Raw genomic sequence first — 115,343 nt, 5'->3', positions numbered from 1 at the left:
CAGCAGATGGGTATCGAGAACAACGGCCAGCTCGGTCCGCTCATCGAGAACCTCAACACCATGACCGAGGGTCTGGAGAAGAACCGGGAGAACCTGGATCGGCTCTACGAGATCATGCCGGTGGCTTTCCGGCAGTTCAACAACGCGCTCGGCAACGGTCCCTACGGCGACGTCTGGGCGCCGTGGATCCTGCCGGACAACTGGCTCTGTTTCGCACAGGCGGTACCGGGATGCAACTGATGAAGATTCGTACGGTGATGAAACTCGTGGTGATGTGCGCCGCCGTGGCATTCGCCTCGGGATGTTCGGTGCTGCCGGACAGCATCGCCTCGCTGCCGGGGGAATACCTCGACGAACATCTGCGCATCAGCGCGGATTTCGAGAATGTGGCCGGTCTCTACGCGGGTAACGAGGTCGCCGTGCTCGGCGTCCCGGTGGGCCAGGTGGACACGGTGACCGCGCGGGGCAGCTATGTCGAAGTCGTCATGTCGATCGACAAGGATGTCAAGATCCCCGCCGACGCGATGGCGGCGCTGATCTCCCCGCAGCTGATCACCAATCGGCACGTCGAACTGGCCCCCGCCTACACCGGCGACGGTCCGGCCTTGGCCGACGGCGACCATATCCCCCTGGCGCGCACCAGAACTCCGGTCGAGCTCGACCGGATCCTGGAGAATTTCGACCAACTCGGCGCCGCGCTCGCGGGTGACAACGAAAGCGGTCCGATGGCGAGTCGGGTGCTGTTCCCGTTGCTCGACGGCAACGGCGACCGGCTCAGGCAGACGCTGGACTCGCTGTCGTCGGCCTTCGAGGTGACCCTGGCCAACAAGGACCAGATCGCCAACACCATCGTCAAACTCAACGACATCACCCAGGTGATCGCGTCCAACGATCAGACCGTGCGCGATTTCAGCGGCAGACTGACCGAATTGGTGCAGCTGATGGGTGAACAGGCTCCCGGACTGCACGCGGTGCTCTCCCAGCTCAACGACTTCGTCGCCAATACCTCCATGGTGGTCGGGGAGAACCGGGATCAGCTGGCGGGCGCGCTGACCCGATTCGTCACCATCACCGAGCAGATGCGCGCCAACGCGCGCGGGCTGACCGAAATCATCGATGTCACACCGCTTTTCCTCCAGAACTTCTCCAACTCGGTGAGCCGCGAGCACCGTGCGCTGCGGCTGCACGGCCTGCTGGACAAGGCGGTGCTCGACGGCGAGGCGCTGTCGCTGTTCTGCGAACGCGTCCAGATGCGGCTCGACGGCTGTCGCACCGGAAAGATTCAGGATATGGGCCCCGACTTCGGACTCACCGCCGCACTCCTCGGGATCACCGAATGAGCGCGCGCACAGGAAATTACGCGGCACGCGCGCTGGCGGCGCTGGTCGTCGCCGGTGCGACGAGCGGCTGCGCGATCACCGTGGAGAACGTGCCGATGCCCAAACCGGGAATCGGCGGAGACGGCTACGTCATCCACGCGGCCTTCCGTGACGCCCTCAACCTGCCCGAACGCGCGCACGTGAAAATCGGCGGCACCGATATCGGCGTGGTGACCGAGATCGAATCCACCAACTTCATCGCCGATGTCGAAATGCTGATCCGCACCGATATCCAACTGCCGCGCGGCACCACGGCCGAATTGCGTCAGGCCACCCCGCTCGGCGACGTCTTCATCGCCATGACGCTGCCCGCGGCCACACCCGACGCGCAGCTGCTGGGTCCGGGCGACACCATCGGTGTCGAGAACACCGCGGCGGGCGCGTCCGTCGAGCAGCTGATGGTCTCCATCTCCATGCTGCTCAACGGCGGCGGCCTGAACCAGGCGGCCAAGATCACCTCCGAGATGGATTCCATGTTCGCCGGGCGCGCACCGCAATTGGCGCACGTGCTCAACGAATTGTCGAGTGCGATCGCGGCACTCAACCAGCGCACCGCCGATATCGACGGCACGCTGAACGGCATCTCGGTATTGACCGGCGAACTCGCCCGGCGCAAAGCCGAACTCGGCGTCGCCGCCGATACCTTCCCCGGTCTGCTGGGGTTGGTGGCGGAGAACAACAGGGATATCGCGGGACTCATCCAGAAGGTCTCGGTGACCATGGCGGCTCTCGGCGATTTCACCGACACCACCTCGCCGGAATTCATCAGCCTCTTCGACAGCGTCCAGAAACTCATGTCGGGCTTCTCCCAATCGGAGGAGCTCGGGCAGGCGATGGAACGTTTCGACCAGGTGTATCCGAACGTCATGGCGTCCTTCGAGGGGCCGACGCTGGCCGTCGCCGCGACCATCTCCTTCCTGAGTATCGGCGCGCTGACCGATCCGGACGGCAGCAGGGCGCCCGAACTCGGCGATGTGCCCGCCTTCATCGGCAGCCTCACGCAGGTGATCGAGAAGGTCGGCGGCCGATTGAACAGCACGCCGTCGACACCGCGGCCGGGAGGCGGACGATGAATATCCCGTTGTGGAACTACCTGGTGGAGCGCCGGATCGCCGTCGCGAATCTCGGCCTGATCGTGGTGCTGGTACTCGGCTCGGCCTATCTCGGCGTCGCCGTCCTGCGGCTCGATCTACTGCCGAGCACCTATCGGGTCACCGTCGAACTCACCACCTCCGGTGGGCTCTTGTCGAACAACGACGTGACCTTCCGTGGTAGCCGGGTCGGCAAGGTGGCCCAGGTACGAGTGGACGAGATCGGCATCACGGCGGTCGCCGAGATCGACTCGGACGCGAAGATTCCGGTCGGCGGCACGGTCGTGGTCGGCAGGCTGTCGGCGGCGGGCGAGCAATACCTGGACTTCCGGCCCGATTCCGACACCGGTCCGTACCTGGTCGACGGTTCGGTGATCGAGCGGGCGCGGACCGAGGCTCCGGTCACGATCGAATCCCTGCTCACCAATGTCAGCGGACTCATCGCCGGCCTGAATCCGCAACGGCTCACGGTGATCATCGACGAACTGGACAAGGCGCTGGCGGGCGGTCCCGATCGCCTGCGCAACATGATCTCCGGTATCAGCAGGGCGATGGCCGGTCTGGAAGGGCTGCTCCCGCAGACCCGTCAGCTCATCGAGAACCTCGGCGTGATCTCGGAGACCACCTCGCACGCGCAGCCGGACCTGACCACCCTCACCACGGGAGCGGGCGTGCTGTTCGAACAGCTGACCGCCGCCGACCAGGAGGTGCGTCGATTCCTCGACCTCGCACCCGGACAACTGGCCACCCTCGGCGGATTCGTCCAGGAGACAACGGATCCCATCACGAACCTGGTGACGAATTTCGTCGCCATCACCAGGGCCGCGAAACTGCGCGCCCCCGCGATCGCCGCGCTTTTCCCCGCGCTGCGCGAGGGCGTCGAGGCGATCGGCATCCCCGCTCACGACGGCGCCTTCTACACCCTCGTCGACCCGTGGCCGCGGCCCACCTGCGACTACGACACCATCCCCGTGGTCCCGACGCTGGAAACCACCGACACCAGGGTTCGGCTCTACAACTACTGCGTCACCAGCGATCCGGCGCTCCAGGTGCGCGGTTCGGCGAACGCGCCACGGCCCAACGTCCCGGACAACGGTTCCGGCCCGCCGCCCGGCGTCACCGGCGACGAACTCTCCCGACCAGCACCAGGCAGATAGGAACGATATGAGCGACAAGGACAGCGATACGACGGCGCGGGGCGAGGCCGCCGAGGAACAGGTCGCGCGGACCGCCGCGCCGGTGGTGACGGATGCCGCGCCGTCGACGAGCGCCGAGACGACCGCTGGGAAGACGAGCGCCACCGGGGCGGCGGTGCTCACGGACGCGGACTCGGACACCGGCGTTACGGCCGATACCGAATCCGCCGAGACCGAGTCCGGTTCGGGCGGACTGCTCGCCCGCCTCCGGTCGGGCGGGAAGGGGACCGTGGCGGTGCGCGCGGCGGCGGCGGTGCTGCTGGGCGCCTCGCTCGCCTCGTCGGTCTACTTCTTCCTCCAGGACCGCGAGGGAGACGCGCTGCTGGCCGCCCAGGAGCAGGCGCGCGCCGCGGCGTGCGAATACGCCCCTGTCCTCGCGGATTACGACGCCAAGAATCTCGACGGCTATTTCACCGCCGTGCTCGCGGGTGCGACCGGCGACTGGAAGAAGCAGTTCGACGACACCAGTCGTGAGCTGAAAGAGGTTCTCTCCCAAGGGGAAGTGGTCTCGAAGGCCAATGATGTGCAGTGCGCGATCAAATCCGGCGACGAGACCTCCGCCGAGGCGATCGTGGTGATCGGGCAGACCATCACCAGCCTCGGCACGCAGGGCAAACCGGCCCCCGGTCAGCTGTCGATGGTGATGCGGATGGAGAAGAAGGACGGCAAGTGGCTGGTCAACAAGGTGAATTCACCGCTGGCTCCCACACCCCAGCAGTGACCGCCGGGCCCGCTCACACCGCGGCGGGTCTACCGATCAGGATGACCTGCATCAGCCGGATGACGCGCGCGGGTGTGCAGATCGGATTGTCCGCGCCGTGCCAGCGGCCGAGGTCGACCACTAGTGCCAGCGCGGCGTGCACCAGCACCCTGGCCTCGGCGGCGGAGAGTTCGGGGCGGATCCCGCCGACCAGCTTGGCCCATTCCTCGACGTTGAGCCGCTGGATATTGCGCAGGACCGTGCGATCCTCCGGCGGCACATTGCTGATCTCGGCGTAGTAGACGAAGGTGAGCGCGCGCTCGGCGAAGGAGCCTCGCACATACAGTTCGATGAGGGTGGTCAGTGCCTGCTCGGGGCCGTCGGAGGCGGCGATCGCCGGTCCGATCGCGGCCGAGACCCGTTCCGCCGCACGGCGGAACGCGGCGGCCAGGATATCGCCCTTGCTGCGGTAGAACCGGTACACGGCCGAGGAGGCGGGCAATCCGGCCGCGTGCGCGATATCCTCCACACTCACTTGGGGATAGCCGTGCTCGTGGAAGAGTTCGATGGCCCGTTTGAGCAGCAACTCGTGTTTGAAGGTGAGCGGAATCTCGGTGGCGCCTGGCGTCTCGGCCTCGGCGTCGAGGCCGGGGAGATCCGCACCGATCACCGCGTGGGCCGCCGAACCCAGCAGGGTCGTGAGCGCCCGCGCGGGCACCGAGACGTGATGGTCGGACACACTGCCGACGACGCTGAGCGTCGCGGCGGCCAGCACCGCCCGCTCGCTTCCGTCCAGCTCCGGGCGGAACTCGACCAGCAGATCGCGGACCACGGTGTGGATCCGGACCAGTTGGCCGCTGAGCACGCGATTGTCCTCGGGCTCCAGGTAGCGGCTCTGCCAGCGCAGCAGCGCGGCGCTGCGGCGATTGGCGAGGCATTGCGCGATCATGGTGTCGATGACGTAGTGGAGCCGTCGCTCGGCGGGCGCGCCGGCCAGTTCCTCGGGGATGCGCACGGTTTCGACGCCGAGTGTGCTCAGGCGCAGCGTCTCTTCTCGAAACAGCGCGTATTTGCTGGGGTAGTGGCGGTAGAGCGCGGTGGAGCTGATGTCGAGACGGGAGGCGATGTCCTCCATGCTGACGCCGTGGTAGCCCGAAAGGCCGAACGCCTCGGCCGATGCCGCCGCGATCTGCGCCCGGCGATCACGCGGGCGACGGCGGACCACACGCTGGGCGGTGCCGTCCTCCGTTTTCGTCTGCCGCGGGGCGCGACGTTTCGGGGCATCCATCCAGCGATGGTAACCCGACTCCTCGTCCGGAAACCCGAGTTCAGCGCGCCGGAAGACTATTTGAACGAAAGATCACAAATATGCGGTAACGCTGAGATCAACGTAGGCGATCTAACCATTACGGTGGAGAATATCTAATAACATAGTGTCACTCGATCGGCGTCGCTCACTCGGCGGCGGGCCGTCCGAAGAGCACCACCTGCATCAGCAGTCGCACCCGTGCCTGCGCGGCGAAGGGGGCCGAGTCGAAGGACCGCCCGAGATCGACCACGAGCGCGAACGCCGCGTGCACGAGGAATCTGGCCTCGGCGGGGGAGAGTTCCGGGCGCACCTCGCGCAGCAGTCGCGCCCATTCTTCGACGCTGAGCCGTTGGATATTGCGCAGCGCGGTCCGCTCCTCGACCGGAACGTGCTGGAATTCGGTGTAGTACACGAAGGTCAGCGCGCGTTCGGCGAAGGAGCCGTCGACGTAGTGGCTGATCAGGTCGGTCAGCGCCGCCTCGGGGTTAGGCGCGGCGGCGACCGCGGGACCGATCGCGCCCGACACCCGTTCGGCGGCCCGGCGGAACGCGGCGGCGAGCAGATCACTCTTGCCCCGGTAGAAGCGGTACACCGCGGATGCGGCGGAAAGCCCCGCGGCGGTCGCGATTTCCTCCACGCTCACATTGGGATAGCCGCGATCGTGGAAGAGTTCGACGGCTTTGCGCAGCAGCAGTTCGTGTTTGAACGAATCGGGGATCTCGACAACCACCGGCACCTCGGCCGTCTTCTCCGCGGGCGGCAGCGGCGCGTCGGCGATGGCGAGACATGCCGAACCGAGCAGCCGGACAAGCGCTTTCGTCGGCAGGGTGGCGTGGTGATCGGCGATGCTGGTGATCACGCTGAGCATCGTGGCGCGCAGCACCCTGCGATCGTTCTCGGTCAGTTCCGGTCGCAGTTCACCGATCCGGTCGCCGAGCGCGTCGAGCACGCTCAGCTGCTGTTCGTCCAGGGTCTGCCGATCGGCTTCGTCGAGATAGCGGCCTTCCCAGCGGACCAGGGTGATGCTCGGGCGGTTCTCGATGGTCGCGCCGATGAGGGCGTCGACGACCTGTCGCAACCGTTCGCGCGGCGCCGACGGCTCGTCGCCACCACCGACCTCGACCGATTCGGTCATCGCCTTGCCGACCCGCAGCAGTTCCTCGCGGAACAGCGCGTATTTGCTGGGGTAGTGGCGGTACAGGGCGGCCGAACTGATCCCGAGTCCGGAGGCGATGTCCTCCATGCTGACGCCGTGGTAGCCCAGCGACCCGAAGGCGGCCGCCGACGCGGCGGCGATCTGGGCACGGCGGTTCTTCGGCCGCCGACGGATCTCCCGGGGTGCCGAGTCGCCGGTGACCGCCTTACGCGCCGTTCGGCGATTGTCGACACTCATATCCGACATGGTAACCAGCGGTGAGCGCCGCGCGGTTTCGTCCGTCACCGACGGTGTGACGGGGCCGGGCGCACCGGCGTGACGACGAGGCGGGTTTGTCTCGCGCCGGTGCGCCCGAATGTCGGCGTACGAATACGGAAGATGTAGGAGGGCACCGGGAACATCATCCGTTTGTCTGCCGAACAAGAGGTAACTTACTTGAGTGTCGACGCACTGAAAAGGCATATATCGGTTTGGAATTATGAATTACTTACTGCGTGCGACCCGGTGTCGATGAGCCCAGCCCTTGGCGTCGCCTCGGCTCTGGGTGGTCCCGCCGCTACCGCCGTCGATGACAGAATCCCGTGCCGCGCGCGAGAACGAGTGTCTGGACCATCTCGGTGTGGACATCGTTCCGATATCGAGGTCTATAGTAGGTACGTACCTACTTTGAGGGGGTGTCATGTCGACCATGAGCGCTCGCGAGCTGAACCGCGACGTCAGTGCGGCGAAACGCGCCGCACTGCACGGGCCGGTGGTGATTACCGACCGTGGTGAGGAGGCATTCGTGCTGCTGTCGATCGAGGAATACCGACGGCTACGCGCCGACAGTCAAGATCTCGTCGCTCGTTTGAGTATGGACGACGGTGACGATTTCGATTTCGAACCGGCCCCGCTCGACGTCGCTCTGAAGGTTCCGGAGCTGTGACCTATCTCCTCGATACGAATGTCTTGAGTGAACTGCGGAAATCGTCGCGGTCGGCGAATCCTGCGGTGCGCGCGTGGATTGCGGCGCGGCGACCGTCGGAGCTGTATCTCAGCGTTGTCACGATCATGGAGATCGATATCGGCGTCGGTCGGGTCGAACGTCGTGATTCGGTCCATGGTAAGCGACTGCGAACGTGGTTGGAGGACACCGTGCTCGATGCGTTCAGCGGACGGATTCTCCCGATCGATCTCGCCATCGCGCGGCGTGCGGCGCGCCTGCAGGTGCCCGACCCTCGCCCCGAACGCGATGCCATGATCGCCGCCACGGCGGGAGAGCACGGCATGACCGTGGTGACCAGGAATGTGAACGACTTCGAGCCGACGGGTGTGACGATCATCGATCCGTGGGAGGCCGCGCACGCGGAGTAGCACCACAGCAGGGCGCGGACGCCGTGACAGCGGTCGGATCCGCTGTCACGACGCGGCGATCACTACGCGGTGACGGCGGCCCTGCGCACGATCTGTTCGGCTTGGCGCAGGATGGGGCCGTCGACCATGCGGCCCTCGAACTGGAAGACGCCACGGTGGTTGGGCACTTCGGCCAGCACCCGGCGCGCCCAGGAGACTTCCTCCTCGGACGGCGCGTAACCCTCGCGGATCACGGCGACCTGGCTGGGGTGGATGGCGACCTTCGCGTCGAAGCCGACGGCGACGGCATCGGCCGTCTCGACCCGCAGCCCGTCGAGATCACGGATGTTCAGATACACCGCGTCGAGGGCGAATTTGCCGTAGGCCTTGGCCGCGAGCAGGGTCGCCGACTGGAGATGGCGGGCGACCTCGTGGTAGCTGCCGTCCGCGCGCCTGCTCGACTTGCCGCCCAGACCCGCGACCAGGTCCTCGGCGCCCCACATCGCGCCGATCACATTGCCCGCCCGCACGATGCGTTCCACCGCGACCGCGCCCAGCGGGGATTCGATCAGCGCGATGATCTCGTAGTCGGCGAGCGCGGTCGCCTGCTCGGCGGACTCGGCCTTCGACAGCATGATCCGGCGGTAGCCGGTCTGCGCGAGCGCGGCCAGGTCGAGCGCGTGATCGTCGGTGGTCGCGGCGTTGACCCGGATGACGGTGGTCTCGGGATCCAGGCGCGTCTCGACGATCGCGGCGCGGGCGGCGGGTTTGTCACCCGCGGCGACGCCGTCCTCCAGGTCGAGGATGACCACGTCCGCGGCAGCGGCGGCCTTCTCGAAACGTTCGGGACGGTCGGCGGGGCAGAAGAGCCAGCCCGGACCCGTGATCTCCCAACTCATGATTCCTCCGGTGTCTTGCGGATCAGCGCGTTACGCGTCGCGGTCGCGACGATATCGCCGTGTTGGTTGCGGGCCGTGTGGGCCAGCGTCACCACGCCCTCGCCGGGGCGGGATTTGGATTCGCGCTTCTCGGTGACCACCGTCTCGACGTACATGGTGTCACCGTGGAACAGCGGTTTCGGGAAGGTGATCTCGCTGAAACCGAGCTGGGCGACCAGCGTGCCCTGGGTCAGCTGTCCCACCGAGAGCCCGATCAGCGTGGACAGGGTGAACATCGAATTCACCAAGCGCTGGTTGAAGGGCGGCTGCTGATCGGAGAACGCGGCGTCGAGGTGCAGGGCCTGCGGATTCATCGTCAGCGTGGTGAACAGGACGTTGTCTGCCTCGGTGATGGTGCGCCCGGGCCGGTGCTCGTACACGACATCGGTCTCGAACTCCTCGAACCAGAGTCCGCGCTGGACAACGCGTTTCACAGTCCCAACTCCCGACCGATGAGCATCAGCTGTACCTCCGTAGTGCCCTCGCCGATTTCGAGGATCTTGCTGTCACGGTAATGCCTGGCCACCGCGTACTCGTTCATGAACCCGTTGCCGCCGAAGATCTGGGTGGCGTCGCGGGAGTTGTCCATCGCGGCCTCGCTGGCCACGAGCTTGGCGATGGAGGCTTCCTTCTTGAACGGTTTGCCCGAGAGCATGAGGGCGGCGGCGTCGTAGTAGGCGGTGCGCGCGGCGTGGGCGCGCGCCTCCATCCTGGCGATCTTGAACGCGATGGCCTGATTGCGGCCGATGGGCTGACCGAAGGCCAGCCGTTCCTTGGCGTAGCGGACGCTCTCGTCCACGCAGCCCTGGGCCGCGCCGACCGACAGCGCCGCGATGGCGATGCGGCCCTCGTCGAGGATCCGCAGGAAATTGGCGTAGCCGCGCCCGCGTTCGCCGAGCAGGTTCTCCTCGGGCACCCTGACGTCGGTGAACGTCAGCGGATGGGTGTCGGAGGCATTCCAGCCGACCTTGTTGTAGGCGGGTTCGGCGACGAAACCGGGGGTGTCGGTGGGCACGAGGATCGTCGAGATCTCCTTCTTGGCGCCCGTCTGCCCCGTCACCGCGGTCACCGTCACCAGCGTGGTGATATCGGTGCCGGAGTTGGTGATGAACTGCTTGCGCCCGTTGACGACCCACTCACCGCTGTCGACGGTCGCGGTGGTCCGCGTGCCGCCAGCGTCGCTGCCCGCGTCCGGTTCGGTGAGGCCGAAGGCGGCGAGCGAGCGTCCGCTCGTCAGCTGCGGCAGCCATTCCTCCTGCTGCTTGCGATTGCCGAAACGGTAGATCGGCATCGCGCCGAGCGAGACACCCGCCTCCAGGGTGATGGCCACGCTCTGGTCGACCTTGCCGAGTTCCTCCAGCGCGAGACACAGCGCGAAGTAGTCTCCGCCCATACCGCCGAATTCCTCGGGGAAGGGCAGTCCGAACAGACCCATCTCGGCCATGCCCGCGACGACCTTGTACGGGAAGGTGTGGTTCGCGTCGTGTTCGGCGGCCACCGGGGCGACGACCGACTGCGCGAAATCGCGCACCGTCAGCGCGAGATCCCGATAATCCTCGGGCAGGGTGCCGGTGGACAGATAGTCGGTCATGCGGGAGTTCCTTCTTCCTCGCTGGATTTCGGTGCTGGTTCGGGGGTTTCGGTGGCCGCGACGATGCGAGCAAGCGGCTGATCCAGCCGGACCTGCGCGCCCGCCTCGACCAGGATCTCGACCGTGCCCGCCACCGGCGCGGTGAGCGTGTGCTCCATCTTCATGGCCTCGACCACCACCACGGCCGCGCCCGCGGCGACCACGGTGCCCGAGGCGACGGGGACCGCGATCACCGAGCCCGGCATGGGACTGCGGATCTCGGCGTCGCCCACGTGGTCCGCGCCGCCGCGCACACTCACCTCGGCGACTTCGCGCAGCACCGAGACGCCGGACGGTCCCGCGACCCAGAGCTGTCCGTCGAATTCCGCCACGCGATAGGTCCGCCGCACGCCGTCGCGGGCGACGACGAGTGTCCCGGTGTCGTCGATGGATGCCGTCAGGGTGGATTCCGTTGCCGCGGCCGACTTCTCGTCGTCACCGAGTCGAACGACGGCCGCCGAGGGCGAACCGGTCAGATAGACGTGCTGGATCTTCTCGCCGCCCGCCAGCCGGATGGCCGTCGGCGCGGGCACGCCGAGCCGCCAACCGGTCGGGATATCCCACGGATCGCCTGACGGCGCGGGCCAGCGCCGCAGCCAGTGATACGCGGCGGCGGCGACGAATTCGTCGTCGCCCACCGGCGCGGGAACGAAATCGGCGACCCGGCGGTCCAGCAGCGCGGTGTCGAGACGTCCCGCCGCGACATCGGTGTCGGCCAGCAGGAAGCGCAGGAATTCGATATTGCTGGTGACGCCGAGCACGACCGTATCGGCCAGTGCCCGATCGAGTTTCGCGATGGCGGCGGTGCGGTCGGCGGCATGGGTGATGACCTTGGACAGCATCGGGTCGTAATCGCTGCCGACGACGGTGCCCACGCGCAGTCCCGAATCCACCCGGACGCCGGAGCCGTCGGGCTCGCTCAGCGCGAGCACGGTGCCGCCGGTCGGCAGGAAGCCGCGACCGGGATCCTCCGCGTACACCCTGGCCTCGATGGCGTGACCGACCATGCGGATATCGTCCTGGGCCACGCCGATCTTCTGCCCGGCCGCCACCCGCACCTGGCATTCGACCAGGTCGATCCCGGTGACCATCTCGGTGACCGGATGTTCCACCTGTAGGCGGGTGTTCATCTCCATGAAGAAGAACTCGTCCGGACGATCCGCCGAGACGATGAATTCCACCGTGCCCGCGCCGACGTAGTTCACGCTGCGCGCGGTATTGCAGGCGGCCGCGCCGATCCGCGCCCGCGTCGCCGCGTCGAGCAGCGGCGAGGGAGCTTCCTCGATGACCTTCTGGTGTCGGCGTTGCAGACTGCACTCGCGTTCGCCCAGGTGCACCACATTGCCGAACCGGTCGGCCAGGATCTGCACCTCGATATGGCGCGGCCTGGTGACGAAACGTTCCAGGAACAGGGTGTCGTCACCGAACGCGGCCGACGCCTCGCGCCGGGCGCTGACCAGCGCGTCGGGCAGCAGCGCCGGATCCTCGACCCTGCGCATCCCCTTGCCGCCACCGCCCGCGGACGGCTTGACCAGCACCGGGTAGCCGATCTCGACGGCAGCGGCGATCAGTTCCTCGTCGGACAGTCCCGGCTTCGCGATACCCGGCACCACCGGCACATCGAAGGCAGACACGGTGTTCTTCGCGGTGATCTTGTCGCCCATCACCTCGATCGCGCGGGCGGGCGGGCCGAGGAACACGATTCCGGCCTCGGCAAGCGCGGTCGCGAAGGCGGCGTTCTCGGACAGGAAGCCGTACCCCGGGTGCACCGCCTGCGCGCCGGTGCGCACCGCGGCGTCGACCACTTTCGCGATGTCGAGGTAACTCTCGCGCGCGGGCGCTGGGCCAAGGCGCACCGCGCTGTCGGCTTCCAGGACGTGGCGGGCCTGTGCGTCGGCGTCGCTGTAGACGGCGACGGACCGAATGCCCATGGCGCGCAACGTGCGAATGACGCGCACCGCGATCTCGCCGCGATTGGCGACGAGCACGGTGTCGAATTCGACGGGCTGGGATTTGTTGCCCGCGAGGGCAATCTGTGGGTCGGTTGAGCTCAGCATCGCGATCACATCCGGAAGACGCCGTAGGAAACGGGTTCGAGCGGCGCTTGCGCGCAGACCGAAAGGGACAGGCCGAGAATGGTTCTGGTGTCGGCGGGATCGATCACGCCGTCATCCCACAGGCGCGCCGTGGAGTAGTACGGATTGCCCTGGTGCTCGTACTGGTCGCGGATCGGCGCCTTGAACGCCTCCTCGTCCTCGGCGGACCAGGGGTTGCCGCTGCTGTCGAGCTGGTCGCCGCGCACGGTCGACAGCACCGAGGCCGCCTGCTCACCGCCCATCACCGAGATCCTGGCATTGGGCCACATCCACAGGAAGCGCGGCGAATACGCGCGCCCGCACATGGAGTAGTTGCCCGCGCCGTAGGAGCCGCCGATCACGACGGTGAGTTTCGGCACCCGCGCGCACGCGACCGCCGTCACCATCTTCGCGCCGTGTTTGGCGATACCGCCCGCTTCGTAATCGCGCCCGACCATGAATCCGGTGATGTTCTGCAAGAACAACAGCGGCGTCTTGCGCTTGTCGCACAGCTCGATGAAATGCGCGCCCTTCATGGCGGATTCGCCGAACAGGACGCCGTTGTTGGCGATGATGCCGACGGGATGCCCGTGGATGCGGGCGAATCCGGTCACCAGGGTCTTGCCGTATTCGGCTTTGAATTCGTGGAAACCCTCGCCGCCGTCCACGATGCGTGCGATGACCTCGCGCACGTCGTAGGGGGTGCGCAGATCGACGGGGACCACGTCGTAGAGATCGGAATCCGGCACGGCCGGTGGCGTGCTCGGCAGGACTTCCCACGGAGTCGCCGCGCGCGGGGCGAACGTGGCGACGATGCGTCGCACGATGCGCAGCGCGTCCCGGTCGTCGTCGGCCAGATGGTCGGTCACACCGGAGGTGCGCGAATGCAGCGCGCCGCCACCGAGATCCTCCGCGCTGACGACCTCGCCGGTCGCCGCCTTCACCAGCGGCGGGCCGCCGAGGAAGATCGTGCCCTGATCACGCACGATCACGGCCTCGTCGCTCATGGCGGGCACATACGCGCCACCCGCCGTGCACGAGCCCATGACCGCCGCGATCTGCGGAATTCCCTTGGCGCTCATGGTCGCCTGGTTGAAGAAGATGCGTCCGAAATGCTCCCGGTCCGGGAACACCTCGTCCTGGCGCGGCAGGAACGCGCCGCCGGAGTCGACCAGGTAGATGCACGGCAGCTCGTTCTGCAACGCCACTTCCTGAGCGCGCAGATGCTTCTTCACCGTCATCGGGTAGTAGGTGCCGCCCTTGACCGTCGCGTCGTTGGCGACGATCACGCATTCGCGCCCCGAGACCCGGCCGATCCCGGTGATCACCCCCGCGCCGGGACATTCGTCGTCGTACATCCCGGTCGCCGCCAGCGGGGACAGCTCCAGGAACGGGCTGCCGGGATCGAGAAGTTGATCCACCCGCTCCCTGGGAAGCAGTTTGCCGCGCGCCACATGCCGCTCACGCGCCTTGGCGGGCCCGCCGAGCGCCGCCGTTGCCAGTCGATCCCGCAGGTCGCCGACCAGCACCCGGTGGGCGCTGCGATTGTCGACTTCTTGGGTAACCGTCATCACGCCGTCCTGCCATCCAGTTAGTCGCCGATAACTGAGATTCAGGTTAATCTTGATTAACCGAGTTGTCCAGAGTCGGGAAAGGGGGCACAGGTGGCGGACACAGAACCCGGCACACTCACCCGTCGTGAGCAGCTCAAAGCGGACCGTCGCAGGCAGTTGCTCGACGCCGGAGCCCGGCTCATCGCCGATCGCGGCTTCCTCGGCGTGCGCCTCGACGACCTCGGCGCCGCCGTCGGCATCAGCGGCCCCGCCGTCTACCGGCACTTCCCGAGCAAAGAAGCGCTGCTCACCGAACTCCTCCTCGGCATCAGCCAGCGCCTGCTCGACGGCGGCAAACGCGTCGTCGCCGACACCGCCTCACCCGAGGCCGCGCTCGCGGGCCTGGTCGATTTCCACCTCGACTTCGCGCTCGGCGAACCCGAACTCATCCGCATCCAGGACCGCGACCTCGACAACGTCCCCGCCTCCGCCCGTCGGGATCTGCGCCGGATGCAGCGGCAATACGTGGAGATCTGGGTATCGGTCCTGCGCGACCTGCATCCGGGGCTCGCGGAGGAAGCCGCGCGCGTCCAAGCGCACGCGGCATTCGGCCTGATCAACTCGACACCGCACAGCGCGACCTCGGCGACGGCGGCGCGCACGCGGCCGATTCTGCGCCGGATGGCGCTGACCGCGCTGGGGTGAGGGATCGCGCTGAGCGCGGAGCCCACTCGCGTACCTCTTGATGCGTCGAGTAAGCCTGGCGGCGGGCCGAATTCGGCGGAGGTCACCGGTCACGAGGTGATCGGATCGCCGGATGTGCGGACCGGTCAGTGCGGAATGGGCCTGAAAGGGCGTGGGCTGGACCGAGCCGTCAGGTGGGCTTCGATCACCCGCGCCACCTGGTAGGCATCCTCGGTCGGCTCGAGCAGTGGCAGGTATTCGATCGTGCGCGCCAGCGCCGGGAGTTCGACGGCGACGTACATCGCCATGAGCGGGTTCACGAACAGTTCGGTGCCGTGGGTGCGGTCGGTGGTGTGGACATCACCGAATTCGCCGCGCAACGCACCGGCGATCTGGGAGTGGACGATGCTCGGGCGCAGAGGCGTTTCGGCCAGCGAGTGGTCGACCGCCGCGAGATAGGCCGCGCCTTCCTGGCTGTCCAGCGGTATGGAGAGCCCTCCGAGGAACGCGTTCTGCCGTTGCAGCGCCGCGAGATTCTCGAGCACGTGTGCGTGACAGACCCCGTGATACGCGTCGACGCCGAAACCGACCGACACCACCAATCGGGTGATGTCGTCCAGCCCGGCCACGGCCGCGAGGCTGGTCATATCCTCGTGCGGAGTGCCGAGTCCGGTCTCGTCGCCGCGCAACAGGATGTCGGTGCCCGCGTCCACCAGTACGACGGCGTCCAGCTTCAGCTGTTCGACAAGCGCGGCATAGGCCGCGCGCAGGGGCCGGACGCCGGATCGGGGGAATGCGTACACGACCGGCGCGCGACCGGTGAGCGCGAGCCAACGTGCCAGGCTGCGCTCGGGAAAGTAGTCGTCGTTGCCGACCGTCTCGGGCTCGACGGCGGCCACGCCCGGCGCCAGCCAATCTTCGAGCGGGGTCCTGGCCAGGTCGCTGAACGACAGGTTCGCCAGATACACCTTCTTACCGAGCCCTTCCAGCGCTACGGCGAGCGGCAGGCCACCGTACACATCGAATCCGCCGCCCGCTCCGGCGATCAGCACGCGCGAGGCGTCGCGCAGGCGAGTGAAAAGCGGTGGCTCGGCAAGGCTGAACGACGTCACCTCGCCATGATGGCCACGGTGACACCATCGATCAACGCCGCGCCGTGTGAACACGCACGACCGCTTGCGCGCGAGGAGTCGTGACCGGCCCTAGGGTGAGTCGATGGCCTCGTTATCCGATCCCCAGGTGCGCGAATTCCTGTCCCATGGAACACGAACGGGCAAGGTCGCCATCGTCGCGGCCGACGGTCGACCGCTGGTCACCCCGATCTGGTTCCTCGTCGAGGACGACACGATCGTCTTCAACACCGGCAAATACACCGGCAAGGGCAAGGCCTTCGCCAGGGATCGTCGCGTCGCCCTCGTCGTCGACCAGGAGGAACCGCCCTACGGTTCCGTGCAGATTCAGGGCACGGTCACCCTGTCCGAGGATCCCGACGAACTCTTGCGCACCGCGACCGCGCTCGGTGGGCGGTACATGGGTGCGGACCGCGCGGAGGAATTCGGCAAACGCAACGCCGTGCCGGGGGAGTTGGTCGTGCGCGTGCACCCGACGAAGATCATCGCGCATTTCGACGCCACTGCTTGAGGCGTTCCGGTTCTGTCCGTCCCGGAGCATCCGCGCACGGGTGTCGACGACGCCCGCCGACCCGCCGCCTAGACTCCCACGCATGACCGTGCACTTCATCGGGGCCGGGCCGGGAGCGGCGGACCTGCTGACCGTACGAGCGGTCGACCTTCTGCGGACCTCCCCGGTCTGCCTCTACGCGGGCACCTACCTGGACCCGGAAGTCCTGGCGCACTGCTCGCCGGACGCCGAGTTGATCGACACTCAGCACCTGGACATCGACCAGATCACCGGCCATCTGGTGCGGGCCCACGAATCCGGAAGCGATGTCGCCCGGCTGTGCTCGGGTGACCCGTCGATCTATTCGGCCCTCACCGAGCAGACCCGCCGTCTCGACGCCCACGGCGTTTCGTGGGACATCACCCCCGGCGTGCCCGCCTATGCCGCGGCCGCCGCCCTCCTCGGCACCGAGCTGACCGTTCCCGAGGTGGTCCAATCGGTGGTCCTCACCCGCACCCGGGCGCGCTCCACCGCGATGCCCGAATCCGAGGCGCTGGCGAATTTCGCCCGCACCGGAGCCACCCTGGTCCTCCACCTGGCCATCACCCGCATCCGCCCGTTGGCCGACGAACTGGCCGCCGACTACGGCTCCGACTGTCCCGTCGCCGTCGTCTACCGGGCCAGCCAGCCCGACCAACTGATCCTGCGCGGCACGCTCGCCGACATCGCCGATCAGGTCGAGGCCGCCACCCTGCGCCAGGCCGCCGTCGTTCTCGTCGGCCGGGCCCTCACCCCCGCGATCACCTGCACCACCTCGCACCTCTACGACCCGGCTCGCGACCGCCGAACCTCCACCGCCCCACGCTGATTCGTCCCTCGGTGCACCTGGAGAGCACATGGACCTCAGACCGGAACTACTCCCGCCGCCCGTCGCCCCCGAATACCTCGCCGCCCTCGCCCGCGAAATAGAGCGCATCGACCACCTGATCACCACCGGCGACCCCGACGCCGCCATCGCCGTCATCGCCGCGTTCAACCAGCACACCGGCCACGACTACGACTTCACCGACTTCGTCGAGTACAGCTCCTACCGCGACCTGCTCGACTTCGCCCAGGAAGCCGCACGCCCGGCCCACCCCCGCGTCCCCGACATCACCCGCGACGAACTCGTCGAAATCGTGCGCAGAATCCGCGCCGCCGACCCGGACGCCGACTACTACCTGCTCCTGTTCCGGACCAACGTGCCCCACCCGGCCCCCACCAACCTGATCTATCACCCGCCCGCCGACCTTCGGGACGCGACCGCCGAGCAGATCGCCGACGCCGCTCTCGCCTACCGACCGATAGCCCTCTGATCCGTACGCGGAGAGCGCCCTCGACGCGATTCAGCCGCAGTGGCCCACTGGCGAACAGGCAGTTCGGCCGACTCCACTTCGAGTAACTTCTGCCCCACTCCATGTCATCGGCGACCATCAATCGCTGATGACGCGCATGCGCCGCCGCTGTCCGAGCATCGCCGGCGAAATCGCAGTGCGGTCGGTAAACATTAGCTCTATGTTATATTTTCCCTGTGGCCTGGGAAATCGTCCTGCTGGAGCCGGTAGACGACTGGTTCATGAAGCTTTGCGTGTCCGACCCCGCGACCGCTGTCCAGATCGAGCAGGCTCTCGACCGGCTATCCATGGTCGGCCCAGCGCTCGGCCGCCCGCTCGTCGACACCCTCGAGCACAGTCGACTGCGCAACCTGAAGGAACTTCGTCCGGGTTCTTGCGGCACCTCGGAGATCCGCCTGCTGTTCGTGTTCGATCCCGACCGCGAGGCGATCGTCCTGGTCGCGGGCGACAAGGCCGGGCGATGGTCACGCTGGTATGACAGCGCGATTCCGTTGGCGGAGAAACGATACGCCGACTACCGCATCGAGAAGAAGGAGGAGACATGAGCCCTGCGCGCAATTGGCGTGAGGTCAAGGCGGAGGCCCACAGCCTGCAGCCGGAAATGGGCAATCCCGAGGTTCGGGCTGTGGCCTCCGCGCGACTCGATTCCTTCATCGCGGGGCATCACCTCAAGGAGTTGCGCAAGTCGGTGGGAAAGTCCCAAGCCGAAGTCGCCGCCGCGCTCGGCGTCTCACAGTCGCGGGTCTCGCAGATCGAGAGCGGCGACCTGTCGGCGATGGAACTGGACACCCTCCGCGGGTATGCGCGAGCGCTCGGCGGGCATCTCGATATCACTGTGAGCGTGGGACCGCACAGCATCAAAGTCGCGTAGTCGGTTCAACTGCCCTGACCTCGAGGTCTACCGACGGGCCGCGAGACTCGATCTCGTGGGAGTCGCGGTCATCGGGGGCGGATCGAACGCCCTACTCGGTGAGATCGTCCGCAGAATCCGCAGCGCAGGCGTGGACGCCGCTACTGAGGCCTCGTGGACTGCCGACCGCTTCGGCCGTGAGACCCATGCGAGCGCCTGCGAATGGTCCAGTAGATCTCCTGCGAATAGTCCAGTAGAACGCCCCCGGACTGATCGGTGGCGACTTCGCGCCGACGCTAGACACCGCCCGCGCTCGGCCGCAGCGGCAACTGCCCGAATGCGAATCTGCTCCCGATCGCAGGTCAGCGCTCGTCCTCGGTGCCCCGGCTCGTTCTACACCCCTCGGGAACGCACCGCCCGGGATTCACCCTGTGACAACTCCGACAGGTTCCCAGCAAACCGACCTCGAGTCCCCTGCCTGGCATAATGTGGGACAGCTATGGATCTTGGTTGGTCGGGCATGGGGGGCGACGGTAGATTGTTCCGGTGATCAGCACTGAAGATCCCGGCTCGGCCGGTCGGCGGGTAAGTGGCACGGCCGGGCCCATGTAACAAGATCGGTCTTGGACAGATAGTGCCAATGAACATTTTTGCCTGATTTGTACGAGAACTGAACCTGGATGAGCAGGCGCCACCCTTCGATCGGTGAGCGTCCTGTCCGGGTGTCGTCGGGGAGCGCTTGCGTGGTGTTCCGGAAGCGAGGTTTGGGTTGGACCGGCTGGATTTCGGCGGGAACGGCGAAGCTGGTGGCGAGTACTTCCCACTGTCGCCCGCGCAGCTGGGCATCTGGTATGCCCAGCACGTCGATCCGCAGGTGCCGATCAATATCGCACAGTATGTCGCCATCGACGGTGATCTCGACGTAGGCGCGCTGGAACAGGCGAGTCGCGATGCCGCGATCGACATCGGTTCGGGCTTCCTGAAGATCGTCGAACGCGACGGCGAACCGGTGCAGACGATCGATCCGTCACAGGATTCGACCCTGGAATATGTCGACCTGCGCGACGCCGACGATCCCGAGGCCGCCGCGGCCGAGTGGATGCGGGCCGAGTACAGCCGACCCCTCGACATCTCCCGCGATCGCCTGATCCGCGCGGCGGCGCTGCACCTGGCCGATTCGCGCTGGTACTGGTACTCGCGGGCACACCACATCGTGCTCGACGGTTTCGGCGCCATGACCTTCATGAACCGGATCGCGGAGCTGTACACGGCGGCGGTGAACGGCGAGGAGCCCAAACCCGCCAAGGCCACCGATCTGCGCACGCTCTACGAGCAGGAGATCGCCTACCGCGACAGTTCGCGGTTCGTGTCCGACCGACAGCATTGGGCCGAGCGGGTGGAAGGGCTGGAAGAGGGTTCCAGCCTCGCGGGACGTTCCGCGCCGCCGTCGCCGGTCAACGGGATCGCCAGCGCCGCGCTGTCGACCGAGCAGAACGATCTGCTCGGCGCCGCGGTCGAACGCCACGACAATTCGCCCGCTGGTCTGCTGATCGCCGGTTTCGCGGCGTATCTGGCCCAGATCACCGGCGCCCAGGACGTGATCCTGAGCCTGCCGGTGACCGCGCGCACGACCGCGGCCATGCGGCGTTCGGGTGGCGTCGTATCCAACATCGTGCCGCTGCGTTTGACGGTCGCGCACGACACGACTGTCTCCGACCTGCTGAAATCGGTGACGGTCGAGGTGTCGGGGGCGCTGCGTCATCAGCGGTACCGGCACGAGGACATCCGTCGCGATGCCGCGGGTGACGGTGTGGTGACCACCGAGTTCTTCGGGCCCTGGGTCAACATCATGCTGTTCCACAGCGAGATGACGCTCGGCCCGATGGTCGGCCGGTTGAATGTGCTGTCGACCGGCAGCATCGAGGATCTCGGCGTCAACTTCTACCAGTCCGGCACGGGCTCGCACATCGATTTCGAGACCAACCCGAACCTCTACACCGACGACGAGGCGCGCACCCATCACGCGCGGTTCATGGAATTCTTCGCGCGGTTCCTGGCGGCCGACGCCGGGACCGCGGTGTGGGACCTGCCGGTCACCACCGAGGCCGAGCGCGAACTGACGCTGCTGGAGTGGAACGACGCCGAGCAGGCTGTTCCGACCACGACCCTGCCCGCGCTGCTGGACGCGCAGATCGAGGCGACCCCGGACAATATCGCGCTCGATTTCGAGGGCGCGACGCTGACGTACGCGGAGTTCGGCGCACGGGTCAACCGGCTGGCGCGGTTCCTGATCGCCGACGGTGTCGGCCCGGAGTCACTGGTCGCGCTGGGGATGCGGCGTTCGCTGGAACTGGTCGTCGGCATGCACGCGGTGCTGCGGGCCGGTGGCGCGTACGTGCCGATCGATCCGGATCATCCGGCCGATCGCACCGCCTACATCCTCGAATCCGCGGACCCGGTCTGCGTGCTGACGCTCTCGCACGACGATCTGGAACTGCCGGAGTCGGTGCGGCGGGTGGAGATCGACACCCTCGACGTGTCGGAGCTCTCGGACGCGCCGATCACCGACGCGCAGCGCAGCGCGCCGCTGCGCGAGGACAACACCGCCTACGTGATCTACACGTCGGGCTCGACCGGACGCCCGAAGGGTGTCGCGGTCACCCATCACGCGATCGTCAACCAAGAGCTGTGGATGCTCGACGAGTACCGGTTACGCGCGGACGACGTCTACCTACAGAAGACCGCCACCACCTTCGACGTGTCGCTGTGGGGGTATTTCCTGCCGTTGATGGTGGGCGCGAAACTCGTCGTCGCGGCCCCGGACGGGCATCGCGATCCGCTGTACGTGGCGGACATGATCGAGCGGCACGGCGTGACCGTGACCGATTTCGTGCCGTCCATGCTGACGGTTTTCGTCACCCACGCCACCGAAGCGCAGTGCGCGACGCTGCGCGCGGTCTTCGTGATCGGCGAGGCCTTGCCGCCGGAGACCGCCGCGGGGTTCCGCGCGATCTCCACCGCCGGTCTGCACAACCTGTACGGGCCGACCGAGGCCGCGGTATCGGTGACCTACTGGGAAGCCACCGCCGCCGACACGATCACCGTCCCGATCGGTATTCCGGAATGGAATGTCGAGGTCTACGTGTTGGACGCGCGGCTGCGTCCGGCCGCGATCGGCGCTCCCGGTGAGCTGTATCTGGGTGGTCGTCAGCTGGCGCGCGGATATCGCGGACGCCAGGATTTGACCTCGGACCGGTTCGTGGCGAATCCGTTCGGCACCGGCGGGCAGCGCATGTACCGCACGGGCGACCTGGTGCGCTGGAACGCGGCGGGCGTCCTCGAGTACATCGGCCGTACCGATTTCCAGGTGAAATTCCGTGGTCAGCGCATCGAGTTGGGGGAGATCGAGACCGTCACCCTCGCGCATCCGTCGGTGAGCCAGTCCGCGGTGCTCGTGGTCGACACCGCGACCGGTCAGCAATTGGTCGCCTATGTCGTTTCCGCGCCAGGCCGGTCCGTCGATCCGGTCGAGCTGACGCGTTTCGCCGCCGAACAGCTGCCCGGCTACATGGTGCCCGCCTCGGTGATGGTGCTGGACGGGTTCCCGCTCAACACCAGCGGCAAGCTGGACCGTAAAGCGCTGCCGGAGCCGGTGTTCAGCGTGGACGCAGCCGGTTTCCGCGCGCCGCGCACCCAGGCCGAGCAGATCGTGGCGGGGATCTTCGCCGATGTGCTGTCCCAGGATCGGGTCGGCATCGATGACAATTTCTTCGATCTCGGCGGTAACTCGCTGGTCGCCACCCAGGTCGTGTCGCGCATCGGCGCGGCGTTCGGCACCCAGATCGGCGTGCGCGCGCTGTTCGAGACGCCCACCGTCGCGGGTTTGGCGACCCGCGCCGAGCAGGCGACCCCCGCCGACAGTTCCCGCCCGCCGCTGGTCGCTCAGCAGTTGCCCGCCCGGGTGCCGCTGTCGCTGGCGCAACAGCGGATGTGGTTCATCAACCAGTTCGATCCGACCGCGCCCACCTACAACCTGCCGTTCGTGGTGCGGTTGCGCGGACATGTCGACATCGCGGCGCTGAAGACCGCGCTCGACGATGTGATGGCGCGCCAGGAATCGCTGCGCACCGTCTTCCCGGAATCCGGGGACGGCGGTTACCAGCAGGTGGTGCCCGACGACGAGATCAACCTGGCCATCGCGGTCGCCTCGATCGACGAATCCGAACTCCAGGCCACCCTGACCGAATTCGCCTCCACCGGATTCGACGTCTCGCGAGAACTGCCGATCCGCGTGCGGATCTACCAGGTCACCGGCGGTTCGACCAACGGCACCCCCGATCACGCGGTCGCGTTCGTCGTCCACCACATCGCCGCCGACGGTTTCTCGTTCGGGCCGCTCTCGCGCGATGTCGCCTCGGCGTATCTCGCGCGCGCCGCGGGGGAGGCGCCCGCGTGGTCGCCGCTGCCGGTGCAGTACCAGGATTACAGCGTCTGGCAGCGTGAGCTGCTCGGTTCCGAATCCGATCCCGGTTCCATGGCCGCGCGCGAGATCACCTACTGGCGCAGGCAATTGGCGGGCCTGCCGGATCAACTCGATCTGCCGACCGATCGCCCGCGTCCGCCGATGCAGAGTTTCGCGGGCAGCCGGGTGACCTTCGAGGTCGACGTCGATCTGCACGTCCGCCTCGCGGCGTTGGCGCGCGCGCAGGGTGTCAGCCTGTTCATGGTGATGCACGCGTCGCTCGCGCTGCTGCTGGCGCGACTGTCCGGCACCGACGACATCGCCATCGGCACACCGGTAGCGGGCCGTGGCGAGCAGGCGCTCGACGACCTCATCGGCATGTTCGTCAACACCCTGGTCCTGCGTTCGGAAATCGAGGGCGGCCAGCCGTTCACCGAATTGCTCGCCCGCACCCGCGACACCGACCTCGCCGCGTTCGCCTACGCGGACGTGCCGTTCGAACGACTCGTCGAGGTCATCAACCCCACCCGCTCCCAGGCGCGGCACCCGCTTTTCCAGGTGATGTTGTCGTTCCAGGAGATGTCGCACGCGGGCCTGGAATTGCCGGGTCTTTCGGTGACCGCCGACGAACTCGACGTCGACATCGCCAAATTCGATCTCCAGTGGACGGTCACTGAGGAACGCGGCGGGCAGGGTGAACCCGCGGGCATGTCCGCGGTGGTCTCCTTCGCCACCGATCTGTTCGACGCGGACACCGTCGCGGAATTCGCCCGCCGGTTCCTGCGGGTGCTCGAAACCGTCGCCGCCGCACCGGAATCCATGGTGCACGATATCGACATCCTCGACGAGGTCGAGCGCGCCCAGGTGCTGTCCGGGTGGAACCGGACCGCCGCCGAGGTGCCCGAGGCGACCCTTGCCTCGATGTTCGGGGCTCGTGTCGAGCGCACCCCCGACGCGTCCGCGCTCACCTTCGACGCGACGACTCTGTCCTACGCCGAGTTCTCGGCGCGGGTGAATCGTCTGGCCAGGCACCTGATCTCGCTCGGCGTCGGCCCGGAGTCGATGGTCGCGCTCGGCATGAGCCGTTCGCTGGAGCTGGTGATCGGCATGTACGCGGTGACCGTCGCCGGCGGTGTGTACGTGCCGCTCGATCCGGATCATCCGGCCGATCGCACCCGCTACGTGCTCGAGACCGCGGCACCGGTCTGTGTGCTGACCACCTCGCGCGAGGGTTTCGGCGCGGGCGAGGTCGAGACGGTCGACATCGACACTCTCGAACTCGACGGATATTCCGACGCCGCCGTCTCGGACGCGGATCGTCGTGCGCCGCTGCGTCCGTCGAACACCGCCTACGTCATCTTCACCTCCGGTTCGACCGGCAGGCCGAAGGGTGTGGCGGTCTCGCATGCCGCGATCGTGAATCGCCTGGTGTGGATGCAGGCCGAATACGGGCTCGAATCCGACGACGTGGTGTTGCAGAAGACCCCGGCGACCTTCGATGTGTCGGTGTGGGAGTTCTTCTGGCCCTTGCAGATCGGCGCGCGCCTGGTGATCGCCAAGCCGGATGGTCACCGCGATCCCGGCTATCTGATCGACGTCATCACCGACGAACAGGTCACCGTGGCGCATTTCGTGCCGTCGATGATGTCGGTGTTCGTGGCCGAGGGCGGCGCGGACGAATGTGTCACCCTGCGGCATGTGTTCGCCTCCGGCGAGGCACTGCCCGCCGCGACGGCGCAGAAGTTGCGCGAGCTGACCGGCGCGCGTCTGCACAATCTCTACGGTCCGACCGAAGCGGCGGTCGACGTCACCTATCACGAGGTGATGGCCGCCGACACGGTGTCGGTGCCGATCGGCGCTCCGGTCTTCAATACCCGTGTCTACGTGTTGGATTCGCGGTTGCATCCGGTGCCGGTGGGTGTCGCGGGTGAGCTGTATCTGGCGGGTGCGCAGTTGGCGCGGGGGTACGTGGCCAGGCCGGATCTGACCGCCGATCGTTTCGTCGCCGATCCGTTCGATCCGGCCGGTGCGCGGATGTACCGTACAGGTGACCTGGTGACCTGGACGGCGTCCGGTGAGTTGGAATACCTGGGGCGCACCGACTTCCAGGTGAAGTTGCGTGGTCTGCGTATCGAACTCGGTGAGATCGAGGCGGCGCTGACGGGGCTGGATTCGGTAGCCCAGGCCGTCGTGCTCGTGCGTTCCGACGATCGTCTGGGCGATCAGCTGGTCGCGTACGTGGTCGCGAGCGCGGGCCACGGGATCGATGTCGACGTCATCCGTGCCGCGCTGGGCAGTGAGTTGCCCGCGTACATGGTCCCGACCGCGTTCGTGACGTTGGACGCCTTCCCGCTCAACGCCTCCGGCAAACTCGATCGCAGGGCGCTGCCCGCGCCGGTGTTCGAGGTCAAGGTCTTCCGTGCCCCCTCCACACCGATCGAGGAGATCGTCGCCCAGATCTTCGGCGAGGTGCTCGGGATCGGCCGGATCGGCGTCGACGACGATTTCTTCGATCTCGGCGGCAACTCGCTGATCGCCACCCAGGTGGCCTCGCGGCTCGGTATCGCGCTCGACACCAGGGTGCCGGTGCGGATGCTCTTCGACGCCTCCACCGTCGCGGCGCTGGCCGCGCGCGTGGAATCGCGGGCAGGCGACGGCGCGCGCAAGGCGCTGGTCGCGCGCGAACGTCCCGAGGACGTCCCGCTGTCGCTGGCGCAGCAGCGCATGTGGTTCCTCAACCGGTTCGACACGGAATCGGCGGTGAACAACATCCCCGTCGCCATCCGCCTGTCCGGCGAACTGGATGTGGCCGCGTTGCAGGTCGCCGTGATCGACGTGATCGACCGGCACGAATCGCTGCGCACCGTCTTCCCCGAGACCGCGTCCGGACCGGTGCAGGTGGTGTTGGACGCGGCGCAGATCGTGCCCGACCTGACGCCGTATCGGGTCACCGAGAACACCCTGTTCGATCACCTGATCGACCTGGCCTCCATGGCCTTCGACGTCACCAGCGAAGTGCCGCTGCACGCGCGACTGTTCGAGATCAGCGAGACCGAGTACGTGCTCGGCATGGTGATGCACCACATCTCCGCCGACGGCTGGTCCATGGGCCCGCTGGCCCGCGACGTGATGGTGGCCTATGCCGCGCGCACGCTGTGGGAGCCGCCCGCCTGGACCGCGCTGCCGGTGCAGTACGCGGACTACTCGCTGTGGCAGCGCGAGGTACTCGGTTCCGAAACGGATCCGCAGTCGCTGATCTCCAACCAGATCGCCTACTGGACACGCGAACTCGCCGATCTTCCCGACGAACTGGTCCTGCCGTCGGATCGGCCGCGGCCCGCGGTGGCGACCTACCGCGGCGGCACCTACCCGTTCGTGATCTCGGGGCAGACCCAGCACGCGCTCGCCGAGTTGGGGCGGCGCTACAACGCCTCGCCGTTCATGGTGATGCACAGCGCGCTGGCGATTCTGCTGTCGCGGCTGTCCGGCAGCGACGATATCGCCATCGGCACGCCCGTCGCCGGTCGCGGTGAGGCCGCGCTCGACGACCTGATCGGCATGTTCGTCAACACCCTCGTGTTGCGCACCGATGTCGACGGCACCGCGAGTTTCGCGGATCTGCTCGCCACCGCGCGCGAGAAGGATCTGCACGCGTTCGCCAACGCGGACGTACCGTTCGAGCGCCTGGTCGAGGTGCTGAACCCGGCGCGTTCGCAGGCCCGCCACCCGCTGTTCCAGGTGATGCTGGCCTTCCAGAACACCAAGCAGGCCAACCTGGAACTGCCCGGTCTGTCGATAAACGGCATCGATTACGACGCGGGCCTCGCCAAATTCGACCTGCAATTGACGTTGCAGGAGATCCAGGACGAGAACGGCGAGCCGTCCGGCATGTCCGCCGAATTCTCCTACGCTCTCGATCTCTTCGACGAGCACACCGTCGCGGATTTCGCGCGCAGGCTCGACCGCGTTCTCACCGCCATCATCGCCGACCCGGATGTGCCGGTCGGCGATATCGACCTGCTCGACAGCGAGGAGACCGATCTCGCGTTGCGCGGCTGGAATTCCACCGTGCGGGAGTTGGATTCGGCGAGCACGTTGGTGGCGGAGTTCGCTCGTCAGGTGTCGGTGACTCCGGACGCGGTCGCGATCGTGGATCCGGCCGGTGGTGTCACGTTGACCTACGCGGAGTTCGGTGCGCGTGTGCATCGTCTGGCTCGGCGTCTGATCGCGGCGGGTGTGGGTCCGGAGTCGTTGGTGGGCTTGGGGATTCGCCGTTCGGTGGATCTCGTCGTCGCCGTGTACGCGGTGCAGGAGGCCGGTGGCGGTTACGTGCCGCTGGATCCGGATCAGCCCGCCGAGCGGGTGGGGCATGTGCTCGAGTCCGCGGCACCGGTCTGTGTATTGACCACCGCGCGTGACGGTTTCGACGCAGGCGGTATCGAGACCCTGGTGATCGACGAGCTGGATCTGTCCGGCTACGCGGATACCCCGGTGTCGGACGCCGAGCGGATCGCGCCGTTGCTCGCGCGGCATCCGGCCTACGTGATCTTCACCTCCGGTTCGACGGGACGCCCGAAGGGCGTGTCCATCCCGCACGCGGCCGCGGTGAACCAGGTCAGGTGGATCACCGGTGAGTACGGCATCGGCGTCGATGATGTCGTGCTCTTCAAGACGCCCCCGACCTTCGACGTGTCGGTGTGGGAGTTGTTCGGTCCCTTGTCCACCGGTGGCCGCGTCGTCGTGGCCACGCCGGACGGTCATCGGGATCCGCAGTATCTGGCGGAGGTGATCGCGTCCGAGCGGGTGACGATGACCTCGTTCGTGCCGTCGATGCTGAGCGTCTTCGCGGGCACCGTCGATGCCACGGGTGTCGGCGGCCGGGCGCTGTCCTCGCTGCGCGGCCTGATCGTCGCCGGTGAGGCGTTGACCGGTGACGCCGTGCGGGCGATCCGGCGGGTGAGCTCGGCCGCGGTGTACAACCTGTACGGCCCGACCGAAACCACCGTGCACGTCACCCACCTACCCGGTCCGGTCTCGGACGAGGCCGACGGGACCGTCTCGATCGGCGTTCCGGTGTGGAACGCGCAGGCGTTCGTGCTGGATTCGCGATTGCATCCGGTTCCGGTCGGTGTCGCGGGTGAGCTGTACCTCGCGGGCAACCAGTTGGCACGCGGCTATCACGGTCGGGTGGATCTGACGGCGGATCGCTTCGTGGCGAACCCGTTCGGTGCGCCGGGTGACCGGATGTACCGCACCGGCGACCTGGTGACCCGTGCGGCCGACGGCTCGATCGGCTACCTGGGGCGCACCGACTTCCAGGTGAAACTGCGCGGTCTTCGCATCGAACTCGGCGAGGTCGAGACGGCCCTGACCGGGTACGAACCGGTCGCTCAGGCGGTGGCCCTGGTCCGCTCGGACGCGCACACCGGCGATCAACTCGTCGCCTACGTGGTCCCGGCCGCCCATTCCGCCTTCGACCTGGAAGAACTGCGGACCTACCTGGGCGGCGTGCTGCCCTCGTACATGGTCCCCGGGGCGATCGTGGTCATCGACGAGATGCCGCTGACCCCCAACGGCAAACTGGATCGCCGGGCGCTGCCCGAGCCGGTTTTCGAGGCGCGCGAGTTCCGTGCGCCGTCGACGCCGATCGAGGAGATCGTCGCCGACACCTTCGCCGACGTCCTCGGGCTGGCGGGGGAACGACCGGTCGGCCTCGACGACGATTTCTTCGATCTCGGCGGCAACTCGCTGATCGCCACCCAGGTGGTCGCGCGGCTCAGCGCCGCGCTCGACACCCGGGTGCCGGTGCGATTGCTGTTCGAAGCGCCGACCGTGGTCGCGCTCGCCGCGCGTATGGAGGTCCACGCGGGCACCGGTGGCCGCGCGGCCCTGACCGCGCGCACCAGGCCCGAACATCCGCCGTTGTCGCTGGCGCAGCAGCGCATGTGGTTCCTCAACCGGTTCGACACCGATTCGGCGGCGAGCAATATCCCGGTCGCGGTCCGGCTGCACGGCCACCTCGACTTGGACGCGCTGCGCGGTGCGGTGGCAGACGTGCTGGCCAGGCACGAATCGCTGCGTACCGTCTACCCGTCGCACGAGGGCATCGCCTACCAGCGGGTGCTTCCGATGGCGCAAGCGATTCCGCCGTTCGACGTGGTCTCGCTGACCGAGGACGAGATCCCCGGCGCGCTCTACGAATTCGTGCTGCCAGGCTTCGATGTCACCACCGAGTCGCCGCTGCGACTGCGCGTGTTGCGCGTCGAGGGCAACGACGGCAAGCGCTGGCGCGACACCACCCAGGACTACGTGCTCGCGGTGGTCGTCCACCACATCGCTGCCGACGGCTTCTCCATGCGGCCGCTGGTACGCGATCTCATGTCGGCCTATATCGCGCGCCGCTCGGAGTCGGCGCCGACCTGGTCGCCGCTGGCCGTGCAGTACATCGACTACGCGCTGTGGCAGCGGGAGACCCTCGGCGGCGAGGACGACCCGGCGTCGCTGATCTCGGCGCAGCTGAACTACTGGCGCGACGCGCTGGCCGGACTGCCGGAGGAACTGCGGCTGTCGCAGCGTCCGCGCCGCGCCGTCGCCACCTACCGGGCGGGCACCCACCGGTTCCGGGTGCCGGGCGAACTCGTCGACGAATTGAACCGTCTGGCCCACGCCAACGGGACCACGCTGTTCATGGTGGTGCACGGCGCATTCGCCACACTGCTGGCCCGGCTGTCGGGCACCGACGACATCGCGATCGGCATCCCGGCCGCGGGCCGCGGCGAACAGGGGCTCGACGATCTCGTCGGCATGTTCGTCAACACCCTGGTGCTGCGGGCGCACGTCGATCCCGCGATCTCGTTCCGCGACCTGCTCGCGCAGGTGCGCGAACGGGACCTCCAGGCCTTCGCGCACACCGATGTGCCGTTCGAGCGTCTGGTCGAGGTGCTCAACCCGGCGCGTTCGCAGGCCCGTCACCCGCTGTTCCAGGTGATGCTGTCGTTCCAGAACCTGGGCCGGACCAGCCTGGAACTGCCGGGTCTTCGGGTGTCGGAACTCGAGATCGACCAGCCGACAGCCAAATTCGACCTGCAACTGACCCTCGGCGAGACGCCGGGCGGCCAGCCCCGCGAATTCGGCGCTGCCCCCATGGACGCCGAACTCGTCTACGCCGCGGATCTTTTCGACGGCGCGTTCGCCGATTCCTTCGCCGAGCGCTTCCTGCGCGTACTGCGTGGCATCACCGCCGACCCGGCCGCGATCGTCGGCGATATCGACCTGCTCGACGATACCGAGCGGGCCATGGTGCTCGACGAGTGGAACGCCACCGAATTCGAGGTCGACGCCGCGCTGACCTCCCCGGTCGGCGACGCCGCCGCGACCCTGGTGGCGATGTTCGAGGCGCAGGCCGCGCGTACGCCCGACGCGATCGCGCTCACTTTCGAGGGGACGAGTCTGTCCTACGCCGAGTTCGCGAGCCGGGTGCACCGGTTGGCGCGCTGGCTCAAGCAGGCGGGTGTCGGCCCGGAATCCTATGTCGGCCTCGGCATGCGGCGTTCGCTCGATCTGCTCGTCGGCATCTACGCGGTCAACGCCGCGGGCGGCGCGTACGTGCCGCTGGACCCGGACCATCCGGCCGAGCGCATCGAGCACATCCTGCGTATCGCGGGACCGGTGTGTGTTCTGACCTCGGGTGACGATATCGCGACGACCCGCACCCGTCAGGTGCGCATCGATCGGCTCGACCTGTCCGGATTCTCCGACGCTCCGCTGACCGACGCCGACCGGCATCGTCCGCTGCGCCCCGCCAACACCGCCTACGTGATCTTCACCTCCGGCTCGACCGGACGCCCGAAGGGTGTCGCGGTGTCGCACGAGGCGATCGTGAACCGCCTGGTGTGGATGCACGCGCAGTACGGGCTGTCCGCCGAGGACGTGGTGCTCCAGAAGACGCCTGCCACCTTCGACGTGTCGGTGTGGGAGTTCTTCTGGCCCTTGCAGGTCGGCGCCCGACTGGTGATCGCCAAGCCGGAGGGTCATCGTGATCCGGCCTACCTGGTCAGGACCATCGTCGATCAGCGGGTCACGACCGCACACTTCGTGCCGTCGATGCTGTCGGTGTTCGTCGCCGAGGGTGGGGCCGACGAATGCGTGGGCCTGCGGAACGTGTTCGCCTCCGGTGAGGCGTTGCCCGCCGCGACGGCGCAGAAGTTGCGCGAGCTGACCGGCGCGCGCCTGCACAATCTCTACGGTCCCACCGAAGCCGCCGTCGACGTCACCTTCCACGAGGTGACCGACGCCGACGTGCTGTCGGTGCCGATCGGCGCCCCGGTGTTCAACACCGGTGTGCTCGTGTTGGATTCGCGGCTGCGGCCGGTTCCCGTCGGTGTCGCGGGCGAGTTGTACCTGACGGGTGCGCAGTTGGCACACGGTTACGTCGGCCGCCCCGATCTCACCTGCGACCGGTTCATCGCCGATCCGTTCGCGCGCGACGGTGAACGCGCCTACCGCACGGGCGATCTGGTGGTCTGGACGCCGGACGGAGAACTCGAGTATCTCGGCCGCGCCGATTTCCAGGTCAAGTTGCGCGGTCTGCGGATCGAACTCGGTGAGATCGAAACCGCGCTCACCGCACAGGATTCCGTGGCCCAGGCGGTCGTGCTGGTGCGCCGGGACGAGCGCACCGGCGATCAACTGGTGGCCTACCTGATCGGCGACCCCGATCGGGCCATCGCGATCGACTCGGTGAAAACCGTGCTCGGCAGGCAGTTGCCGCCCTACATGGTGCCCGCCGCCTATGTCGTGCTCGACGCGTTCCCGCTGAATCCGTCCGGCAAACTCGACCGCAGGGCGCTGCCGGACCCGGTGTTCGAGGCACGGGAGTACCGCGCGCCCGCCACACCGGTGCAGCAGATCGTCGCGAGCACCTTCGCCGAGGTACTGACCGTCGAGCGGATCGGTCTCGACGACGATTTCTTCGAACTCGGCGGCAACTCGCTGATCGCCACCCAGGTGGTGGCCCGGCTCGGCCAGGCGCTCGACACCGAAGTGCCCGTGCGACTGCTGTTCGAGGCGTCGACTGTCGACGCGCTCGCCGCGCGGGTGGAATCGGCCGCGGGCCAGGGCGGTCGCGTCCCGCTGGCCCCGCGCCCGAGGCCCGCCGCGATCACGCTGGCCAACGGGGAGTCCGCCGCGCTGGTGCCGCTGTCGTCGGCCCAGCAGCGCATGTGGTTCCTCAACCGCTTCGACAGCCGCAGCGCGGTCAACAACATCCCGGTCGCGGTGCGGCTCACCGGCGATCTCGATGTCGTCGCGCTGAACGCGGCCATCGGCGACGTACTGGCCCGCCACGAGGCGTTGCGCACCGTCTACCCCGACGTCGACGGCACCGGCTATCAGCGGGTGCTGCACGCCGACGAGGTGCGTTTCGCGCTGACCGCCGAAACGGTGAGTTCGACCGCGCTGTCGGCTCGCATCATCGAGCTCGCCGGTACGCATTTCGACGTGACCAGCGAGATCCCGTTCCGCGCCGGTCTGCTCAGCCTCGATGAACGCAGCCATATCGTGGTGCTCGTCATGCACCACATCAGCGGTGACGGTTTCTCCCTGCGGCCGCTGCTGCGCGATGTCGTGCTCGCCTACACCGAACGCGCGCGCGGCGAGATTCCCGCGTGGTCGCCGCTCGAGGTGCAGTACGCCGATTACACGCTGTGGCAGAACGAGGTACTCGGTTCCGAGGACGATCCGGAATCGGTGGCCGCCGCCCAGCTCACCTACTGGGCCGAGCAGTTGCGCGACCTGCCCGATCAGATCGAGCTGCCCGCCGACCGCCCGCGCCCGGAGATCGCCTCCAACAGCGGTGGGCTGCACCACTTCTCGGTCGACGCCGACCTGCATCGCGCGCTCACCGAGGTGGCCCGCGCGCATGGCGCGACCCTGTTCATGGTGGTGCACGCGGCGCTCGCGACCTGGGCGGCCAGGCTGTCCAACAGCACCGATATCGCGATCGGCACCCCGATCGCGGGCCGTGGCGAACGCGCGCTCGACGATCTGGTCGGCATGTTCGTCAACACCCTCGTGCTGCGTACCGACGTCGCGGGTGACCCGACCTTCTCGGAGTTGCTCGCGCAGGTCCGCCGCACCGATCTGACCGCGTTCGCCCACGCCGACGTGCCTTTCGAACGTCTCGTCGACGTGTTGAGCCCGGCTCGTTCGCAGGCGCACCACCCGCTGTTCCAGGTGGCCCTGACCTTCGAGGCGGCCTCGGCCGCCGACGCGGGCACCGTCGCGCTGCCCGGCCTGAATCTCGATGTCGTCGAGTTCGACGCGGGCACAGCCAAATTCGATGTGCAGCTGACGGTGGGCGAAACCGCCGACGGCGCGTTGTCGATGTCGTGGAACTACGCCACGGAACTGTTCGATCCCGAGACGGTGGCGTCCTTCGCCGATCGTCTGGTGCGCATCCTGCACGCCGTCGCCGAGGATCCCACGGTCGTCGTCGGCGATATCGACCTGCTCAGCGAGGCCGAACGCCTCGATCTGTCGCAGCGCTGGGTCTCCTCCGGCCCCGACACCGTCACCGGACGTTTCGCCGATCCCGGACTCACCCTCGCCTCGTTGTTCGACGAGGTGGTCACCGCGCATCCGCATCGCACTGCCGCGAGGTTCGGCGCGGATTCGCTGACCTACGACGAGCTGGACCGGCGCGCGAATGTGCTGGCCCGCAGACTCATCGACGACGGCGCCGGACCCGGTTCGCTGGTCGCGGTCATCCTGCCGCGGTCGCTCGACCTGGTCGTCGCGTTGCTCGCCGTGGTCAAGACCGGTGCGGGTTACGTCCCGGTCGATCCCGCCTACCCGGCCGACCGCATCGCCTACGTCCTGTCGGATTCGCGTCCGACCAGTGTGATCCTGGATTCCTCCGTCGAGATCTCCGCCGCGTCCGACCTGCCGACCGTGGTGCTGGACGGATGGGCCGTGGAGACCGGCAATATCGTCGACGCCGACGACGGGCCCGTCACCGACGACGAGCGCAACGCGCCGTTGCGCCCGGACGACATCGCCTACGTCATCTACACCTCCGGTTCCACCGGACGCCCCAAGGGCGTCGCGGTCGCGCACCGGAATGTGGTGCGGCTGTTCGCGAATACCGATCGCGACTTCGGTTTCGGCCCGGAGGACGTGTGGACGCTGTTCCACTCCTACGCCTTCGACTTCTCGGTGTGGGAACTGTGGGGCCCGCTGCTGTTCGGCGGCGCGGTCGTCGTCGTGGACTACTACACCTCGCGTTCGCCCGAACAGTTCCTGGAACTGCTGCGCGCCGAACGCGTCACGGTGCTCAACCAGACGCCGTCGGCCTTCTACCAGCTGGCCGAAGCCGATCGCAACGCCGGCTCCGACGCGTCCCCGCTGGCGCTGCGGTACGTGGTGTTCGGTGGCGAGGCGTTGGAACTGCGCAGGCTGTCCACCTGGATCGCCAGGCACGGTGACGGCGTCACCGGCGCGTCGGCCGGTTCCGGACCGCTGCTGGTGAACATGTACGGCATCACCGAGACCACGGTGCACGTGTCCTATCGCGCGTTGGACGCCGCCACCGTCGCCTCGGCGTCCGGCAGTATCGTCGGCCGCGCCATCGCGGGGCTGCGCGTCTACGTGCTCGACAGCCGCCTGCGGCCGGTTCCGGTCGGCGTCGCGGGTGAGATGTATGTGGCCGGACCGCAATTGGCGCGCGGCTACCTCGGCAGGCCCGATCTCACCACCGCCAGGTTCGTGGCGAATCCGCTCGCGGACGCGGGGGACGCCGGTTCTCGGCTGTACCGCTCGGGCGACCTCGCGCGCTGGAACCGGTTCGGTGAACTCGAATATCTCGGCCGCGCCGACGACCAGGTCAAGGTCCGCGGTTTCCGTATCGAACTCGGCGAGATCGAATCCGCGGTGCTCGCGCAGCCGGGGATCGCGCAGGCGGCGGTCGTCGTGCGCGAGGACCAGCCGGGCGATCAGCGCATCGTGGCCTACGTGGTGTCCGAACCCGAGGTCGTCCCCGATCTCGACGTGGTGCGCCAGGGCGCGGCCGAACAGCTGCCGTCCTACATGGTGCCCTCGGCGCTCGTTCGCCTCGAGTGGATTCCGCTGACCGTCAACGGCAAGCTGGATCGCAAGGCGCTGCCCGCGCCCGCCGCACAGGCGCGGGCGTTCCGCGCCCCGGTCACGCCGGTGCAGGAGACGGTCGCCGCCGTCTTCGCCGAGGTACTCGACCTGCCCAGGGTCGGCGTCGACGACGATTTCTTCGATCTCGGCGGCAACTCGCTCATCGCCACCAGGGTGGTGTCGCGGATCGGCGCGGCGCTCGGGACGTCGATCCCGGTGCGCGCCCTGTTCGAGGCGACCACCGTGGCCGCGTTGGCCGCACGGGTGGAATCGCACACCGACGGTGACGCCCGTGCCCGCCTGGTCGCCAGGCCGCGCTCCGCGGACGCGGTGGTGCCGCTGTCCTACGCCCAGCAGCGCATGTGGTTCCTGAACAAGTACGACACCTCCTCGGCCGCCTACAACCTGCCGCTGGCCATCCGGCTCTCCGGCGCGCTCGACGTCGAGGCACTGCGCCTGGCGGTCGCCGACGTGGTGCGCAGGCACGAATCGCTGCGCACCAGGTATCCCGAGCACGGCGGCACCCCGGTCCAGGTCATCGTTCCGGCCGAGGACATCGCACTGGACCTGCGTCCGGTAGCGGTGGACGCCGCGGACGCGACCGCCGCCGTCGTCGCGTTCGCCGCCACCGGATTCGATGTGGCCGAACAGGTTCCGCTGCGGGCCCGGCTCTACGAGATCGGTCCCGACGAACACGTTCTGGTCGTGGTCGTGCACCACATCGCCGGTGACGGGTTCTCCATGGGCCCGCTCTCGCGCGATGTGATGACCGCCTACACCGCCCGCAGCCAGGGCAGCGATCCCGGCTGGGCGCCGCTGACGGTGCAGTACGCCGATTTCGCGATCTGGCAGCGCGATGTGCTCGGCGCCGAGGACGATCCGGCCTCGCTGCTCGCCCGACAGGTCGAGTACTGGCAGCGCGCACTCGACGGCGTTCCCGACGAGCTGACCCTGCCCGCCGACCGTCCGCGTCCGCCGGTGGCCTCGCTGCGCGGCGCGACCGTGCACGCGGAACTGCCCGCCGACCTCGTCGCGGCGCTGGAAACCTTGGCTCGGGCGCGGGGCGCGTCGTTGTTCATGGTGATGCACAGCGCCCTGGCGGTGCTGCTCGCGCGACTGTCCGGCACCGACGACATCGCGATCGGCACGCCGATCGCGGGCCGTGGCGAACAGGCGCTCGACGATCTGGTCGGCATGTTCGTCAACACCCTGGTGCTGCGCACCGGTGTCGGTCCGGCCGAACCGTTCGGCGAACTGGTCGAGCGGGTACGCAAGACCGACCTCGACGCCTACGGCAACGCCGACGTGCCCTTCGAGCGCCTGGTCGAACTGCTCGCGCCCGAACGGTCGCAGTCGCGCAACCCGCTGTTCCAGGTGGCGCTGGCCTTCCAGAACCTCGACAGCACCGCGCTGGAATTGCCGGGTCTCCGGGTGTCGGCGCTGCCGCTGGAGGAGAACGTCGCCCGCTTCGACCTCCAGTTCACGCTGTCGGATCGGACCGGCGCCGACGGGAGCCCGGCGGGTATGGCCCTCGCGCTCACCTACGCGACCGATCTGTTCGACGAATCGACCGCGGCCGGTTTCGTGACGCGCTGGCGGCGTGTGCTCGACGCCGTCGCCGCCGATCCCTCGGTGCGGGTCGGCGCGATCGAACTGCTCGACGCCGACGAGCGCGCCGATCTGGTGGCCCGCACCGGCCCGCCCGCGATCGCCCCGCGCACGCTGCCCGACCTGCTCGCCACCGCCGTGGCCCGCGATCCGCAGGCGCCCGCCGTGATCTTCCGCGGTGTCACGACGACCTACGGTGCGCTCGACGATCGCTCGAATCGTCTGGCGCGCCTGCTGATCGCCGAGGGCATCGGCCCGGAGGACCTGGTGGCCGTCGGCGTGCCGCGTTCGTCGGATTCGGTCTTCGTCGCGCTGTCGGTGTCCAAGACCGGCGCCGCGTTCGTTCCGGTCGATCCGACCTACCCGGCCGATCGCATCGCCCACATGGTGACCGATTCCGGTTCGCCGCTCGGTATCACGGTCGCCGAGACACGGGCCGGACTGCCCGATTCGGTGCGCTGGCTGGTACTCGACGAACTGGATCTGGACGCCTTCGACGGTTCGCCGATCACCGACGCGGACCGGGTGCGCCCGCTGCGTCCGGAGCATCCTGCCTACGTCATCTACACCTCCGGTTCCACCGGCGTGCCCAAGGGCGTCGTGGTGTCGCACACCGTGCTCGCCAACTTCGCCACCGCGCAGATCGAGCACTACGGACTCGACTCCGACACGCGCGCCATGCATTTCGCGTCGCCGAGTTTCGACGCCTCGATCCTGGAACTGCTGCTCGCGCTCGGACCCGGCGGCGCGCTGGTCGTGGTGCCGACCGGCGTCTACGGCGGTGAGGAACTCGCGGAGCTGATGCGCACCGAGCGCGTCAGCGCGTCGTTCATCACCCCCGCCGCGCTGGCGACCTTCGAGACGAGCGGCCTGGATTCCTTCCGGGTGCTCGCCGTCGGCGGCGAGGCGTTGCGCCCGGAACTGGTCGTGAAATGGGCGGTCCCGCTGGCCGACGGCACGGTGCGGCGCGTCCACAATGTGTACGGCCCGACCGAGACCGCCATGGTGGTCAACATCAGCGACCCGGTGCTCCCCGGTGACCCGCTGCCGATCGGCGGCCCGATCCGCGGTATGCAATCGCTGATCCTGGACGACCGGCTGCGTCCGGTACCGGTCGGCGTCGCGGGTGAGCTCTACATCTCGGGTATCCAGCTGGCTCGCGGCTACCACGCGCGGCCCGCGCTGAGCGCCGATCGTTTCGTCGCCAACCCGTTCGTCGCCGGTCAGCGCATGTACCGCACCGGTGACGTGGTCCGCTGGACCCGTGACGGCGCGGTGGAATACGTCGGCCGTTCCGATTTCCAGGTGAAGGTGCGCGGTTTCCGCATCGAACTCGGCGAGATCGACAGCGCCCTCGCGGCGCACCCGAACGTGGATTTCGCCACGACGGTCGGCCACACGAGCGCCGCCGGCGCGGTGTCGCTGGTGTCGTATGTCATGGCGGCGCCGGGACGTTCGATTGATATCGCCGAGCTGACCGCGCGGTTGGAGGAGCGGCTGCCCGCCTACATGGTGCCGTCCTCGATCATGGTGCTCGACCACCTGCCGCTCACCCCGGTGGGCAAACTCGACCGAAAGGCGTTGCCGGAACCGGTCTTCGCGACCGAGGTCGTCTTCCGTGCCGCGCGCACACCGGTCGAGCAGACCATCGCCGAGGTCTTCGCCGAAGTGCTCGGGGTCGAGCGCGTCGGCGTCGACGATTCGTTCTTCGCGCTCGGCGGCGACAGCATCGTCTCCATCCAGTTGGTCTCGCGCGCCAAGGCGCGCGGGGTGGTGTTCACCCCGCGCAATGTCTTCGAGCAGCGGACCGTCGCGGGTCTCGCCGCGGTCGCCGAGACCGCCGAAGCGGCGGACACCGCGGTGGCGGTACTGGAGGAACTGCCGGGCGGCGGCGTCGGCGTCATGCCGCTGACACCGGTGGTGCGGTTCATGGCGCAGCGCCCCGGCTCGTTCGGCCGCTTCAACCAGACCCTCGCGCTGGAACTGCCGGTCGGCATCGACCGCGCTGGCATCGCCGCGACCGTCGGCGCGGTCATCGACCGGCACGACATGTTGCGCGCCCGGCTGTACGACGACGGCACGGATCTGGTGGTGGAAACCGCCGCGCCCGGCACCGTGGACGTGGACTCGCTCATCGAGCGGGTCGAGTTCCCGGCCTCGGCCTCCGACGACGAACTCGTCGAGATCGCCACCGCCGCACTGAATTCCGCACTGGACCGGCTCGACCCCGCGTCGGGAACGGTGATCCGCTTCGTCTGGCTCGATCCGTCCGATTCCGGTCGGATGGGCCGATTGATCGTGCTGGCGCACCACCTCGTGGTCGACGGCGTCTCGTGGCGCATCCTGGTCCCGGACCTGGTGACCGCGTGGGGCCGGTTCACCGCGGGCCAGCAGCCCGAACTCGTCGCGCCGACCACCTCCATGCGGGCCTGGGCGCACGCGCTGCGCGCGGAGGCCGAGAGCCAGTCGCGCGTGGCCGAACTCGACTTCTGGCGCACGGTCGCGAACACCCCCGATCCGCTGCTCACCGAACGGGCGATGGATCCGGCCGTCGACACCTCCGGCGTCATCGAGAAACTTCAGGTCGAGGTGTCCGCCGAGGTCACCAAGGCCCTGCTGACCACCGTGCCCGCGCTGTTCCACGGCGGCGTCAACGACGGTCTGCTCACCGCGCTGGTCCTGGCGACCGCCAAGTGGCGCTCCCGGCGTACCGCCGCGCGCGCCGACGACGCGACGCTGATCCGGCTCGAGGGCCACGGCCGCGAAGAGGACATCGTGCCCGGCGCGGACCTGTCGCGCACCGTCGGCTGGTTCACCGCGATCTTCCCGGTCCGGTTCGATCTGGCGGGCATCGACGTCGACGCCGCGCTCACCGGCGGACCCGCGCTGGGCAAGGCCGTCAAGGCGATCAAGGAACAGCTGCTCGCGGTGCCGGACAAGGGCATCGGCTACGGACTGCTGCGCTACCTGAACCCCGCGACGGCGGCCCAGCTGCCCGAAAACCTGCCCGGCCAGGTGAGTTTCAATTACCTGGGCCGCGTCTCCGACAGCGATGTGCCCGAGGCGCTGCGCGGCTTCGGTTGGGTTCCGGCCCGCGAACTCGGCGCGCTCGCGGGTTCCTACGACGCGGATATGCCCGCGATGGCACCGCTGGATGTCAACGCGATCGTGGTCGGCGACAAGCTGACCGCCAATATCGGCTACCCGTCGACCCTGCTCGACGCCGCCGCGGTGCGCGAATTCGGCGAACTGTGGACCTCGGCGCTGGAAGCGGTCGCGCGGCACGCGAATTCGGCCGACGCGGGCGGGCACACCCCCGCCGACTTCGCGCTGGTCACCACGACCCAGCGTGATATCGACGCCTGGGAGAAGCGTTTCCCGACGCTCACCGATGTGTGGCCGCTGTCCGCGCTGCAAGCGGGTCTGCTGTTCCATGCCCGTCTCGCGGCGAGTTCGGTGGACGTCTACACCGCCCAGGCCGTACTGACCCTCACCGGTCGCGTCGACGCCACCCGTCTGCGCGCCGCCGCCCAGGCTCTGGTGGATCGCTACGAGAACCTGCGCACGGCCTTCCTCACCGACCGGCACGGCAATCCGGTGCAGGTCGTGCTCGACAGCGTCCGGGTCGCCTGGGCCGAACACGATCGCGTCGAATCGGGTGAGAGCGCCGACCTGATCAAGGCCGACCGCATGCGCCGTTTCGATCTGACCGCGCCGCCGCTGATCCGGTTCACCCTCATCCGGGTCGCCGCCGACCGCTGGCAGTTCGCGGTGGCCAACCACCACATCCTGCTCGACGGCTGGTCGATGCCGCTGCTCATGCGGGATCTGCTCGCGCTCTACGCGCTGCACGCCGACACCACGGCACTGCCCGCGGTGCGCTCCTACCGCCACTTCCTCGAATGGACCGCGCAGCAGGACCACACCGCCTCGGTGGCGGCGTGGGCGCACGCGCTGCGCGGGGTCAGCGAACCGACGCTGCTGTCGCGTCCGGACGCCGGCCGCGAGATCACCACCCTGTCGGGCGAGTACTTCTTCGAACTCGACGAGGTGGCGACCACCCGACTCACCGAACTGGCGAGTTCGCTCGGCGTCACCCCCAACACGGTGCTCCAGGTCGCCTGGGGCATCCTGGTCGGCCGCATGAGCGGACGCGAGGACGTGCTGTTCGGCACCACCGTCTCCGGTCGCCCGGCCCAGCTGGCCGGGGTGGAGGCCATGGTCGGCCTGTTCATCAACACCGTGCCGGTGCGGGTGCGTTTCGATCCCGCCGAATCCGCGCGCCGACTGCTGACCCGTACCCAGGGTGAGCAGGCCGATCTGCTCGACCACCACTATGTCGGCCTGGCCGACATCCAGTCGGCCGCGGGCATGGCGGGACTGTTCGACACCCTCGTGGTCTTCGAGTCCTACCCGGTGGACGCCGACGGCATTCGCGCGCAGGCCGCCGATATCGACGGTATGGCCGTCGTCGGCCTCGACGCCGCCGACGCCACGCACTACCCGCTGACGTTGATCGCCCAGCTCGATTCGCGCCTGCGCATCCGCGCGGGTTACCTGCGCGATCTGTTCGACGAGGCGACGGTGCGCCGTATCGCCGACCGTCTGGTGCGGGTGCTGACCGCGATCACCACCGAACCCGACGTCGATGTCGGCGATATCGAACTCGTCGACGCCGCCGAACGCGAACTGGTCACCACCGGCTGGAACAACACGGCCTTCGACGTGGCGGCGGTCCTGGCGCAACGTGCGGCGGCCGTGCCGCCGGGACGGTCCGCACGGATGTCTTCCGCGCGGTCGGTGGATGTCGAACCGGTCGCGACCCTGGTCTCGCTGTTCGAGATGCAGCTGGCCAAGACGCCGGAGGCGACCGCGCTCACGTTCGAGGGGACGAATCTGTCCTACGACGAGTTCGCGGCACGGGTCTACCGCCTGGCCCGCTGGCTCATCGACCGCGGCGTCGGCCCGGAATCGTTCGTGGCGCTGGGGATGCGGCGTTCGATCGATCTGGTGGTCGGCATGTACGCCGTCACGATCGCGGGCGGCGCGTACGTGCCGCTGGACCCGGATCACCCGGCCGAGCGCACCGAATACATTCTCGCCACGGCCGATCCGGTCTGCGTGCTGACCTCGGGCAGCGATCTCGACATCGATACCGCGCAGGTCCGCATCGACCTGCTCGACCTGTCGGGACTGTCCGAACATCCGGTGACGGCGGGGGAGCGGCGCGCGCCGCTGCGTCCGTCGAACACCGCCTACGTCATCTTCACCTCCGGTTCGACCGGACGGCCCAAGGGTGTGGCGGTCTCGCATGCCGCGATCGTCAACCGCCTGGTGTGGATGCAGGCCGAATACGGACTCACCGAAGCCGACGCCGTCCTTCAGAAGACGCCGGCGACCTTCGACGTGTCGGTGTGGGAGTTCTTCTGGCCCTTGCAGATCGGCGCGCGCCTGGTGATCGCGAAGCCGGACGGTCACCGCGATCCGGCCTATCTGGCCGAGGTCATCGCGACCGAACGGGTCACCGTGACCCATTTCGTGCCGTCCATGCTCGCGGTCTTCGTGGCCGACGCCGCCGCGTCGCGCTGCGGATCGCTGCGGATGGTGTTCGCCTCGGGTGAGGCGCTCTCACCCAAACCCGCGCACCGCCTGCGCGAACTGACCGGCGCGGCCATGCACAACCTCTACGGTCCGACCGAGGCGGCCGTCGACGTCACCTATCACCGGGTGGTCACCGCCGACACCGAACTGGTCCCGATCGGCGCACCGGTGTACAACACCCAGGTCTACGTGCTGGATTCGCGGCTGCGGCCCGCTCCGGTCGGCGTCGCGGGTGAGCTCTATCTCGCGGGCGAGCAACTCGCGCGCTGCTATGTCGCCAGGCCCGACCTGACCAGTGACCGTTTCGTCGCCAACCCGTTCGATACGGCGGGATCGCGGATGTACCGCACCGGCGACCTCGTCGCCTGGAATTCCGTCGGAGAGCTGGAATACCTGGGCCGCACCGATTTCCAGGTGAAACTGCGCGGTCTGCGGATCGAACTCGGCGAGATCGAATCCGCGCTCACCGGACTCGACGAGATCGACCGGTCGGTGGTCGTCGTCCGCACCGACGCGCACGCGGGCGATCAACTGATCGCCTACGTGGTCGGGGTGGCGAACCTGCGCGTCGACACCGAACTGGTGCGCGAGGATCTCGGCAGGCAGCTGCCCGCCTACATGGTGCCCGCCGCGGTCATCGTGCTCGACGAATTCCCGCTCAACGCCTCGGGCAAGCTGGATCGCAAGGCGCTGCCCGCGCCGGTCTTCGAGGTCGCGGTCTTCCGCGCGCCGACGACACCGGTCGAGGAGATCGTCGCCGACGTCTTCGCCGATGTGCTCGGCGCCGCCCGCGTCGGACTCGACGACGATTTCTTCGCACTCGGCGGCAACTCGCTGAGCGCGACCCAGGTCGCGGCCAGGCTTTCCGCCGCGCTCGACACCGAACTCGGTGTCAGGGAACTGTTCGACGCCTCCACCGTGGTCGCGCTCGCGGCCCGGGTGGAATCGCGGGCGGGGGCGGGCGCGCGCACGGCGCTGGCGCCGCAGCAGCGTCCCGACCGGGTGCCGCTGTCGCTGGCTCAGCAGCGCATGTGGTTCCTCAACCGCTTCGACCCGGAGTCGACGGTCGACAACATCCCGGCCGCGGTGCGGCTCTCCGGTCTGCTCGACCGCCAGGCCTTGCAGATCGCGGTCGCCGACGTGCTGGCCAGGCATGAATCGCTGCGCACCTTCTACCCCGAGGTGGACGGCGCGGCCCAGCAGCAGATCGTGCCGACCGGGCAGGTCATCCCCGATCTCGCCCCGGTCGACGTCAGCGAGGAAGCGCTGCCCGCGCGGCTCGCGGACTTCGTGCAGACGGCCTTCGACGTCACCGCCGAGGTGCCGTTCCGGGCCAGGCTCTTCGAGGTCAGCCCCACCGAACACATTCTCGCGCTGGTCGTGCACCACATCTCGTCCGACGGTTTCTCCATGGGCCCGCTGACCCGCGACATCATGATCGCCTACGGCGCGCGCGTCGAAGGCGGCGAACCGTCCTGGCGTCCGCTCGAGGTGCAGTACGCGGACTTCGCGCTGTGGCAGCGCGCGGTACTCGGCGCCGAGGACGACCCGGAATCGGTGATCTCCGAACAGATCTCGTTCTGGAGCGACGAACTGCGCGCACTGCCCGAGCAGCTCGACCTGCCCGCCGACCGGCCGCGTCCCGCGGTCGCGAGCGGCCGGGGCGCCACCCACGCCTTCGATATCGACGCCGAAACCCACGCCGGGCTGGTCGAATTGGCGCGCACCCGTGGCGCGACGCTGTTCATGGTCGCGCACACCGCGCTCGCGGTACTGCTGGCGCGGCTGTCCGGCGAGGACGATATCGCCGTCGGCACCCCGGTGGCCGGTCGTGGCGAGCGCGCGCTCGACGATCTGATCGGCATGTTCGTCAACACGTTGGTGTTGCGGACCCCGGTCGAGCTCGGCGCGACGTTCACCGACCTGCTCGCCGCGGTGCGCGCCACCGATATCGCCGCGTTCGGTCATTCCGACCTGCCGTTCGAGCGGCTGGTGGAAATCCTCAACCCGGCCCGTTCGCAGGCCCGCCATCCGCTGTTCCAGGTCATGCTGTCGTTCCAGAACACCGGACAGACCAGCCTGGAATTGCCCGGCCTGACGGTCAGCGGCGTCGACCTGCCGATCGATGTGGCGAAATTCGATCTGCAACTGGTGATGTCGGAGAAACCCGCCGCCGAGGGCATCGTCGCCGAACTCATCTACGCGACCGACCTGTTCGACCCGGCCACGATGGAGGATTTCGGCAGGCGGTTCAAGCGGCTGCTCGGCGCGGTTGTCGCCGAACCCGATCGGGCGATCGGCGATATCCCGCTGCTCGACGAGCGGGAGAGTTACCGGGCGTTGCGCGGCTGGAATTCCACCGTGCGGGAGTTGGATTCGGCGAGCACGTTGGTGGCGGAGTTCGCCCGTCAGGTGTCGGTGACTCCGGACGCGGTCGCGATCGTGGATCCGGCCGGTGGTGTCACGTTGACCTACGCGGAGTTCGGTGCGCGTGTGCATCGTCTGGCTCGGCGTCTGATCGCGGCGGGTGTGGGTCCGGAGTCGTTGGTGGCCCTGGGTATCCGGCGTTCCGTCGATCTCGTGGTGGCCGCCTACGCGGTGCAGGAGGCCGGTGGCGGTTACGTGCCGCTGGATCTGGATCAGCCCGCGGAGCGGGTGGGCCACGTGCTCGAATCCGCGTCGCCCGCGTGCGTATTGACTACGGCGCGTGACGGTTTCGACGCCACCGGTATCGAGACCCTCGTGGTCGACGAACTCGACCTTTCCGGATACTCCGATGCGCCGGTCACCGATGCCGAGCGGATCGCGCCGTTGCTGGCGCAGCATCCGGCCTACGTGATCTTCACCTCCGGTTCGACGGGTCGTCCGAAGGGGGTGGCGCTGCCGCATTCGGCGGTGGTGAATCAGATCCGCTGGATCACCGGTCAGTACGGCATCGGCGCGGACGACGTGGTGCTGTTCAAGACGCCCGCGACCTTCGATGTGTCGGTGTGGGAGTTGTTCGGTCCGCTCTCGACCGGTGGCCGGATGGTCGTGGCCACGCCGGACGGTCATCGGGATCCGCAGTATCTGGCGGAGGTGATCGCGTCCGAGCGGGTGACGATGACCTCGTTCGTGCCGTCGATGCTGACCGTCTTCGCGGGTAGCGCAGACAGCGCTCTTCTGGGCTCCCTGCGCGCCTTGCTCGTCGCGGGTGAGGCCTTCACCTCCGACGCCGTCGCCGCCATCCGACGGGTCAGCTCGGCCGAGCTGTACAACCTCTACGGCCCCACCGAATTCGCCGTCCACGCGACGCACGCCCCGGTCGCCGACGACGTCTCCGGCGCGGTGCCCATCGGTCTGCCGGTGTGGAACGCGCAGGCGTTCGTGCTGGATTCGCGATTGCATCCGGTTCCGGCAGGTGTCGCGGGTGAGCTCTACCTCGCGGGTGATCAGCTGGCCCGCGGCTACTACGGCCGCACCGATCTGACATCGGATCGTTTCGTGGCGAATCCGTTCGGTGCGCCGGGTGCGCGCATGTACCGGACCGGTGACCTCGTTACCCGTGCGGCCGACGGTTCGATCGTCTACCTGGGTCGTACCGACTTCCAGGTCAAACTGCGTGGTCTGCGCATCGAACTCGGTGAGATCGAAACCGCGCTGACCGGTCACGACACCGTCGCGCAGGCGGTGGCGCTGGTCCGTTCGGACGCGCTGACCGGCGACCGCCTCGTCGCCTACGTCGTGCCCGCCCCCGGCGCGACCGTGGACATCGAGACCGTGCGCGCCCACGTGGCCTCGCGACTGCCGTCCTACATGGTTCCGGCCGCGACCGTGGTTCTCGACGAGATGCCGCTCAACGCCAACGGCAAACTGGATCGCCGCGCGCTGCCCGAGCCGGTTTTCGAGGCGCGCGAGTTCCGCGCGCCGTCGACGCCGATCGAACAGACCGTCGCCGACACCTTCGCCGACGTCCTCGGGCTGACCGGGGACCGCCCGGTCGGCCTCGACGACGATTTCTTCGACCTCGGCGGCAACTCGCTGATCGCCACCCAGGTGGCGGCCCGCCTCGGCTCGGCCCTGGACACCAGGGTGCCGGTCCGCATGTTGTTCGAAGCGCCGACCGTCGCCGGTCTGGCGACCAGGGTCGAAGCGCACGCGGGCAGCGGACGACGTCGCGAGCTGGCCGCGGGACCGCGTCCGGCCACCATTCCGCTCTCGCTGGCCCAGCAGCGCATGTGGTTCCTGAACCGGTTCGACAACCGGACCGCCGTGAACAACATCCCGCTCGCCGTCCGGCTGACCGGAACACTCGACGCCGACGCGCTGCGCCAAGCGGTCGCCGACGTGGTCGACCGGCACGAAGTGCTGCGGACGATGTACCCGCAGACCGCCGAGGGCACCGGCGTCCAGGTGGTGCTGCCCACCGGTCACGACGGTCTGGATCTGACGCCGATTCCGGTGTCGGAGGACGAGATCGCCGAACGGGTCAACGATCTGGTGCTCACCGGATTCGACGTGACCACCGAAGTTCCCGTGCGCGCCAGGCTGTTCCGGATCGCGGCGTCGATGGACGGCTCCAGCCCGGAGACGCACGTGCTGGTCTTCGTCGTGCACCACATCTCCGGTGACGGCTGGTCGGTCCGGCCGCTGGCCAGGGATGTGATGATCGCCTACGCGGCCCGTTCGCGTGGTGAGGCTCCCGGTTGGGCGCCGCTGCCGGTGCAGTACGCCGATTTCGCGCTGTGGCAGCGCGAAACCCTCGGTTCGGAAGAGGATCCGGCGTCGCTGATCGGCGAGCAGATCGCGTTCTGGTCCCGGCATCTGGCCGGACTGTCCGATCAGCTCGATCTGCCCTCGGACCGCTCCCGTCCCGCCGTCGCCTCCCACCGCGGCGACGTGTTCGAATTCGAACTCGACGCGACATTGGTCCGCGCGCTGGACGGTCTGGCCCGCGGCCACGGCGCGAGCCTGTTCATGGTCGTGCACGCCGCACTCGCGGCGCTGCTGGCCCGGCTGTCCGGCTCCGACGACATCGCGGTCGGCACCGCGGTCGCCGGACGTGGCGAGGCCGTGCTCGACGACGCGATCGGCATGTTCGTCAATACGCTGGTGCTGCGCAGCGCGGTCGATCCGGCCCTGACCGTCGCCGAACTGCTCGCCCACACCAGGGAAACCGATCTCGCGGCGTTCGGCCACGCCGACCTGCCCTTCGAGCGGCTGGTCGAAATCCTGAACCCGGCGCGGTCGCAGGCCAGGCACCCGCTGTTCCAGGTGATGCTGTCGTTCCAGAACACCGGGGAAGCCTCGTTCGAGCTGCCGGGCCTCGAGGTCGCCGGTGTCCCGCTCGACGTCGTCACCGCCAAATTCGACCTGCACCTCAACGTCTCCGACCGCCTCGCCGCGGACGGCACCTCCGACGGCATGCGCGCCGAATTCGCCTACGCGACCGATATGTTCGACGCCGCGACGGTGGCGGGCTTCGCCCGGCGACTGGTCCGGCTGCTGACCGCGATGGTCGAGAGCGACGACGCGGTGCTCGGCGATATCGACTTGCTCGACGCCGCCGAACGTCGTCAGCTCGTCACGGGCTGGAACGACACCGCCGTCGAGATCGACGCCGAGGCCACCCTCGCTTCGATGTATCGCGCGCAGGCCCTGCACGCGCCCGGCGCGACCGCGCTCACCTTCGAGGGGACGGATCTGTCCTACGGCGAGTTCGACGCCAGGGTGAACCGCCTCGCCAGGCACCTGATCTCGCTCGGCGTCGGTCCGGACACCATGGTGGCGCTGGGGATGCGGCGCTCGCTGGAACTGGTGATCGGCATGTACGCGGTGACCGTGGCCGGTGGTGCGTATGTGCCGCTCGACCCCGATCATCCGGCCGACCGCACCCACTACGTGCTCGAGACCGCGGCACCGGTCTGCGTGCTCACCACCGCGCGCGACGAATTCGACGCCGGTGACGTGCGCGCGGTCGACATCGCCGACCTGGATCTGTCGGCGTACGCGGCGGATCCGGTGACCGACGCGGATCGTCTTGCGCCGCTGCGCCCGTCGAACACCGCCTACGTCATCTTCACCTCCGGTTCGACCGGCAGGCCGAAGGGCGTCGCCGTCTCGCATGCCGCGATCGTGAACCGCCTGGTGTGGATGCAGAGCGAATACGGTCTGGTCGCCGACGACGTGGTATTGCAGAAGACCCCCGCCACCTTCGACGTGTCGGTGTGGGAGTTCTTCTGGCCCTTGCAGATCGGCGCGCGCCTGGTGATCGCCAAGCCGGACGGGCATCGCGATCCGGCCTACCTGGTCGACATCATCACCGGAACCAATATCACCGTCGCGCATTTCGTGCCATCGATGATGTCGGTGTTCGTGGCCGAAACGGGCGCCGCCCGATGCACCGGCCTGCGGTATGTCTTCGCCTCCGGCGAGGCGCTGCCCGCGGTGACCGCGCAGAAGTTGCGCGAACTCACCGGAACGGCGGTGCACAACCTGTACGGCCCGACCGAGGCCGCGGTGGACGTCACCTTCCACGAGGTGACCGATGCCGACACGGTGTCCGTGCCGATCGGCGCCCCCGTCTCGAACACGCGTGTCTACGTGCTGGATTCGCGGTTGCATCCGGTGCCGGTGGGTGTCGCGGGTGAGCTGTATCTGGCGGGTGCGCAGTTGGCGCGCGGATACGTCGCGCGTCCCGACCTGACCGGTGACCGTTTCGTCGCCGATCCGTTCGATCCGGCCGGTGCGCGGATGTACCGCACCGGTGACCTGGTGACCTGGACGGCGTCCGGTGAGCTGGAATACCTGGGCCGCACCGACTTCCAGGTGAAGTTGCGTGGTCTGCGTATCGAACTCGGCGAGATCGAATCCGCCCTCACCACCGTGGATTCGGTGGCACAGGCCGTCGTGCTCGTGCGTTCCGACGATCGTCTGGGCGATCAGCTGGTCGCCTACCTGGTCCCGGCCGCCGATCGGACGATCGACGCCGAGGCCATCCGCGCCGAACTCGCGGTCGAACTGCCCGCGTACATGGTCCCGACCGCGTTCGTGACGTTGGACGCCTTCCCGCTCAACGCCTCCGGCAAACTCGACCGCAAGGCGCTGCCCGCGCCGGTGTTCGAGGTCAAGGCCTTCCGCGCGCCGACCACCCCGGTCGAGGAGATCGTGGCGGGCATCTACGCCGACGTCCTCGGCGTGAGCCGGGTCGGTCTCGACGACGACTTCTTCGAACTCGGCGGCAACTCGCTGCTGGCCACCCAGGTCACCGCGCGGCTCGGCGCGGCACTGGACACCCAGCTGGCGGTCCGCGATCTGTTCGAGGCGTCGTCGGTGCTCGCGCTGGCCACCAGCGTCGAGCGGCTCGCGGGCTCCGGACGCACCCGGCCCGCGCTGAAAGCGATGCGGCGGCCCGATCTGGTGCCGCTCTCGCCCGCCCAGCAGCGCTACTGGTTCCTCAACCAGTTCGATACGAACGCCTCGGCGGTGGACAACATCCCGCTGGCCGTGCGACTGTCCGGCACCCTGGACGCCGGTGCGCTCGCCCTGGCCATCGGTGATGTCTTCGCCCGCCACGAGGTCTTGCGCACCACCTACCCGAGCGCCGAGGAGGGGCCGCGTCAGGTCATCCTCCCGGTGTCGGCGACCGCGCCCGAACTGATCCCGGTCGAGGTGGCCGAAGAGGATCTGATCGCGACGGTGATCCGGTTCGCGCTCACCACCTTCGATGTCACCGCCGAGGTGCCGCTGAAGGTCGCGCTGTACCGCGTCACCGGATCGGCCTCGGAAACCGCCGAGCACGTGGTCGCCTTCGTGGTGCACCACGTCGCCGCGGACGGCGCGTCGATGGGCCCGCTGGCCCGCGACCTCATGGCCGCCTACGCCGCCCGGGTCAACCGCGAAGTACCGCAGTGGGTTCCGCTGCCGGTGCAGTACGCGGACTACGCGCTGTGGCAACGCGCGGTACTCGGCTCCGAGGACGATCCGGAATCGCTCGCCGCCCAGCAGGTCGCCTACTGGCGGGCCGCGCTGGCCGGACTGCCCGATCAGCTGGAACTGCCCGCCGACCGTCCGCGTCCGCCGACGCAGTCCTTCCACGGCAAGGCGATCCGGTTCGAGATCTCCCCGCAGCGGCACGCCAAACTGCACGAGGTGGCGCGCGCCAATCACGCCTCGCTGTTCATGGTCGTGCACGCCGCCCTCGCGGTACTGCTGGCACGGCTTTCCGGCACCGAGGACATCGCGGTCGGCACCCCGATCGCGGGCCGCGGCGAACGTGAACTCGACGATCTGATCGGTATGTTCGTCAACACCCTGGTCTTCCGGACCAGCGTGCGTCCCGGCGACCGGTTCGCCGATCTGCTCGGCGACGTGCGCGAACGCGATCTGGAGGCCTTCGCCAACGCCGACGTCCCGTTCGAGCGCCTGGTCGAGGTGTTGAATCCGGAACGTTCCACCGCGCGCAATCCGCTGTTCCAGATCGGCCTGTCGTTCCAGAACCTGGCCGAGACGGCGCTGACCCTGCCCGGTCTCACCGTGAGCGCGGTCAACTTCAACTCCCAGTTGGCCAAGACCGACCTTCAGGTCACCGTCTACGACCGCTACACCGATGACGGCACTCCGGCCGAGATCATGACCGAATTCGGTTATGCCACCGACCTCTTCGACGAAGCGACGGTGCAGGGTTTCGCGGACCGGTTCGTGCGCGTACTCGACGCGGTGATCGCCGACGTGACCGTGCCGGTGGGCGAGATCGACCTGCTCGCGCCCGAGGAGAGCGAACGCATCCTCACCGCGTGGAACGACACCGACCGGCCGGTGGACACCACCGCGACGCTGGTGTCGCTGTTCGACGCCGCCGTCGCGGCCGCCGCGCCCGGCACGGTCGCGCTGGTCGCCGATCTGCCCTCCGGCGAGCGCGAGAACCTGACCTACGCCGAACTGGACGCGCGGGTCAACCGGCTCGCGCGCTATCTGATCGGACGCGGTGTCCGCACCGAGGATCGGGTCGCGCTGGCGATCCGGCGTTCGACCGATCTGGTCGTCGCCATGTACGCGGTCGCCAAATCCGGCGCCGCCTACGTGCCGGTCGACCCCGATCAACCCGCGGACCGGGTCGACTACATCCTGGCCACGGCCGCGCCGGTCTGCGTGCTGACCACCGACCGGGAATCGTTCACGACGGCGACGGCCGAATCGGTCGTCATCGACGAACTGGACCTGTCGGGCTTCTCGGCGAACCCGGTGACCCCGTCCGAGCGTCGCGGCGCACTCACCGCGGCGAACACCGCCTACGTCATCTTCACCTCCGGTTCCACCGGCCAGCCCAAGGGCGTCGCGCTGCCACACGGCGCAATCGCGAACCAATTGCTCTGGAAGAAGGCGGAATTCGGTCTCGGCAGCGAGGACGCGGTCCTGCTCAAGACCGCGGCCACCTTCGACCTGTCGGTGTGGGAATTCTGGTCGGCGGCAGTGAGCGGCGCCAGGCTCGTCATCGCCACCGCCGACGGACATCGCGATCCGACGTACCTGAACGAGTTGATGCGCGCCACGGGTGTGACCACCCTGCATGTGGTGCCGTCCATGCTCGACGCGCTGCTCACCGAATCCGAGGATCGGCTGCCCGGTTCGCTGCGCCGCGTGCTCGCCATCGGTGAGGCGCTGCCCGCCGCGACCGCGCAGCGTTTCCGTGCGGGCAACGCCGCACAGCTGTTCAACCTCTACGGCCCGACCGAGGCCGCGGTCTCGATCACCAGCCACCTGGTCACCGCGGCCGACCGGACCTCGGTGTCGATCGGCGCGCCGGAATGGAACAGCCGCGTCTACGTGCTGGACGCGCGGCTGCGGCCGGTCCCGGTCGGTGTCTCGGGCGAGCTGTACCTCGCCGGAGCGCAATTGGCGCGCGGCTACTTCGCCCGCCCCGATCTCACCACCGAACGGTTCGTCGCCGACCCGTTCGGCACGGCGGGCGAGCGCATGTACCGCACCGGCGACCTGGTGGCCTGGAACGCCGACGGCGAACTGGACTACCGGGGCCGCACCGACTTCCAGGTGAAGATCCGCGGTTTCCGTATCGAACTCGGCGAGATCGAGGCCGCGCTATTGCGTCAGCCCGCGATCGCCGCCGCGGCCGTGCTCGCGCACACCGACCCGGGTCTCGGCGACCGACTCGTCGCCTACGTGGTGCCGTTCGTCGCCGGGATCGACCCGGAGACGGGCGAACTGGACCGGCGCGCACTGCATTCCGCGCTCGCCGCCGAACTGCCCTCCTATATGGTGCCCAGCGCCTTCGTCGCGCTGGACGCCCTGCCGCTGAACGCGAACGGCAAACTCGACCGCAACGCGTTGCCGGAGCCGACCTTCGAGAAGGCGGAGTTCCGCGCGCCGACGACACCGGTCGAGCAGTTGGTGGCGGGCGTGTTCAGCGATGTGCTCGCCGTCGAGCACATCGGCGCCGACGACGATTTCTTCGCACTCGGCGGTAACAGCATCCTGTCGATCCAGCTGGTGTCGCGGGCCAAGGCGCTCGGCGTGGTGTTCAGCGTGCGCGACGTCTTCGACCAGCGCAGCGTCGCCGCACTGGCCTCGGTGGCCGACACCTCGCCCGATCCGGCACTGGAAAGGATCCGCGAACTGCCCGGCGGCGGAATCGGCGAAATCCCGCTGACCCCCGCCATGCGCGCGGTGCTCCCGGAGGGCGTCGGCTCGCCGAAGGGCGCGGGCTATCCGCGCTTCGCCCGCGCGGCCCTGCTGCCGCTGCCCGCCGCACTCGACTGGGACACCCTGCTCGAGGCGATCACCGCGATCATCGACCGGCACGACGCCCTGCGCACCCGGCTGCGCAAGGTCGGCGGCGGCTGGGAATTCGAGGCGCTCGAATCCGGCGTCCTCGATATCGAGGACATGGTGTGCGAGGCCAGGGTGGCGAAGAACGCCGACCTGTCGCAGCTCGCCGAGGCGGAATTCCGGGAGGCGGCCACCCGTCTCGATCCGGCCGCGGGCATCGTGGCGCAATTCGTGCTGTTCACCTTCGCCGACCAGCGCGACGACGAATTGCTGGTCGTCACCCACGGTTTCGTGGCCGACAGCCTGTCCTGGCAGATCCTGCTCGACGAACTGACCACGGCCGCCGATCGCCTCGGCATCGACGCGCCGCTCGCCCTTCCGCCCACCGGAACGACACTGCGGCGCTGGGCGCACAGTGTCGCCGAGGCGCCCGTCGGCGCCGACGAGGCCTTCTGGCAGCAGATCTCGGCGACGCCGGATCCGCTGCTCGGTGACCGGGCCTTCGATCCGGCGGTCGACACCGCGCGCACGGTGCGACACCTGCGCGTCGTGGTCCCCGCCGATATCACCGCGGCCCTGGTCGACACCGTTCCCGCGCTCTACCGCGCGACCGTCACCGACGGGCTGCTCTCGGCCCTGGCCGTCGCGGTGCTGCGGTGGCGCGGCGGCCGTGAGTCGACGATGCTCGTCCGGCTCGACGGTGACGGCCGCGCGGTCGACGCCGTCGCGGGCGCGGACCTCTCGCACACCCTCGGCGGATTCGCCCTCGCCCATCCGGCGCGGATCGACCTGGCCGGAACCGATCTCGACGACGCCTTCGCGGGCGGAACCGCCATGGGCACGGTCGTGAAATCGGTGAAGGAACAGCTGCTTTCGGTGCCGGACCACGGTCTCGGCCACGGGCTGGGCGACCTCGGCCAGATCGGTTTCCACTACCGGGGTGTCCTGCCCGCCGAGATCACCACCCTGCTCGATCCCGGCATGCCCGCCGCCGCGACCGTCGATATCGAGGCCACGGTGGTCACCGGTGCGAGCGGCCCGCAGCTGATCGCGTCGTTCGCCTATCCCTCCGGACTGCTCACCGAAGACCGGGTGGCCGAACTGGCCGAGCACTGGGTCGGCGCGCTCGGCGCGCTCGCCGCGCACGCGGGCAGGCCGGACGCCGGCGGCCGCACGCCGTCGGATATGCCGCTGGTCCGGGTCGGCCAGTCCGATATCGAACTGTGGGAACGCACCTACCCCGGCATGAACGAGGTGTGGCCGCTGACCCCGCTGCAATCGGGTCTGCTGTTTCACGCGCTGATGACGACGGCGACCGTCGACGTCTACACCATGCAGGCGGTCATCGACCTCGACGGTGTCGTCGACGCCGAACGCCTGCGCGCCTCGGCGCAGGGCCTGATCGACCGCTACCCCAACCTTCGCACCGCGTTCGTCACCGATTCGTCGGGTCAGGCCGTGCAGGTGGTCATGGACGGCGTCGACGTGCCGTGGCGCGAGGTGGATCTCACCTCCGAGGGCGACCAGGACGCGCGGCTGCGCGAACACCTGACCGCCGACCTCGCCGACCGGTTCGACATGGCCGCGCCGCCGCTGGTGCGTTTCACCCTGTTCCGCACCGGCGCCCAGCGGTGGCATCTGGCCATCACCACCCACCACGTCCTGCTCGACGGCTGGTCGATGCCGCTGCTGATGCAGGATCTGCTCGTGCTCTACGCACTGCGCGGCGACGGGTCGGCGCTGCCGGAGATCGCCTCCTACCGGACCTTCCTGGAATGGCTGTCCGGACGTGACCTCCAGGATTCGCTGCGGGTCTGGGCGAACGCCTTCGACGGCGTCACCGAACCCACCGAACTCGCGCCGCAACCGCGTTCGGCCGAACAGTACGAGACCGCCCACATCGTCACCGAACTCGACGTCGACCGCACGCGCACGCTGACCAAACACTGCGCCGAACTCGGCATCACGGTGAACACGCTGGTCCAGGCGGCCTGGGGCATCCTGCTCGGCAGGCTCACCGGCCGCTCCGACGTGGTGTTCGGCGCGACGGTCTCGGGTCGCCCGGCCGAACTGTCCGGGGTGGAATCCATGGTCGGCCTGTTCATCAACACCCTCCCGGTGCGGGTGCGCATCGATGACGGCGCGACCATCGGCACGCAACTGCAACGCCTGCAACGCGATCAGGCCGAACTGCTCGACCACCACTACGTCGGACTCGCCGATATCCAGCGGGCCGCGGGTGCGGGATCACAGTTCGACACGCTGTTCGTCTTCGAGTCGTACCCGATCGACCGCGAGGCGATCGAAGCCGCGAGCTCGATCGACGGCATGTCGGTGACCGGCGTGAACGTCAGCAACTCGACGCACTACCCGCTGACGCTCAAGGTGGCCGCGGAATCCACCCTCGGCATCGATGTCGAATACCTGCTCAACCGGTTCACCGCCGACGAGGTCACCACCCTGTCCACCCGTCTGGTCCGGGTACTGGAAGCGCTGCTCGGCGACCCCGCCGGGCTGGTCCGCGATATCGACATCCTCGACGACGCCGAGCGCGCCAAACTGCTCGCCGAATCCGGAATCGCCGCCGCGGCAACGGTTCCCGAGCAGAGCTTCGTCGGCGCGCGCACCGTGGCGAAGGTGCTCGCCGAAGTGGTCGAGGCCGATCCGCAGGCACCCGCACTGCTGAGTGACGGCGACGAACTCGCCTACCACGTGCTCGATCGACGGTCCTCGCAGCTGGCGCGGGTTCTCATCGCGCACGGTGCGGGCCCGGGCGATGTCGTCGCGCTGGCACTGCCCCGTTCGGTGGACCTGGTCGTCGCGGCATGGGCCGTGCAGAAGGCGGGCGGTGCCTGCCTGTTCGCCCACGGACTGTCCGAAGACGACATCATCTCCGCCGGAGCCGGTTTCGGCATCGCCGCACAGGCGAGCGCCGGAGAGGTGCGGTGGCTGGTCCCCAGCGATCCGGCGATCCAGACCGAATTGTCCGCCGCCGCGGCACATCCGGTCTCCTACGCCGACCGGGTGCGCCCGCTCGGCGAGGGCCACGCCGCCTTCGTGCAGTTGGTCGACGGCGCGAAAGCGACCCTCACCCAGACCGAAGCGCTCGACCTGGCGATCCGGGTCCGCGACGAGAACGCGATCGACTACGAATCGACCACGTTCACCACCGCCTCGGCCGGCCGCCCGGCCCTGCTGGAATTCCTCGCCACCGCCACCGCCGGCGCTCTCTCGGTGATCCCGGGTGCCGACGAGATCGCCGACGACCTCGCCGACGGCGAAGTCACCCACTGGTTCGTCGCCCCCGGCGACCCGGTCGACGCCGCCGACCCGGAGGTCCGCATCATCACCGCGGAGTAGTCGCGCTCACCGCCGGTCCGGGAAGAATTTTCCCGGACCAGCGGGTGACCGCACCACTCAGGCGAAGATTTCGTCGAGGGTTGTGGCGGTGAGGACGCGGGTGGTCCAGGTGCGGAGTTCTGGAATTCCCTCGATCTGGATGGTGTGGATCGTCGCCGGGGAAAGTGTCCCGAACTTGGCGGTGAGCAGTTCGATCAGCGCTTCGGCATAGCCTCTGACATAGCCTTCGACATAGCCCTCGCAATACCATCTGACATAGGTTCCGCCATAGCCTTGGGTGTGGAGTTGTTCGACAGCGAGTTCGAGGACCTCCTTCGCGCGTGGATCGAGTCGATCGGTAAGTTCGGTCCTTGTTCCAGCGGCTTCCACAGCGAACATCTGGTGACCCCAATTTCATCGTGCCGGTGGAAGCCTCGAATGTCTTCAATTCCGGCTTTCGCTTGTGTAGGTTGAACGGCTGGATGCTCGAACTGTAGGCGAACACGGCGTCTAGTTCAGTGGTCGCTTCAGCGATCCCGCAGGAGGTGTAGGCGGGAACGGAAGTGCGTGTCGTGCAGACTCGATGGGGCGGTGGGCATGGGCGCGAAACCGCACGTCCGGTGCGACAGTCGATCAGAGATCGTGCCGGACAGACCGATGCGGGGTTACCCCGGCGTGGCCCGTTCCACTCATCGATGATTCCCAGGTGCCCTCGCACTGTGTTCGAGGTGGCACCTATGGAGTCTGGTGTCGGGTGGATCAGACGAAGATTTCGCCGAGGGTGGTGGCGGTTAGGACACGGGCGGTCCAGGTCTCGATCTGAGTAAGTTGGCCGGTCCGGATCGTGTGGATAGTTGCCGGTGGAAGGGCGCCGAACCTGACGGTGAGCAGGTGGGTCAACACTTTTGCAGCGCCCTCGACCTGGCCTTCGGCGCGGAGTCGTTCAGCGGTCGTCATCAGGGCCTCCTTAGCGCGTGGACCGAGCCGGTCGATCAACAGATCGAAATCGGCCTCGGCGAAATCGCCGACCAGCAAAATATAGGTCATCACGACCTGCAGTTCCGCGATACCGTCCGGACCCGAGGCGAGGACGCGCAAGTCGTCGATCAGCTTCAGAATATCCGATCTCGGGTCGGTATTCCGTGGCGCGATCTTGTGCAGGGCGAGCATGACGCGCGTCGCCGGGGTCAGGTCTCGGGCCAGGAGTGCGGGCAGATCGAGGGCGGCGACGTCATCGAGGAGAAACCGCAGGCGTGGCAGGTATGGGGCCAGGGCAGCCCGCGCGGCCGGGTCGAGGTCGATCAACTCCGATAGTTCGGTCGGGGCGTTCCAGCGGCGGCCGGTGCCGTTGCTGTGCACGACCAGCGGCAGCACTGCGGGCGGGGTCTCCTGGTCCGGATACTGGTGACGGTGCTGGTTCCATATGTTGACCAGATATTCCATGATCCGCAACGCCATGAACCGGTCGCTACGGCTCTGATGCTCGACGAGGAGATAGATGTAGGCGGTGTGGCCATCGAGGCGGGTGCGGTACAGGATGTCGCTGAAGCGGGAATCGAGTTGGTCGGAGACGAAGCTGACGGGTTGTAGTTCCATACGGTCCCAGTCGATCCGGCCGATCAGGGGTTCCGGGATCGTGTCGCGGATTTCGCTGGCGGCGTTGGCGGGGACGGACAAGACGCGCCGGAAGTACGCGTCGTGCGGACTCGATGGGTTGGCGGGCACGAGCGCGAAAGCTACATCGGATGTCGGTCGCCTATCTCGGGGTTGCGCCACACGGTCCGATCGGATCGGGGTGTCTCGTAGCGACGGGTCCGCGCGTCGTCGATGACGACCCTTGATCGGCGGGTTGAGTTCCGGCATGGGCCGATTCGTCGGTGTGCGTCGGACTCGGCCGCTTCATTCCTCGGGAGGGGCGACGGAGTATGTAGCCCGCGACGCGGTCCGCCGCTTCGCGAGTGGACGCAGCAGATAGCGCCGGCGGCCTACAGTTGTGCGGTTCGAGGCTGCACCACGATTGCCGCGCATCGGTACCAGCGATCGATCGTGTCGCCTTCGTTGCCCATGTACCCCGCCGATTCCGTGGCGAACAGCTGGTGCGCGGATTCCTCTGTACCGGAGCATATCTCGACTTCGGAAATCGAGATGTCGACCGGTGACCCGGCATTTCCCGACCGGTCGATCCACCATGTCAGCGTGGCGTTCGAACCGAAATCCTCGCCCAATCGCGCCGTTTCGATCCGATCGGGGTGGTCGACGGGAAGGGCTCCCTCGTGTGCCTCGTATTCGAAGCCCTCGAGTCGATCCCACCCGAACCCGCGCCGGGAATACCGGTGATCGAGGAGATGGACGAGCCGGAGCGGTGGACGGGACGCGGGTCGGCCGTCCCGGAGCCGGGTCGGCACCGGTATCGGTGTGGAGAAATGCTCACGTAGGTGTCCTGCCGGTGCGGCGACCGCCGTCTGATCGCCGCTCGCCGCAGTGCGTCCACTCGCGATCAGGTTGTAGGTCAATGAGATTCGGAAACCATCGGTCACCGGTAGTGCCGCCTTGTGGTGACAGTCGGCGCAGAAGGCGAGGACCCCGAGCTCACCCGGCGATCCCCGGTCGCTCGCCTTCTCGCCGCGATGCTCGACCACCGATTCCCCGCCCGTGAAATCCGAGGGCAGCGTCACCACCAGGGTGCCGATCCAGGAGTTCGCTGATCGCACCCGAGGTCTGGTCTGTCATCTACATTTCCGATGCTGGTGAATCTCGGTACAGCCGGATATCGTCCGGCCGGGTACCCGATCGGTGGCTAGGCCAGAAGGTAGTCGTGGCCTCCGACAGGACTCCGAGCCTCGGTCGGGCCGACCGACGGCCACCCGGAGCTGCGTGGACTAGACTCGGACGGGTCGCTCCTGCTCAGCGAGGTTGGAGGTGTTCCGATGGCGATGCCCATGCCGACTCCCAAGTCCGACCGTTGGACTGCCGCGGATCTCGATCAGATGCCCGAAGACGGACTCCGGTACGAGGTGCTGAATGGCCAGCTCGTCGTGAACGCTTCTCCGAAACCACGTCATCAGTGGTTGATCAAATGGCTGGAGCGGTCGCTGGATCGCGCCCTGCCCTCCGATTACGTCGTCCTCCAAGGTGTGGGTGTGTTGATCGGGGACGATCAGCCGATACCCGATCTCGTGGCGGCCACGGGCCCGATACCGATGGACGCACGTGGCATTCCTGTCGAACAGGTCGAACTCGCGGTGGAAGTCGTATCGAAATCGACGACGCTCCAGGATCGAATGGTCAAGCCGGTTCTGTACGCCGAAGCGGGGATCCCCAACTACTGGCGGTTCGAGATCAATCCCTTCAAGGGGCAACTACCGGGTGAGTCGTTGCCGGTCCTGTTCGCCTACGTCCTCGGCACCGACAAAACCTATGAGCCGACCCGCCGCGTCGCCGCCGGTGAGACGGTGACGCTGCGCTCGCCTTTCGAGTTCACCGTCGACCCGGCATCGCTCATGCCTTGACCGAAGTTCCGGCCGCTGGTCGCCTAGCGGGGAAGTTCGCGGGTGGGGGCGAGGTTCAGGAGTTCGTCGACGGACCACTGGTCGTCGGCATGGTCGCCGTGCTTGGAAGCGAGTACCCGGCCGTCGGGGGCGATGAGGAAATCGGCGGGTAGGCCGAGGCGTCCGCCTTCCGGGGTGGTGGGTGGGCGGATGTGGCCGGGGGTGCGGGCAGCGCGGAGTTCGGCGGCGACGGCGCGGACGATCGTCGGCCAGGCCCGAGGGTTCAGGAGGGCGCGGGGTGCGGATTCGACGCCGAATTCGCGGTAGAGGGTTCGGGTGGGGTCGGCGATCACCGCGAAGGGGAGGTCGGCGGTGTATTTGCGTAATTCCACCGCGCTGGAATGGAATACGACGACCTCGCGGATATCGGCGGCGTTGATCTCGTCGTGCCTGGCGGCGATGGAGCGCAGGTGCAGATTGCACACGGGGCAGCCGGCGAATCTGCGGAATTGCAGGTGGATCACGCAGTCGGGATCGGGGACGGGTACCGGGGCGCCGGAGATGGCGGTGAGGGTGCGGGCTGGGATTCGGACGGGCAGGGACATCGGTTTCCTTCCGTAGGTGTATCACGTACGCCTACGACCAGTATGCGCGTACCTTGTACGCTGTCAACCCGTGCCACGTCCCCGTTCCCTGACCACCGCCGATCTCGCCACCGCCGCACTCGCCGTGATCGACCGCGACGGGCTCGCCGCGCTCACCATGCGGGCGGTCGCCCAGGAATTGCGCATGGCGACCATGGCGCTGTACCGCTACGTCGCCGACCGGGAGCAGTTGGAAGTGCTCGTCGTCGACCTGGTGATGGACCCGCTCGACCTGTCACTGCCCGCCGGAACCGACTGGCGCGACCGCTTGTCGCTGCTGCTGCACCGCATGCGAGACGCGGTCGCGGCGCATCCCGAAACCGTTCCGCTCGTCCTGCGGCACCGACAGGCGTCGGTGGCGACGATGCGCTACATCGAGACCACGCTGGCGGTCCTCACCGACGGCGGATTCGACGGCGCGGCGCGGGTGATCGCCCAGCGCGCGATCATCTCTTTCCTGCTCGGATTCCTACAGAACGAGCACTACGCCTCCCTGCGGGGCCCGGGAACGGCGGCGATGGCGGCGATGTCGACCGACGAGTTCCCGCTCCTGGTCCGCACCGCCGGGGAGGCGCGTTCGATATCGGTGGACGACGAATTCCGCGGCGGTGTGGAGATCGTGCTGCGCGGACTCCGACCGCCCGACTGATTCGAGACACGCCGGGGATCATTCGACGCGCGAATTCATGTCGATATCAGATCAATCGCGGTCGGGAGAACCATTGTTTGGCGGATTTGCCCGCGAGCAGACAAGCGATCGTGACGCCGGTGACGATCCCGAGCAGGCCGGGTGGCTGCATTGTTGCCATGCCGCCGAGACTGAACAAACCTTGTAGCGAGGCCACGACGATCGCGGTGATCCGCAGCCCGTTCTTGCCGCTACCGAAATTGAACGCGCATCCGCTCAGGCCTATCGGCAACAGAAATCCCGCGGCGATCTGTCCGGCGAATTCGCCCCCGCGCGCCGCCATGGCGACCCCGATGAGAACGATGCCGAGCGCACCCATGATCCACGCGATGATCTGCGCCGTCCTGACGGTGCCCGGCATCGTGGCCAGGTGTGAAGACCAGGGATCGCCGTACTGTCCGCCCGTCATGTGCGGTGGGGTCGGGATACCCGCGTACCGATCCGGTGGATACTGCGACGAATCGGTGCTCGGATATGGCGGATAGTCTTCGTAGGGCATGGGTTGCTCCTCTGTGGTGCCGTCGACACCATTGCTGTATTCGATGCGGGAAGCGCTCGTCTCTCCGCGAGGGTCCGCACGACGGCGAATCCGAAATACCGTTGTGCCGAGCTCTATACGGAATTTGCCGCGCGTAGTCCGTGCACCGCGATAAGACAGCGGTCATCGAAGGCGCCTCGGCCCGAGCGATACATCTGAGAATCTCCCCGTGTGAACGACTCCGATGACGGAGCCGTTTCAGATCATGATCGAAAACATCCGGATTGTCCATCTCGGCACTGGGTTTCGGTGGGTCACTGTCGTTCGGTGGACAGCGCCAGTGCTCGATACAGCCAGTGGTGTGCCGCGCCCGCGGACAGGAGTCGGCGGCGCAGGCGCGGCGAATCGGGTTCACCCCTGGCGGCGGCGTGCGCGGCGAGGAAGCGATCGAGTTCGGCTCCCGATCGCGGCGCGATCCGCGCCTCGACCAGGGGGCCGACGACCTCACAGGCTTCGGCCACTCCGGTGATCAGCGCGCGTTTGTCGCCGACGTCCGTATCGTCGATCCGCCACAGCTGACGTGTCATGGCGTGTGCCATCGCCGGATCGGTGATCGTGGTGGCGAGTTCGGCGTAGGCGAGGACGTGCGCGGCGGTGGGATTCGCGGGCGGGGCGGGAATATTCATCGAGACGAAACCGTCGAAGGTCGCGGACGGCAGCGGGGCGAGCAGCCGACTCCAGAACGCGACGAGTTCGTCGTAGGCGCCGTGACGATCCTGCACGGCCGCGAGCTGGGCCACCCTTGTCGCCCGCTCGGCGGGTGTCGCGTTCTCGACGGCGAGCAGCGAAGCCCGTCGCCAGGTGAGCGCACCCAGCTCGGTATCGAGCGCGCGACGTTCCGCGGCGAGGGCATCGGTGATCGACACCGCTGCCGGATTCGACATGGGACCACCCGTCGCTGTGCGCCGAGTGGCGCGTGCGCGACGTCGTCGCGCACCTGGTGCTGTCCGCCGATGCCGATATCGCGACGATTCTGAAGGGCCTGATCCGCGCGCGGGGCAACTTCGACCGGCTGGTCCGCGATACCGCGATCCGCCACGCCGATGACCGCACCACCGCGCGGTTGCGCACCGAGCTGCGCGCCACCATCGACGCACGCTCCACCCCGCTCGGAACCACCCCCACCGATCGCCTCATGGATCTGCTGGTCCACGGCCAGGACATCGCGATACCGCTCGGAATACGCAGGCAGATGCCGGTCGTCGCCGCGCGAACGGCCCTGGACCGCGTATGGGGTACGGCCAGGCCGTTCCGTGCCCGCGAGAAATTGGGCGGCTACCGTCTGATCGCCACCGACTGTGCCTGGGCAGAAGGTGAGGGGGACCGCGTCGAAGGTCCCGTCGACGCCCTGCTCCTGCTGACCACCGGCCGTGAGACCGCCCTGGAACGGCTCACCGGCGACGGCGCGGCACAATCGCGCGCGGTCCGGGATCGAGCGCGGTAGGTGGACGAACGGTCCGTTCCGTGTGGGCGCGGACCGTTCGGGCGGCCCGTCAGTCCTTCAACTCACCGGCCAGCCGCCACGATTCCCGCTCGGCGGTGAACGCGTCGGCCTGCACCGCGCGGAATTCTTCGATGGACGCGGCGTTGTCGGCCAGGAATCGCCGATAGTCCGCCAAACGGAATTCGCCGTCCTCGGAGTTGACATCCACCTTGCCCGCGGCGAAATCGGCTCGCATGTCCATGAGTTCGTCGGCCTCCACCGGATACCAACTGATCCGGTCGAAATACCGCAGCAGCCAAGGGGATTCGGTGGCGCGGTGGTTCCACACCTGGGTGGTGCGTCCGACGAACTGGTAGCCGCCAGGGCCTTCCATACCGTAGATGCACAGGTAGGCGCCGCCGATGCCGACGGCGTTCTCCGGGGTCCAGGTGCGGGCGGGGTTGTATTTCGTGGTGACCAGGCGATGGCGCGGGTCGATCGGAGTCGCCACCGGCGCACCGAGATAGACGTCGCCGAGGCCGAGAACCAGGTATTCGGCGCCGAATACCGTGGCGTAGACGTCGTCGACGGTGGTGAGACCGTTCATCCGGCGGATGAATTCGATATTCCACGGGCACCACGGCGCGTCGGAGCGGACACCGTGCATGTAGCGGGTGATCGCCTCCCTGGTGGAAGGGTCGTCCCAGGACAGGGGGAGGTGGACGGTGCGGCTCGGCACCACGAGTTCGTCGGCGGCGGGCAGATGCTGTTCGGCTTCGGCAAGCAAACGCAGCAGCGTGGGAATCGGCAGCACCCCGGGGTCCACCCGGATCTGGAGTGAACGCACGCCGGGGGTCAGTTCCGTCACCCCGCGCACACCTGCCGCCAGCAGATGTTCGTGGAGGGCGTGCACGCGGGCGCGCAGGCCGAGATCCAGTGTCATCGCGCCGTATTCGACGAGGACACCGTCATCGCCCGCTCTGCGGTAGGTGACGCCGATCTCGTCGTCGACGTCGGCGCGGCGCAGTACGCCGTCGTCACCGTCGCCGCCGACCGAAAGCACCGAAGGCCAGGCCGCACGCCTGCCCGCGCCCAGCGCTGCCAGTGGGGCCGCGTGTTCGCGGCGGATGGGGACGAATCGCACGGCGTCGCCTGGTGCGAGCTGACCGAGTTTCCAGCGTTCGGCCGCGACCACGGTGACCGGGCAGACGAAGCCGCCCAGGCTCGGTCCGTCCGGACCGAGCAGGATCGGGGTGTCGCCGGTGAAGTCCAGCGCGCCGACCGAATACGCGGTGTCGTGGATATTCGACGGGTGCAGACCGGCCTCGCCGCCATCGGTCCTTGCCCATTCCGGTTTGGGGCCGATGAGTCGGACGCCGGTGCGGTCGGAATTGAAATGCACCTCGTAATCGGTGCCGATGATGGTGTCGAAATCTGCGCGGGTGAAGAACTCCGGTGCGCCGTGCGGTCCCTCGGTCACCGCCAGTTCCCAGCGACGGCCGAAGACCGGCTGATCGCCCATCGGTACCGCGGGCGCGATCCGCCGGGTGGGCGCGCCGAGCGGCAGCCGCTCCCCGGCGCGCAGCGCGCCACCGGCGCTGCCACCGAATCTGCCGAGGGTGAATGTCGCGATACTGCCCAGGTATTCGGGCAATTCGATGCCGCCCTCGATGAGCACGTAGGTGCGCATACCGGGTCCGAGGACGGTGCCGATATCGAGAACGCCACCGGCGGGCACCAGTACGGTGCGCCACAGTTCGACGGGCACGCCGTCGACGGTCACCGCCGCCGGAGCGCCGGTCACGCAGACCCACCTGGCTTCGGCGAATCGCAGCGCGGGACCGCCGAGGGTGCATTCGAGCCCGCCCGCGCCCTCGGCATTGCCGAGCACCCGGTTGCCGAGCCGGAACGACAGATCGTCCATCGGCCCCGACGGCGGCACGCCGACATGCCAGTAGCCGACGCGGCCCGGCCAGTCCTGCACGGTGGTCAGCATGCCGGGACGTACGACCTCGACGCAGGCTGCCTCGGCATCTTCGACGCCGACTTCGCCGGTCTCGACCCCGATAGCTCCCATTTCGGTTGCCCCGATCGAGGGGGCCTCGACATCGGTGGCCTCGGTGGCGCCCGAGACTGCCGCACCGATGCGCGCGCCGGACGAATCGACCGCGCCCACATCGGTTCCGGACAGCCGCACATCCGGATCGGATTCGGTGAGCGCGTGATCCGGGATCATCTGGACGACATTCATCGCGACACCACCATTCGCACCGGCGTCGGATCGAAACCGTTGCAGGGATTGTTGATCTGCGGGCAATTCGACACCAGCACCAGCGTGTCGATCTCGGCCCGCAGCGTGACCTTCTTGCCGGGCGCGGACAACCCGTCCACGATGCCGAGGGTGCCGTCCGCCTCCACCGGCACATTCATGAACCAGTTGATATTCGACACGAGATCGCGTTTGCCCAGCCCCCATTTCATGGCCTCGACGAGGAAGTTCTCCACGCAGGCGTGCTGGTGGCGGGTGTGGTGGCCGTAGCGAAGGGTGTTGGATTCCTGCGAGCACGCACCCGCGATGGTGTCGTGATTGCCGACCTCGTCGGCGACCACCGTCATCAGCGCGGTGCCGATATCGGTGCGCAGCACACTGCCGGTGGTGAGGAAGATGTTGCGCTGCGCGGTGATCGTCGCCTGCGCGCTGTAGCGGTCGGTGTGGTCGGCGGCGGAGTACAGCAGGCAGTCGACGGCCTGGTTGCCGTGCAGGTCGATGACCTCGAGTTCGTCGCCCGCGCGCACCACCGTCGACCAGGGGGCGCAGGCGGGGACGGTCTCGTCGAGCACGATGGTGCGGGTCGATGCCGCGATGGTGCCGGTCACGCCACTGCCTCCTGGTTCATCGCGGCGGTCCAGGCCGCTTCGGTGTTCTGCACTGCCCGTTGATATTCGGGGCCGGAGTCGGGGACGTCGGCGAGATCCTCGGGTGCGGACCAGACGACGACGTCGAGTTCGGTGGTGGGGCGCGGGTCCAGCGGATGCGGGGCGTTGGCGACCAGCAGGATCACCGGCAGGTGCACCAGCAGTTCGACGGTCGCGCCGGGACCGCTGCTGCCCGTGGGGGTCAGCGCCCCGTCGGATTCGACGCGGACGCCGCGGAAGAAGGTCACGCTCGGGGCGATATCACGCGGTGCGAGACCCTGTTTGACGCCCGCGAGCCGCAGCAGCGCGCGGGCCTCGTCGGAAGGGCCGCACAGGGTGTCGTGGTGACCGGAGGTGTCCCCGACCAGGGTGGCGAGCACCCGCCCCTGATCGGAGAGCAGTGGATGACCGGAGGACAGATACGCCTGCCACGGCACCTTCATCGTGTCGGCGACATTGAGTCGTTCCCACGGCGCGTCGGCCCGCAGCAGCAGCAGGTGCGCGCAGGCCGCGCCCGCCGGGTCGCCCAGCCGGATCCTGGTGCCGCGGCCGAGCACGACGTTGGTGTAGCCGCCGGACGGAATACGTCGGTCCCAGGTGATCTTCGACGGTGCGATGTGCTCGGGCAGGTCCGGGCGCGCGATCGTCGCGGCGGCGGCCTGCGCTCGGGCGTGTGAGCGTGCGCCCTCGGTGGACGCGGTCCCCTTTTCGGTCATGGTGTGCTCCCTTCGGAATGTCCGTCCGCGGTGCGGGGCGGAGGGACGGCGAGTTCGGTCCAGCGGCGCCGGTGGCCCCGGGAGGTGGCCGGGTGGCGGGCGGTCCCGTGCCCGCCACCCGACCGAGGAGGACTACGCGGGTTGCGCCACGGCCTCCGGCATATCGGCGCCGCGCGGTTTCGCGACGACCAGTCGGTGCACGACCAGGCCCACGGCGATCACCACGAGCACGAACAGCGGTGCGGCCCACTGCATCCACCAGCCGCCACCGCTGGGGATGTAGACCTCGGCACGCGGCCAGGCCAGGTTGATCGCCATCCCGATACCCCAGACCACGGCGAGCGCGTTGATCGGAATCCCGAAGCGGCCCAGCGAGAACAGCGACGGATCGGCCTCGTCGTCCCAACCCTTGATCCGGCGGATCAGCAGCGGCACGGTGACGAGCAGGTAGGCCAGGTAGAGCGAGACGATGCAGACGCTGGCCAGCGTCGCGAAGATCGCGCCGTTACCCAGATTGAGCACCAGCAGGCCGATGCCGAGCACCCCGATGACGATCGCGGGCAGCATCGGAGTGCCGTAGCGGGGATGCACGGCCGCGAGCTGCTTGGCGAAGGGCAGTTTGCCGTCGCGGGCCATCGAGAACATCAGGCGCGAACCCGCGGTCTGGATCGCCAGGGTGCAGACCATGATCGCCACGGCGACGCAGCCGAGCAGGATCTTGCCGGGCGCGCTGTCGAGTTTGGCGGTCAGCACGTAGGCGAGGCCCTCGGTGGCCAGCGAGCCGTCGGTCAGGCTCGGTGCGGCCATGAGCGCGCCGAGCAGCAGCAGGCCGCCGCCGAGCGCCGATACCGACAGCGCCGTGAGGATGGTGCGCGGTGCGACGGTGCGCGGATTCTTCGTCTCCTCGGACAGTTCGCCCGCCGAGTCGAATCCGACCATGACGTAGGCGGCCATCAGGCCCGAGATCAGGAAGGCGGACCAGTACGGACCCGGTGCGGCCTGATCGGTCTCGAAGACGACGCCGGGGCCGCGTTCGGTGTTGACGAAGAACAGCGCGATGATCGCGGCGACGCCGATGATCTCGACGGTGACGCCGATCGAGTTGATCTTCGCCATCAGATCGATGCCGATGACATTGATCGTGGTGGTGACGACCAGCAGGATGCTGCCGAGCAGGACCGCGTTACTCGCCCCGGAGGACGAGGTGAGGGCGCTGTCCTCGCCGATGATCTGGAATCCGCTCCAGATCGACGGCAGCACCACCTGGAGCGCGATGGCCGCGGCGGCCGCGGTGACGACCTGGGCGATCACCATCATCCATCCGGCGAACCAGCCCACGATCTCGCCGCCGAGTCTGCGCGACCACTGGTAGATACAGCCCGAAATCGGGTAGCGGGCGGCTAGCTCGGCGAAGTTCAGCGCGACGAGAAGTTGTCCGGCGAACACGATGGGCCAGGTCCAGAAGAACGCGGCGCCGCCGAAGGAGTAACCCAGTCCGAAGAACTGGAAGATGGTGGTGAGGATGGAGACGAACGAGAATCCGGCCGCGAAGGACGCGTAGCGTCCGAGTTTGCGGTGCAGCACCGGCTGGTAGCCGAAGCTTTCGAGATCGGCGCTGTCCTTGGTGAGGTCGGTGGGAGCGGGCGGGGAAGTTGTCGTGGCCATGTGCGGTCCTTCGGCGAGCGGCCAATACCTGTCAGATGACAGTTTTGCGTTTTCGATCGCTCATTCGGTGACCTGCGTGTATCGCTTGCGGTAACCCCCGTAACTTCTGTGTTGCCGGAGTTTCTATCAAATGACAGAAACCTCTCACCCGACCGTGCTCGGCCCACTGCGCCGATCGCGCCGCACGGTGACGGTGCCAGAATGGGCAGGTGGCAAACCCTGGCCCCGGCCGTCCCCGTCTGGAACAGCGAACGCGCCGCGGTAGGACACCGCGCGCGGAAATCCTCGACGCGGCCGGCGAACTGTTCACCACCAACGGCTACGCCACCACCTCGACCCGCGCGGTCGCCGACGCCGTCGGTATCAGACAGGCCTCGCTGTACCACCACTTCGCCGCCAAGGACGACATCCTCGACGCGCTACTGGCCGAAACCATCGCCACGCCACTGGAACTGGCCGCGAGCATGCGCGACCTCGCCGAACCCGCCGCGACCTGCCTCTACACCCTGGCCTGGTTCGATGTCAGGCAACTCTGCGCCGCGCAGTGGAATCTCGGCGCGCTGTACCTGCTGCCCGAGGTCCGCTCCGAACGTTTCGCCGTCTTCCGGCTGCGCCGTGACGAATTGCGCGGCCACTACGAGGCTTTCGCGGGACAGGTGATCGCCGAGGCGGGTGTCGCGGGCATCCCCGGCGCCGAAGCGCTGCCGTTCCGGCTGGTCGAGACGGTCATCAGCATCCGCTCCGACGAAGGCGCCGCCCCCGAGTACGCCGAGCGCACCATCCCGGACGCGACCCTGCGGATGCTCGGCTGGACCGGGGATCTGGACGAGGCACGCGAAGCGGCGGGCCGACTGCTCGATCGGCTCGACGCACGGTTGCCACTGGGCTGAGCGACGCGGTGCCACTCCACGCGAAGAGGGCCCGGCGGTCCGAAACCGCCGGGCCCTCTTCGCGTACGAATCAGCCCTTGCCGCGACCGGCCTTGAAACCGAAATCCCAGTTGTAGCGCTGAGCGATCTCCATGACACCGGCGCCGGGGCGTCCGGCGGGCGGCCGGATGAAGGTGCCTTCGCGCCGGACCACGAGTTCGCCGTTGATGTTCTCGATATGGGCGAGTACCGCGTCGCGGGAATCGTCCATGCAACCGTCGAGCGTCATCTCGATCGGCGCCGAGTTCACCGGGTACAGGGTCACCGTCGCGTGGACGCCACGGAAATCGTTGGCGCCCTCGTAGATCGAGGTGAAGACCAGGATACGGCGGAACTGGCGGGTGAAATCGAGGTTGATGTCGAGGTTCTCGCCGTTGGCGTTGGCGCCGGTCCTGTCGTCCTGATCGAGCCGGATATAGGGCGGCTGATGCAGATCGCCGAAGGAGCGGTCAAGGGCACGCACCGAGCCGATCCGGCCGTCGGCGAGTTCGAAGAAGCAGCAGAGATCCAGATCGATACCGCCGCCGCCGCGTTTGCGGCCGAACAGGCCGCCGCCACGATTGGACTGCGGCGAGGTCCAGTTCAGGTTGACCCGCATGGTGCCGCCGGTCGCGCCCTGCTTGGTCAGCGAGACCGAGGGCGCCTCCTTCGTCAGCGAGATCTTGCTCAGATTCACCGGCGCCCCACCGGTGGGCGGCGGCGCGAACTGCTGCGGCGGCTGCTGGAACGGCTGCTGCGGCGGTGGCGGCGGCGCGTACTGCTGGTTCGGCGGCGGCGCGTACTGCTGCGGCGGGGGAGGCGGCGGGGCGTACTGCTGTTGCGGGGGCGGCGCGTACTGCTGCGGTGGCGGGGGCGCGTACTGCTGCTGAGGAGGTGGCGGCGGGGCGTACTGCTGTTGCGGTGGCGGCGGCGTGTACTGCTGCGCGGGCGCCGCCTGCTGCGCGGGCTCGTCGTCGACCGAGATGCCGAAGTCGGTCGCCAGTCCGCCCAGACCCGACGCGTACCCCTGCCCGACCGCGCGGAACTTCCACGCGCCCTGCCTGCGGTACAGCTCACCGAGGACGAACGCGGTCTCGGTGGTGGCGCCGGTGCTGTCGAACCGCGCCACCTCGGCGCCGTTGCTCGCGTCGAGCACGCGCACGTACAGGCCGTGGAACTGGCCGAAGGTGCCGCCGTCGGTCGATGCCGCGATGACGACGGTCTCGATCGACGGTTCGACCTGCGCCAGATTCACCGACAGCGCGTCGATCACCGTGGGACCCTGCTGTTTGCCCTCGTGGCGCACCGCTCCCGACGGGTGCTGCGCCTGGTTGTAGAAAACGAAGTCGTCGTCGGAGCGGACCTTTCCCCCCGCCAGCAACAACGCGGACGCGTCCGCGTCAGGAACACCTGGACCCGATTGCCACCCCAGCTCGACGCGTACCGCGGACATCGGCACTGGTACGTTGGCGCCCTTCATCATCGACACAGCTGCCAACGTATATGAATACCTCGCCGCTCGTCACCCACCCCTGGGGTGGGTGACCCACCCCCCGCGTGTCGGCCGCGTCCGTGCGGCGCGACCGCTCAGCGTGTCGGCGGCGCGACCTGCCAGTGCGCGTCGAGCGCCTTCGCGATGTCGGGCAGGACCATGACCGGAATCCGCTTGCGTCGCAAGATTTCCCGAATCTCGCCGACCTGCTCGCGTTTACGCAGGTCGTAGGCGCCCGCCACCGGCCGGATCACCGGCGGGATGGACAGCAGCACCAGTTCGCCGTGCCGCTCGTCGCCGCCGGCCAGATCCAGCGCGAGCGACCAGCGTTCACGCTCGTCGAGGGTGAAACGTCCCGCGACCACCCGGTCCCAGTCGATGCTGGTCTCCGACCACGGCGTGCGCCGGTAGATCGCGCCGTCGGTGAGCACGATCGCGTCCCGCCCGAACAGCCGGACCAGCACCGCGATACCGGCGACGGCCCCGGCCAGCAACCCGGTGAACACCCGGTTCACACCGAAACCGAAGACGACGGCCGCGCAGACGCCCGCCGTCACCGCGACGCCGAGCCCGGCGTACAGGGCAACTCGTCGATTCGGAACCACGCCCGCGCGCACCATCGTCATACCGCCTCCCACTGGGTGCGGCCACCGTACCGCGCGCCCGGAGGCGGACGCGCGGGTATCGGATCAGGCTTGCAGCGCGACCGCGGCCTCGGCGGTATAGACCAGGAATTGCAGGCTCTGCTGGAAGTACAGGTCGACGGTCTCGGCGTTGTGCGCCAGGTAGCCGATCGAGACGTCCTGGCCGATCCGCAGGTCGAAATCGCCGCCGCGGGTGGTGAGCACGAACGCGCCGTCGATGGCGGGAGCCCAGATGATCTCGCCCTCGGGGATCAGGCGTTCGATATGGGTGCGGATCGGGTGGCCGTGATCGGAGGTCTCGCTGACCGCCGTGTAGAGGTCGGCGCTCAGCAGGACCGAATACGGCCCGTCGACACCGGCCAGGCGCAGGGCGCTCAACGCCTGCGTGACCGCTTCGGGCACCAGCTTCGGATCGTCGGGCACATTGATCGCCGGATTGGACGCGCTGGCCCTGATACCGGTGATCCCCGCGGCCGCGTACCCCTCGAAGATCGCGCGATCCTCGGCGAAGGCGATCTTGCGCGCCGCGTCCTTGACCGCGTCCAGATCGGCGTCGTTGGCGCCGCGCTCGACATTGTCGAGTTCCTCGCGCGAGAGCGAGAACGGCACCCGCAACTCCACCAGCGGCGCGACCACGCGCTGACGGGCCTGCACGCCCTGGTCGGGAGCCGCGATCGGAGTGGTGCGCCCCAGTCCGACGGCGGAGTAGTCCGTGCCGTGCGGGCCCGACACGTCGACCACCCGGCGACCCGCGATATGCCGTTTGAACGTGCGGGTGGCCTCTTCCTCGATCGCCGACCAGGCTTCCTCGGTGATCGGCGCTAGTTCGCGATGGAGGTTGTTCATGTCCTACTCCTTTTCAGGGTGCCGATGCCGAGTGATCCGCTGTCATTACCTCGAACCATTTCGGGTGCGGAAGATTCCCGCGCCGCCGCCGGCGCCGCGGGCAGGTCTTCGAAGAAATCCGTGGGGGGAGTGAAGAACAGGGTGCCGGTGATTGCGATCGAGAAATCCAGGATCCGGTCGTAGGCCGCGTCCTCGGTGCCGACGAACATCCGCGACAGCATCTCCTCGGTGACGCTCGGCGTGGCCGCGTAAGCGATGTAGTACGTACCGAATTCACCGTCGCGAACGCTGCCGAAGGGCATGTTCGCGCGCACGATCTGGCGTTCGTTGCCGTCCTCGTCGACGAGGGTGTTCACCGCGACGTGCGAATTCGCGGGCTTGTCCTCGTCGGAGAGCTCGAAATCGTCCAATTTCGTGCGCCCGATCACACGCTCCTGCTCCTCGATCGACAGCGCGCGCCATTCCGCCATGGTGTGCAGGTATTTCTGCACGACGACATAACTGCCGCCGCGGAAATCGGGGTCCTCGTCACCGATCAGGGCCGCCGCGATCGCCGCGTTGCCCTCCGGATTCTCGGTGCCGTCCACGAAACCGAGCAGATCGCGCTGTTCGAAATACCGGAAGCCCACGGTCTGGTCGACGATGGTGACCGCGCCCGCGAGCCGGTCGCCGAGCGTCATCGCCAATTCGAAGCAGATGTCCTGGAATTCGGATTTGATGTGGAACAGCAGGTCGCCGGGGGTCGACGGGGCGCGGTGGTGGTCGCCGACGAATTCGGGAAGCACATGCAGTTCGGCGGGACGCGGGCCGTCGAAGAGGCGGTCCCACGCCTGGCTGCCGATCGAGGTGTTGCAGACCAGCCCGGCGCCGGGCATACGGAATCCGATCGAACGCCGCAGACCGGGCAGATCGGCGAGCAGGTCGCGCACCGTCTGCTCCCCGCCCTCGTCGATGGTGGCGACGAGGAAGATCGCGGCCGGTGTCAGCGGTTCGAGAATCGGCTGCGGCTCAACCATGATCAACAGCCTAGATGTAGCGCTGTGCCGCGCCGCACGCGCACGGGCGTGTCGGGGTTCGGGCTACTTGGCGACCGTCAGGAGAAAGGCCACGTCGTCCACGGCTTTGACACTGTGGCGCGCCTTCGGGACGACGAGCAGATCGCCCGCGGAACCCTTCCACTCGTTGGCGCCGCTGATCAGGGTGAGCGTGCCGCTGATCACCAACAGCGTCGCGTCACCGGCATTGTCGTGTTCGGCGAGACTCTGGCCCGCGGACAGGCCGACGACCGTCTGGCGCAGGCTGTGCGCGTGGCCGCCGTAGAGAGTTTGCGAACTGCGCCCGCTCGTAGCGGTCGCGGCCAACTTCAATTGTTGGCGAGCGACCGCGGTCAGCGATTTCTTGTCCATGGATCGCCTTTCGCGTTGCATCGGCCGGTGCAGGGCTGTGTGACCGGCTGATAATCAGGAGTATGCCCGACCGGAGTTTGCCGTGCGACGGGTTTGGAGCCCTCGCCCCGTCGACGGCGTGTTCGGCGGATCAGCGAGTGTAGCGCCGGATGCGGAAGCGGGTGCCGGTGCGGGAAGTGTGCCACGGCGCGTCCTGTTCGGTCCGCCATTCGGGGCCGATGACGGGGGCGTAGGCGTCGCCATCGACGTCGGTATCGACCTCGGTCACCAGGAGCTCGGTCGCGAGATCCATTGCCGCACGGTATATCTCACCACCTCCGGCGATCCAGACGCGATCCTGCCCGGTCAGTTCCAACGCCTCGGGCACCGACGCGGCGCGTTCGGCGCCATCGGCCGACCACTCGGCGTCGCGGGACACCACGATATTGCGTCGCCCGTCGAGCGGACGAAATCGCGGCGGCAGCGAATCCCACGTCCGCCTGCCCATGACGACCGGATGACCCATCGTCACCGATTTGAAATTGGCCATATCCTCGGGCACCCGCCACGGAATGGTGTTGCGATACCCGATGACCCCCGTCGGGGACTGCGCCCAGATCAGACCGACCGATTTCACACGGCCACCGGCGCCTTGATGCCCGGGTGGTACCGGTAACCCGCCACTTCCACGTCCTCGTAGGCGTAATCGAACAAAGTGGGCGCCGGTCGCAGATTCAGCGTCGGGAACGGGTAGGCCTCGCGACTCAGTTGTTCGGTGACCTGGTCGACGTGATTGTCGTAGATATGGCAGTCGCCGCCGGTCCAGATGAACTCACCCGGTTCCAGTTCGGTCTGCTGGGCCACCATCCTGGTGAGCAGGGCGTAGCTGGCGATATTGAACGGCACGCCGAGGAACAGGTCGGCGCTGCGCTGATACAGCTGGCACGAGAGTCTGCCGTCGGCGACGTAGAACTGGAAGAACGCGTGGCACGGCGCGAGCGCCATCTTGTCCAGGTCGGCGACATTCCACGCCGAGACCATGATGCGGCGCGAATCCGGGTCGGTGCGCAGGGTGTGCAGCACCTGCGAGATCTGGTCGATATGGGTGCCGTCGGGGGTGGGCCACGAACGCCACTGCACGCCGTAGACCGGGCCGAGTTCGCCGTTCGCGTCTGCCCACTCGTCCCAGATGCTGACGCCGTGCTCGCGCAACCAGCCGACATTGGAATCCCCGCGCAGGAACCACAGCAACTCGTAGACGATCGATTTGAGATGCACCCGTTTGGTGGTGATCAGCGGGAAGGTCTCCGACAGGTCGTAGCGCAGCTGATGGCCGAAGACGCTGCGGGTGCCGGTGCCGGTACGGTCCGCTTTCGCGGTGCCGGACGCCATGACCAGCCGGAGCAGGTCCTCGTACTGCGTATCGGTGGTCGTCACGCCTGATGAGCTTACTGATCGCCCCACCTGGCAAGCTCTCGACCATGCGCAAGCTCTACGTGATCGGCATCGGGGCCGGTGATCCCGACCAGGTGACGATGCAGGCCGTCAAGGCCATGCGGCAGGTCGAGGTGTTCTTCGTGATCGGGAAAGGCGACGACAAGAGCGAACTCGTCGACGTGCGCACCGCGATGCTGACCGAGCACATGGACCGGCCCTACCGCGTCGTGGAGATCACCGATCCGCCGCGCGACCGCACACCCGCCGATTATCAGGGTGTCGTCGAGGATTGGCACGATCGCCGTTCGGCGCTGCTGGAAGCGGCCTTCGCGGAAGCGGAAGGGATCGGTGGCATTCTGGTCTGGGGTGATCCGTCGCTCTACGACAGCACGCTGCGCATGATCGAACGGGTGCTGGAGCGCGGAGCCGAGAAATTCGATTACGAGGTGATTCCCGGGATCACCAGCGCACAGGCCCTCGCCGCCCGGCATCGGATGGTGTTGCACCGCATCGGCGAGCCCGTCCACATCACCACCGGAAGGCGCTTGCGCGAGACGGGGCTGGAGGAATCCGCGCTGGTCATGCTGGACGGCGAATGCTCGTTCACCGAGGTTCCCGGCGACGACGTCCACATCTGGTGGGGCGCCTACCTCGGCATGCCCGACGAAACGCTGATCGAAGGCCCGCTGCGCGCGGTGGAGGCTCGGATCGTCGAGGAGCGGGCGCGTCTGCGCGCGGCGAAGGGCTGGATCATGGATATCTATCTGCTGCGGCGCGATCGACCGGGTAACGGATCCGTTCGCCCGGCTTCTGTCGGTGGTGGTCGGTAATCTGGCAGGCGTGCCCGAGCTACCCGAAGTGGAGGCGTTGGCGCAGTTCCTTCGGGAGCATGCGGTCGGCGCCGTGGTGGGTCGCGTCGACGTGGCGGCGCTGAGCGCGGTCAAGACCTTCGATCCGCCGGTGACGGCCCTGTCCGGCCGCGACGTCACCGGGGCTGGCCGGTGGGGGAAATTCCTCGGCATGGAATGCGGCGGGCTCTGGCTCATCACGCATCTGTCGCGGGGCGGCTGGCTGCGCTGGATCGACGAACCGAGTCCGACGCCGCCGAAACCCGGCGGTAAGAGCCCATTGGCGCTGCGGGTGCATTTCTTCACCCCCGAGGGGGCGACGCCCGCCTTCGACCTCACCGAGGCCGGAACCAAGAAACGTCTCGCGGTCTACATCGTCGACGATCCGTCGCTCGTCCCCGGTATCGCGCGACTCGGACCGGACGCGCTCGAACTCACCGAGGAGCAGTTCACCGAGATCCTGCGCGGCACCTCGCAGCGGATCAAGACGGCCATCGTCGAGCAGACGTTGATCGCCGGTATCGGCAACGCCTATTCCGACGAGATCCTGCACGCGGCGAAGATCTCGCCCTTCGCCAATACCGCGACCATGCCCGCCGAGAAGGTCTCCGAGCTGTATCACGCCATGCGCGCGATACTCACCGACGCCGTCGCGCGGTCGGTCGGCCAGGACGCGGCCCGCCTCAAGGGGGAGAAGCGGTCGGGGATGCGGGTGCACGCGCGCACCGGCCTGCCCTGTCCCGTCTGCGGCGACACCGTCCGCGAAGTCTCCTACGTCGAGCGGTCCTTCCAGTACTGCCCGACCTGCCAGACCGGCGGCAAGATTCTCGCCGACCGTCGGATGTCGCGGTTGCTCAAATAGCGCGTCGGCTCGGTGTCGCGACGTGGAGATCACGCCACGCCAGGCGTTTGGCCCGATCGGGGTCGTTCTCCAGGCGGGTGGGGTGGTCGATGAGCAGCGTGGTGCGCCTGGCCGCGGTATAGACGGGCCAGGACGGCAACGGTGTGCCGGTGCGGGCGAATTCGAGCCAGTTGTCCTGGAATTGGCGGGTCACGGCCTGGAGACCGCGACGTCCGCCCGCCGCGGTGATCGCCCGCCCGAAGGGTGTTTCGCCCGCCCCGAACACCGGAATCAGATCGGTGGCGTGGGTGGCGCCCACGCCGGCGAGGTGCAGCGCGCGCGGGGCGAAATCGTAGCGGTAGGCGTAGGTCGGCGCGTGTCGGCTGTGACCCTCCATCGCGGTGAGGGTGGGACGCCAGAAGACGTAGTCGCCGCCCGCGCCGATCGCGGCCTTCGCCTCGGGGAAGCCGGGATAGGCGTCGAAGATCCTCGACACGATCTCCTCGTCGGATCCGGCCAGAGCCGCGCGCAGGCGGTCGGGGCGGGTGGGGAGTCGGTCGGCGAATCTCGCGAACAGCGCGCCCTCGTCGCGGCAGGTGCCGATGATCAGCGGCACCCGGTGTGCCGACCCGTCGGCGAGCGCGGTGAGCGGATCCCGAGGCAGGTAGTCGTCGTCGATGACGGGACAGGCCGGAAACGAGCCGGGTTGTTCACGCATGACGGTGCCGATGGTGCGTTCGACGGCTTTGCGGATCTCGTTGGCCGAGGCGTCGGACAGCGCGTGCGCGGCGTCGGCGGTGGTGGCTCCGAGCGCGTCGAGACAGCGTCGGGCGAACGCGCGTGCGTCGTGGGTGCTCAGCGTCCAGTCCGCGGGCGGGCTCTGCGCGATCGCGCGGTGGAAAAGACCGGCCGCGTCGGGCGTCGCCAGCAGCGCCAGCACCGCGTGCGCGCCCGCCGATTCGCCGAACACGGTGACATTGTCGGGGTCGCCGCCGAAGGCCGCGATATTGCGTCGCACCCACCGCAGCGCCGCGACCTGGTCGCGCAGGCCGAGATTGGATTCGAAGGGCCGGTCGGGAGTCGCGAATTCGCCGAAATCGACATATCCGAACGCGCCGAGCCGGTAGTTCAGCGTCACCACGACGACGTCACCGCGTACCGCGAGCCGAGAACCGGAGTACAGGCGCAGCGCCGAGGTTCCCATGAGATAGCCGCCGCCGTGAATGAAAACCATCACCGGTCGCGGTGTCGAGGAGGCTTGCGCGGGTGCGGTGACATTCAGTGTCAGGCAGTCCTCGCTGGTGGGCTGAAACTGCCTCGGACCGATGCGCGCGCCGTCGCGATGTTGCATCGAGGCGAACCGGAACGCGGTGGCGTCACGGACCCCGGGCCACGGCCGCACCGGTCCCGGAGCTCGAAAACGCATATCGCCCACGGGCGGTGCCGCGTAGGGAAGGGATCGCCAGCGCAGAACGCGGCGGCCCCGTTGACCGCGGACAACTCCGTCGGCGGTCCTGATCTCGGTCGATGCCACCATCAACCGATGGTACTCAGCCCCGCCGGGCCTCCAAAAGGCGTAACCAGAACTCGCTGACGGCGGGGAAGGCAGGCACCGCGTGCCACAGCGTTGCCAGGGGTACCGCGCCGACGATCGCGATGGTGGCCGCGTGTAGCTGCTCGCCCACCTCGGGGCCGACGAACGTCGCGCCGAGCAGCGTGTCGGTGGCGGTGTCGATGACGAGTTTCGCGTGACCCGCGTAGTCGTCACGGGCCAGCGACGAACCGGCGACGGCGATATCCAGCTCGACGGTGTCGATCGCGTATCCGGCCCGCCGCGCGGCCTCCTCGCTGAGCCCGACGGCGGCGACCTCCGGCGTGGTGAACACCACCTGCGGAACCTGCGCGTGGTCGGCGCTCGCGGCGAATCGGGGGCCGTCGATCGCCCGTCCCTCGGCGCGCGCGGCGATCACGTCGCCGCACACCCTGCCCTGGTATTTGCCCATATGCGTGAGCGCCACCCGGTGATTCACGTCGCCGACCGCGTACAGCCAGTCGCCGGGAACCCCGCGCGCGCCGAGCCGGTCGTCGACCTCGATATAGCCGTCCGGCAGGCCGACGGCGGCGAGTCCGAGGTCCGCCGTGGCGGGTGTGCGTCCGGCCGCCACCACGATCTCGTCGACCACGACAACGGAAGTGCCGGTCTTGTCGCGCAATTCGACGGTGACGGGTCCACCGTGGATACGTCCCTCGCCGGTGTCGGCGACATCGGGGCGGCTGACCCGCACGGGTGCCACGCCGAAGCGCACGTCGACACCCGCCGCCGTCAACCCTTCGGCGACCCGCTCGCGGGCGAACGGCTCCACCGCGCCGAGCAGCGCGTCACCGCGCACCGACACGATCACCCGGGCACCGAGCGCGGCCAGCCAGGTCGCGGCCTCGCTCGCGACGACGCCGCCACCGACGATCAGCACCCGGTCGGGCACTTCGTGCAGGTTGGTGGCGTCTCGTGAGGTCCACGGCAGCGCGTCGCGCAGACCGGGGGTGTCGGGGATGTTCGCCCCGGTACCGGTAGCGACCACCACCGCGTGCCCGGCCCGCAGCACGCGGCCGTCCACCTCGACCAGGCGTTCGCCCGCGAGACGGCCGGTACCACGAACCACATCGATGCGATTGTCGCGCGCCCAGGCGACCTGCGAGCTGTCGTCGTGGTCGTGTACGAATTCGTCGCGGCGACGCAGTACCGCCTCGACGTCGAGACCGTCCGCGGTGATGCCGGGCATGTGCCGGGCGGCGGCCAGCAGATGACCGGGTCGAAGCAGGGCCTTGCTGGGGATGCACGCCCAGTACGAACATTCGCCGCCGACGAGTTCACGTTCGACGATCGCCGCGGTGCGGTCACTGTTCGCGATGGCGTAGGCCGCCGCGTTCTCACCGGCGGGACCGCCGCCGATGACGATCACGTCGTATTCGGCGGCCGGCACCGGGGAGTTCACTGCAGATAGCCCTCGACCTGGCGGGGCGAATTGACCTGCGCGTCGTCCGGGGACGTGCCCGAATCGATGCGCGCCCGCCGCTGCCGGAGCAGATCCCAGCACTGATCCAGCATGACCTCCAGTTCGGCCAGCCGCTGCCGTTCCGTCACCGGATCCACCTCGCCCGAGGTCGCCTTGGACCGCAGGCTGTGCTCGTCGTCGACCAGTTGCTTGATGCGTGCCAGGATGTCCTGTTCGGTCATGCAGACCATGCTACGACCGTGTCGCGGATTCGCCGGGTGATGATCGAGTCACGGATTCGCTCGGCTATCGGAGATCGAGTCCGGCCAGGCACGCGGCGGCGCGCGGGGCCGCGACGGCCAGGTCCGACCAGTCCAACGCGGTATAGCCGAGCGCGACCCCGAAGGTGTGCGGTTCTGTCGGCGTCGCCGTGGCGGGTTCGGTGGGCTCTCGCAGGTGGTGGCGAGTCAATCCGTCCAGATCGAGGCCGGCGGCGCGGCCCGCGGCGACGGCGCGCGCCTCGGCCTCGGCCGACGGCAGTGGCACCACCAGGTACGAGCCCGCGTCGTCGCCGATCACGTCGAGTCCGCGCCCGCGCAACGCCGACACCAGCAGTTCACGGCGCGGGGGCAGCAGGCGGCGCAGGCGACGCAGGTGCCGGGCCAGATCACCGTGCCCGGCCAATTCGGTGAGTACCCGCTGCCCCGCCGGGCTGGGGCCGGTGCCGGTTCGGTACCGATGCGCGAGAACGGCTTCGGTGATCCGCGGTGCCGCGACCAGCCAGCCGACACCGAGCGCGGGGGACAGGATCTTGCTCGTGGTGCCCAGATGGACCACGACATCGGGAGCCATGGAGGCCAGCAGCGGCAGCGGCGCCGTGTCGTAACGCAGTTCGCCGTCGTAGTCGTCCTCGATGACGAAGATGCCGGCAGCCCTGGCGAATTCGACGAGTTGCACGCGCCGCACCGCGGGCATCCGCGCGCCGATCGGAAACTGGTGCGCCGGTGTGCAATACACCGCCGCGATGTGCGGCGGCAGCAGATCGACGCGAAGCCCGCCCGAGTCGACCGGTACCGGAAGCACCCGAATGCCCGCCGCGCGGAACGCGCCGACGGCCCGCTGATAGCCCGGATTCTCGATCGCGACCGTATCGCCGGGACGCAGCAACGCGGCGGCGAGTTCGCCCACGGCGGAACTGGTTCCGGCGGTGGCGATGACATCGGTATCGCTGGCAGCGCCGAGTCCGCGGTGGCGCAGGAGATGTTCGGCGATCGCGGCGCGGAACTCCGGTTCGCCCGCGCGATCCTTGCGCACGCCGGGGTCGGCATCCGCCGCGGTGCGCCATGCCCGCCGCCACGCGGCCCGGTCGATGGCTTCGACACACGGTGCGCCGGGGAAGAGGTCGAGCAGGTCCGGATTCCGGTCGGTGGCGACGACCGACACCGCGCGGTTCGGTGCCTTCGCCGGTGCTGTCGTCAGGTAGGTCCCCGAGCCCGTCCTGCCCGTGATCCAGCCCTCGGCGTGCAACTGGTCGTAGGCCGCGGCGATCACCGTGCGACTGACGCCGAGGCGCTGGGCCAGCGCCCGCGAGGACGGCAACCGGTCCTGCGAGCGCAGCACCCCCGTGGTCGCCGCGCTCCGCAAACCAGCTGCCACCTGCACCGACAGCGGTTCGTCCGCCGTGCGATCGACCGTGAGTGGTAGGTCGTCGAACATCGGGCCTCCGCAATTGGACTGTCGAGATTTACTCGGATTGGCTATTCGATAATGCCACTCGGCACCGCAAGCTGGGATCATGAGCGAGACGAACCGCATCCCCCTGTCACCCACACCGAGGTCGACGCCGAAACGGGCGAAGGAACGCGTCCGCACCGATCGGGCCGATCTGGACGCCGTCCTCGACGCGGGACTGGTATGCCACCTCGGTGTCCTGCTCGGCGGATCCCCGGTGGTCATCCCCACCGCCTACGGTCGTGACGGTGACATGCTCTACCTGCACGGATCCACCGGCGCGGGCAATATGCGCGCCGCGCTCGCGGGCGATATCTCGGTCGCGGTCACCCTGGTCGACGGCATCGTCTACGCCCGCTCCGCCATGCACTTCTCGATGAACTACCGCTCGGCCGTGATGCACGGTCGCGCCGCCGAGGTCACCGATCCCGACCAGCGCCTGTACGCGCTGAAGGTGATGGTCGAACACTCCGCCCCCGGTGCGTGGGACCGGGTCCGATGGCCGAACAAGAAGGAATTGGCCGCCACCGTGGTCCTCGCCCTCGACCTCACCGAAGCCTCGGTGAAGATGCGCACCGGTGGTCCCAAGGACGACGAGGCCGATGTGGTGGCCGGTGGCGTGTGGGCGGGCGTACTCCCGACCCGCCGGGTATGGGACGCGCCGATCTCCTCGGATGATCTGGAAGTAGGCGTGGAGGTTCCCCCCGAGGTACTCGAGCGCGCCGCGCTGAGTTCGGCCGCGATCTAGACATCACGCCGAGCGGGTTCGGGAACTCACCATGTGGTGAACGGCAGCAGCGGACCGCCCACCTTTTCCAGCAGTTCGCGTAGGACCGCCGCCGAGGGGATACCCACCGGGTCGAGGCTGACCAGGGACAGGACTACGTCGCCGCCGATGGTGCACAGGTAGCCCGAGAGTTTCGTGCGCGGCACGCGATTCGCGCTCAGTCCGGGATGGATGGCCCGCGCCGCGACACCGATGCAGCGGTGCGGGCCGAGTGTCAGCAGGGAATCGGGTAGCGGGCCGATGTTGGAGCACAGGATGTCGCGTTCGCCCGCGCCCGCGGACAGTTTGTGGGCCAGTCGGTCCGGGATCACCTGGAGAATCTCCTCCGGCATGCCGGAGGGTGCGGTCATGCGGTATTCGTAGGCGGCACGAGACTTTTCGCGGATGCGGGCCGGATCGTCGTCGCGGGTGACGGCGATCTGCGTCATGGCGAGATCGTTGTCGACGCGGGGTTCGTCTCTGGTGTCGACGGGGAGACTGGCCTCGATCGTGTCCCCGGGAAAACCGCTCGCCCACAGGATGTTCGCGACCAGCCAGATGAACAGGCTGTTCCCGGTGCCGCCACGGGATCGGGCGGCGGCCTCCCATTCGGTCGTCGGGCATTGCACGACCGCGCCGCAGGTGATGGCGGCTCGCCCCGGACCCTTTTCGGGGAGAGGTTCGACCGTCCTCTTCGCGGTGCGGGCGCCGCCACCGCGTAATGCTCGCGCTGTGCCGCCCAGCACGATCCGCCACTGCCGCATCGCGTCGGACCAGTCCGAATCCCGCTCCGGATACGGCCGGGCCTTGCGGACCGGATCGAATTCTCGTTCTCCTACCGGATCCGTGTGCCGGTCCCGGGACGAATCGGCCCGCGCCGTACTCGAGCCGTGAATACCGGCGTCGCCGAAGCTCTCATCGGGGGTCCCGCCCGGTCGTTCCGGCCGCGCGCCGACCGTCGCTTCCATCCCGGTCCGCATGGCGCTGCCGATCGCCCGATCGGCTGCGATGACCAGGGCGCGCCCGTCGGCGAGGGCGTGCGAGCAGGTCAGGGATACCAGCGAACCACCGTCGTCGAGCCGCGTCGCCGCGAGCCGCCAGCCGGGGCCGAATTCCGGATCGAGGTCGTATCCCAGGCGATCGGCCCAGTCGAACAGCGCCGAGATCGGTATCGGTCGTTCGTCGTAGTCGAAGGTGTGGGCGCGTACGGTCGGCTGCCAGCGTCTGCGCGCGCCCGGCACCGCCGGTCGAATCACCCTGCGGCCCAGCGGACCCGACCGCAGCGCCGAATGCACCGCCTCCAGCGACGCGCGGTCGACGTGGTCGGCGGTGCGCCAGAGCCCCTGGAGGGCGATGGGGGTGCCGAGGTCGCGGTGGGTCCGCAGGAAGATCTCGTCGACCACCGTCAACCGGTCGGGGTGTTGCGCGGAGGGTCTCCTGTCGCGGCTCATCGAGTTCAGTGCTGTGCGCCGTGACGGCCCGCGCCCGCCGCGAAACGCTGGGCTCCCTCCAGCGCGCCGTCGGTCAGCGCGGTGATGCCGTGGCGCAGTTCGTTTCTCATGGCCGCCGATTCGTCCATACCGTCCTGTTCCAGCAGCGACATGCGGTCCGAACGCAGACAGGTCTGGGGCAGCGTGGCGAGCTGGGCGGCGAGTTCTTCGGCGGCGCGGCGTGAATCCCCGTTCGGCACAACGCGATCGACCAGTCCCATCTGCAATGCCTCGGGGGCCCCGACCGCCCGGCCGGTGAGGATCAGATCCATGGCGCGGCCGTGGCCGATGATGCGGGGCAACCGGACGGTGCCGCCGTCGATGAGCGGCACTCCCCAGCGTCGGCAGAAGACGCCGAAGGTGCTGTCCTGTTCGGCGACCCGCAGGTCACACCACAGCGCGAGTTCCAGTCCGCCCGCCACCGCGTATCCGGAGACGGCCGCGACGACCGGTTTCGACAGGGTCATCCGGGTGGGGCCCATCGGCCCGTCCCCGTCCTCGCTCACCTGATTCGAGCGTTCGGTGCCGAGCGCTTTCAGGTCGGCTCCCGCGCAGAAGGTGCCGCCCTCGCCCCAGAGCACCGCCACCGCCGCGTCCGGGTCGGCGTCGAACGCGCGGAACGCGTCGGCCAGCGCGGCGGCCGTCGGCCCGTCGACGGCGTTGCGCGCCTCGGGGCGATACAGGATCACCGTGGTGACCGCGCCGGATCGTTCGACTCGCACGGACATGTCCGCTCCTCGCTGCCGCTGGGCCGATAGCTGTCGGCGGGTGCCGACCCGGATTTCCGAAGGTGACCGCGCAGGTCACGGTCTCGACCTTACGACCTTCGGCCGCTTGTGTGAAGAAGTGAATTTGTGCTTCACTTCTTGCGTGGTCTACCGGAGAACCCCCGCGGTGCAGGCCCGATTGGACGCTCAGGGCGCGCTGATCGTGCAGGCGGCGGCCCGTGTGCTGTCGCGGTCGGGTTTCGCCGGACTGTCCATGGCCTCGGTCGCGGCCGAGGCCGGAGTGGCGACGGGCACCGTCTACAAGCACTACGACGGCAAAGCCGCACTCGTCACCGCCGTCTTCCGGACCGTGGTCGCGCGCGAGGTGGCCGCGGTCTCCGCGGCGGCGGCGTCGGGCAGCGCCGTGGAGCGGGTCACCGCGGCCGTGGAGACCTTCGCGGGCCGCGCGCTGAAGAATCCGAAACTCGCCTACGTGCTGCTCGCCGAACCGGTCGACCCGGCCGTCGACACCGAGCGGCTGCGTTTCCGCCACGCCTTCGCCGAGGCCTTCGAATCGGCCGTGGCCGAGGGGGTGGCGCGCGGTGAACTGTCCGCCCAGGATCCACGGACCAGCGCCGCGGCCCTGGTCGGGGCGATCGGCGAAGTGCTCGTCGGTCCGCTCGCCGCCGCACCGCACGGCGAAACCGTTGTCCCCGAACTCGTTTCCTTCGCGGTGCGAGCACTCGGTGTGCGCGAGGACGCGGCACCGCAGAAACAGGAGTGACCGATGCCGACACACGAAGTCTTCAACCAGGTTCCGAATATCGTCCCGTTCGACGTCTCGCGCAATCCGGCCCTGATCGAGGGTCTGCACCGCGAGGGCGCGGGCTGGGCCGAAGCCGAAGTGCGCGAACTCGGCGCTCTCGCGGGCGGTTTCGAGGCCCAGGAATGGGGTCGGCTCGCCAACGAGTATCCGCCGGTGCTGCACACCCACGATCGCTACGGAAACCGCGTCGACGAGGTCGAATTCCATCCGTACTGGCACGAGTTGATGAATGTCGCAGTCACCCACGGCCTGCACGGCTCGCCGTGGCTGGACGAGCGAGCGGGCGCCCACACCGCGCGCGCCGCGAAATTCTTCACCTGGGGCGTCGCGGACGCGGGCCACATGTGCCCGATCTCGATGACCTACGCCGTCGTGCCCGCACTGCGGCACAATCCGCAGCTCGCCGCCGCCTACGAACCGCTGCTCGGCAGCCGCGTCTACGACTTCGGACTGCGCGAACCCTCCGGCAAGGCCGGCCTGATCGCGGGCATGTCGATGACCGAGAAACAGGGCGGCTCCGACGTGCGGGCCAACACCACCACCGCCACCCCGCAACCCGACGGCGCCTATCGCCTGGTCGGGCACAAATGGTTCACTTCAGCGCCCATGTCGGACATGTTCCTCACCCTCGCGCAGGCTCCCGGCGGACTGTCGTGCTTCCTGCTGCCGAGGGTGCTGCCCGACGGCACCCGCAATCCCATTCGCATCCAGCGGCTCAAGGACAAACTCGGCAACAAGTCGAACGCGTCGTCGGAGATCGAATACGAGAACGCGACCGGCCGGCTGGTCGGCGCCGAGGGCGCGGGCGTGAAGACCATCATCGAGATGGTGAACATGACCAGGCTCGACTGTGTGATCGGGTCGGCGACCGGAATGCGCGCGGGCGCGGTGTTCGCCGTGCATCACGCCAGGCACCGGGAAGCCTTCGGCGCCAAGCTGATCGACCAGCCCGCCATGCGCAATGTGCTGGCCGACCTGGTGGTCGAATCCGACGCCGCGACCACCGTCATGATGCGTCTGGCCGGTGCCACCGACCGCGCGGGCACCGATCCCGCCGAAGCGGCGCTGCGCCGGATCGCGCTGGCCGTCACCAAGTACTGGGTCTGCAAACGCGCGCCCTCGCACGCGGCGGAAGCGCTGGAATGCTTCGGCGGCAACGGCTATGCCGAGGAATCCGGTATGCCACGGCTGTACCGGGAAGCGCCGCTCATGTCGATCTGGGAAGGATCGGGCAACGTCGCGGCCCTGGACGCGTTGCGCGCCATGGGACGTCAGCCGGAGACGGTGGAAGCGTTCTTCGCCGAGGTGACCCTCGCCAAGGGCGCCGACCCCCGCCTGGACGACGCCATCGCCGAGGTCGGCAAGGAACTGTCCGATCTCGGCGATATCGAATACCGCGCCCGCCGCGTCGTCGAACTGATGGCACTGGTCCTCCAGGGCGCGCAACTGGTTCGCCACGGCCACCCCGCCGTCGCCGACGCCTTCTGCGCGACCCGCCTCGGCAACGACTGGGGCATCGCCTTCGGCACCCTGCCCACCGGCGTCGACACCGGCTCGATCATCGAACGGGCGTTCGTCGCCTGATCCGACCGTCGGTCGAGTTCCGCGCGCCCGCCAGAGAATACTTGCGCCGGTAGGGTCGACAGGTGAGCGGAGACGAACGCGTAGTGCCGCTGGATCGGGTGGTGCGGCGGGTACTCGAGGGGGTGTCCGGTCGCGACAGCCGGTACATCATCGGTATCGCGGGGCCGCCGGGGGCCGGGAAATCGACCTTGGCGGACGCTCTGCGTGAGGCATTCGGGTCGGCGCACGGTGTGCGGATCGCGGAGATCGCGCCGATGGACGGGTATCACCTGTCCAACGCGGAACTGCGGGTGCGGGGGGATCTGGCGCGCAAGGGCGAACCGGACACCTTCGACGCCGCGGGATATGTCGAGAATCTGGGTCGATTGCGCCATGCCCCGATCGGGGAACCGGTGCCGTGGCCGACGTTCGACCGGCGGATCGAGGAACCGACTCCGGCGGGTGTCGTGTTCACCCGGCAGCGCGTCGTCATCACCGAGGGCAACTATCTGCTGTGTGACGGCGCGTGGTCGGGGGTGCGCGATCTGCTCGACGAGCGGTGGTACCTGGACGCCGACCGCGACGTACTCGAGCGTCGGTTGTTGCGCAGGCATCTGCGGGGCGGGCGGACCGCCGACGCCGCGCGCGCCAAGGTCCGCGACAGCGATCTGCGCAACGCCGATCTGATCGCGCGCACGAGATCGCGGGCCGATCTGGTGCTGCGCGAAAGGCAAGGCGGGTATCACGCGGTGGTGCGCTAGCGCGTGTCGACATGGGTTGCCCGATATTCACCGGCGCGTGCGGAGGGGTCTGGTGGTTCGGTCGGCCGATCATGGAGGAATGAAGCAGTCCCGCGAGATCTCGTCCCGCCGACATGCTCTACGTCGGATCCTCAGCGTGGTGTTCGCCCTGTTGATCTTCTATGGCATCCCCCTGGACTGGGATCTGGGAAGTGATTGGGCGGGCAAGGTGGCCGGGCTGTCCGCGTTCCTCGCCGGTATCGCCGGACTGGTCTGGGTGACGTGGCGTCACGTGCTCCGCTATCTGGAGGAGCCTCCGGCGACCGGCGGACGCGTCGACGGAATCCTGTTGCTGTTGTGCGTGGTCGCGATGTTCTTCGCGCTGTACTACTACCGGCTCGCGGTGCACTATCCGGGTCAGTTCGACGGAATCGTCACTCGCACCGATGCGCTGTATTACACGATCGTCACCCTCGGGACCGTGGGCTTCGGCGATATCCACGCCACCGGTCAGGCCGCTCGCATCGCCACCATGATCCAGATCGTCTTCGACCTGATCGTCATCGGCACGCTGCTCGCCATCACCAGTTCCGGCATCACCCGCCGCCTCGAAACCGCCGCGGGACAAAATACCCGCGACGGCGACATGCCTTCCGGCGAGGGCTAGCGGTTCCCGCGATACCAGCGAATGAGTTCGTCGGTGGAGGAATCGCCCTGGGGGGTCGGATCTTCGGCGGAGGTGAGCAGCGGCGCCAATTCCAGGGCCTGCTGTTTGCCGAGTTCGACGCCCCACTGGTCGAAACTGTCGACGCCCCAGATGGTGCCCTCGACGAAGACCTGGTGTTCGTAGAGCGCGATGAGCTGGCCGACCACCGACGGGGTGAGCCGCGGGGCGAGGATCGTGGTCGACGGACGGTTGCCCGGCATCACCTTGTGCGGCACGACCTCGGGATCGGTTCCCTCGGCGGCGATCTCGTCCGCGGTCTTGCCGAAGGCGAGCACCTTGGTCTGGGCGAACAGATTGCTCATCAGGATGTCGTGCATGCTGCCGGTGCCGTCGATCGTGGGCAGATCGTCGGTGGGCTGGGCGAATCCGAGGAAATCGGCCGGAATCAGTCGGGTGCCCTGGTGTAGCAGCTGGTAGAAGGCGTGCTGGCCGTTGGTTCCCGGTTCGCCCCAGAAGATCTCACCGGTCGAGGTGCTCACCGGGGTGCCGTCGGCGCGCACCGATTTGCCGTTGGATTCCATGGTGAGCTGCTGGAGGTAGGCGGGGAAGCGCGACAGGTCGTTCGAATAGGGCAGCACCGCCCTGGATTCCGCGCCGAAGAAGTTCGAGTACCAGACCCCGAGCATGCCGAGCAGGACCGGCGCGTTCGATTCCAGCGGTTCGTTCACGAAGTGGGTGTCCACGGCGTGCATTCCGGCGAGGAACTCACCGAAACGCTCTTTGCCGATGGTGGCCATCACCGACAGTCCGATGGCCGAATCCACCGAGTAGCGCCCGCCGACCCAGTCCCAGAAACCGAACATATTGGCGGTGTCGATGCCGAATTCGGCGACGCGTCCGGCATGGGTGGAGACCGCGACGAAATGTTTCGCGACGGCGTCCTCGCCGAGCGCGGCGACCAGCCAGCGGCGCGCGGCGGTCGCGTTGGTCAGGGTCTCCAGCGTCGAGAAGGTCTTGGACGCGACGATGAACAGCGTGGTCGCCGGGTCGAGTCCGTCGAGTTTCGCGACCAGGTCGGTCGGGTCGACGTTGGACACGAAACGCGCGCCGATACCGGCGTCGGCGTAGTGCCGCAATGCCTGGTGCACCATGACCGGTCCGAGATCGGACCCGCCGATACCGATATTGACGACGGTGGCGATACGTTCCCCGGTGGCTCCGCGCCACCGGCCCGAGCGCAGCCGGTCGGTGAATTCGCCCATCCGCGCCAGTACCTCGTGCACCTGGGTGCCCGCGTCGGCGCCGTCGATCTCCATCGACTCGCCTTCGGGCAGGCGTAGCGCGACATGCCCGACCGCGCGGTCCTCCGAGGTGTTGATGTGCGCGCCCGCGAACATCGCGTCACGGTGGTCGGGAACCCCGGCCTCGCGCGCCAATTCGACCAGCAGGTGCAGGGTTTCCCGCGTGACGCGATGCTTGCTGATGTCGATGTACAGGTCACCGACCCGGACCGTCAGCTCGCGTCCCCGCGCCGGATCCACGTCGAAGATATCCCGCAGATGTAGTTCGGAGATACCGCCGAAATGGTCGCGCAGCTTCCGCCATGCTGCCGACGCGGTGATGTCACTGCTCACCTCACCGAGGCTACAAGCAGCATCGCCGCCCCGCGCTCCCGACACCGCCGAATCCGGCCGCGGGCGCCGGGCCGACGAAGCGGACTTATCGGTCTCCCGGCATGAGCGGGGAGGAAACGAACTCGGCACGGGCGTACCCAACTAGGCTGACGGCATGGCGTCCGAAAGTGAACTTCTCCAATCCGTACCGACCTCCCTGTGGATCGGTGGTCCCGTCGAGGCAACCGGCGGCGGCACCTTTCCCGTGCACAACCCGGCCACCGGTGAGGTGCTGACCCGGGTCGCCGACGCCACGCCCGAGGACGCGGTGCGCGCACTCGACGCGGCCGCCGCCGTGCAGGCCGACTGGGCCGCGACCCCGTCGCGCGAGCGCGGCGAGATCCTGCGCACCGTTTTCGATCGCATCACCGCGCGTGCCGAGGAATTCGCGCTGCTGATGACCCTCGAAATGGGGAAGGCGCTGCCGGAGAGCCGCAACGAGGTCCGCTACGGCGCCGAATTCTTCCGCTGGTTCGCCGAAGAGGCGGTCCGGGTGCACGGTCGCTATCTGCACGCGCCGTCGGGCACCGGGCGCATCGTCGTGCACAAGCAGCCGGTCGGGCCGTGTCTGGCGATCACCCCGTGGAACTTCCCGCTGGCCATGGGCACCCGCAAGATCGGTCCCGCGCTGGCCGCGGGCTGCACGATGATCGTCAAACCCGCCTCGGAGACCCCGCTGACCATGCTGCTGCTCGCGCAGCTGTGCAGCGAGGCGGGTCTGCCCGACGGAGTGCTCTCGGTGATCACGACCTCACGTTCGGGGGCCGTCACCGGCCCGCTGCTCACCGATCCGCGCCTGCGCAAACTGACCTTCACCGGGTCGACGGAAGTCGGTAAGAAGCTCATCGAGGCCTCGGCGCACGGCCTGCTGCGCACCTCCATGGAACTCGGCGGCAACGCGCCCTTCGTCGTCTTCGACGACGCCGATGTCGACGCCGCGGTCCAGGGCGCGATGCTGGCGAAACTGCGCAACGGCGGCGAGGCGTGCACCGCGGCGAACCGCTTCCACGTGCAGAACGGCGTGCTGGAGGAGTTCACGACCAAATTCGCCGAGGCCATGGCGAGTTCGGTCTCGATCGGACCGGGCGCCGAAGCGGGCACCACACTCGGTCCGCTCATCAACGAGGACCAGCTCAACACCGTCGCCGAATTGGTCGACGACGCGGTCGCGGCGGGCGCCCAGGTGCGTCTGGGTGGCAAGGCGCCCGGTGGTCCCGGCTGGTTCTACCCGGCCACGATCCTCACCGACGTGCCGCCGCACGCGCGGATCCTGACCGAGGAAGTGTTCGGACCGGTGGCCCCCATCGTCGGCTTCGACACCGAGGAGCAGGGGCTCGCCGCCGCGAACGACACCGAGTACGGCCTGGTCAGCTACGTCTACACGCGTGATCTGGACCGTGCGCTGCGAATCGCGGAGGGCCTGGAATCCGGCATGGTCGGGGTGAACCGCGGTGTGATCTCCGATCCGGCGGCCCCGTTCGGCGGGGTCAAGGCGTCCGGTTTCGGCCGCGAGGGCGGGATCGAGGGGATCGAGGAATACCTCTCGACCAAGTACATCGCCCTGAGCTGACCGTGACGGGGATTTCTCCGGTCCGGCCGGGCCGGGGAGATCCCGACCGGGGAAAGCGCGACCGTCCCGGGGATTTACACCCGGGACGGCCTCGGGGAGGCGGGATCTCTCGATCACCGCGTGGTTCTCGCGCCGCGCTCGGCGGCGGGACGGTCAGTGACCGAGACGGCCGCGCCCGAGGCGCAGCAGCAGCATCGCGAGGGTGTGGCCTTCCTGGCCCAGCTCGCTGAAACGTTCCAGCACCTTCATCTCGCGACTGTGCACCAGCCGCGGTCCGCCGGACGCCATCCGGGTACGCCCGATGATCCGTGAGACCTCCGTGCGCCGCTTGACGGCCGCGAGGATCTCGGCGTCGAGCTGATCGATCTCCTTGCGAAGTTTGTCGATCTCCGCTTCGGTCTGCGGCAGCGCCGCATCGGACCCGGTCGTCGGGGCAGGGGTGCTCATCATTCATCTCCTCGTGTCAGAACATGGATCGAACGGCGAGGGCTGCTCGTTACCGTCCGGTTCTTTCACCGTGAAACAGACCTGGCGGGGGATTCCATCCTCCCCCAGGGAAGTGCGCTCAGCTACATGGCCGCGATCGGTGATATCCGGCCGATAACCGAATCCGACCCATCGCGACAGCGCTCATCATCAGGCCAGTGTGCCACGGGTGGGAACTAATGCAAAACGCTCGATTTTGTGAAAAACCTGAGAGAAACCGGTTGATTTGCCGCGTGGTCGTCACCGGTCGTTCACTGAATGTTAGCCACCTCGGTCGTTCGCTCACGAAGCCGGTCGGTGACTTCATCTCTGTCGGTGACCGCCGGTAGCGTGGATGGGCAATGGACATCACGGTGGCTCCTCAGACGCAGGCCGGGCAGGACCGGCACCCCGACGCGACCCCGGGATCGCAGGTCGGTGACGGTCGCGACGAGTCGACCGGCCGGTCGGGTGACGCCGTGGGCGCGGGGTCGGCCGTGCCGCGTCCATCGCTCGCCGAACAGGCCCAGCGCCGCGCCGACGAGCAGCAGCGCCACCGGACCGAACAGGATCGCGGGCGGACCGAGGAGGCCGAACGGCTGCTGGAGGGGCTCAATCCCCAGCAGCGCGCCGCCGTCGTGCACACCGGTGCGCCGCTGCTGATCGTCGCGGGCGCGGGCTCGGGCAAGACCGCCGTGCTGACCCGCCGGATCGCCTATCTGCTGGCGGCCCGGGGCGCGACACCGGGGCAGATCCTCGCCATCACCTTCACCAACAAGGCCGCCGCCGAAATGCGCGAACGGGTCACCGGCCTGGTCGGCCCGCGCGCGAACAACATGTGGGTTTCCACGTTCCACTCCAGTTGCGTGCGAATCCTGCGGATGCAGGCGGCATTGCTGCCCGGCCTGAATTCGAATTTCTCGATCTACGACGCCGACGATTCGCGCCGTTTGCTGACGATGATCAGCCGGGATTTCGATATCGATACCAAGAAATACTCGGCGCGCCTGCTGGCAACCGCTGTCTCGAATCTCAAGAACGAACTGATCGGCCCCGAGCGCGCCACCGCCGACGCCACGGCTGACGACACCGAACTGCCCGCGCTCGTCGCCCGCGTCTACACCGAGTACCAGCGCCGTCTGCGCGCGGCGAACGCGATGGATTTCGACGATCTGATCGGCGAGACGGTCGCGCTGCTGCAACGCCACCCGCAGGTCGCCGAGTACTACCGGCGTCGGTTCCGGCATGTACTCGTCGACGAGTACCAGGACACCAACCACGCGCAGTATGTGCTGATCAGGGAATTGGTCGGGCATCACACGGACGTCGAACTCGACGACGCCGACGCGGGCGCCGCCGCGGCTGATCCGGAATTCGCGGAGACCAGGCGCACGGACGCGGTCGAGCCGAGCGAACTCTGCGTCGTCGGTGACGCCGACCAGTCCATCTACGCCTTCCGCGGTGCGACGATCCGCAATATCGAGGAATTCGAACGCGATTTCCCCGACGCGGAGACCATTCTGCTCGAACAGAACTACCGGTCGACCCAGCACATTCTGTCGGCGGCCAACGCGGTCATCTCGCGTAACGAGGGCAGGCGTGACAAACGGCTGTGGACCGATTCCGGCGAGGGCGATCTGATCGTCGGCTATGTCGCCGACAACGAACACGACGAGGCCTCGTTCGTCGCCCGCGAGATCGACCGGCTGGTGGATCAGGGCGAGGCCAATTACGGCGATGTCGCGGTGTTCTATCGCACCAACAACAATTCGCGGGCGCTGGAGGAGATCTTCATCAGGATGGGCCTGCCCTACAAAGTGGTGGGCGGCGTCCGCTTCTACGAACGCAAGGAAGTCCGCGATATCGTCGCCTACCTGCGGGTGCTGGCGAATCCGGAGGACGCGGTCAGCCTGCGCCGGATCCTGAACACCCCGCGTCGCGGTATCGGCGACCGGGCCGAGGCGTGTGTCGCCGTGCACGCCGAACAGCGCGATATCGGGTTCGCCGACGCGCTGCGGGACGCGGCACAGGGCAAGGTCGCCCTGCTGAACACCAGGGCCCAGCGCGCCATCGCCGGATTCCTGGAATTGCTCGAGACCATCCGCGCGGCCGGGGTCAGGGACAATTCCGAATTCCCCGACGTGGGGAATGTGGTCGAGGCGGTGCTGGAACGCACCGGTTATCGCGCCGAGTTGGAGGCCTCCGACGATCCCCAGGACGGTGCCCGCCTCGACAATCTGAACGAGCTGGTCAGCGTCGCAAGGGAATTCAGTTCCGAGGCGCACAACAACGCGGAGGCCGCGCGGGCCGAGGGGCTGGTGCCGGAAGCGGCCGACGGCGAACCCGAACCGGGCTCGCTCGCCGCCTTCCTCGAGCGGGTCTCCCTGGTCGCCGATACCGACCAGATCCCGGACGAGGGTTCGGGAGTGGTCACGATGATGACCCTGCACACCGCGAAAGGTCTCGAATTCCCGGTGGTTTTCGTGACCGGGTGGGAGGACGGCCAGTTCCCGCATATGCGGGCCCTCGGTGATCCCACCGAACTGGCCGAGGAACGCCGCCTCGCCTACGTCGGCATCACGCGCGCCAGGCAGCGGCTCTACCTGAGCCGTGCCGTGGTCCGCTCGGGCTGGGGCCAGCCCGTCTCCAATCCGGAATCACGCTTCCTCCAGGAGATTCCGGGCCACCTCATGGACTGGCGTCGTCTCGAACCCGCGGGTTCGCCCGCCTCGCGCGGAATCCGCCGTCGCGGTGACGACGACGGTATGGAACGGGACTGGACCCGGGGCGACGGCTGGTCGCAGCAACAACGTCCCGGTGTCCAGGGGCGCGGCCCCCGCCGTCCCGCACCGGGCGGCGTCACCCGCAACAACACCGATCTGGTGCTGGCCGTGGGCGATCGGGTCAGCGATGACAAATACGGACTCGGCAAGGTGATCGCCGCCGACGGCTTCGGGCCGCTGGCGACGGTCACCATCGATTTCGGCAGCGCGGGCAAGATCCGCCTGATCCCGCAGTACAGCAGGACTCTGGTCAAACTCTGACCTGACGCGGTCGGCCGGTCGGCCCTCGGTCGTCGGCGACGGATCTGTGGTCGTGGCCCGGTGCTGTCCCGCTCGGTATCGTCCGGAACATGGAGAGCGTCGCGCAGCACCTGACCTGGTTTCTTCCGATGCTGTGGCTGGGTATGGTCCTGGCCATCTCGTTCCTGGAAGCGCCACTGAAATTCCGGGCGCCGGGAATCACCGTGCCGCTCGGACTCGGGATCGGGCGGCTGGTCTTCCGCGCGCTGAACATCGTCGAATCCGTGTTGGCGGCCTTGCTTGTCGTGGCCTTCCTGGTGCTCGGGCCCTCAGGTGCGAGTTGGGTATGGCTGGGGATCGCCGTCGCGATCCTCGCCGTACAGATCCTGGTGGTGCGCCCGCCGCTGAGTCGGCGCTCGGACCGGGTGCTCGCCGGGGAGGACATGCCGCGCTCGCACGCCCATCTCTGGTACGTCGGGTTGGAAGTGGTGAAGGTCGTCGTCCTGGTGGGCCTGGCGATCGTGGTGTCCCCGTAGAGCGTTTCGGCCAGGTGACCGGACCGCGGCGTCGGCGGTGTTCGATGGTGTCGTCCGCATACAGTCGGACGGTTCGACCGTCGCCGACAACGCGCCCTTCACCGAGATCGCTGCTGCGACCGAAGCTCGAGCCCGACGATCCTTTGGTCACCTCGACCGGCACAGCGTCGCCGTCACCGAGCCGATAGGCGAAGACGTTGACCGGTTGGCTCAGCGAGAACAGTGTCATGCCGCCGAGGCACAGCCCGACCGAAACGAACAGCAGGCCGAGCACGACACGTCTACCCCGTGCCCTCGAGTCGCCTTTCACGAGTCCCCCTTGCGATTCCACTCACCCTAGCGGGGGAGCAGATCGGTGAGGGCATCGTCCAGGGTGGGGAAACGGAAGGTGAAACCGGCGTCGCGCAGAACCTGTGAGGTGGCGTGTCTTCCGGTCAGGCCGAGGGCGGGGTCGGTGCGTAGGAAGACCGCGCCCACGGACAGTAGTGCGGCGGGGGTGGGCGGGGCCGGTGGGCGGTGGAGATGGCGGCGCAGTGCGGTCATGAGGTCGCGGTTGCGGACGGGGAAATCGGTGGCGGCCACCAGGATTCCGGTCGGTAGTGTCAGCGCCGGGTCGAGGCCGATGGCCGCGCGGACGATGGCGAGCCAGTCTTCGACGTGGATCCAGCTGAACCACTGGGCGCCGCCGCCGACCCTCCCGCCCAAACCCGCTCGCACCAACTGGGTCAGCCGTTTCAGTGCCGGAGCCTGCGGGTCGAGCACGATGGACGTGCGAAGGACGGTCGATCGGACGGCGGCTGCGCCCTCGAACGCCCGCTCCCATGGCTCTGCGACACCGGTCATCTGCGGCAGGCCCTCGGGCAGCGGAGTTGTTTCCGTGCAGCGCTTCTCGCCCGCGTCCGACCAGATGGCGGTCGTACTCGCCTGCACCCAGTAGTCGACGGGCGCGGGCAGGGTCGCCACCGCGTCGACCAGTGCGCGTGTGGAATCGACCCGGCTGCGGCGCAATTCGTCGATATTGCGTTCGGTCGGACGGCAGTCGACGATCTTTCCCGCCAGGTTCACGATGGCGGTGCGACCGGGATTACGCAGTGCCCCCGCCCATTCGCCCACCGTCCGGCCGTCCCATTCGACCTGGTCGAAGGGAGATTCGGGATCGCGTCGGCGGGTGAGGACGGTGACCCGGTGACCTCGGCACAGCAGGTCGGCGGCGATCTGCCTGCCGAGCGCGCCGCTACCTCCCGCTATCACGACGTTCAGCGCGGATTCGGCGGGTGTGATCCCCGCCGCCCGCGCGAGCCTCGCGAAACCGACCCTGCCGTCGCGTTCCAACAGTCCGCCGACCACCGCGCGGGTGACCGCCGCCGACGGCCCGCCGAACGTGAGTCGTTGCGTCACAAGGGTTCCGCCGTCTCGCGCCGACAATTCCCAGCTCAGCCGCATCGCCCCGGCGGGCTCGGGCTGCTCGAATGTGAGTTCGCGTCCCGGCACCACCGACGTCAGGACGAACGGGGCGGCGGCGCGTGTGTGTAACGCTTCGAGTAGTCGCCCGCGCGGCACGTAATCGCCGGTCGTCCCGGTCTCGACCGGTCCGTGCAACACCACGGACGTCACGCCGGGATTCCAGTGCGGCCACCGCACCGGATCTCCTACAACCTTCCACACCTGATCGGGAGGGAGCGCGATGAACTGGGTGTACGTCGATGTACGAGCCATGAGCCACACGCTAATCCGCGCGATCACCGCACCGGTAGGTGTGCTTGCTCACCGGCCGGTCGCCCGACCGGATGACACCGCCGAATTCGAGCGCCCTACCGGCCGTGCCGTCAGTCGCGCTCCGGCCCCAGGCTGATCCCGCGAGTCGCGAGCCACGGGATCGGGTCGATGCGGTCGGTGCCGTTGAGCCAGACCTCGAAATGGCAGTGCGGACCGGTGGATTCGCCGCGATTGCCGACCGTGGCGATCTCGTCGCCCGCGGTGACGTACTGGCCGACGGTGACCAGTGCGGTGTTGATATGCCCGTAGACGGTGATGGTCCCGTCGTCGCCCCGCACGCGGACCCACATGCCGAAGCCGCTGGCCGGGCCCGCGTCGATGACGGTGCCGTCCTCCACCGCGTAGATCGGCGTGCCGATCGGTGCGGCGACGTCGACGCCGGGATGCAGCGTGCCCCAACGGGCGCCGTAGCCGGAGGTGAAGGTGCCCGAGGTGAATTTCGTGAACAGGGGGCGCAGTTTCGCGGCTTCCTCGGCGGCGAGTTCTTGCGCGTACCGGGCGCCGCTGTCGAGGAGTTCGGAGAATTGCGTGGGATTGCTCGGCCGTACCGTGTCGAGCAGTTCCGGGGTGTCGGGTGTGGCAGGCGTGTCGGTGACCGCGGGTGCGTCCGCGGAGAGCTGATCCGCCGCGGACGCCTGCCCCATCGCCTCGTACTCGACTGTCGGTATGGACTGACCTTTTTCCTGGAGCAAGGTGTGACCCGCGGAAACGAATGCTCCCGCGGCGACGGCGAAGGCGACCACCCGCCCGCGCAGCGAATGCGGGGGCGGCGGTGTGCGATGTGCGCCCCGACGGCCGCGCGAGGTTCCCGCGTCGGGATGGTAACTGAAAGATTGCGCGCCGCTTGGTTCTTCGTGCCACGCGGACCGACCCCGGCTGTCGACTTCGTGGTCGCGCCCTTGTCTCACGGTGTGGTCCGACGTTCGCGAGAAGAATGACCGAAATGCCGGAGAATCGAAGATTGTCCGTTAATTCCAGGTCTCACAGCGGATCTCGCGATATGTGCGACGGTCTTCACGCGCATCGAGTTCTTCATCCTCCGAATACCCGCATCGTTAGGTCAGCGAACTATCGACGGTAACGAATCGATTGCTGTAACGCAACACTCGAATGCTGTGAATGATCGTGTCGCGCTGCCGGATTGAAATTTCGGAGAGTCGGTCCGGTGGGGCGAACGACGGTTGGACGGCCCGAGGGTACCGATCAAAGCGGAACGGCCCCGGGGCGCGTACGCACGCGTCCCGGGGCCGTTCCGAAATTCGGTGGAGGGAGGGTGATTAGTCCCCGCGCGGGCCGAGGCTGATGCCGCGAGTGGCCAGCCAGGGCAGCGGGTCGACCTTGTCGGTCCCGTTGAGCCAGACCTCGAAATGGCAGTGCGGGCCGGTGGAGAAGCCGCGGTTTCCGATGGTGGCGATCTGGTCGCCCGCCATCACGCGCTCACCCTGCTCGACGGTCGAGGTGTCGATGTGGCCGTAGATCGTGACGGTGCCGTCGTCGTGCAGCAGTCGCACCCACATGCCGAAACCGGCGGCGGGGCCGGATTCGATGACGGTGCCGTCGGCGACCGCGTAGATCGGGGTGCCGATGGGGCCGGCGATATCGATGCCGAGATGCTGCACGCCCCAGCGTGCGCCGAACCCGGATGTGTAGGTGCCCGCGGCGAATTTGGTGAAGAGCGGACGAAGTTTGGCGGCCTCCTGGGCTGCCAGATCGTCGGCGAACTTCTGGCCCTTCTGGAGCATGTCGTTGAACTGGCCGAGATTGGCCGGTGCCGAAACATTCAGAACCTGGGGCGAATCGGGGTCCAGACTCGGATCGGCGAGGCTGACCGACTGCGCGGCGATCTCGTGGATCTGGCCGGACGCCTCGTAGTCGATGGTGGACGACGGCTGGTCGGGCGAGGCGAACGCGGCCTGGCCCGCGGCGACGACAGCGCCCGCGGCCACGGCGACGACAGCGGCCCTGCCCTTGAAAGCGGCCGGCGGGGCGGGCATACGGTGCGCGCCGCCGCGCCGGTTGGTTCCCTTGCCGGGGATGAAGGCCGGTGCGGCGATGGCGTCGGGATCCACCGGTTCCGGTGTCCACGAACCGTCGGCGTCCGGTGTCCAGCCCCGGTCGGTGGTGGCCCACCGGCCGTCGGCCTCGGGTGTCCACGCGCCGTCGGAATCCGGTGTCCAGGAGGCGTTGGAATCCGGTGTCCACGAATCGTCGGTCTGCGCGCTCCACGCGCCGTCCGCGTCGGGCGTCCAGGCGTCGCCGGAGGACCACGCGCCGCCGTCGGTCCACGAATTCTGTTGGGACCAATCGGTATTCGCGGCCCACTGGCCCGTGTCGCAGGTCCCGGTGTAGGGGCCGCCGTCGTGCTGCGCGTCGTAGCCCGCACCGGCTCCCGCCGCCGCGCCGCCCGCCGCGGGGGCATAGCGGTGGTTGGAGGGGAAGGTACGGCCGCTCTGATCGGCATGGGGGAAGGGTTCGTTGTCGTCGCGATAACGATGACCCGACCGCGCACGATTACCGGGAGCGAGGGTGGAGCGATTAATCATCGGCTATGCCACATCGTGAAGCTGGAGTGGACGGACCGAAAGGTCACGCTGCCGGGAGTCCGGCGAAATGTCGATGTCGGGTCGATCAACGATGAAACGGCTCTCTACCTGCGGAGCAATGTGCATCAAGGCTTGCCGTCCTCCTAGTCGTGACCTGGCTGTGACATCGACCGCATTGACGGTAACGAAACGATCGCGAAGTCCGCAAGCGCTGCGATCCATCTGTACTAACATGTGAGATTGATCACGGTGGTGGCGGGGAATTTCTCACTGTGCATCGGGCGGTCGGGTGAGGCCTGTCGACGACGATTCGTAGTAGGTGCGAGCGGGTCCCGGTTGACCGGCCCCTACCTGGCGCACGGTCAACAAGCTACTCGCCAGTAGCGTTGGCCAGCGGTTTTCCCGCCTCGAGTATCGGCCCGTGACCTGCGCCACTTAGGATGAACGTGGCCGATTGGCCCTCCATGTGACTGGTTAGAGTCCGACCCGACCCGCTTCCGACGTCGGGCCGCCAACAAAGACGTTGTCATGACAACGCAGACGAGACGGTGAGTACATGGATCTCTTCGAATATCAGGCGAAGGAGCTCTTCGTTAAGCACGGAGTGCCTTCGTCCGAGGGCCGCGTCACGGACACGGCCGAGGAAGCCCGCGTCATCGCGGAGGAAATCGGCAAGCCGGTGATGATCAAGTCCCAGGTGAAGGTCGGTGGACGCGGTAAGGCGGGTGGCGTCAAGTACGCGGCCACCCCCGACGACGCCCTGACGCACGCGCGCAACATCCTGGGCCTGGACATCAAGGGCCACGTCACCAAGAAGATCCTTGTCGCCGAAGCCAAGGACATCGCGGAGGAGTACTACATCTCCTTCCTGCTCGATCGCTCCAACCGGACCTACCTGGCGATGTGCTCGGTCGAAGGCGGCATGGAGATCGAAGAGGTCGCAGCCACCAAGCCGGAGCGCCTGGCCAAGGTCCCCGTCGACGCCGTCAAGGGCGTCGATCTCGCGTTCGCGCGTTCGATCGCCGAGCAGGGCCACCTGCCCGCCGACGTGCTGGACGCGGCGGCCGTGACCATCCAGAAGCTGTGGGAGGTGTTCGTCAACGAGGACGCCACCCTGGTCGAGGTCAACCCCCTGGTGCGCACCCCGCAGAACGAGATCCTCGCGCTCGACGGCAAGGTCACCCTGGACGAGAACGCCGAGTTCCGGCACGAGGATCACGCGGCCTTCGCCGACGTCGACGCGACCGATCCCCTGGAGCTCAAGGCCAAGCAGAACGACCTCAACTACGTCAAGCTCGACGGTGAGGTCGGCATCATCGGCAACGGCGCGGGTCTGGTCATGTCCACCCTCGACGTCGTCGCCTACGCGGGCGAGGCCCACAACGGCGTCAAGCCGGCCAACTTCCTCGACATCGGCGGCGGCGCCTCGGCCGAGGTCATGGCGGCCGGTCTGGATGTCATCCTGGGCGACGCGCAGGTCAAGAGCGTTTTCGTGAACGTCTTCGGTGGCATCACCGCGTGTGACGCCGTCGCCAACGGCATCGTGAAGGCATTGGAGATCCTCGGCGCCGAGGCGAACAAGCCGCTGGTCGTCCGTCTCGACGGCAACAAGGTCGAAGAGGGTCGCAAGATCCTCGTCGACGCCGCGCATCCGCTCATCACGCTTGCGCAGACAATGGACGAAGGCGCCGACAAGGCCGCCGAACTGGCTTCCCGGTAATCGCCGAGCCGAGTAAGGAAAAACCTGACATGTCTATCTTCGTGAACAAGGATTCCAAGGTCATCGTCCAGGGCATCACCGGCGGCGAGGGCACCAAGCACACCGCCCTGATGCTCAAGGCCGGTACCCAGGTCGTCGGCGGCGTCAACGCGCGCAAGGCGGGCACCACCGTCGCGCACACCGACAAGGACGGCAACGCGGTCGAGCTGCCGGTGTTCGGCACCGTCGCCGAGGCCATCGCGGCGACCGGAGCCGACGTCTCCATCGCGTTCGTGCCGCCGAAGTTCTCCAAGGACGCCATCATCGAGGCCATCGACGCGGAGATCCCGCTGCTCGTGGTCATCACCGAGGGCATCCCGGTGCAGGACACCGCCTACGCGTGGGCCTACAACCTCGAGAAGGGCAACAAGACCCGGATCATCGGCCCGAACTGCCCCGGCATCATCACCCCCGGCGAGGCGCTTGTCGGCATCACCCCGGCCAACATCACCGGCAAGGGCCCGGTCGGCCTGGTGTCCAAGTCCGGCACCCTGACCTACCAGATGATGTACGAGCTGCGTGATTTCGGCTTCTCCACCGCCATCGGCATCGGCGGCGACCCGGTCATCGGCACCACCCACATCGACGCCATCGAGGCTTTCGAGAAGGATCCCGAGACCAAGCTGATCGTCATGATCGGCGAGATCGGCGGCGACGCCGAAGAGCGTGCGGCGGCCTACATCCAGGCCAACGTCACCAAGCCGGTCGTCGGCTACGTCGCGGGCTTCACCGCGCCGGAGGGCAAGACCATGGGCCACGCGGGCGCGATCGTCTCGGGCTCGGCGGGCACCGCCCAGGCGAAGAAGGACGCGCTGGAAGCGGCGGGCGTCAAGGTCGGCAAGACGCCGTCCGAGACCGCGGCGCTGGCTCGCGAAATCCTAGAGAAGGCAAGCATCACCGCCTGATCCCGCCGGGACGCGGGGATTCCCCCGAATATCGGACAAGGCCGCCGCCCGGTACGAACCGGTGGCGGCCTTCGTCGTATCGGTCGGGGAGGTGACCCGGGCGGAGCAGTGCAGTAGCGTCAGAAGAGTCAAGCCGAACACGACGAACGACTCGATCGAGGAGACGACGACATGTCATACCCGACCGGGGGCTCCGGGTACAACACACCCGTGACGCCCTCCGCACCCTCCGATACCGGCCAGTCGGCGGTTGGTGCAGCAGGGACAGGTTCGAGCGATTCCGCTTCCGATGCCACGGCGCAGCGGGGTCTGCCGTTCTTCCTCGTGGTGGGTGTCGCCGCACTCGGCGTGATCAATTTCCTGTTCGGATTCCTGCCGTTCTTCGGCAGTGAGTTCGTCAATCCGGTCACCGGCGCGATCCTCGCCGAGGGCAGCGCGAACGCGTTCGAGGCGCGAGTGACCAGCCTGCTCGCCGTCCTGTTGTTCGCGGGTGTGCTGGCCGGACTCTCGTTGCTGCCCAAACAGAATTGGAAGGGCGTCGCGGCCGCGGCCTCGGTGGCCGGATTCCTCGGCCTGGTCTTCCAGGCACTGTTCCTCGGCGAGGGGTCCTCGCTGAAGATCGGCGCCTTCCTGCTGCTGTTCCTCTCGTTCGTGCAGGCCGCGATCGCCATCGCCGCCGTGCTGTTCGAGGCGGGCATCCTGAAACCGCCCGCGCCCAAGCCGGTTACGCCGCCCGCGCAGCAGGGCGGATACGGCCAGGGGTACGGCCAGCAGGGGTACGGGCAGAGCCAGCCGGGCGGTGGTTACGGCCAGGCGCAGGGCGGCCAGTACGGTCAGCCCGGCTACGGTCCCCAGTCCGGCACCGGCGCCCAGTACCCGCAGCAGCCCTACGGTCAGAGTCAGCCGAGCCAGCCCGCCTACGGGCAGAGCCAGCCGGGTCAGCCGACCTATCCCGGCGCGCCCGGTCAGTCCTACGGTCAGCCCGCCTACGGCCAGCAGCCCGGATACGGGGCCCAGCAACAGGGTTCGCCCTACGCGGGCGGTCAGCCGCGCCCCGACGAGAGCGCCACGCAGCATTTCGGTGGGAACCAGGGCCAGCCCCGGCCCGACGAGAGCGCCACGCAGCATTTCGGCGGAAATCTGGGCCAGCCGCGCCCCGACGAGAGCGCGACCCAGCATTTCGGCGGGAACCAGGGCCAGCAGTACGGTGCGCCGGGCTACGGCCAGCCCCCGCAGGCCCAACCGCCCCAGCAGTCGCAGCCGCAGCAGCCGTTCGGTGGCGAGCAGAGCAAGGACCCGTCCTCCGACGCGACCCGGGCGTTCCGGCCTTCCGACGACAACAAGTAGCGGTCGACGACCAGCAGTCGACATCGACTCCCCGCGAGCGCTCGACCCGATCGGGTTGGGCGCTCGCGGTGCGCGCGGACCCTGTCGCACGCACCGATTTCCGCGTGTCGCGTTACCGCACCGGCCGGTCGCGGCGCGCCTGCACCGATCCCCTCGGCAGAACTGACACGCTGAATTGCCATGAGCTCCACGAGAAATTCCCTTGTCCGCCGGAGCCCGGGAGAGCGCGGTGGACCCGATGACGCCGCCGGGCGCGGCGTCGATTCCCGATCGCGGCGCACCCGGCCGACGCCGGAGGAGCACGACGACGCCGGATTCCTCTCGCTGACTCCCGAACGGGCCAGGGTGCTGCTGTTCGTCGCCGCCCGCCCCGCGACACTCGCCCTGACCGTCATCGCGGTGCTGATGCCGGCCGCGCTGCTGTTCGCGGACAGCGGACTCGACGGCACCTCCGGTGCGATCGCGTCGGGCTGGCTTGTGGCGCACCAGGTTCCGCTGGTGATCGGCAAGACCCCGCTCGGCCTGCTCCCGCTGCTGCCCACCGCGCTGCTGGCCTGGCTGTCCGCGCGCGATTGCGCGCGCGCCGTCGAGCCGGACAGTTCGCGCGCCGATCTCGGCTGGATCGTCGGCGCCGCGCTGTCGGGTCCGCTGCTGGTCACCGCCGTCTGTCTCGCGGTGGCCGAGGACGCGTCGGGCGTGGTCGCGCTGCAACCGCCGAACACGCTGTCGGCGTTCGCGTGGGTCGGCGGTCTGTACCTGGTGGCCGCGGCGGCGGGGATCGCCCATCGCGACCGCCGCCGGTTCTTCGCGCTGCTGCGCGCTCCCGATTGGGCCGTCGCCGGGGTCTACGGCGCGGGCCGCACGGTGGTGCGACTGCTCGGGTGCGCCGCCGCCGTCACACTGGTGTCGTTGCTCGCGCACGGGTCGCGTTTCCTCGAGGGATATCAGGCGTCGGGCAATTTCGCCGGTGTGCTCGGGCTGACGCTGCTCTCGCTGGCCTATCTACCGAATGTGGTCGTCGGAGCGGTGGGGATGCTCGTCGGCTCCGGGGTCGAATTCGGCGACGCGTCGGTCGGGGTCTTCTCGGTGGTCGGCGGACCGGTCCCCTCGGTGCCCGTGCTCGCCGCGCTGCCGTCGGGACCGGCGGCGGGCTGGTGGGTGGTGCTGCTGCTCGTCCCGGCCGCGGTCGGGGTACTGGGCGGCATCGACGCTGGACGGACGTCGACCGACCGCGCCACCGCGCCCTGGGCGACGCTGAGTTCGGCCGGATTCGCGACCGTCGCGCTCGTGCTGCTCGGCGCCGTCGCGGGCGGTGAACTCGGCACCTTCGGCAGCGTGGGTATCGATCTGCCCGTCTTCGCCGTGGTCACCTTCGCGTGGCTGGCGCTCGCCGGATACGCGGGTCTGCTGTTCGCGCGGTGGTTCGTGGTCCCGGTCGGGGCGCCGATCGCGGGTCGCGACCTCCACGGGCCGCACGAGGAAACCGGCTACGACGACGACTACGACGACGACAACTACGACGACCAGGACGCCGCCTACTACGACGACCGCCACGACGACGATGACGGCGACTACGAAGCCGACGAATACGACGGGCACTACCCGGACGACTACTACGACGAGGACGATTACTACGACTACGCCGACCATCCCGCGGACGACGCGCTGGAGGGCGAACTCGTGGACGAACAACCCTCGCTGCCCGCACGGCCCGCTCGCGCCTCCGCGCCTCCCGACATCGTCGACGCCGAGGTGGTCGAAACCCCGCACGACGACCTGCCTCCGCTGCGCGAGCGCTGACGAGCCGAGGGCCCCCACCGGTCGAAAGTGAGCTGACCGACACCACTAGGCTCGAACCCGGCGGTGCATCTCCGCCGCCCCGACTCGAGACCCAGGAGTGGAGCGCTGACGTCCTCCGACGCCCCGTCCAAGCCCGCTGAGCCCTTGGGGGCCGCCGCCACCGTCGTGGTGCTCGCCTCGGGCACGGGATCGCTGCTGCGCGCGTTGCTCGAAGCGGCGTCCGCGGCGGACTACCCCGCGAAGATCGTCGCCGTCGGCGTCGACCGGGTGTGTGACGCCACCGGCCACGCGGACGCGGCGGGCGTACCGCACTTCCTGGTCGCGCTGAAGGATTTCCCCGACCGCGCGGCCTGGGATCTGGCGCTGACGGACGCGGTCGCCGCCTACGAGCCCGATCTGGTGGTCTCGGCCGGATTCATGAAGATCCTCGGCCCGGCCTTCCTGGAGCGCTTCGGCGGCACGATCGTCAACACCCATCCCGCGCTGCTGCCGTCCTTCCCCGGCGCGCACGGGGTACGTGACGCCCTCGCCTACGGGGTGAAGGTCACCGGCTCCACGGTTCATCTGGTCGACTCGGGCGTCGACACCGGTCCCATCCTCGCGCAGGAGGCCGTATCGGTGCTGCCCGACGACGACGAGAGCACCCTGCACGAGCGCATCAAGGTTGTCGAGCGACGGTTGTTGGCGGAGGTTGTCGCCGCTGTCGCGACGCGAGGCATTGTCTCCGACGGACGAAAGGCAGTTATTCCAGTGAGCGAGTATGCCGGTGACTGACAACAGCGAACGATCGATCACTCCTGGCGAGCGTCGGACGATCCGCCGCGCGCTGGTCAGCGTCTACGACAAGACGGGACTCGTCGAACTCGCGACCGGCCTGCACGCCGCGGGTATCGAACTGGTCTCGACGGGGTCCACCGCGGGCCGGATCGCCGACGCGGGCATTCCGGTCACCAAGGTCGAGGATCTGACCGGTTTCCCCGAGACGCTGGACGGGCGGGTCAAGACCCTGCACCCGAGGGTGCACGCGGGGATCCTCGCCGACACCCGCAGGCCCGAACATCTCGAGCAGCTGACCGAACTCGGCGTCGAGGCGTTCGAGCTGGTCGTGGTGAATCTGTATCCGTTCACCCAGACCGTGGCAAGCGGTGCGAGCCAGGACGAATGCGTCGAGCAGATCGATATCGGCGGGCCGTCCATGGTGCGTGCCGCCGCCAAGAATCATCCGTCGGTCGCCGTGGTCGTCGACACCGGTGATTACGACGAGGTACTCGACGCGGTGAAATCCGGTGGATTCACCCTGGCCGAGCGGACCGCGCTGGCGGCCAAGGCCTTCCAGCACACCGCCTCCTACGATGTCGCGGTGGCGAGCTGGATGACCGGCGTTCTCGCCCCCGCCGTCGCGCAGGAACCGCCGAGCGCCCCGTTCCCCGGCTGGATCGGTGGCAGTTGGGAGCGCGCCGCGGTGCTGCGCTACGGCGAGAACCCGCACCAGGAGGCGGCGCTCTACACCAATGGTGACGGACGGGTCGGTCTGGCGCAGGCGCGGCAGTTGCACGGCAAGGAGATGTCGTACAACAACTACACCGACGCCGACGCCGCCTGGCGTGCCGCCTACGACCATTCCGCGCCCGCGGTGGCGATCATCAAACACGCCAACCCATGCGGTATCGCGGTCGGCGCGGATATCGCGCAGGCACACCGCAAGGCGCACGCGTGCGACCCGGTCAGCGCTTTCGGCGGGGTGATCGCGGCGAATCGTGAGATCACCGTGGACATGGCTCAGCAGGTCGCGGAGATCTTCACCGAGGTCATCGTCGCGCCGTCGTACGCCGACGGCGCCGTCGAGGTGCTCCAGCGCAAGAAGAACGTGCGCATCCTCGTCGCCGAGCCGCCACGTCGACCGGGTATCGAATTGCGGCCGATCAGCGGTGGTGCGCTGGTGCAGCGTCGAGACATCCTCGACGCCGAGGGCGACGACCCGGCCAACTGGACCCTGGTCTCCGGCGCGGCCGCCGACGCCGACACCCTGACCGATCTCGAATTCGCCTGGCGCGCGTGCCGCGCGGTGAAGTCGAACGCCATCCTGCTCGCGCACGACGGTGCTTCCGTCGGCGTCGGCATGGGGCAGGTCAACCGGGTCGACGCGGTGCAGCTCGCGGTGCAGCGGGCGGGCGATCGGGCCAAGGGTTCGGTGGCCGCCTCCGACGCGTTCTTCCCGTTCCCGGACGGACCGCAGCAGCTCATCCAGGCGGGTATCCGCGCCATCGTGCAGCCGGGCGGTTCGGTGCGCGATCAGGAGACCATCGACCTCGCCCGCGAGGCGGGGGTCACGGTGTACCTCACGGGTTCTCGGCACTTCGCGCACTGATCGCGCGGTTCATACGGTTCGAACGCCACGTCGGGATCGGCGTGGCGTTTTCCATGCCCGGACACGGTGCCCGGAGTGCGCGGTATCAGTGTGAATTCGGCGTCGGCGATGCCCTCGGGCGAATTCATGGACAACTTCACGACGGTGCCGCGGTCGTGACCGTCGGGGTCGCGACACCGTCGGCGCGGGCGGGACGGACGACGACGGCGCGAAGCCTCGGTAATCCCCGGCAAAGTTGACATATCACAAGCGGTCGCGTCCGTCGCGGCGACGAGACCAGGGCAGACCGCGTGTTTGAGGCGCCGCGTCAGCGGGTATATTTGTGCGCCTTCACGATTCGGGCCGATTCAGTGTTTCGGCGGCGACCGTTGAGATTGCGTTACGCGCGGTGCGTGTCCGAATTGTCGTGGTGCACAATAGGCGGCATGCGCATAGTCATCGTGGGATCATCCGGCTTTCTGGGCAAGCATCTGGTGACCGGTCTCGTGGCCGACGGTCACGAGGTCGTTCGACTGGTGCGGCGTGAGCCCGTCGCCACCGACGAAATCCGTTGGGATCCCTACACCTCCGAACTCGATCCGGCGATCCTCGCCGGCGCGGACGCCGCGATCAATCTCTGCGGCGCGGCCATCGCGGGCGACCGCTGGACACCCGAATACAAGAAACTGCTGCGCGACAGCAGGATCACCACCACCGCCGTGCTGTCCGAAGCCGTCGCGCGGGCGCGGGTGCCCGTTCTACTCAACGCCTCGGCGGCGGGTTACTACGGCGACACCGGCGATGCCGACGTCGACGAATCGGCCCCGGCCGCAACCGATTTCCTCGGCACCATGTGCCGGGAATGGGAAGACGCCACCGCCGTCGCCGCGGCGTCGGGCGCCAGGGTCGTCCTGCTGCGCACCTCCAACGTGCTCGCCGCCGATTCCGAGATCATCACCAAATTGCGCCCGATCTTCGCGCTCGGCCTCGGCGGACGCTTCGGCACGGGTCGGCAGTACATGCCGTGGATCTCGTTGCCGGACTGGGTGGCGGCGGTGCGCGGCCTGCTCACCGGTTCGGTCTCGGGCCCGGTCAACCTGGTCGCGCCGGAAGCGGCGACCAACGCGCAGTTCGCCAAGGCCTACGCGAGCGCGCTGCGTCGCCCGTCGTTCATGGTGCTGCCGGGCGCGGTGCTGAAGATGATCGGTGGCGAGGCGGGCGCGGAACTGCTGCACGGCCACAAGATGCGCTCGAAGGTGCTGGAGAGCACCGGATTCCGGTTCGAGCACCCGACCCTGCGCGAAGCCCTCGCCTGGACCGTGGCCCGCTGACCCTTCGTTCGAACGGCGCCGTGGAGTCCGTGCCTACCGAAGGGGTTTTCGGTACCGGATCCGGGGGACGGCGCGTCACGCCGCGCTGAGTACCAGGCGATCGCCGAGGGAAGTCTTCAGCGGCACTTCCAGCGTTCCGAAGACCGCCACCATCGTGCACATCTTGCCCACCGCGTCGGCCCTCTTGCCCGAGCGCAATTCCACCACGACCGTCTTCGATGTCTCGGTCACCTCGGCGTCGACGCCGTAGCATTCGGGCGCGCCGGTCTGGAAATCGACCGCGATCCGGTCCTCGGAGACGCGCGTCCACGACGTGAACGGAATGGAATGCGCCCCGACGATCGTCGGATCGGCGGTGAACGGCCTGCCCTGGTTCTGGCCCGAGTTCTCGGTCGGAGTACTCGGCGTCGCCGTGCCCGAGGTCGGCGGCGCCGCGCTGTCGTCGTCGGAAGCGCCGCAGCCCGCGACGGCGATCGCGGCGAGTAACGCCACGACGAGTGCGGAGGTTCGTGCTCCCCGGTTCCGATCCATATGGCAAACCCTAATGGAGCCCTCCGGCCGTCGACGGGCGGCCGAGGCGTTCGAGATGGAGAGACGAACGTGGGGCCCCGGCGCTGTCTCTCGGGGCCCCACGTCCTCGGATGGGTGGTCCAGGTTCGGTGGCGTCAGTAACGCATGGCGTAGGAAAGCTTGCGCCACAACGATTTCTTGCGCTGGGCGGATTTGAAGCGGTCGTCCTCCTCGAGGATCTTGGTCGCCGCCCTCACGCGGCGCTGCGATTCCTCGATGGCCTCCTCCACCGGCATCACGGTGTCGAGATCGAACAGATCGATGATCCTGGCGACCCGTTCGGCCACCGTGCCGCCGACCACCTCGTAGGGCAGTCCGAGTTCGCGGACCACCGAGAGCAGGCTGTCGTCGGACAGCGCGCGGAACGGCTCGGACACCGGTCGGTGACCGTCGGCCTTCATCGGAAACTCCACGGGCAGATGGACATAGGCGTCGTAGAGATGCCTCGCCCGCTCCTTGACGACATCGCCGACGATATCGGTGTACTCGTGCAGCGGCTTCTTACGGCCGATCCCGGCGACGGTCTTGATCGCGCGCAGCGCGAATCCGGCGCCCGGGTTGATGCCGACCGCCATCCTCGCCGTGCCGTACACCCATTCGTGCACCACCGAGCCGTCGGAGATGAAGGATCCTTCGATCGACTCGTTGTGCACCCGCTCCTCGAATCGGCGCAGGCCGAGTTGGAGCAGTTCGATCGAATTGAGTTCCATCACGGTCTTGCCGGGCGCGAGGTCGACGAGCAGTTCGCGCGAGGTCAGCGCGTGCGTGCGCGGGATACCGGTCGCGATCGACAGGGCCTCGGTGGTGGTGCTCTTACCCACGCCGTAGGTGCCGGAAATCGCCAGTTTGATGTTGTCGCGATGTTGTCCGCCGACTATGTACACCGTCACGTCTCCGATCGATCAACGCTGGTCATCACGCAGAATCTCCCAGCCACGTTCCCGCGCCACCGATTCCAGTGCCGGGTCGACCGGGATCACGGTCGGATGACCGACACTTTCCAGGACGGCCACATCGCTGATGTGGTCGCCGAATCCGTAGTCCCGCGCGAGGTCGTGACCGGGATATCCGGCCGCGAACGCCTCGACCTCGGTGCGTTTGGCCGGTCCGATGAGCGAACGCAGGACCTTGCCGGTGAACACCCCGTCGGCCTGCTCCAATTCGGTGCACAGCACGGCGGCGCAGCCGAGTTCGTCTTCGATCGGGCGCAGGCAGGCGCGGAAGGAGCCGGAGACGAGGACCGTCTCGACCCCCTCCGCGCGCAAGGCGCGCAGCCGGGTGAGCACCGAGGGGCGATACAACCCGGCCGCGCGCAGTTCGTCGTGCCAGACCACCGCGGCGGCGTCGACCTCGCGCACCGGGATATCCGCCCAGAGCAGGTAGTAGCTCTCGTTCAGCGTCGCCCGGTCCGCTCCGGTCTCGGCCAGCAGCCGCATCCGCGTCCGGTGGCCCGCCAGCACCTCGCCGCGCCGCGTCGTCTCGAAGAAGTACTCCCCGAAATGATGCAGGGTGCTCACGCGCAGCAGGGTGTGGTCCACATCGGTGAACGCGAAGCGCGGTCTGGTCGCGAGCGTCAACTCAGGCCACCGGGGCCTTGTCGAGTGTCAGTGCCTCGGTGGGCACACCGGGGGTGGCCAGGGCCGCCTCGTCCAGATCGCGGCTGCGCAGCGTGAGGAACGCGATGACACCCGAGATCGCCGCCAATACCGCGGCGAGCACCATGGCGTTGTGCAGGCCGCTGACGAACGCGGATTCCGCCGCCGAGCGCACCGCGTCGGCCGCGTTCCCGAGTTCGTTCGTGGTGAGCACCGACGGTCCGCCCGCGGCGATCGCGTCGCCCGCCTCGGCGGCCTTGTCGCCGAAAACGGCTTTGGCCGTCTCGGTGTCGGCGAAGGCGCCGCCGACCCGGTTCTGGAAGAACGCGCCGACCGCCGCGATACCGATCGCCAGGCCCGCCTGCTGGAAGGTCTCGTTGATGCCGGAGGCGGCGCCCGCCTTGTCGGGGGTGGTCACCGCGATGGAGAACGCGGCACGCGGCGGGTTGAACAGGCCCATGCCGAGCCCGATGAGCACCATGCCCGGGATCAGGGACGTCCACGAATCCCCGACGTCGACGAGCAGGACCGCGAAAAGGCCTGCCGCGATGAGCAACTGCGAGGCGCCGACGAGCAGGGCGGGTGCCAGTTTGGCGACGAGGCTGCCCGCGACCGCGGCCGCGACGAACAGCAGCAGCGTCAGCGGCAGGAAGCGCACGCCGCTGGCGAAGGCCGAGTAGCCGAGCAGATTCTGCACGTAGGAGATGAGCAGGAACAGCGCGGGCATCACCGACAGCGCGCACAGGGCGGTCACCACGGACAGACCGTTGAACGTCTTGTTGCCGAACAGCGTGAGATCGAACATCGCGCGGCCCGGTCGGGTGAGCTGCAAGTACGCGAAGGCGACCAGCAGCAGGATCGCCACGACGAAGCACCCGATGATCCGCGCGCTGCCCCAGCCGTCCTGCTGACCGCGCATGAAGGCGAGCACCAGGAAGAACAGACCCGCCGAGAAGGTGACCATACCCGGCCAGTCCAGGGGAGGCGGTGTCTCGCTGCGGGATTCGCGCATCTTCAGGAAGCCGACCGCGAGCGCGGCGATCGTCACCGGAACGTTGATCAGGAAGATCCAGCGCCAGCCGAGGGATTCGGTGAGCCCGCCGCCGATGAGTGGTCCGAACGCGATGGCCAGCCCGGCCACGCCGCCGAAGACGCCGAAGGCCATGCCCCGGTCCTTACCGCGGAACTCGTGTCCGAGCAGCGCCGGTCCGACCGCGAAAAGGATCGCGCCGCCGAGGCCCTGGACGAGCCTGGCCACGATCAGCGTCAGATCGTTGGGCGCGAGACCGCACGCGAGCGAGGCGAGTACGAAGATGACAAGCCCCGCGTCGAACACCTTCTTGCGGCCGATGCGATCGGCGAGTGATCCGGCGGCGAGCAGGACCGCGGCCAGACCGAGCGCGTAGGCGTCCAGGATCCACTGCAACGACGAGAACGACGAATCGAAGGCGGCGCGGATATCGGGTAGGGCGACGTTGACGACCGTCAGGTCCAGCATGAGCATGAAGGTCGCCAACGCGACCACGACGAGCGTCCATATCGAGCTGTCGGAACGCTGTCCGGTTTGTTCGGCACCGGCTGTTGCCATCGGTTTACCCTTCTGATTTCCAGTACGGCGGTGTCGGGGGTCAAGCGGCTCGGAGCGCGGCGTTCACCGCATCCGTGACGGGAATGACCTGTGGTAGCTCGAACATCCCCGCTACCCGGGTGACGATTTCCTCCAACGGACCCCCGGTCACGAGATAGGGGACCGATGTCTCGTGCAGAGTGTCGAGCAGGAGCCGATCTATGACGGTGCGAAATTCCGATTCGGCCGCGGCGGTGGCCGCTTCACCGTCCGACCGGAGATGGACGAAACCGTCGTAGGTCGTCCGTGCGCGGCGCACGACGATGCCCGCGTGTGCCACGAGGTAACGCTGTTCGAAAACGCGATAGGGCAGATCCTGCGGCCGGCGCAGCCAGTGCCCGAGCCGTCTGGTGCTTCGCAGGGTCTCCGCGACAGCCCATTCGTGCAGAACCGAACCGTCGGAGACGAATCCGGTTCCCAGCCTCGCCTCCGAATCCACCCGTTGCTCGAAACCGCGCATCGGCGCGTCCACCGTCGCGGCCAGTCGGCGATCGGCCACCGGCTTCGCGAGCTGCTCGGAAATGGTCGCGAACGACAGTCCGGTGGCCAGGGACAACGCGGTGCACACCGCGGTCTTCCCACTGCCCGGGGCACCGGTGACGGCTAGTCGTAACGCGGGTGAATCCTTCATCAGGTGTCCTCGTATCGCGGCGATCGTTCCGCGGAACTCTCACCGAGGGTGCGAATGACACGACTCGTCCGGAGTTGCTTCACAATGTCAGCCGAAATCTAGTAATCAAACGATAACTTGTCAATATTTGGGCGTGGTAACTTGAAGAACATGATGGCCAGACTGAGCGCGGCCGAGCGCCGCGAAAGGATTCTGGAGGCTGCGGGGCGGGCATTCTCTCGTGGCGGCTACGCCGGGACCAGTACAGATTTGGTCGCGCTGGAGGCAGGTGTGTCCCAGCCGTATGTCGTGCGCATGTTCGGTAGCAAGGCTGATCTCTTCCAGGAGGTCTTCGATCGGGCGGTCGAGGAACTGATCTCGGCTTTCGCGGCCGAACTCGACGATCCGGCAGCGGCCACCGCGCCGGATGTGTGGGACCGTCTCGGCGCGGTGTACAGCAGGCTGGTCGAGGATCGCGACGTGCTCGTCGTGCTCCTGCAAGGTTTCAGCGCGGCGGCCGCGCACCCGCAGATCGCCGCCGCGGCGCGGCGCTGCCTGGTCACCCTGTTCCACCTGCTGGTCGAGCGCACGGGGAGCCCGGCCCAGCAGGTGCAGCAGTTCATCGCCAATGGCATGCTGCTCAACGCGCTGCTCGCGATGGACGCGCCGGAGCACGCCGCGGAGGAACCCGCCCTCGCGGCGCTCGCCGACTGCGCGCTGGGCCAGCACACCGGCTATACCCTCGGCCCCTCAGTCCGGAAGTTGATGGGCAAGTAGGCAGGAGCCGGTCACGCCCTGGAACTCCTTGATCAGCAGATCGGCGCTGCGCCAGCGCTGACCGCCGCGGTCGATGACCGACGAGCGTTTGATCTCCACCGTGCCGTCGAAGGTCTCCTCGGAGGGGCGATGCGGACCGTCGGCGAAGAATTCCAGTTTCCGCATCCACAGGGTGTTGCTGCTCGTGCGGTCGAGCGAATCCATCGCGTAGAGCAGGATCTGCGACAGCTGGGCCGCGCCGACGACAGCGTCGATCGGCGAGACCGAGTTCCAGTAGGCCGATTCGGCGCCGACGTATCCGCCCT

The 115,343-nt window shown here is 68.1% G+C and carries 78 protein-coding genes (2 of these 78 running past the window's edge); 36 read left to right on the top strand and 42 right to left on the bottom strand.

The features are described from left to right. The 5 genes in view from DAT37_RS32765 to DAT37_RS32745 are tightly spaced (at most 7 nt apart) and all read left to right on the top strand, a layout consistent with a single transcriptional unit that may run on beyond the window. Positions 1–240, top strand: partial view of an MCE family protein gene (locus tag DAT37_RS32765; RefSeq protein WP_408637471.1) — the 3' portion only. Its footprint begins 777 nt before the window's first position; 240 of the gene's 1,017 nt are visible here — the last part of the coding sequence; the start codon falls outside the window, past its left edge; the stop codon is at positions 238–240. Beyond that, a complete protein-coding gene (locus DAT37_RS32760; RefSeq protein ID WP_109529105.1) occupies positions 240–1,340 on the top strand; it encodes an MCE family protein in 1,101 nt (366 codons plus the stop codon). The genes DAT37_RS32765 and DAT37_RS32760 overlap by 1 nt, the downstream gene beginning before the upstream one ends. Continuing rightward, a complete protein-coding gene (locus DAT37_RS32755; RefSeq protein WP_109528768.1) occupies positions 1,337–2,452 on the top strand; it encodes an MlaD family protein in 1,116 nt (371 codons plus the stop codon). Before DAT37_RS32760 ends, DAT37_RS32755 begins: the two co-directional genes overlap by 4 nt. Beyond that, complete coding sequence (locus DAT37_RS32750) at positions 2,449–3,627, top strand: MCE family protein (protein ID WP_109528767.1); 1,179 nt, start codon at positions 2,449–2,451, stop codon at positions 3,625–3,627. The genes DAT37_RS32755 and DAT37_RS32750 overlap by 4 nt, the downstream gene beginning before the upstream one ends. Positions 3,628–3,634: 7 nt before the next feature. Next, entirely contained in the window at positions 3,635–4,387 is a 753-nt protein-coding gene (locus tag DAT37_RS32745; RefSeq protein ID WP_232840148.1) for a hypothetical protein, read from the top strand. A 13-nt stretch (positions 4,388–4,400) separates the two neighbouring features. Here the strand turns inward: DAT37_RS32745 and DAT37_RS32740 are convergent, their stop codons facing one another. After that, entirely contained in the window at positions 4,401–5,654 is a 1,254-nt protein-coding gene (locus DAT37_RS32740) for a TetR/AcrR family transcriptional regulator (protein WP_109528766.1), read from the bottom strand. A gap of 166 nt (positions 5,655–5,820) precedes the next feature. After that, positions 5,821–7,068 (bottom strand): TetR/AcrR family transcriptional regulator, encoded by a 1,248-nt coding sequence (locus tag DAT37_RS32735; RefSeq protein ID WP_109529104.1) that lies wholly within the window; start codon positions 7,066–7,068, stop codon positions 5,821–5,823. A gap of 442 nt (positions 7,069–7,510) precedes the next feature. On the opposite strand from DAT37_RS32735, the gene DAT37_RS32730 reads away from it, so the two are divergent. Beyond that, positions 7,511–7,756, top strand: coding sequence for a type II toxin-antitoxin system prevent-host-death family antitoxin (locus DAT37_RS32730; RefSeq protein ID WP_109528765.1), 246 nt, complete (start codon positions 7,511–7,513; stop codon positions 7,754–7,756). Further along, on the top strand, positions 7,753–8,184 hold the full coding sequence (locus tag DAT37_RS32725; RefSeq protein ID WP_109528764.1) for a type II toxin-antitoxin system VapC family toxin: 432 nt from the start codon (positions 7,753–7,755) through the stop codon (positions 8,182–8,184). Before DAT37_RS32730 ends, DAT37_RS32725 begins: the two co-directional genes overlap by 4 nt. 62 nt (positions 8,185–8,246) lie before the next feature. Here the strand turns inward: DAT37_RS32725 and DAT37_RS32720 are convergent, their stop codons facing one another. The 5 genes from DAT37_RS32720 to DAT37_RS32700 are packed head-to-tail and all read right to left on the bottom strand — an operon-like array spanning position 8,247 to position 14,377. Next, positions 8,247–9,062, bottom strand: coding sequence for an HpcH/HpaI aldolase/citrate lyase family protein (locus DAT37_RS32720; protein WP_109528763.1), 816 nt, complete (start codon positions 9,060–9,062; stop codon positions 8,247–8,249). Beyond that, the gene (locus DAT37_RS32715; RefSeq protein WP_109528762.1) at positions 9,059–9,535 is read right to left on the bottom strand and encodes a MaoC family dehydratase; all 477 of its coding nucleotides are present in this window, start codon (positions 9,533–9,535) and stop codon (positions 9,059–9,061) included. The genes DAT37_RS32720 and DAT37_RS32715 overlap by 4 nt, the downstream gene beginning before the upstream one ends. Next, positions 9,532–10,692, bottom strand: a complete 1,161-nt coding sequence (locus tag DAT37_RS32710; protein ID WP_109528761.1) for an acyl-CoA dehydrogenase family protein — start codon at positions 10,690–10,692, stop codon at positions 9,532–9,534. Before DAT37_RS32710 ends, DAT37_RS32715 begins: the two co-directional genes overlap by 4 nt. Then, positions 10,689–12,788: an acetyl/propionyl/methylcrotonyl-CoA carboxylase subunit alpha gene (locus DAT37_RS32705; protein WP_109529103.1), complete on the bottom strand. Its 2,100-nt coding sequence runs from the start codon at positions 12,786–12,788 to the stop codon at positions 10,689–10,691. Before DAT37_RS32705 ends, DAT37_RS32710 begins: the two co-directional genes overlap by 4 nt. 5 nt (positions 12,789–12,793) lie before the next feature. Further along, positions 12,794–14,377: a carboxyl transferase domain-containing protein gene (locus DAT37_RS32700; protein ID WP_109528760.1), complete on the bottom strand. Its 1,584-nt coding sequence runs from the start codon at positions 14,375–14,377 to the stop codon at positions 12,794–12,796. A 93-nt stretch (positions 14,378–14,470) separates the two neighbouring features. On the opposite strand from DAT37_RS32700, the gene DAT37_RS32695 reads away from it, so the two are divergent. After that, on the top strand, positions 14,471–15,064 hold the full coding sequence (locus DAT37_RS32695) for an SACE_7040 family transcriptional regulator (protein ID WP_109528759.1): 594 nt from the start codon (positions 14,471–14,473) through the stop codon (positions 15,062–15,064). Between the two features lie 125 nt (positions 15,065–15,189). Here DAT37_RS32695 and DAT37_RS32690 read toward each other — a convergent pair whose 3' ends face one another. Further along, positions 15,190–16,155 (bottom strand): DUF1152 domain-containing protein, encoded by a 966-nt coding sequence (locus DAT37_RS32690; protein ID WP_109528758.1) that lies wholly within the window; start codon positions 16,153–16,155, stop codon positions 15,190–15,192. Positions 16,156–16,258: 103 nt separating this feature from the next. On the opposite strand from DAT37_RS32690, the gene DAT37_RS32685 reads away from it, so the two are divergent. The 6 genes from DAT37_RS32685 (at position 16,259) to DAT37_RS32660 (ending at position 56,843) form a co-directional block, all read left to right on the top strand. Next, positions 16,259–16,684 carry a PPOX class F420-dependent oxidoreductase gene (locus DAT37_RS32685; RefSeq protein ID WP_109528757.1) on the top strand — a complete coding sequence of 142 codons (426 nt, stop codon included), beginning with the start codon at positions 16,259–16,261 and terminating at the stop codon, positions 16,682–16,684. Positions 16,685–16,766: 82 nt separating this feature from the next. After that, positions 16,767–17,531: a precorrin-4 C(11)-methyltransferase gene (gene cobM / locus DAT37_RS32680; RefSeq protein ID WP_109528756.1), complete on the top strand. Its 765-nt coding sequence runs from the start codon at positions 16,767–16,769 to the stop codon at positions 17,529–17,531. 28 nt (positions 17,532–17,559) lie between these two features. Continuing rightward, positions 17,560–18,018: a hypothetical protein gene (locus DAT37_RS32675; protein ID WP_109528755.1), complete on the top strand. Its 459-nt coding sequence runs from the start codon at positions 17,560–17,562 to the stop codon at positions 18,016–18,018. Between the two features lie 215 nt (positions 18,019–18,233). Continuing rightward, positions 18,234–18,602 (top strand): type II toxin-antitoxin system RelE/ParE family toxin, encoded by a 369-nt coding sequence (locus tag DAT37_RS32670; RefSeq protein ID WP_109528754.1) that lies wholly within the window; start codon positions 18,234–18,236, stop codon positions 18,600–18,602. Next, positions 18,599–18,928, top strand: coding sequence for a helix-turn-helix domain-containing protein (locus tag DAT37_RS32665; RefSeq protein ID WP_109528753.1), 330 nt, complete (start codon positions 18,599–18,601; stop codon positions 18,926–18,928). The genes DAT37_RS32670 and DAT37_RS32665 overlap by 4 nt, the downstream gene beginning before the upstream one ends. Before the next feature lie 748 nt (positions 18,929–19,676). Beyond that, positions 19,677–56,843 (top strand): non-ribosomal peptide synthase/polyketide synthase, encoded by a 37,167-nt coding sequence (locus tag DAT37_RS32660; protein ID WP_109528752.1) that lies wholly within the window; start codon positions 19,677–19,679, stop codon positions 56,841–56,843. Positions 56,844–56,900: 57 nt separating this feature from the next. Here the strand turns inward: DAT37_RS32660 and DAT37_RS32655 are convergent, their stop codons facing one another. The 3 genes from DAT37_RS32655 to DAT37_RS32645 form a co-directional block, all read right to left on the bottom strand. Next, positions 56,901–57,221 (bottom strand): hypothetical protein, encoded by a 321-nt coding sequence (locus tag DAT37_RS32655; RefSeq protein ID WP_109528751.1) that lies wholly within the window; start codon positions 57,219–57,221, stop codon positions 56,901–56,903. 360 nt (positions 57,222–57,581) lie between these two features. After that, positions 57,582–58,547: an Rpn family recombination-promoting nuclease/putative transposase gene (locus tag DAT37_RS32650; RefSeq protein ID WP_157978820.1), complete on the bottom strand. Its 966-nt coding sequence runs from the start codon at positions 58,545–58,547 to the stop codon at positions 57,582–57,584. A 260-nt stretch (positions 58,548–58,807) separates the two neighbouring features. After that, positions 58,808–59,533, bottom strand: coding sequence for a hypothetical protein (locus DAT37_RS32645; protein WP_109528749.1), 726 nt, complete (start codon positions 59,531–59,533; stop codon positions 58,808–58,810). A 216-nt stretch (positions 59,534–59,749) separates the two neighbouring features. Between DAT37_RS32645 and DAT37_RS32640 the strand changes: the two genes are divergently transcribed. Next, positions 59,750–60,331: a Uma2 family endonuclease gene (locus tag DAT37_RS32640; protein WP_232840147.1), complete on the top strand. Its 582-nt coding sequence runs from the start codon at positions 59,750–59,752 to the stop codon at positions 60,329–60,331. A gap of 23 nt (positions 60,332–60,354) precedes the next feature. Here the strand turns inward: DAT37_RS32640 and DAT37_RS32635 are convergent, their stop codons facing one another. Further along, positions 60,355–60,915, bottom strand: coding sequence for a peroxiredoxin-like family protein (locus DAT37_RS32635; RefSeq protein ID WP_198654553.1), 561 nt, complete (start codon positions 60,913–60,915; stop codon positions 60,355–60,357). 70 nt (positions 60,916–60,985) lie between these two features. Here DAT37_RS32635 and DAT37_RS32630 point away from each other — a divergent pair, with 70 nt between their 5' ends. Further along, entirely contained in the window at positions 60,986–61,603 is a 618-nt protein-coding gene (locus DAT37_RS32630; RefSeq protein WP_109528748.1) for a TetR/AcrR family transcriptional regulator C-terminal domain-containing protein, read from the top strand. A gap of 46 nt (positions 61,604–61,649) precedes the next feature. On the opposite strand, the gene DAT37_RS32625 is transcribed toward DAT37_RS32630, so the two are convergent. Together DAT37_RS32625 and DAT37_RS32620 are read right to left on the bottom strand one after the other, a co-directional pair. Next, complete coding sequence (locus DAT37_RS32625; RefSeq protein WP_109528747.1) at positions 61,650–62,141, bottom strand: hypothetical protein; 492 nt, start codon at positions 62,139–62,141, stop codon at positions 61,650–61,652. Positions 62,142–62,434: 293 nt separating this feature from the next. Then, the gene (locus DAT37_RS32620) at positions 62,435–63,064 is read right to left on the bottom strand and encodes a hypothetical protein (protein ID WP_109528746.1); all 630 of its coding nucleotides are present in this window, start codon (positions 63,062–63,064) and stop codon (positions 62,435–62,437) included. A gap of 32 nt (positions 63,065–63,096) precedes the next feature. Here DAT37_RS32620 and DAT37_RS32615 point away from each other — a divergent pair, with 32 nt between their 5' ends. After that, on the top strand, positions 63,097–63,624 hold the full coding sequence (locus DAT37_RS32615) for a maleylpyruvate isomerase family mycothiol-dependent enzyme (protein ID WP_232840146.1): 528 nt from the start codon (positions 63,097–63,099) through the stop codon (positions 63,622–63,624). A gap of 49 nt (positions 63,625–63,673) precedes the next feature. Here DAT37_RS32615 and DAT37_RS32610 read toward each other — a convergent pair whose 3' ends face one another. The 4 genes from DAT37_RS32610 to DAT37_RS32595 all read right to left on the bottom strand — a co-directional run bounded on the left by DAT37_RS32610 (position 63,674) and on the right by DAT37_RS32595 (position 68,900). Continuing rightward, positions 63,674–65,680, bottom strand: a complete 2,007-nt coding sequence (locus tag DAT37_RS32610; protein ID WP_109529100.1) for a 5-oxoprolinase/urea amidolyase family protein — start codon at positions 65,678–65,680, stop codon at positions 63,674–63,676. 170 nt (positions 65,681–65,850) lie between these two features. After that, on the bottom strand, positions 65,851–66,480 hold the full coding sequence (locus DAT37_RS32605; protein WP_408637470.1) for an urea amidolyase associated protein UAAP2: 630 nt from the start codon (positions 66,478–66,480) through the stop codon (positions 65,851–65,853). Next, positions 66,477–67,235, bottom strand: coding sequence for a DUF1989 domain-containing protein (locus DAT37_RS32600; RefSeq protein WP_109528744.1), 759 nt, complete (start codon positions 67,233–67,235; stop codon positions 66,477–66,479). Before DAT37_RS32600 ends, DAT37_RS32605 begins: the two co-directional genes overlap by 4 nt. Before the next feature lie 132 nt (positions 67,236–67,367). Beyond that, entirely contained in the window at positions 67,368–68,900 is a 1,533-nt protein-coding gene (locus DAT37_RS32595) for an amino acid permease (RefSeq protein WP_109528743.1), read from the bottom strand. 209 nt (positions 68,901–69,109) lie between these two features. Here DAT37_RS32595 and DAT37_RS32590 point away from each other — a divergent pair, with 209 nt between their 5' ends. After that, positions 69,110–69,790, top strand: coding sequence for a TetR/AcrR family transcriptional regulator (locus tag DAT37_RS32590; RefSeq protein WP_109528742.1), 681 nt, complete (start codon positions 69,110–69,112; stop codon positions 69,788–69,790). 70 nt (positions 69,791–69,860) lie between these two features. On the opposite strand, the gene DAT37_RS32585 is transcribed toward DAT37_RS32590, so the two are convergent. From DAT37_RS32585 to DAT37_RS32555, 7 genes are all read right to left on the bottom strand, one after another. Further along, complete coding sequence (locus DAT37_RS32585; RefSeq protein ID WP_198654572.1) at positions 69,861–71,291, bottom strand: TerD family protein; 1,431 nt, start codon at positions 71,289–71,291, stop codon at positions 69,861–69,863. Between the two features lie 104 nt (positions 71,292–71,395). Then, positions 71,396–71,926, bottom strand: coding sequence for a hypothetical protein (locus DAT37_RS32580; RefSeq protein ID WP_109528740.1), 531 nt, complete (start codon positions 71,924–71,926; stop codon positions 71,396–71,398). Between the two features lie 63 nt (positions 71,927–71,989). Continuing rightward, positions 71,990–72,790 carry a family 1 encapsulin nanocompartment shell protein gene (locus DAT37_RS32575; protein ID WP_109528739.1) on the bottom strand — a complete coding sequence of 267 codons (801 nt, stop codon included), beginning with the start codon at positions 72,788–72,790 and terminating at the stop codon, positions 71,990–71,992. Continuing rightward, on the bottom strand, positions 72,787–73,806 hold the full coding sequence (locus DAT37_RS32570; protein ID WP_109528738.1) for a Dyp-type peroxidase: 1,020 nt from the start codon (positions 73,804–73,806) through the stop codon (positions 72,787–72,789). Before DAT37_RS32570 ends, DAT37_RS32575 begins: the two co-directional genes overlap by 4 nt. A gap of 63 nt (positions 73,807–73,869) precedes the next feature. Then, positions 73,870–74,196 carry a cupin domain-containing protein gene (locus DAT37_RS32565; RefSeq protein WP_109528737.1) on the bottom strand — a complete coding sequence of 109 codons (327 nt, stop codon included), beginning with the start codon at positions 74,194–74,196 and terminating at the stop codon, positions 73,870–73,872. Positions 74,197–74,326: 130 nt separating this feature from the next. Then, positions 74,327–74,812, bottom strand: a complete 486-nt coding sequence (locus DAT37_RS32560) for a dihydrofolate reductase (RefSeq protein ID WP_109528736.1) — start codon at positions 74,810–74,812, stop codon at positions 74,327–74,329. After that, on the bottom strand, positions 74,809–75,567 hold the full coding sequence (locus tag DAT37_RS32555; protein WP_269814821.1) for a thymidylate synthase: 759 nt from the start codon (positions 75,565–75,567) through the stop codon (positions 74,809–74,811). The genes DAT37_RS32560 and DAT37_RS32555 overlap by 4 nt, the downstream gene beginning before the upstream one ends. An 89-nt stretch (positions 75,568–75,656) precedes the next feature. Here DAT37_RS32555 and cobF point away from each other — a divergent pair, with 89 nt between their 5' ends. Together cobF and DAT37_RS32545 are read left to right on the top strand one after the other, a co-directional pair. Further along, on the top strand, positions 75,657–76,442 hold the full coding sequence (gene cobF / locus DAT37_RS32550) for a precorrin-6A synthase (deacetylating) (protein ID WP_109529098.1): 786 nt from the start codon (positions 75,657–75,659) through the stop codon (positions 76,440–76,442). Positions 76,443–76,452: 10 nt separating this feature from the next. After that, on the top strand, positions 76,453–77,322 hold the full coding sequence (locus DAT37_RS32545; protein WP_109529097.1) for an Fpg/Nei family DNA glycosylase: 870 nt from the start codon (positions 76,453–76,455) through the stop codon (positions 77,320–77,322). On the opposite strand, the gene DAT37_RS32540 is transcribed toward DAT37_RS32545, so the two are convergent. The 4 genes from DAT37_RS32540 to pdxR all read right to left on the bottom strand — a co-directional run bounded on the left by DAT37_RS32540 (position 77,315) and on the right by pdxR (position 82,010). After that, positions 77,315–78,838, bottom strand: coding sequence for a carboxylesterase/lipase family protein (locus DAT37_RS32540; RefSeq protein ID WP_109528734.1), 1,524 nt, complete (start codon positions 78,836–78,838; stop codon positions 77,315–77,317). The genes DAT37_RS32545 and DAT37_RS32540 overlap by 8 nt on opposite strands. Positions 78,839–78,851: 13 nt before the next feature. Then, positions 78,852–80,294: a dihydrolipoyl dehydrogenase family protein gene (locus tag DAT37_RS32535; protein WP_408637469.1), complete on the bottom strand. Its 1,443-nt coding sequence runs from the start codon at positions 80,292–80,294 to the stop codon at positions 78,852–78,854. After that, positions 80,291–80,536 (bottom strand): DUF2630 family protein, encoded by a 246-nt coding sequence (locus DAT37_RS32530; protein WP_109529095.1) that lies wholly within the window; start codon positions 80,534–80,536, stop codon positions 80,291–80,293. The genes DAT37_RS32535 and DAT37_RS32530 overlap by 4 nt, the downstream gene beginning before the upstream one ends. Before the next feature lie 64 nt (positions 80,537–80,600). Then, complete coding sequence (gene pdxR, locus DAT37_RS32525; RefSeq protein WP_109528733.1) at positions 80,601–82,010, bottom strand: MocR-like pyridoxine biosynthesis transcription factor PdxR; 1,410 nt, start codon at positions 82,008–82,010, stop codon at positions 80,601–80,603. Between the two features lie 79 nt (positions 82,011–82,089). Between pdxR and DAT37_RS32520 the strand changes: the two genes are divergently transcribed. Then, complete coding sequence (locus DAT37_RS32520) at positions 82,090–82,773, top strand: pyridoxamine 5'-phosphate oxidase family protein (protein ID WP_109528732.1); 684 nt, start codon at positions 82,090–82,092, stop codon at positions 82,771–82,773. A gap of 26 nt (positions 82,774–82,799) precedes the next feature. Here DAT37_RS32520 and DAT37_RS32515 read toward each other — a convergent pair whose 3' ends face one another. Then, the gene (locus DAT37_RS32515) at positions 82,800–84,242 is read right to left on the bottom strand and encodes a hypothetical protein (RefSeq protein WP_232840145.1); all 1,443 of its coding nucleotides are present in this window, start codon (positions 84,240–84,242) and stop codon (positions 82,800–82,802) included. A 5-nt stretch (positions 84,243–84,247) separates the two neighbouring features. Continuing rightward, a complete protein-coding gene (locus tag DAT37_RS32510) occupies positions 84,248–85,009 on the bottom strand; it encodes a crotonase/enoyl-CoA hydratase family protein (RefSeq protein ID WP_109528731.1) in 762 nt (253 codons plus the stop codon). Positions 85,010–85,151: 142 nt separating this feature from the next. Here DAT37_RS32510 and DAT37_RS32505 point away from each other — a divergent pair, with 142 nt between their 5' ends. The 4 genes from DAT37_RS32505 (at position 85,152) to DAT37_RS32490 (ending at position 88,784) form a co-directional block, all read left to right on the top strand. Beyond that, a complete protein-coding gene (locus tag DAT37_RS32505) occupies positions 85,152–85,772 on the top strand; it encodes a TetR/AcrR family transcriptional regulator (RefSeq protein WP_109529093.1) in 621 nt (206 codons plus the stop codon). 3 nt (positions 85,773–85,775) lie between these two features. Then, positions 85,776–87,398: an acyl-CoA dehydrogenase family protein gene (locus tag DAT37_RS32500; protein WP_109528730.1), complete on the top strand. Its 1,623-nt coding sequence runs from the start codon at positions 85,776–85,778 to the stop codon at positions 87,396–87,398. Positions 87,399–87,460: 62 nt separating this feature from the next. Further along, positions 87,461–88,138, top strand: a complete 678-nt coding sequence (locus tag DAT37_RS32495; protein ID WP_232840144.1) for a nucleoside/nucleotide kinase family protein — start codon at positions 87,461–87,463, stop codon at positions 88,136–88,138. A 79-nt stretch (positions 88,139–88,217) separates the two neighbouring features. Continuing rightward, a complete protein-coding gene (locus tag DAT37_RS32490; RefSeq protein WP_109528728.1) occupies positions 88,218–88,784 on the top strand; it encodes a potassium channel family protein in 567 nt (188 codons plus the stop codon). Here DAT37_RS32490 and pgi read toward each other — a convergent pair. Next, positions 88,781–90,418, bottom strand: a complete 1,638-nt coding sequence (pgi, locus tag DAT37_RS32485) for a glucose-6-phosphate isomerase (RefSeq protein WP_109528727.1) — start codon at positions 90,416–90,418, stop codon at positions 88,781–88,783. The genes DAT37_RS32490 and pgi overlap by 4 nt on opposite strands. Positions 90,419–90,572: 154 nt before the next feature. On the opposite strand from pgi, the gene DAT37_RS32480 reads away from it, so the two are divergent. Beyond that, on the top strand, positions 90,573–92,027 hold the full coding sequence (locus DAT37_RS32480) for an NAD-dependent succinate-semialdehyde dehydrogenase (RefSeq protein WP_109528726.1): 1,455 nt from the start codon (positions 90,573–90,575) through the stop codon (positions 92,025–92,027). Positions 92,028–92,180: 153 nt separating this feature from the next. On the opposite strand, the gene DAT37_RS32475 is transcribed toward DAT37_RS32480, so the two are convergent. Then, positions 92,181–92,474 carry a chorismate mutase gene (locus DAT37_RS32475; RefSeq protein WP_040710071.1) on the bottom strand — a complete coding sequence of 98 codons (294 nt, stop codon included), beginning with the start codon at positions 92,472–92,474 and terminating at the stop codon, positions 92,181–92,183. A gap of 380 nt (positions 92,475–92,854) precedes the next feature. Between DAT37_RS32475 and pcrA the strand changes: the two genes are divergently transcribed. Then, the gene (pcrA, locus tag DAT37_RS32470) at positions 92,855–95,536 is read left to right on the top strand and encodes a DNA helicase PcrA (RefSeq protein ID WP_109528725.1); all 2,682 of its coding nucleotides are present in this window, start codon (positions 92,855–92,857) and stop codon (positions 95,534–95,536) included. Between the two features lie 89 nt (positions 95,537–95,625). Then, positions 95,626–96,051 (top strand): hypothetical protein, encoded by a 426-nt coding sequence (locus DAT37_RS32465; RefSeq protein ID WP_109528724.1) that lies wholly within the window; start codon positions 95,626–95,628, stop codon positions 96,049–96,051. 336 nt (positions 96,052–96,387) lie between these two features. Here the strand turns inward: DAT37_RS32465 and DAT37_RS32455 are convergent, their stop codons facing one another. From DAT37_RS32455 to DAT37_RS46545, 3 genes are all read right to left on the bottom strand, one after another. Further along, positions 96,388–97,767 carry a DUF1731 domain-containing protein gene (locus DAT37_RS32455; protein ID WP_109528722.1) on the bottom strand — a complete coding sequence of 460 codons (1,380 nt, stop codon included), beginning with the start codon at positions 97,765–97,767 and terminating at the stop codon, positions 96,388–96,390. Positions 97,768–97,877: 110 nt separating this feature from the next. Continuing rightward, positions 97,878–98,789 (bottom strand): M23 family metallopeptidase, encoded by a 912-nt coding sequence (locus tag DAT37_RS32450; protein ID WP_109528721.1) that lies wholly within the window; start codon positions 98,787–98,789, stop codon positions 97,878–97,880. Between the two features lie 315 nt (positions 98,790–99,104). Continuing rightward, a complete protein-coding gene (locus DAT37_RS46545; protein WP_109528720.1) occupies positions 99,105–100,370 on the bottom strand; it encodes a M23 family metallopeptidase in 1,266 nt (421 codons plus the stop codon). Between the two features lie 556 nt (positions 100,371–100,926). Here DAT37_RS46545 and sucC point away from each other — a divergent pair. The 7 genes from sucC (at position 100,927) to DAT37_RS32410 (ending at position 109,859) form a co-directional block, all read left to right on the top strand. Next, the gene (gene sucC, locus DAT37_RS32440; RefSeq protein ID WP_109528719.1) at positions 100,927–102,090 is read left to right on the top strand and encodes an ADP-forming succinate--CoA ligase subunit beta; all 1,164 of its coding nucleotides are present in this window, start codon (positions 100,927–100,929) and stop codon (positions 102,088–102,090) included. 29 nt (positions 102,091–102,119) lie between these two features. Next, positions 102,120–103,034 (top strand): succinate--CoA ligase subunit alpha, encoded by a 915-nt coding sequence (gene sucD / locus DAT37_RS32435; protein ID WP_109528718.1) that lies wholly within the window; start codon positions 102,120–102,122, stop codon positions 103,032–103,034. A gap of 210 nt (positions 103,035–103,244) precedes the next feature. Further along, the gene (locus DAT37_RS32430) at positions 103,245–104,381 is read left to right on the top strand and encodes a DUF5336 domain-containing protein (RefSeq protein ID WP_232840142.1); all 1,137 of its coding nucleotides are present in this window, start codon (positions 103,245–103,247) and stop codon (positions 104,379–104,381) included. Between the two features lie 180 nt (positions 104,382–104,561). Further along, complete coding sequence (locus DAT37_RS44450; protein WP_157978819.1) at positions 104,562–106,181, top strand: cell division protein PerM; 1,620 nt, start codon at positions 104,562–104,564, stop codon at positions 106,179–106,181. A gap of 105 nt (positions 106,182–106,286) precedes the next feature. After that, the gene (gene purN, locus DAT37_RS32420) at positions 106,287–106,955 is read left to right on the top strand and encodes a phosphoribosylglycinamide formyltransferase (protein ID WP_232840178.1); all 669 of its coding nucleotides are present in this window, start codon (positions 106,287–106,289) and stop codon (positions 106,953–106,955) included. Continuing rightward, positions 106,948–108,549 carry a bifunctional phosphoribosylaminoimidazolecarboxamide formyltransferase/IMP cyclohydrolase gene (gene purH / locus DAT37_RS32415; protein ID WP_232840141.1) on the top strand — a complete coding sequence of 534 codons (1,602 nt, stop codon included), beginning with the start codon at positions 106,948–106,950 and terminating at the stop codon, positions 108,547–108,549. The genes purN and purH overlap by 8 nt, the downstream gene beginning before the upstream one ends. Positions 108,550–108,974: 425 nt before the next feature. Continuing rightward, positions 108,975–109,859, top strand: coding sequence for a TIGR01777 family oxidoreductase (locus DAT37_RS32410; protein ID WP_109528714.1), 885 nt, complete (start codon positions 108,975–108,977; stop codon positions 109,857–109,859). A gap of 75 nt (positions 109,860–109,934) precedes the next feature. Here the strand turns inward: DAT37_RS32410 and DAT37_RS32405 are convergent, their stop codons facing one another. The 5 genes from DAT37_RS32405 to DAT37_RS32385 form a co-directional block, all read right to left on the bottom strand. Continuing rightward, positions 109,935–110,390 carry a hypothetical protein gene (locus DAT37_RS32405; protein WP_232840140.1) on the bottom strand — a complete coding sequence of 152 codons (456 nt, stop codon included), beginning with the start codon at positions 110,388–110,390 and terminating at the stop codon, positions 109,935–109,937. A 134-nt stretch (positions 110,391–110,524) separates the two neighbouring features. After that, positions 110,525–111,319: an AAA family ATPase gene (locus DAT37_RS32400; protein WP_232840139.1), complete on the bottom strand. Its 795-nt coding sequence runs from the start codon at positions 111,317–111,319 to the stop codon at positions 110,525–110,527. A gap of 12 nt (positions 111,320–111,331) precedes the next feature. Further along, a complete protein-coding gene (locus tag DAT37_RS32395) occupies positions 111,332–112,006 on the bottom strand; it encodes an HAD family hydrolase (protein WP_109528713.1) in 675 nt (224 codons plus the stop codon). A gap of 1 nt (position 112,007) precedes the next feature. Continuing rightward, positions 112,008–113,612 (bottom strand): MFS transporter, encoded by a 1,605-nt coding sequence (locus tag DAT37_RS32390; RefSeq protein WP_109528712.1) that lies wholly within the window; start codon positions 113,610–113,612, stop codon positions 112,008–112,010. 40 nt (positions 113,613–113,652) lie between these two features. Continuing rightward, positions 113,653–114,282 carry an AAA family ATPase gene (locus tag DAT37_RS32385; protein WP_109528711.1) on the bottom strand — a complete coding sequence of 210 codons (630 nt, stop codon included), beginning with the start codon at positions 114,280–114,282 and terminating at the stop codon, positions 113,653–113,655. Between the two features lie 150 nt (positions 114,283–114,432). Between DAT37_RS32385 and DAT37_RS32380 the strand changes: the two genes are divergently transcribed. Continuing rightward, positions 114,433–115,038: a TetR/AcrR family transcriptional regulator gene (locus DAT37_RS32380; RefSeq protein ID WP_109529090.1), complete on the top strand. Its 606-nt coding sequence runs from the start codon at positions 114,433–114,435 to the stop codon at positions 115,036–115,038. Here the strand turns inward: DAT37_RS32380 and DAT37_RS32375 are convergent. Beyond that, positions 115,012–115,343 carry the final stretch of an AvrD family protein gene (locus DAT37_RS32375; RefSeq protein ID WP_109528710.1) on the bottom strand. The gene runs 658 nt beyond the window's last position, so 332 of the gene's 990 nt are visible here — the last part of the coding sequence; the start codon falls outside the window, past its right edge; its stop codon occupies positions 115,012–115,014. The two genes, DAT37_RS32380 and DAT37_RS32375, sit on opposite strands and share 27 nt — an antisense overlap.

Origin of the sequence: Nocardia aurea (assembly GCF_003123685.1) — a bacterium.
Lineage (GTDB): Bacteria > Actinomycetota > Actinomycetes > Mycobacteriales > Mycobacteriaceae > Nocardia > Nocardia aurea.
The sequence above is the reverse complement of the archived record's forward strand: the minus strand, read 5'-3'. Positions and strand labels throughout refer to the sequence as shown.

What these genes read in the sequence shown, in the direction of transcription:
- DAT37_RS32760 (WP_109529105.1), top strand. Translation starts at nt 240, where the DNA reads ATGAAGATTCGTACGGTGATGAAACTCGTGGTGATGTGCGCCGCCGTG.
- DAT37_RS32755 (WP_109528768.1), top strand. Translation starts at nt 1,337, where the DNA reads ATGAGCGCGCGCACAGGAAATTACGCGGCACGCGCGCTGGCGGCGCTG.
- DAT37_RS32750 (WP_109528767.1), top strand. Translation starts at nt 2,449, where the DNA reads ATGAATATCCCGTTGTGGAACTACCTGGTGGAGCGCCGGATCGCCGTC.
- DAT37_RS32745 (WP_232840148.1), top strand. Translation starts at nt 3,635, where the DNA reads ATGAGCGACAAGGACAGCGATACGACGGCGCGGGGCGAGGCCGCCGAG.
- DAT37_RS32740 (WP_109528766.1), bottom strand. Translation starts at nt 5,654, where the DNA reads ATGGATGCCCCGAAACGTCGCGCCCCGCGGCAGACGAAAACGGAGGAC.
- DAT37_RS32735 (WP_109529104.1), bottom strand. Translation starts at nt 7,068, where the DNA reads ATGAGTGTCGACAATCGCCGAACGGCGCGTAAGGCGGTCACCGGCGAC.
- DAT37_RS32730 (WP_109528765.1), top strand. Translation starts at nt 7,511, where the DNA reads ATGTCGACCATGAGCGCTCGCGAGCTGAACCGCGACGTCAGTGCGGCG.
- DAT37_RS32720 (WP_109528763.1), bottom strand. Translation starts at nt 9,062, where the DNA reads ATGAGTTGGGAGATCACGGGTCCGGGCTGGCTCTTCTGCCCCGCCGAC.
- DAT37_RS32710 (WP_109528761.1), bottom strand. Translation starts at nt 10,692, where the DNA reads ATGACCGACTATCTGTCCACCGGCACCCTGCCCGAGGATTATCGGGAT.
- DAT37_RS32705 (WP_109529103.1), bottom strand. Translation starts at nt 12,788, where the DNA reads ATGCTGAGCTCAACCGACCCACAGATTGCCCTCGCGGGCAACAAATCC.
- DAT37_RS32700 (WP_109528760.1), bottom strand. Translation starts at nt 14,377, where the DNA reads ATGACGGTTACCCAAGAAGTCGACAATCGCAGCGCCCACCGGGTGCTG.
- DAT37_RS32685 (WP_109528757.1), top strand. Translation starts at nt 16,259, where the DNA reads ATGGCCTCGTTATCCGATCCCCAGGTGCGCGAATTCCTGTCCCATGGA.
- cobM (WP_109528756.1), top strand. Translation starts at nt 16,767, where the DNA reads ATGACCGTGCACTTCATCGGGGCCGGGCCGGGAGCGGCGGACCTGCTG.
- DAT37_RS32675 (WP_109528755.1), top strand. Translation starts at nt 17,560, where the DNA reads ATGGACCTCAGACCGGAACTACTCCCGCCGCCCGTCGCCCCCGAATAC.
- DAT37_RS32665 (WP_109528753.1), top strand. Translation starts at nt 18,599, where the DNA reads ATGAGCCCTGCGCGCAATTGGCGTGAGGTCAAGGCGGAGGCCCACAGC.
- DAT37_RS32655 (WP_109528751.1), bottom strand. Translation starts at nt 57,221, where the DNA reads ATGTTCGCTGTGGAAGCCGCTGGAACAAGGACCGAACTTACCGATCGA.
- DAT37_RS32640 (WP_232840147.1), top strand. Translation starts at nt 59,750, where the DNA reads ATGGCGATGCCCATGCCGACTCCCAAGTCCGACCGTTGGACTGCCGCG.
- DAT37_RS32635 (WP_198654553.1), bottom strand. Translation starts at nt 60,915, where the DNA reads ATGTCCCTGCCCGTCCGAATCCCAGCCCGCACCCTCACCGCCATCTCC.
- DAT37_RS32625 (WP_109528747.1), bottom strand. Translation starts at nt 62,141, where the DNA reads ATGCCCTACGAAGACTATCCGCCATATCCGAGCACCGATTCGTCGCAG.
- DAT37_RS32620 (WP_109528746.1), bottom strand. Translation starts at nt 63,064, where the DNA reads ATGTCGAATCCGGCAGCGGTGTCGATCACCGATGCCCTCGCCGCGGAA.
- DAT37_RS32610 (WP_109529100.1), bottom strand. Translation starts at nt 65,680, where the DNA reads ATGGGAGCTATCGGGGTCGAGACCGGCGAAGTCGGCGTCGAAGATGCC.
- DAT37_RS32600 (WP_109528744.1), bottom strand. Translation starts at nt 67,235, where the DNA reads ATGACCGAAAAGGGGACCGCGTCCACCGAGGGCGCACGCTCACACGCC.
- DAT37_RS32595 (WP_109528743.1), bottom strand. Translation starts at nt 68,900, where the DNA reads ATGGCCACGACAACTTCCCCGCCCGCTCCCACCGACCTCACCAAGGAC.
- DAT37_RS32585 (WP_198654572.1), bottom strand. Translation starts at nt 71,291, where the DNA reads ATGATGAAGGGCGCCAACGTACCAGTGCCGATGTCCGCGGTACGCGTC.
- DAT37_RS32580 (WP_109528740.1), bottom strand. Translation starts at nt 71,926, where the DNA reads ATGACGATGGTGCGCGCGGGCGTGGTTCCGAATCGACGAGTTGCCCTG.
- DAT37_RS32575 (WP_109528739.1), bottom strand. Translation starts at nt 72,790, where the DNA reads ATGAACAACCTCCATCGCGAACTAGCGCCGATCACCGAGGAAGCCTGG.
- DAT37_RS32570 (WP_109528738.1), bottom strand. Translation starts at nt 73,806, where the DNA reads ATGGTTGAGCCGCAGCCGATTCTCGAACCGCTGACACCGGCCGCGATC.
- DAT37_RS32565 (WP_109528737.1), bottom strand. Translation starts at nt 74,196, where the DNA reads ATGGACAAGAAATCGCTGACCGCGGTCGCTCGCCAACAATTGAAGTTG.
- DAT37_RS32555 (WP_269814821.1), bottom strand. Translation starts at nt 75,567, where the DNA reads ATGGCGTCCGGCACCGCGAAAGCGGACCGTACCGGCACCGGCACCCGC.
- cobF (WP_109529098.1), top strand. Translation starts at nt 75,657, where the DNA reads ATGCGCAAGCTCTACGTGATCGGCATCGGGGCCGGTGATCCCGACCAG.
- DAT37_RS32540 (WP_109528734.1), bottom strand. Translation starts at nt 78,838, where the DNA reads ATGGTGGCATCGACCGAGATCAGGACCGCCGACGGAGTTGTCCGCGGT.
- DAT37_RS32530 (WP_109529095.1), bottom strand. Translation starts at nt 80,536, where the DNA reads ATGACCGAACAGGACATCCTGGCACGCATCAAGCAACTGGTCGACGAC.
- pdxR (WP_109528733.1), bottom strand. Translation starts at nt 82,010, where the DNA reads ATGTTCGACGACCTACCACTCACGGTCGATCGCACGGCGGACGAACCG.
- DAT37_RS32520 (WP_109528732.1), top strand. Translation starts at nt 82,090, where the DNA reads ATGAGCGAGACGAACCGCATCCCCCTGTCACCCACACCGAGGTCGACG.
- DAT37_RS32515 (WP_232840145.1), bottom strand. Translation starts at nt 84,242, where the DNA reads ATGAGCCGCGACAGGAGACCCTCCGCGCAACACCCCGACCGGTTGACG.
- DAT37_RS32510 (WP_109528731.1), bottom strand. Translation starts at nt 85,009, where the DNA reads ATGTCCGTGCGAGTCGAACGATCCGGCGCGGTCACCACGGTGATCCTG.
- DAT37_RS32500 (WP_109528730.1), top strand. Translation starts at nt 85,776, where the DNA reads ATGCCGACACACGAAGTCTTCAACCAGGTTCCGAATATCGTCCCGTTC.
- DAT37_RS32490 (WP_109528728.1), top strand. Translation starts at nt 88,218, where the DNA reads ATGAAGCAGTCCCGCGAGATCTCGTCCCGCCGACATGCTCTACGTCGG.
- DAT37_RS32480 (WP_109528726.1), top strand. Translation starts at nt 90,573, where the DNA reads ATGGCGTCCGAAAGTGAACTTCTCCAATCCGTACCGACCTCCCTGTGG.
- DAT37_RS32475 (WP_040710071.1), bottom strand. Translation starts at nt 92,474, where the DNA reads ATGAGCACCCCTGCCCCGACGACCGGGTCCGATGCGGCGCTGCCGCAG.
- pcrA (WP_109528725.1), top strand. Translation starts at nt 92,855, where the DNA reads ATGGACATCACGGTGGCTCCTCAGACGCAGGCCGGGCAGGACCGGCAC.
- DAT37_RS32465 (WP_109528724.1), top strand. Translation starts at nt 95,626, where the DNA reads ATGGAGAGCGTCGCGCAGCACCTGACCTGGTTTCTTCCGATGCTGTGG.
- DAT37_RS32455 (WP_109528722.1), bottom strand. Translation starts at nt 97,767, where the DNA reads ATGGCTCGTACATCGACGTACACCCAGTTCATCGCGCTCCCTCCCGAT.
- DAT37_RS46545 (WP_109528720.1), bottom strand. Translation starts at nt 100,370, where the DNA reads ATGATTAATCGCTCCACCCTCGCTCCCGGTAATCGTGCGCGGTCGGGT.
- sucC (WP_109528719.1), top strand. Translation starts at nt 100,927, where the DNA reads ATGGATCTCTTCGAATATCAGGCGAAGGAGCTCTTCGTTAAGCACGGA.
- sucD (WP_109528718.1), top strand. Translation starts at nt 102,120, where the DNA reads ATGTCTATCTTCGTGAACAAGGATTCCAAGGTCATCGTCCAGGGCATC.
- DAT37_RS44450 (WP_157978819.1), top strand. Translation starts at nt 104,562, where the DNA reads ATGAGCTCCACGAGAAATTCCCTTGTCCGCCGGAGCCCGGGAGAGCGC.
- DAT37_RS32410 (WP_109528714.1), top strand. Translation starts at nt 108,975, where the DNA reads ATGCGCATAGTCATCGTGGGATCATCCGGCTTTCTGGGCAAGCATCTG.
- DAT37_RS32405 (WP_232840140.1), bottom strand. Translation starts at nt 110,390, where the DNA reads ATGGATCGGAACCGGGGAGCACGAACCTCCGCACTCGTCGTGGCGTTA.
- DAT37_RS32390 (WP_109528712.1), bottom strand. Translation starts at nt 113,612, where the DNA reads ATGGCAACAGCCGGTGCCGAACAAACCGGACAGCGTTCCGACAGCTCG.
- DAT37_RS32385 (WP_109528711.1), bottom strand. Translation starts at nt 114,282, where the DNA reads ATGAAGGATTCACCCGCGTTACGACTAGCCGTCACCGGTGCCCCGGGC.
- DAT37_RS32380 (WP_109529090.1), top strand. Translation starts at nt 114,433, where the DNA reads ATGATGGCCAGACTGAGCGCGGCCGAGCGCCGCGAAAGGATTCTGGAG.